At 61.7% G+C, this 111,190-nt stretch carries 101 protein-coding genes and 1 pseudogene; 51 read left to right on the top strand and 51 right to left on the bottom strand.

What is annotated here, in order from left to right; genetic code table 11:
* Positions 1-54 precede the first annotated feature (54 nt).
* A complete protein-coding gene (locus DB032_RS05900) occupies positions 55-486 on the bottom strand; it encodes a hypothetical protein (RefSeq protein ID WP_107798649.1) in 432 nt (143 codons plus the stop codon).
* Between the two features lie 488 nt (positions 487-974).
* Entirely contained in the window at positions 975-1,346 is a 372-nt protein-coding gene (locus DB032_RS23550) for a hypothetical protein (RefSeq protein ID WP_146176584.1), read from the bottom strand.
* 144 nt (positions 1,347-1,490) lie between these two features.
* On the opposite strand from DB032_RS23550, the gene DB032_RS05895 reads away from it, so the two are divergent.
* A complete protein-coding gene (locus DB032_RS05895) occupies positions 1,491-2,024 on the top strand; it encodes a WbuC family cupin fold metalloprotein (RefSeq protein ID WP_107798648.1) in 534 nt (177 codons plus the stop codon).
* On the top strand, positions 1,984-2,736 hold the full coding sequence (locus DB032_RS05890) for a PAS domain-containing protein (protein WP_048407761.1): 753 nt from the start codon (positions 1,984-1,986) through the stop codon (positions 2,734-2,736). The genes DB032_RS05895 and DB032_RS05890 overlap by 41 nt, the downstream gene beginning before the upstream one ends.
* Positions 2,737-3,590: 854 nt before the next feature.
* On the opposite strand, the gene DB032_RS05885 is transcribed toward DB032_RS05890, so the two are convergent.
* Together DB032_RS05885 and DB032_RS05880 are read right to left on the bottom strand one after the other, a co-directional pair.
* Positions 3,591-4,526 carry a Cfr10I/Bse634I family restriction endonuclease gene (locus DB032_RS05885; RefSeq protein ID WP_199225827.1) on the bottom strand — a complete coding sequence of 312 codons (936 nt, stop codon included), beginning with the start codon at positions 4,524-4,526 and terminating at the stop codon, positions 3,591-3,593.
* A 71-nt stretch (positions 4,527-4,597) separates the two neighbouring features.
* The gene (locus tag DB032_RS05880; RefSeq protein WP_082150796.1) at positions 4,598-4,834 is read right to left on the bottom strand and encodes a helix-turn-helix domain-containing protein; all 237 of its coding nucleotides are present in this window, start codon (positions 4,832-4,834) and stop codon (positions 4,598-4,600) included.
* Positions 4,835-4,943: 109 nt separating this feature from the next.
* On the opposite strand from DB032_RS05880, the gene DB032_RS05875 reads away from it, so the two are divergent.
* The 4 genes from DB032_RS05875 (at position 4,944) to DB032_RS05860 (ending at position 9,687) form a co-directional block, all read left to right on the top strand.
* Positions 4,944-6,218, top strand: a complete 1,275-nt coding sequence (locus tag DB032_RS05875) for a DNA cytosine methyltransferase (RefSeq protein ID WP_082150795.1) — start codon at positions 4,944-4,946, stop codon at positions 6,216-6,218.
* Between the two features lie 704 nt (positions 6,219-6,922).
* Positions 6,923-7,852 carry a replication initiation protein gene (locus tag DB032_RS05870; RefSeq protein WP_158274249.1) on the top strand — a complete coding sequence of 310 codons (930 nt, stop codon included), beginning with the start codon at positions 6,923-6,925 and terminating at the stop codon, positions 7,850-7,852.
* 30 nt (positions 7,853-7,882) lie between these two features.
* Positions 7,883-8,236, top strand: a complete 354-nt coding sequence (locus DB032_RS05865; RefSeq protein ID WP_107798645.1) for a hypothetical protein — start codon at positions 7,883-7,885, stop codon at positions 8,234-8,236.
* A 530-nt stretch (positions 8,237-8,766) separates the two neighbouring features.
* Complete coding sequence (locus DB032_RS05860; protein WP_107798644.1) at positions 8,767-9,687, top strand: antA/AntB antirepressor family protein; 921 nt, start codon at positions 8,767-8,769, stop codon at positions 9,685-9,687.
* Between the two features lie 155 nt (positions 9,688-9,842).
* On the opposite strand, the gene DB032_RS05855 is transcribed toward DB032_RS05860, so the two are convergent.
* Positions 9,843-10,160 (bottom strand): hypothetical protein, encoded by a 318-nt coding sequence (locus DB032_RS05855; RefSeq protein ID WP_107798643.1) that lies wholly within the window; start codon positions 10,158-10,160, stop codon positions 9,843-9,845.
* 414 nt (positions 10,161-10,574) lie between these two features.
* On the opposite strand from DB032_RS05855, the gene DB032_RS05850 reads away from it, so the two are divergent.
* The gene (locus DB032_RS05850) at positions 10,575-11,132 is read left to right on the top strand and encodes a recombinase family protein (protein WP_107798642.1); all 558 of its coding nucleotides are present in this window, start codon (positions 10,575-10,577) and stop codon (positions 11,130-11,132) included.
* Between the two features lie 430 nt (positions 11,133-11,562).
* Here the strand turns inward: DB032_RS05850 and DB032_RS05845 are convergent, their stop codons facing one another.
* From DB032_RS05845 to DB032_RS05830, 4 genes are all read right to left on the bottom strand, one after another.
* On the bottom strand, positions 11,563-12,879 hold the full coding sequence (locus tag DB032_RS05845) for a serine dehydratase subunit alpha family protein (protein WP_107798641.1): 1,317 nt from the start codon (positions 12,877-12,879) through the stop codon (positions 11,563-11,565).
* A gap of 72 nt (positions 12,880-12,951) precedes the next feature.
* The gene (locus DB032_RS05840; RefSeq protein ID WP_107798640.1) at positions 12,952-14,268 is read right to left on the bottom strand and encodes an amino acid permease; all 1,317 of its coding nucleotides are present in this window, start codon (positions 14,266-14,268) and stop codon (positions 12,952-12,954) included.
* A gap of 126 nt (positions 14,269-14,394) precedes the next feature.
* A complete protein-coding gene (locus tag DB032_RS05835) occupies positions 14,395-15,027 on the bottom strand; it encodes a transcriptional regulator (RefSeq protein ID WP_107798639.1) in 633 nt (210 codons plus the stop codon).
* A 191-nt stretch (positions 15,028-15,218) separates the two neighbouring features.
* Entirely contained in the window at positions 15,219-15,749 is a 531-nt protein-coding gene (locus tag DB032_RS05830; protein ID WP_107798638.1) for a GNAT family N-acetyltransferase, read from the bottom strand.
* Positions 15,750-15,913: 164 nt separating this feature from the next.
* On the opposite strand from DB032_RS05830, the gene DB032_RS05825 reads away from it, so the two are divergent.
* Both DB032_RS05825 and serS read left to right on the top strand, forming a co-directional pair.
* Positions 15,914-17,230 carry a replication-associated recombination protein A gene (locus DB032_RS05825; RefSeq protein ID WP_107798637.1) on the top strand — a complete coding sequence of 439 codons (1,317 nt, stop codon included), beginning with the start codon at positions 15,914-15,916 and terminating at the stop codon, positions 17,228-17,230.
* A gap of 26 nt (positions 17,231-17,256) precedes the next feature.
* Complete coding sequence (serS, locus tag DB032_RS05820; protein WP_107798636.1) at positions 17,257-18,543, top strand: serine--tRNA ligase; 1,287 nt, start codon at positions 17,257-17,259, stop codon at positions 18,541-18,543.
* A 57-nt stretch (positions 18,544-18,600) separates the two neighbouring features.
* Here serS and DB032_RS05815 read toward each other — a convergent pair whose 3' ends face one another.
* Positions 18,601-20,475, bottom strand: a complete 1,875-nt coding sequence (locus DB032_RS05815) for a bifunctional diguanylate cyclase/phosphodiesterase (RefSeq protein WP_233246654.1) — start codon at positions 20,473-20,475, stop codon at positions 18,601-18,603.
* A 313-nt stretch (positions 20,476-20,788) separates the two neighbouring features.
* Positions 20,789-21,097, bottom strand: a pseudogene (locus DB032_RS24550) (CBS domain-containing protein); the annotation flags it as partial.
* Positions 21,098-21,591: 494 nt separating this feature from the next.
* Here DB032_RS24550 and hypF point away from each other — a divergent pair.
* Positions 21,592-23,883, top strand: coding sequence for a carbamoyltransferase HypF (hypF, locus tag DB032_RS05810; RefSeq protein WP_107798635.1), 2,292 nt, complete (start codon positions 21,592-21,594; stop codon positions 23,881-23,883).
* 60 nt (positions 23,884-23,943) lie between these two features.
* On the opposite strand, the gene rimO is transcribed toward hypF, so the two are convergent.
* Entirely contained in the window at positions 23,944-25,269 is a 1,326-nt protein-coding gene (gene rimO / locus DB032_RS05805) for a 30S ribosomal protein S12 methylthiotransferase RimO (protein ID WP_107801704.1), read from the bottom strand.
* Between the two features lie 380 nt (positions 25,270-25,649).
* On the opposite strand from rimO, the gene DB032_RS05800 reads away from it, so the two are divergent.
* Complete coding sequence (locus DB032_RS05800) at positions 25,650-26,177, top strand: TIGR00645 family protein (protein WP_107798634.1); 528 nt, start codon at positions 25,650-25,652, stop codon at positions 26,175-26,177.
* Positions 26,178-26,202: 25 nt separating this feature from the next.
* Here the strand turns inward: DB032_RS05800 and DB032_RS05795 are convergent, their stop codons facing one another.
* Positions 26,203-27,504: a tetratricopeptide repeat protein gene (locus DB032_RS05795; protein ID WP_107798633.1), complete on the bottom strand. Its 1,302-nt coding sequence runs from the start codon at positions 27,502-27,504 to the stop codon at positions 26,203-26,205.
* Between the two features lie 293 nt (positions 27,505-27,797).
* Positions 27,798-28,361 carry a polyhydroxyalkanoate synthesis repressor PhaR gene (gene phaR / locus DB032_RS05790; RefSeq protein WP_107798632.1) on the bottom strand — a complete coding sequence of 188 codons (564 nt, stop codon included), beginning with the start codon at positions 28,359-28,361 and terminating at the stop codon, positions 27,798-27,800.
* Positions 28,362-28,561: 200 nt separating this feature from the next.
* Here phaR and DB032_RS05785 point away from each other — a divergent pair, with 200 nt between their 5' ends.
* Both DB032_RS05785 and DB032_RS05780 read left to right on the top strand, forming a co-directional pair.
* Entirely contained in the window at positions 28,562-29,116 is a 555-nt protein-coding gene (locus DB032_RS05785) for a phasin family protein (protein ID WP_019101299.1), read from the top strand.
* Between the two features lie 139 nt (positions 29,117-29,255).
* On the top strand, positions 29,256-30,386 hold the full coding sequence (locus DB032_RS05780) for a M14-type cytosolic carboxypeptidase (RefSeq protein ID WP_107798631.1): 1,131 nt from the start codon (positions 29,256-29,258) through the stop codon (positions 30,384-30,386).
* Between the two features lie 64 nt (positions 30,387-30,450).
* Here the strand turns inward: DB032_RS05780 and DB032_RS05775 are convergent, their stop codons facing one another.
* A complete protein-coding gene (locus DB032_RS05775) occupies positions 30,451-31,098 on the bottom strand; it encodes an HAD family hydrolase (protein WP_107798630.1) in 648 nt (215 codons plus the stop codon).
* A 63-nt stretch (positions 31,099-31,161) separates the two neighbouring features.
* A complete protein-coding gene (ilvA, locus tag DB032_RS05770) occupies positions 31,162-32,691 on the bottom strand; it encodes a threonine ammonia-lyase, biosynthetic (protein WP_107801702.1) in 1,530 nt (509 codons plus the stop codon).
* A gap of 228 nt (positions 32,692-32,919) precedes the next feature.
* Here ilvA and DB032_RS05765 point away from each other — a divergent pair, with 228 nt between their 5' ends.
* The 6 genes from DB032_RS05765 to DB032_RS05740 all read left to right on the top strand — a co-directional run bounded on the left by DB032_RS05765 (position 32,920) and on the right by DB032_RS05740 (position 37,615).
* A complete protein-coding gene (locus DB032_RS05765) occupies positions 32,920-34,065 on the top strand; it encodes a D-alanyl-D-alanine carboxypeptidase family protein (RefSeq protein WP_107798629.1) in 1,146 nt (381 codons plus the stop codon).
* Between the two features lie 349 nt (positions 34,066-34,414).
* On the top strand, positions 34,415-34,660 hold the full coding sequence (locus DB032_RS05760; protein WP_370445189.1) for a YbeD family protein: 246 nt from the start codon (positions 34,415-34,417) through the stop codon (positions 34,658-34,660).
* A 16-nt stretch (positions 34,661-34,676) separates the two neighbouring features.
* Complete coding sequence (lipB, locus tag DB032_RS05755; protein ID WP_107798627.1) at positions 34,677-35,300, top strand: lipoyl(octanoyl) transferase LipB; 624 nt, start codon at positions 34,677-34,679, stop codon at positions 35,298-35,300.
* Complete coding sequence (gene lipA, locus DB032_RS05750; protein WP_107798626.1) at positions 35,297-36,244, top strand: lipoyl synthase; 948 nt, start codon at positions 35,297-35,299, stop codon at positions 36,242-36,244. Before lipB ends, lipA begins: the two co-directional genes overlap by 4 nt.
* Positions 36,245-36,430: 186 nt before the next feature.
* Positions 36,431-37,297, top strand: coding sequence for a hypothetical protein (locus DB032_RS05745; RefSeq protein ID WP_107798625.1), 867 nt, complete (start codon positions 36,431-36,433; stop codon positions 37,295-37,297).
* 12 nt (positions 37,298-37,309) lie between these two features.
* Positions 37,310-37,615, top strand: coding sequence for a hypothetical protein (locus tag DB032_RS05740; protein ID WP_107798624.1), 306 nt, complete (start codon positions 37,310-37,312; stop codon positions 37,613-37,615).
* Positions 37,616-37,633: 18 nt separating this feature from the next.
* Here the strand turns inward: DB032_RS05740 and DB032_RS05735 are convergent, their stop codons facing one another.
* Both DB032_RS05735 and speB read right to left on the bottom strand, forming a co-directional pair.
* On the bottom strand, positions 37,634-39,001 hold the full coding sequence (locus tag DB032_RS05735) for a sodium:solute symporter (RefSeq protein WP_107798623.1): 1,368 nt from the start codon (positions 38,999-39,001) through the stop codon (positions 37,634-37,636).
* A gap of 69 nt (positions 39,002-39,070) precedes the next feature.
* A complete protein-coding gene (gene speB / locus DB032_RS05730; RefSeq protein WP_107798622.1) occupies positions 39,071-40,021 on the bottom strand; it encodes an agmatinase in 951 nt (316 codons plus the stop codon).
* A 148-nt stretch (positions 40,022-40,169) separates the two neighbouring features.
* On the opposite strand from speB, the gene DB032_RS05725 reads away from it, so the two are divergent.
* Positions 40,170-41,090, top strand: coding sequence for a LysR family transcriptional regulator (locus tag DB032_RS05725; protein ID WP_107798621.1), 921 nt, complete (start codon positions 40,170-40,172; stop codon positions 41,088-41,090).
* A gap of 65 nt (positions 41,091-41,155) precedes the next feature.
* Here DB032_RS05725 and DB032_RS05720 read toward each other — a convergent pair whose 3' ends face one another.
* The 5 genes from DB032_RS05720 to htpX all read right to left on the bottom strand — a co-directional run bounded on the left by DB032_RS05720 (position 41,156) and on the right by htpX (position 47,190).
* Positions 41,156-42,262: a porin gene (locus tag DB032_RS05720; RefSeq protein ID WP_107798620.1), complete on the bottom strand. Its 1,107-nt coding sequence runs from the start codon at positions 42,260-42,262 to the stop codon at positions 41,156-41,158.
* 489 nt (positions 42,263-42,751) lie between these two features.
* A complete protein-coding gene (locus DB032_RS05715) occupies positions 42,752-44,203 on the bottom strand; it encodes an ATP-binding protein (RefSeq protein ID WP_107798619.1) in 1,452 nt (483 codons plus the stop codon).
* Entirely contained in the window at positions 44,200-44,919 is a 720-nt protein-coding gene (locus DB032_RS05710; RefSeq protein ID WP_107798618.1) for a response regulator, read from the bottom strand. Before DB032_RS05710 ends, DB032_RS05715 begins: the two co-directional genes overlap by 4 nt.
* Before the next feature lie 301 nt (positions 44,920-45,220).
* Positions 45,221-46,207, bottom strand: a complete 987-nt coding sequence (locus tag DB032_RS05705) for a TerC family protein (RefSeq protein ID WP_107732454.1) — start codon at positions 46,205-46,207, stop codon at positions 45,221-45,223.
* 101 nt (positions 46,208-46,308) lie between these two features.
* Positions 46,309-47,190, bottom strand: a complete 882-nt coding sequence (gene htpX, locus DB032_RS05700; RefSeq protein ID WP_107798617.1) for a protease HtpX — start codon at positions 47,188-47,190, stop codon at positions 46,309-46,311.
* A gap of 127 nt (positions 47,191-47,317) precedes the next feature.
* Between htpX and DB032_RS05695 the strand changes: the two genes are divergently transcribed.
* The gene (locus DB032_RS05695) at positions 47,318-48,208 is read left to right on the top strand and encodes a LysR family transcriptional regulator (RefSeq protein ID WP_107798616.1); all 891 of its coding nucleotides are present in this window, start codon (positions 47,318-47,320) and stop codon (positions 48,206-48,208) included.
* A 48-nt stretch (positions 48,209-48,256) separates the two neighbouring features.
* On the opposite strand, the gene DB032_RS05690 is transcribed toward DB032_RS05695, so the two are convergent.
* From DB032_RS05690 to DB032_RS05675, 4 genes are read right to left on the bottom strand one after another with little or no spacing between them, the layout of a single operon-like run.
* The gene (locus tag DB032_RS05690) at positions 48,257-48,967 is read right to left on the bottom strand and encodes an ABC transporter ATP-binding protein (RefSeq protein ID WP_107798615.1); all 711 of its coding nucleotides are present in this window, start codon (positions 48,965-48,967) and stop codon (positions 48,257-48,259) included.
* On the bottom strand, positions 48,964-49,734 hold the full coding sequence (locus DB032_RS05685; RefSeq protein ID WP_107798614.1) for an ABC transporter ATP-binding protein: 771 nt from the start codon (positions 49,732-49,734) through the stop codon (positions 48,964-48,966). The genes DB032_RS05690 and DB032_RS05685 overlap by 4 nt, the downstream gene beginning before the upstream one ends.
* Before the next feature lie 3 nt (positions 49,735-49,737).
* The gene (locus DB032_RS05680) at positions 49,738-50,838 is read right to left on the bottom strand and encodes an ABC transporter ATP-binding protein (protein ID WP_107798613.1); all 1,101 of its coding nucleotides are present in this window, start codon (positions 50,836-50,838) and stop codon (positions 49,738-49,740) included.
* An 18-nt stretch (positions 50,839-50,856) separates the two neighbouring features.
* A complete protein-coding gene (locus DB032_RS05675) occupies positions 50,857-51,780 on the bottom strand; it encodes a branched-chain amino acid ABC transporter permease (RefSeq protein ID WP_107798612.1) in 924 nt (307 codons plus the stop codon).
* A 222-nt stretch (positions 51,781-52,002) separates the two neighbouring features.
* On the opposite strand from DB032_RS05675, the gene DB032_RS23545 reads away from it, so the two are divergent.
* The 4 genes from DB032_RS23545 (at position 52,003) to DB032_RS05660 (ending at position 56,584) form a co-directional block, all read left to right on the top strand.
* On the top strand, positions 52,003-52,326 hold the full coding sequence (locus DB032_RS23545; protein ID WP_146176583.1) for a hypothetical protein: 324 nt from the start codon (positions 52,003-52,005) through the stop codon (positions 52,324-52,326).
* Positions 52,327-52,625: 299 nt separating this feature from the next.
* A complete protein-coding gene (locus DB032_RS05670) occupies positions 52,626-53,489 on the top strand; it encodes an MBL fold metallo-hydrolase (RefSeq protein ID WP_107798611.1) in 864 nt (287 codons plus the stop codon).
* On the top strand, positions 53,483-54,181 hold the full coding sequence (locus tag DB032_RS05665) for a DsbA family protein (RefSeq protein ID WP_107798610.1): 699 nt from the start codon (positions 53,483-53,485) through the stop codon (positions 54,179-54,181). The genes DB032_RS05670 and DB032_RS05665 overlap by 7 nt, the downstream gene beginning before the upstream one ends.
* 327 nt (positions 54,182-54,508) lie before the next feature.
* Positions 54,509-56,584, top strand: coding sequence for a prolyl oligopeptidase family protein (locus tag DB032_RS05660; protein WP_107798609.1), 2,076 nt, complete (start codon positions 54,509-54,511; stop codon positions 56,582-56,584).
* 92 nt (positions 56,585-56,676) lie between these two features.
* Here the strand turns inward: DB032_RS05660 and DB032_RS05655 are convergent, their stop codons facing one another.
* Complete coding sequence (locus DB032_RS05655; RefSeq protein ID WP_107798608.1) at positions 56,677-57,462, bottom strand: enoyl-CoA hydratase; 786 nt, start codon at positions 57,460-57,462, stop codon at positions 56,677-56,679.
* A gap of 308 nt (positions 57,463-57,770) precedes the next feature.
* Between DB032_RS05655 and DB032_RS05650 the strand changes: the two genes are divergently transcribed.
* Entirely contained in the window at positions 57,771-58,436 is a 666-nt protein-coding gene (locus DB032_RS05650) for a sulfite exporter TauE/SafE family protein (protein WP_107798607.1), read from the top strand.
* On the opposite strand, the gene DB032_RS05645 is transcribed toward DB032_RS05650, so the two are convergent.
* The 6 genes from DB032_RS05645 to DB032_RS05625 are packed head-to-tail and all read right to left on the bottom strand — an operon-like array spanning position 58,429 to position 62,511.
* Positions 58,429-59,334: a metal ABC transporter solute-binding protein, Zn/Mn family gene (locus DB032_RS05645; RefSeq protein ID WP_107798606.1), complete on the bottom strand. Its 906-nt coding sequence runs from the start codon at positions 59,332-59,334 to the stop codon at positions 58,429-58,431. The two genes, DB032_RS05650 and DB032_RS05645, sit on opposite strands and share 8 nt — an antisense overlap.
* A gap of 22 nt (positions 59,335-59,356) precedes the next feature.
* Positions 59,357-60,229: a metal ABC transporter permease gene (locus DB032_RS05640; RefSeq protein ID WP_199225997.1), complete on the bottom strand. Its 873-nt coding sequence runs from the start codon at positions 60,227-60,229 to the stop codon at positions 59,357-59,359.
* A 2-nt stretch (positions 60,230-60,231) separates the two neighbouring features.
* Positions 60,232-60,975 carry a metal ABC transporter ATP-binding protein gene (locus DB032_RS05635; protein WP_107798604.1) on the bottom strand — a complete coding sequence of 248 codons (744 nt, stop codon included), beginning with the start codon at positions 60,973-60,975 and terminating at the stop codon, positions 60,232-60,234.
* Positions 60,972-61,142: a hypothetical protein gene (locus DB032_RS24080; RefSeq protein ID WP_158274248.1), complete on the bottom strand. Its 171-nt coding sequence runs from the start codon at positions 61,140-61,142 to the stop codon at positions 60,972-60,974. The genes DB032_RS05635 and DB032_RS24080 overlap by 4 nt, the downstream gene beginning before the upstream one ends.
* Positions 61,139-62,056 (bottom strand): GTP-binding protein, encoded by a 918-nt coding sequence (locus DB032_RS05630; protein ID WP_107798603.1) that lies wholly within the window; start codon positions 62,054-62,056, stop codon positions 61,139-61,141. The genes DB032_RS24080 and DB032_RS05630 overlap by 4 nt, the downstream gene beginning before the upstream one ends.
* Before the next feature lie 20 nt (positions 62,057-62,076).
* Positions 62,077-62,511: a Fur family transcriptional regulator gene (locus tag DB032_RS05625; RefSeq protein WP_019101166.1), complete on the bottom strand. Its 435-nt coding sequence runs from the start codon at positions 62,509-62,511 to the stop codon at positions 62,077-62,079.
* A gap of 172 nt (positions 62,512-62,683) precedes the next feature.
* Here DB032_RS05625 and DB032_RS05620 point away from each other — a divergent pair, with 172 nt between their 5' ends.
* Entirely contained in the window at positions 62,684-63,112 is a 429-nt protein-coding gene (locus DB032_RS05620; protein ID WP_107798602.1) for a cytochrome c, read from the top strand.
* A gap of 91 nt (positions 63,113-63,203) precedes the next feature.
* On the top strand, positions 63,204-63,641 hold the full coding sequence (locus DB032_RS05615) for a cytochrome c (RefSeq protein ID WP_107798601.1): 438 nt from the start codon (positions 63,204-63,206) through the stop codon (positions 63,639-63,641).
* A 65-nt stretch (positions 63,642-63,706) separates the two neighbouring features.
* Here the strand turns inward: DB032_RS05615 and DB032_RS05610 are convergent, their stop codons facing one another.
* Positions 63,707-64,366 carry a cytochrome b/b6 domain-containing protein gene (locus tag DB032_RS05610; protein ID WP_107798600.1) on the bottom strand — a complete coding sequence of 220 codons (660 nt, stop codon included), beginning with the start codon at positions 64,364-64,366 and terminating at the stop codon, positions 63,707-63,709.
* A gap of 289 nt (positions 64,367-64,655) precedes the next feature.
* Here DB032_RS05610 and tyrS point away from each other — a divergent pair, with 289 nt between their 5' ends.
* Entirely contained in the window at positions 64,656-65,930 is a 1,275-nt protein-coding gene (gene tyrS / locus DB032_RS05605; protein ID WP_107798599.1) for a tyrosine--tRNA ligase, read from the top strand.
* Positions 65,931-65,988: 58 nt separating this feature from the next.
* Here tyrS and DB032_RS05600 read toward each other — a convergent pair whose 3' ends face one another.
* From DB032_RS05600 to radC, 6 genes are all read right to left on the bottom strand, one after another.
* Positions 65,989-66,552 carry a flavin reductase family protein gene (locus tag DB032_RS05600; RefSeq protein WP_107798598.1) on the bottom strand — a complete coding sequence of 188 codons (564 nt, stop codon included), beginning with the start codon at positions 66,550-66,552 and terminating at the stop codon, positions 65,989-65,991.
* A gap of 190 nt (positions 66,553-66,742) precedes the next feature.
* Positions 66,743-67,969 carry a DUF3443 domain-containing protein gene (locus DB032_RS05595; RefSeq protein ID WP_107798597.1) on the bottom strand — a complete coding sequence of 409 codons (1,227 nt, stop codon included), beginning with the start codon at positions 67,967-67,969 and terminating at the stop codon, positions 66,743-66,745.
* 16 nt (positions 67,970-67,985) lie between these two features.
* On the bottom strand, positions 67,986-68,450 hold the full coding sequence (locus DB032_RS05590) for a DUF2844 domain-containing protein (RefSeq protein ID WP_158274247.1): 465 nt from the start codon (positions 68,448-68,450) through the stop codon (positions 67,986-67,988).
* A 227-nt stretch (positions 68,451-68,677) separates the two neighbouring features.
* Positions 68,678-69,055 (bottom strand): oxidoreductase, encoded by a 378-nt coding sequence (locus DB032_RS05585; protein WP_019101158.1) that lies wholly within the window; start codon positions 69,053-69,055, stop codon positions 68,678-68,680.
* A 156-nt stretch (positions 69,056-69,211) separates the two neighbouring features.
* The gene (locus DB032_RS05580; protein WP_019101157.1) at positions 69,212-69,463 is read right to left on the bottom strand and encodes a hypothetical protein; all 252 of its coding nucleotides are present in this window, start codon (positions 69,461-69,463) and stop codon (positions 69,212-69,214) included.
* A 100-nt stretch (positions 69,464-69,563) separates the two neighbouring features.
* Positions 69,564-70,238 carry a DNA repair protein RadC gene (gene radC / locus DB032_RS05575; protein ID WP_107798595.1) on the bottom strand — a complete coding sequence of 225 codons (675 nt, stop codon included), beginning with the start codon at positions 70,236-70,238 and terminating at the stop codon, positions 69,564-69,566.
* A 157-nt stretch (positions 70,239-70,395) separates the two neighbouring features.
* On the opposite strand from radC, the gene coaBC reads away from it, so the two are divergent.
* The 3 genes from coaBC to DB032_RS05560 all read left to right on the top strand — a co-directional run bounded on the left by coaBC (position 70,396) and on the right by DB032_RS05560 (position 73,213).
* Complete coding sequence (gene coaBC, locus DB032_RS05570) at positions 70,396-71,580, top strand: bifunctional phosphopantothenoylcysteine decarboxylase/phosphopantothenate--cysteine ligase CoaBC (RefSeq protein ID WP_107798594.1); 1,185 nt, start codon at positions 70,396-70,398, stop codon at positions 71,578-71,580.
* 48 nt (positions 71,581-71,628) lie between these two features.
* Positions 71,629-72,084, top strand: a complete 456-nt coding sequence (gene dut / locus DB032_RS05565; protein ID WP_107798593.1) for a dUTP diphosphatase — start codon at positions 71,629-71,631, stop codon at positions 72,082-72,084.
* Positions 72,085-72,199: 115 nt separating this feature from the next.
* Positions 72,200-73,213, top strand: coding sequence for a GGDEF domain-containing protein (locus DB032_RS05560; RefSeq protein ID WP_107798592.1), 1,014 nt, complete (start codon positions 72,200-72,202; stop codon positions 73,211-73,213).
* A 214-nt stretch (positions 73,214-73,427) separates the two neighbouring features.
* Here DB032_RS05560 and DB032_RS05555 read toward each other — a convergent pair whose 3' ends face one another.
* A complete protein-coding gene (locus tag DB032_RS05555; protein ID WP_107798591.1) occupies positions 73,428-78,239 on the bottom strand; it encodes an NAD-glutamate dehydrogenase in 4,812 nt (1,603 codons plus the stop codon).
* Between the two features lie 515 nt (positions 78,240-78,754).
* On the opposite strand from DB032_RS05555, the gene DB032_RS05550 reads away from it, so the two are divergent.
* The 5 genes from DB032_RS05550 (at position 78,755) to DB032_RS05530 (ending at position 83,012) form a co-directional block, all read left to right on the top strand.
* Positions 78,755-79,519, top strand: coding sequence for an ABC transporter substrate-binding protein (locus DB032_RS05550; protein ID WP_048407703.1), 765 nt, complete (start codon positions 78,755-78,757; stop codon positions 79,517-79,519).
* Positions 79,520-79,683: 164 nt separating this feature from the next.
* Positions 79,684-80,373, top strand: coding sequence for an ABC transporter permease (locus DB032_RS05545; RefSeq protein ID WP_107798590.1), 690 nt, complete (start codon positions 79,684-79,686; stop codon positions 80,371-80,373).
* A complete protein-coding gene (locus DB032_RS05540) occupies positions 80,370-81,101 on the top strand; it encodes an ABC transporter permease (RefSeq protein WP_107798589.1) in 732 nt (243 codons plus the stop codon). Before DB032_RS05545 ends, DB032_RS05540 begins: the two co-directional genes overlap by 4 nt.
* A gap of 27 nt (positions 81,102-81,128) precedes the next feature.
* A complete protein-coding gene (locus tag DB032_RS05535; protein WP_107798588.1) occupies positions 81,129-81,917 on the top strand; it encodes an ABC transporter ATP-binding protein in 789 nt (262 codons plus the stop codon).
* A 90-nt stretch (positions 81,918-82,007) separates the two neighbouring features.
* Positions 82,008-83,012 (top strand): GlxA family transcriptional regulator, encoded by a 1,005-nt coding sequence (locus tag DB032_RS05530; protein WP_107798587.1) that lies wholly within the window; start codon positions 82,008-82,010, stop codon positions 83,010-83,012.
* A gap of 5 nt (positions 83,013-83,017) precedes the next feature.
* Here DB032_RS05530 and DB032_RS05525 read toward each other — a convergent pair whose 3' ends face one another.
* The 3 genes from DB032_RS05525 to folE all read right to left on the bottom strand — a co-directional run bounded on the left by DB032_RS05525 (position 83,018) and on the right by folE (position 86,766).
* A complete protein-coding gene (locus tag DB032_RS05525; RefSeq protein WP_107798586.1) occupies positions 83,018-85,282 on the bottom strand; it encodes an ATP-binding protein in 2,265 nt (754 codons plus the stop codon).
* 218 nt (positions 85,283-85,500) lie between these two features.
* Positions 85,501-85,926: a BLUF domain-containing protein gene (locus DB032_RS05520; protein ID WP_107798585.1), complete on the bottom strand. Its 426-nt coding sequence runs from the start codon at positions 85,924-85,926 to the stop codon at positions 85,501-85,503.
* A gap of 144 nt (positions 85,927-86,070) precedes the next feature.
* Positions 86,071-86,766, bottom strand: coding sequence for a GTP cyclohydrolase I (gene folE / locus DB032_RS05515; RefSeq protein WP_107798584.1), 696 nt, complete (start codon positions 86,764-86,766; stop codon positions 86,071-86,073).
* Positions 86,767-87,262: 496 nt separating this feature from the next.
* Here folE and DB032_RS05505 point away from each other — a divergent pair, with 496 nt between their 5' ends.
* From DB032_RS05505 to DB032_RS05455, 11 genes are all read left to right on the top strand, one after another.
* Positions 87,263-89,176, top strand: coding sequence for a thiamine pyrophosphate-binding protein (locus DB032_RS05505; protein ID WP_107798582.1), 1,914 nt, complete (start codon positions 87,263-87,265; stop codon positions 89,174-89,176).
* Between the two features lie 31 nt (positions 89,177-89,207).
* Positions 89,208-90,803, top strand: coding sequence for an FAD-dependent oxidoreductase (locus DB032_RS05500; RefSeq protein ID WP_107798581.1), 1,596 nt, complete (start codon positions 89,208-89,210; stop codon positions 90,801-90,803).
* 269 nt (positions 90,804-91,072) lie between these two features.
* Complete coding sequence (locus DB032_RS05495) at positions 91,073-92,725, top strand: ATP-binding cassette domain-containing protein (RefSeq protein WP_107798580.1); 1,653 nt, start codon at positions 91,073-91,075, stop codon at positions 92,723-92,725.
* A 328-nt stretch (positions 92,726-93,053) separates the two neighbouring features.
* Positions 93,054-93,503 (top strand): hypothetical protein, encoded by a 450-nt coding sequence (locus tag DB032_RS05490; RefSeq protein ID WP_107798579.1) that lies wholly within the window; start codon positions 93,054-93,056, stop codon positions 93,501-93,503.
* A gap of 92 nt (positions 93,504-93,595) precedes the next feature.
* On the top strand, positions 93,596-94,591 hold the full coding sequence (locus DB032_RS05485) for a radical SAM protein (protein ID WP_107798578.1): 996 nt from the start codon (positions 93,596-93,598) through the stop codon (positions 94,589-94,591).
* A 27-nt stretch (positions 94,592-94,618) separates the two neighbouring features.
* Positions 94,619-96,121 carry a radical SAM/SPASM domain-containing protein gene (locus DB032_RS05480; RefSeq protein ID WP_158274246.1) on the top strand — a complete coding sequence of 501 codons (1,503 nt, stop codon included), beginning with the start codon at positions 94,619-94,621 and terminating at the stop codon, positions 96,119-96,121.
* Positions 96,118-97,014 carry a hypothetical protein gene (locus tag DB032_RS05475; RefSeq protein ID WP_107798576.1) on the top strand — a complete coding sequence of 299 codons (897 nt, stop codon included), beginning with the start codon at positions 96,118-96,120 and terminating at the stop codon, positions 97,012-97,014. Before DB032_RS05480 ends, DB032_RS05475 begins: the two co-directional genes overlap by 4 nt.
* 23 nt (positions 97,015-97,037) lie before the next feature.
* Positions 97,038-97,856, top strand: coding sequence for a hypothetical protein (locus tag DB032_RS05470; RefSeq protein ID WP_107798575.1), 819 nt, complete (start codon positions 97,038-97,040; stop codon positions 97,854-97,856).
* On the top strand, positions 97,840-98,991 hold the full coding sequence (locus tag DB032_RS05465) for an HEXXH motif-containing putative peptide modification protein (RefSeq protein WP_107798574.1): 1,152 nt from the start codon (positions 97,840-97,842) through the stop codon (positions 98,989-98,991). Before DB032_RS05470 ends, DB032_RS05465 begins: the two co-directional genes overlap by 17 nt.
* Positions 98,988-100,223: an HEXXH motif-containing putative peptide modification protein gene (locus DB032_RS05460; protein ID WP_107798573.1), complete on the top strand. Its 1,236-nt coding sequence runs from the start codon at positions 98,988-98,990 to the stop codon at positions 100,221-100,223. Before DB032_RS05465 ends, DB032_RS05460 begins: the two co-directional genes overlap by 4 nt.
* A gap of 9 nt (positions 100,224-100,232) precedes the next feature.
* Entirely contained in the window at positions 100,233-101,357 is a 1,125-nt protein-coding gene (locus tag DB032_RS05455; RefSeq protein WP_107798572.1) for a 2OG-Fe(II) oxygenase, read from the top strand.
* A 30-nt stretch (positions 101,358-101,387) separates the two neighbouring features.
* Here DB032_RS05455 and DB032_RS05450 read toward each other — a convergent pair whose 3' ends face one another.
* Positions 101,388-101,990, bottom strand: a complete 603-nt coding sequence (locus tag DB032_RS05450; protein WP_107798571.1) for a TetR/AcrR family transcriptional regulator — start codon at positions 101,988-101,990, stop codon at positions 101,388-101,390.
* Between the two features lie 112 nt (positions 101,991-102,102).
* On the opposite strand from DB032_RS05450, the gene DB032_RS05445 reads away from it, so the two are divergent.
* From DB032_RS05445 to DB032_RS05435, 3 genes are read left to right on the top strand one after another with little or no spacing between them, the layout of a single operon-like run.
* Positions 102,103-103,158, top strand: a complete 1,056-nt coding sequence (locus tag DB032_RS05445; RefSeq protein WP_107798570.1) for a sugar phosphate isomerase/epimerase — start codon at positions 102,103-102,105, stop codon at positions 103,156-103,158.
* 31 nt (positions 103,159-103,189) lie between these two features.
* A complete protein-coding gene (locus DB032_RS05440; protein ID WP_107798569.1) occupies positions 103,190-104,068 on the top strand; it encodes an alpha/beta fold hydrolase in 879 nt (292 codons plus the stop codon).
* Position 104,069: 1 nt separating this feature from the next.
* The gene (locus tag DB032_RS05435) at positions 104,070-105,011 is read left to right on the top strand and encodes an alpha/beta hydrolase (RefSeq protein ID WP_107798568.1); all 942 of its coding nucleotides are present in this window, start codon (positions 104,070-104,072) and stop codon (positions 105,009-105,011) included.
* Positions 105,012-105,494: 483 nt separating this feature from the next.
* Here DB032_RS05435 and DB032_RS23540 read toward each other — a convergent pair whose 3' ends face one another.
* From DB032_RS23540 to DB032_RS05425, 5 genes are all read right to left on the bottom strand, one after another.
* On the bottom strand, positions 105,495-106,067 hold the full coding sequence (locus DB032_RS23540) for a hypothetical protein (protein WP_146176582.1): 573 nt from the start codon (positions 106,065-106,067) through the stop codon (positions 105,495-105,497).
* A 137-nt stretch (positions 106,068-106,204) separates the two neighbouring features.
* The gene (locus tag DB032_RS23535; RefSeq protein WP_146176581.1) at positions 106,205-107,173 is read right to left on the bottom strand and encodes a T6SS immunity protein Tli4 family protein; all 969 of its coding nucleotides are present in this window, start codon (positions 107,171-107,173) and stop codon (positions 106,205-106,207) included.
* Positions 107,174-107,318: 145 nt separating this feature from the next.
* Positions 107,319-108,296 carry a T6SS immunity protein Tli4 family protein gene (locus tag DB032_RS23530; RefSeq protein WP_146176580.1) on the bottom strand — a complete coding sequence of 326 codons (978 nt, stop codon included), beginning with the start codon at positions 108,294-108,296 and terminating at the stop codon, positions 107,319-107,321.
* Between the two features lie 12 nt (positions 108,297-108,308).
* Positions 108,309-110,030: a triacylglycerol lipase gene (locus DB032_RS05430; RefSeq protein WP_199225825.1), complete on the bottom strand. Its 1,722-nt coding sequence runs from the start codon at positions 110,028-110,030 to the stop codon at positions 108,309-108,311.
* A partial coding sequence (locus tag DB032_RS05425) for a type VI secretion system Vgr family protein (protein ID WP_146176781.1) occupies positions 110,030-111,190 on the bottom strand: 1,161 nt, incomplete at its 5' end. The genes DB032_RS05425 and DB032_RS05430, both read right to left, overlap by 1 nt.

Raw genomic sequence — 111,190 nt, 5'->3', positions numbered from 1 at the left:
TCCAGCTGTCCGGCCGGATAATAAAGGTCCAGGCCCAGCCGCTGCGGCAGCCCCTCATCGGCGGCGGCGGCTTGCTCGCCGTTTGCCGCCGGCGCGGAGGCTTCCGGCGCGGGGACGGACGCGGCCGCCGGCAGCGTCTCCTGCCGCGGCGCCGACGCCTCCGCCAAGGCTTGCGACGCCCCGGGCCCGGTCATGGCCGGAGGCAGGGCGGCCCACCACCCCGCAACGCACCAGTTCTTCCCCGGAGGCGGCGGCAATGCCTATCTTCGCGGCCACGCCCAGCAGAGATTTCAGTTCGATGGAGCCGTTGGGAGACAGGCAGGTCAATTGATAGCGGTAGCTCTCTGAAACGCCTTCCTCGCCTTCCAGAGTCTGGGGCAACAGGGTTTCAGCCGCGATGCTGCCATCCCCGAGGGACAGTGTGAGCAGGCGATTGTCTTGCGTGAAGGCACTGGAAAAACTGGCAAGCAGCTGGCTGATATCCATAGAAATAGAATGTCCGCAAAGAAAAACCACTTACATAAAGTGGCCTTTTGGTGTTGGTCCGTAATGGAGAGCGGTAACATTTTATTTGGATGGGCGGTGACAGAACAAGCGACCTAGGTCAAGGTTTGGCAAGACCCCATCCTAAAGGACAGGGACACTCTCTCCCAAGAGCATCGTTTCATAGTAAAAGCCCGAAAGAATAGGGCTGAATACCTCTAAGCTACAGCCATTAAAAAGCAACGGCAAAGCGCATTAATATAGCTCTCGGCTGTATCCAAATAATATATCCGCAATCCAGTTGCCCTATTTAATAAAGATGGCTTTCATCCGGTAAATTGCTACGATGCTACGAGTGAAGATTTTTTCTTCAAACGCGCACTTTTATAGACACGGCTTGGCTGGATAATTTGTTAGGTGAAAGACTACAGTCATCATGGCAAGCTCAAACAGCAAGCATTCCCACCTCTAATAATCTCCACCGAAATTCATTAGTTTATTTCCCAGCCCAAAGGCAACTCTGGGTAGCTGATCCAGTAGCTCAGACATTCCTTATCAAGGGTATCGCTCCATTGATAGATACCTGCCCCTGCGTAGTAAAAGACAGGCTTCCTGTCAATGTAAGCAATAATATCGGCTCGATGACGATAAAATGGAGAGGCTAACATATCACTAACAGAAACCTCATCTATACAAACCATATCAGATATCTTGCCATGCTGCCTCACGCAATGTTCAAACTGTGATAGCTCGTTATCTGGCAAAGATAAAACATGTTGCGCTACCACTTCGGCAAATGAATTCTTAAATGACAGCAACCCCATACAGGAAGGATGTTTATACGCATATTCTTCTGGATTCATAGAAAAGCACTCCAATCAAGCAAAGCTGATGTGATTTTATAAGATTTGAGAAGATTTCATGACGCAAAAACAACTGTTCACGGCGGCAAAAAAATATGCTAGGGTTAACACATTTTACAAATAGTTCAAGAAAGAACAATTCAAATGCAGCCAATTACATCTAAGCTTATTAGCAACGACTGCATAGAAGCTGTAATTGAAGAGAGCAAAAGCGCACCTAGAAAACGTACGCCAATCCTGATCCATAGCAGCTACGATGAGATCCCTCAACGCTTCGTGAACTGCATGGCATCAGACTCTTACATCAAGCCTCATAAGCATGAAAGTGATAATCAATGGGAACTGTTAACTTGGATATCTGGAGAAATGCTTGTTATCATTTTTGATGATTCAGGCAAAATACTGAACAAGGTTGAGATAAGTCAGTACTGCCACCGCGTGATTGAGATACCGCAAAATTTGTATCACAGCTATGTCCCTTTATCCGACTGTGCATACCTTGAAATACGGAACTGTAGCTTTACTTACGGACGGCCAGAGGTAGATCGTACATTTGCCAACTGGGCACCTAACGAAGGTGATCACGAGGTAAAAAACTTTACCACTTGGCTCAAAGAAGCGGATATTGGAAAATGGTATGAACAAGAGCGACAATTATTATCAGATAATCAACTATAGTCCCGTCCCAACTTTCTGGAAGAATGCAGAACGATTCTTCATGGGCTGCAACCAGAAATTTCTTGACATGGTTGAAGTCGAAGACATTGGAATCCTTATCAAAAAACGGGATATAGACCTGCCTTGGGCACACAATTGGGAACTCTTTGAAAAAGATGATAGGCTTGTTTTAGAAACGGGACAAACTGTTACTAGACTCGAGCAAATACCCTCTGGCAATGGTGACTCCATTTGGTCTGAAACTATTAAGCATCCAATTATGCGAGATGGCAAGATAGTGGGATTGGTCGGCTTTTGCAAAGACGTCACAATTGAAAGAAGGCTGCAAGAGATAGAACGTGAGCGCAGCATTGACAAACTACATTTACAACTTGCCAACTTAGTTGATAAGTTCATGAATGATGCACAGCACACTAAACTATCCATCTTAAACCAGCGTCTAGGCATAAATCATGGCGGAAACAAAACAAGCAGAACACAAATAAGTCTAAGCAATAGAGAGCAGGAGATAATTTACTATCTATCCATCTACAAATCCCCAAAAGAGATCGCAAAAATATTATCAACGATTCATGGCAAAGACATTTCAATTCGTGCGGTGCAAACAGCTATTAGCGATAGGCTTTATGTAAAGTTCGACGTAAACACGACAAGTCAGCTATTAGAGCGAGCAGCCGCATATAGTCTCATCCCTCTACGCATGCCTAGCTGAAATAAGTCGTTTCCAACAGCCAAATATCTTTAAAAATTATAGACTTACATGTTTTTGCAAGAACAATTTTGGGGCTTACTCAGATGGTGCTTAGAAACTTGTCAACTAAAACAATGAGAACAACTATTGAGAGTGGAGCTTGAGGGAAAGTGAGTTGACGCCATCTTCCAGACACGAAGCGGATAAACCACTCCTAGCTGATTTGAATCGCTCCAGCCTCTCCAGGCAATCTTAATTTGATGGAAATACTGCGCCTCAAACCATTCCGGCGATAGCCCATTTGCTGAACCATGCCGACGCTTCGGGTTTTAGAACATCTCGGTGTATTCGAAGATTTCTTGACGGTCTTCTAGTCGTGATAGGTTTTTCGCTTGATGCACCCATGCCTCAGCACCAGAAAGAACTCTCCGCTACGGACTTGTCGTGGCCGCTCCCCATTCTGGGCACAAACATGCCACATGCGGGCCAAGACATAGGCATACCCCCACCCAAGCCCTTTGGCGAATCATGCGACGGCCTTTTTTTTTGAATATCACGCTCCTCGCTTATCCGGTCAACTCTGCTTTAAAATCGTGGATTTCGGTTTGCTGGGCGGAAAACTCCATCGACAGGGTATATTTGGGATCGTAGCACTTCAGCCATTGATACAGCCTGTGAGTAGAGATATCAGGAGACTGTAACTTCGATAATGGGATAACCCATTCAATGTCTTGTTTATCGGCTTCGACTTTGAACTATTTAGGGAACCTCTATCTGCTTATGGCACATCTTTATCGAGCTTAGAATACGGCTGACTAGGTCTCTAAAAAAGTGAGAGGCAATTCACTAGGAAAGAGGAGTAATTTAACCCAAAATCACACAGGAAAAAGTGGAAGATCATTCAGTATCGATTGTGCGGAATCTCGCGGGCGTAGTGCCAAATACAGGGAATCAACAGCCTTAGTCGGAGTCCCTCCTCGAATCAAAGAGATCAGAGATGCCGCGCGGTAATGCCCTTCAACATCAGCCCCATCGAATGAGTTCAAATGCGCATAAAAGCGAAAAGCGGCACCTTTCAAGACAAACTCAATCAGATACTTAAGGATATTGGCTTCAAACAAGGGCTGATAGAGCCGATCACTTCGAGTTGTTCTCTTCACGGCAATGGCAAAGAGAAAACCCGCACCATCAATCATGTCTTCGAGGAGCCGGTGTGCCCCTTCTAGAAAAACTAGGTTCTGCTCATTCAGGCTATCAACCCCATCAAGAAAACACTTCATCGCATTTGGTAACGGATACGGCAACCTAACACCCACAATGTCCGGCGAAGATAATCCCAACTCCATGCCGCGCAAGTGCAGCGCATGATCGAATGCCTGAATGCTGCCGCGAACTTCCGGCTTAAAAAGCCGAGTTGCATCGTATCCACGAGGAAGCTTAACGATTGCGACCTTCCGTGTTGGCGTGGCAACAGCACCCTCTGGACATACATATGCCGAAGATGACCATTGGCCAGAGTCCATAAAACGATTCCATGCAGCTGCTGCATTCCAAAAAGCTCCTGCTTCAAGCAACTCAAAAACATCGCCCTCGACCTTTGCGATTGCAGAACTTTGCACATTGAAAGCAGCACCAAATAAGAGTTTCCCTGCCTCTTCAGCATTGCTTCGGAAAGTATTCAGATATGTCTCATACGTACGGGTGGGGTCAGGATCAGAATCGGTGCCAGGCATGAAGGCATCAAACGTACAGTTCATGGCAGCTTGCTGACGAAAGCGGAAAAGTGTATTACGCCCTTTCACCCGATTCATCCTACGATCTTCAAAGCACTTGCCATGTGGGCAAGTTAAGCAAACTGCACTATGGTCAAAGTCGAATGGCATCAAGAATCCTGTCTGGTTGCGATTTCTCGAGCCGTAGCAAAAAGCACGTCGAGATCAACACCTAGTCCGCGGGCGATCCTCTGCATGACATCCAAGGAAGGGTTTCGAACACCTCGCTCAACGCCGCTGATGTATGTCCGATCGATACCAGCACGCTCAGCAAGCTCTTCTTGGCTTAACCGGAGGAGCTCCCTATGCCGTCGTACGGCAGGGCCAAAGTAGTCTGCTAAATTCATGCCAATAAGCTAAATTCGAGTCGACTATGAGTCCACGGACTATCAGTCACATTTCGTACTTCCCACAGTTATATTTGACTAGCCTCCTTGGCTTTCGTAGAATTTGAAGATGTCTAAAAGTCACGTCATTCCGCCGGTCAAAATGCTTATGAATCATCAACCTACTGCACTCTCTCTTTTCTCCGGATGCGGAGGGTTCTGCGAGGGAATAGAGTCATCCGGCTTCGAAGTACGCACAGCAGTTGAACTCGACAAGTTTGCCTGCCAGACATACAAGCACAACTTTCCAAAGACTCCACTTTTTGACCAAGATGTGCACGACTTCCTTACCGAAAAAAGTGGGCATCGCGAAAAATACCGATTGAATAATATTGACTTAGTTTTTGGCGGCCCTCCTTGCCAAGGATTCAGTCAGATTGGTACACGCCGCCTTGATGATGAGCGTAACGAACTTTACAAACAGTACACTCGAATTGTGAAGACGTTAAAACCTCGAGTTTTCCTAATGGAAAACGTCCCCAATTTGGCGATGATGAACAAGGGGCATTTCAAGAATCTAATTCTCAAAGAATTTGCATCCATTGGTTACAGCAATACCATAATGCTTCGCTTACTTGCTTCTGACTTTGGTGTGCCACAAACTCGTCAACGTGTAATTTTCATTGGCACTCGAGATGAAGATAACTTTCCGTACGACCTCACCACCTTCGCTGAAGGCGTACTTGAACAATTGAAAGTAAACCGCCCCGTTACAGTACACGAAGCTCTTTTCGACCTCCCCAGCGAGGTTGTGCACAGTGGCGAAGTTATGTCGTACCCCAAAGTATCAAGGCCAAATGACTTTCTTAAAGACATGCGACTCGATTCTGATGGGAACCGCTACACCAAGACAATGAAGAAACAGCGAGGAATAGGGCGATCTAAAGCATTGCTTCATAATCACCATACCAAAGAAATTCAAGAGAAGCGTGCTCATTTGATCTCTCTACTTGAGCCTGGCATGAAAGCTAATAGCCTTCCGAAGGAAATCTGGGATAACAAGCGTCCTGAGAAATGGCGGCGCCTTCACCCCGACCTTCCATCTCATACAATCTTGGCTCAAATGCATCGTGATTTAAGTGAATGGATTCATCCCCATTTGAATCGCTGGATCACAGTACGTGAAGCCGCTCGCCTTCAATCGTTCCACGATGGTTTCGTTTTCGTAGGCAGCGAGTGGCAGCAACTCAAACAGATTGGTAATGCAGTTCCCCCGCTACTTGGCTTTGCTCTCGGGAAACTTGCTCAGCGCGTTTTAAACACCCTTGATCAATCTGAATCCGCAATTGAAGAAATTGCACCGATTGGAAGTCAATCGACATTGCTTAAAGCGGAAGTTGATTAAGAATAAGCCTTCAACATATAAGCAAGCGTGGGGCCATCAAGAAAATAGATGGCCCCATCTTCTTGACCTCTATCCACCTCGGCACTTCCCCGCTCGCCCCTTCCCCTACAGCTCGCCCACCGGACTTTCCACTATTGGCGCACTACCAATTTGATAGCAACCCAACTTAATTTTGCCAAATATTTCCCATGAAATTCGACAGGAGATTAGAGAACTCAATGAACCATGGGATACAGACATGATTATAGCCCTGCCACCACGTTTCAATCGTCTATTTGGCATCATGCAAATTTATGAAAGATAGAAACTCAGCATCCCTATATCAGGTGATTACGGGCAAGGCCGTGTACCTGAAAGCCCGAAGCCAGCCGTGTTCTTCACCCGCAGACTGTTCTTTCCCTAGCGGCAGGCCGCTGCAGGGCTGCGGATGACCATCCGTCAACACAACCTTTGCGGCACTAGCAGGCAAGCCGCACCGTTCTCCAGCCTCCCCGGCCCTGTATGCCATGAGCCCCATCCGACATCTTCTAAACAGGGTAAAACAGCCACTTTTTGAAAATCTAATTCCTATATTTTATCCTTTATTTTCGGTGATAAAACTGGGAAAACGTGCTATTACACTCCCACATAGAAGGAGGCTCAACTTTTTCTTTCCAACTCCCCGCACTCCGACCCACCACCACGCCAGAGGTAAGGACAGCTCCATGATGACAAACGACAGCAACCGCCCCAACCCCCACGACCACATTGCACAGATCACGCCAACGATGGCAGAGCTATACCGTGTGGCCAAGAAGTTGGGCATCCCTGGACGCAGGCTACTTGAACGCATATGCGCCAGACTGCACCAGCTTGACTATATGAAGCATGGAACGCCTGTTCACATCACGGTGAGCGACTACGCCGCCACCTATGACATCAGCCTTGATACCGCCATGGCCGAGATACGTGAAGGTATCGCCGCGCTACACCGGCCCGGCAAACTCAGAAAGACCCAAAAACAAGACGGGGATGGTACGCCAGCACGCTATTGTGAACTTTGGTTTAGCTGGGTGGATTCGATCCAACTGGATTCTGCCCTACTCAATCAAGGCACCATCTTCAAGAAAGAAGCAAAGGAAAATCTGAGCAAGCCAAAAGGAGATGCAACGGTTTCCGTATGGATATCCAAAGACGTGCACGCAAACAAATCCGCCCTTCTAAAAAAGATAAAAAATGACTTTAAGATAAAAGAACCGGCCCCGCTCTCTTTTAAAGAGGGCGTAAAGAGTGTAGGCATGTACGCAGAGACATTACGTAAAATTTGCGATGTCCAAGGATCAGATTTTTGGAGTAGAAACAAGATTAGAACAAAAGATATTTCGATAGTGGAGTTACACAAGAAAATGCAAAGCTGCCATTCTTACCAAACCAACTTTAAAGATTTCAGACGGAATGTACTAACACCGGCCATCCAACTATTAAATGACAAGCGGGAGCATTACAGAGCAACCCTTTCAATGGAGCCAATCAAGACAGGGAAGAAAGTCACTTCGATTCGCTTTACCGTGACAGATGTTGAGATCAAGCCGAGAACATCGAAAATGGGCTCAGCAAATAATGACTGGAACTATAAAGAGCCAAACCTTGAATAATACTTTAAAAAGGAGACCACCAGAAATCATATGGCAAGACCAACCATTCAATTCAACAATGAGGACGTGCAAACCTATCTGACAGCGTATTTAACCCTGAATCACTTTATGAATGAATCCGGCGTACCACGTGTTATCACCGCTGCCGTTGACGACATATTGGAAGGCGTATCCAGATTGGACTATGGCGGCAACACCAGACCGCTGAGCAAGTCCAAGCTCTACACGCTGTTATCGGCCCTTCCCATCGTCTCTACCGCCACCGTACAAGCAGCCACGGGGCAATCTAGCAGGCACTCACGCAACCTCTCACAGGCGCTGAGAGTGGCTTCAACGGCCATTCTGAATACGCTGGTGAAGCATGGTGAACCGTGCTCCCTCTAGAATGCGAAAGCACCATTTAAGTTAAGCACTTACGAGTTATGGCAACCTATATATAAAGGGCCTTGAAGCTAGTTTCACCAGTTACCCTTCTTGTCAAGGGGAATATGAAAATATTAGCGCCTGATTCAATATTATTTTTCAGAATCTTTAAGGCTGTGGGACACAGACTTAAATAGGGATACCAGTTTGGTTTGATGATTCATCTTGAACCCATCTTCAAACCATCCCTTAAAGAACCTTTCAAGACACTGGAACAGAAGGATGAAGGGGTATCAAGTCGATACCTTCAGATTCTTTAAGAGCATTAACCCCTTGGTGCCCTGTATCCCGAGGTGCCACCTCAGCGCAACTATGCGCCGCTGTATTCCATTAACGGGCTTCCCAGCCCTTTAAAAAATCCACACCACCACTCACGCCCATTCAAGCTTGTCGCTTCGAGTGCGCTTCATGCTGCCTACTGGTTTAAGGCGCGTGAGGGCATGAAAGCGATGGGACACTTGAGGCGACAAACTTAAAAGGAAATAAACCAAATGATCCAATCCAATAAGCGTACCGGCTCCAGTCTCATTCACACCGTTACCGACTGCCCCAAGGCCCTGATGCTGACTTTGGAGTTCTCCGAAGAGCAAGCAAACCGCATGATGAACGTACGACGCATCCTGCCATTCGTGGAGAACCGCAAAGAACCGTGTATTGATGCCCGGAAGCTGTGGGAGCGCCTTGGTAAACCTCACAAACGTTTCCGCGACTGGGCCGCTCACTACATCAAACCACTCGCAGCGGAAGGCTCTCGGAGAAAAGCGGAAATTTCCGCGATTCTCACACTCGGCAAAACAAAGCCTCAGCAAGACTACCTGCTCTCTCGTGACGTAGCCGCCCACCTAGCCATGCAAGCCAATACCGATGAAGGGGAAGCCATCCGAGAATACTTCCTAGACATGGAGGACTTGGTAATCAAGCTGGCTCGTCATGGCTATCTGCGCGCGGCCACCATAGTCAAGACCGATAACGAGCTAAGCAAGGCAACCATCGTGAAGGTGCATGAAAGCGCAAAGGCCATCGGACAGAAACTGTCTTCTTACCAAGTGAAGCAGCTAGCCCTCACAGATGAACGCGCCATCAAATCGTTGGTGGCCAAGGCATTGACGGGTATTCGAGCCAGTCGATGGAGAACCTACGCAGGAAAAGGTGTTCGGGATGTTCTGCGCGTTGAACACCTTGACGTCTACGCGAAGGCCTACGATGTCGCTTTAGCGCTCTGTAAGGCGGGTATGCCGATTAAGGAGATTGAACACGTCTTGGAGGCCAGCTTCGGCATGACTATCTGCATGGCGGAATATCTTGATGAACAACAAATTGAATGGGCCATTGAGGACTGGTGTCAATCTGCCTATCCCTATTCTGATACGCCCCGTCCCCGGCACTCGTTGGCTTTGGACCTTGAATATTGATGAACGAGATTAGCCAAGCTCATTGACGTTAGCCCCGCTTTGATACGCTGGAGATAAGACACATCATCAAAGCTGGGTTAGCTCGACACCACTGGCAGGTGTCTCCACTGTCGTTGCTGCAATGCAGGCGCTTGCAGGCGGTTAAGGACGGAAAGTTATATAGCAGTTAGGCTGTAAGTACATCTTACAGAGCCATCAACATTGAAGATTTCAATAATGGGGCCGTCTTTAATGGCTCCCATGATGTCCTTTACCCCGAACTGCTCGGCGTACTTTGTACTCGCCTCTCCCACTTCAACGGAGGTCCACGGCCTCTTGTATGAGATGATTGGATAGCCGTTGATAGCGGCATTCCATATACCCATAGTGCCGACGATATTTCCTTTCTCATCAAAAAGGAAAGTGCCATTGAGGACTGTAAGCGTATCCCCTACGGCATAATACGTGTCTTTTTTCAGACGGAATGCAGACATACAGACCACCTCCCTTTTACAGCCATATGAGTATGCTCAAGGCATGCGTATTGAGTATGGGATACGGCGCTGAGGCGTGCAAGGAGGCTAAAAGCACCGCAAAAATTTAAATGGGTATCTGAGATAAGAAGGGCGCGGAGTGTCCCCCGTGGGGTGCCTCGAAGGGTCTATACACTGACCATACCCCTGTAAATGCCCATAAAAAACACGCGGGTAGTCCTTACACCCCAGCATGCTAGATACACTTCCCGGCCTTCCATGGGGCGGCAAGGCGTCTTTGAGGGTGGCTCTTTGAGTACACCCTATGAGCCACAGGTCATGGCTAAGCCAGAGTATGGATCAAAACTGTTGATTTAATTATGAGCCATCGTTACTATGTGAGCCATAGTTTATGAGCCACACGGAAACATCATCATGACCCAGACCATCGCCTACCTTCGCGTCAGTACGGACGAGCAGGACACGGCAGCCCAGCGTAAAGCCATTGAAGCCCGCTACCAGGTTGAGCGCTTCTATTCCGATGATGGCGTCTCTGGCGCTGTAAAAGCCATGCAGCGGCTCGAGTTCAAGGCATGCTTCGACTATGTGCGGGAGGGTGATACGCTGGTGGTGGCTGCCATAGACCGCTTAGGGCGCGATACGATTGATATCCTGTCCACTGTCGAGGCTTTACAAGGTAAAGGCGTGTCTGTGGTATCCATGCGGGAAGGCTTCGACCTGTCCACGCCAATTGGCAAGGCCATGTTGACCATGCTGGCAGCAGTCGCGGAACTTGAACGGGGAAACATCAAGGCTAGGCAGATGGCAGGCATAGAGCGCGCCAAGGCTGAAGGCAAAGCACTAGGCCGGGTAAAGACAATTGATGATGCAGCAGTAAAAGCATGGCGGACCAAGCATCAAGCCAGTATCAAAGCAACCGCCGAACACTTCGATATATCCTCTGCCAGCGTGAAACGAGCTTGCGCGGCATAAGCTCCCCGAATCAGGCTGACGATCTGTAAAACCATCACGAATACATGGTAGACTTCACAGGTGTTCAACTGCTCGCCAGTGAGCTACAACCGCAGCAGAACCACAATCACTAAGCCATTGATTTAACTTAAAATTAATGTCGACCAGGACGAGTTCGAGTCTCTCCTTTCGCACCATCTCCTGGTTTTAGCTCCTAGCGGCGCAGCGCCGCGACCCTCCCCTTAAAAACCCGCACAGCGGCGATTTCCCGCGTCCGGAATCATCACGCGCGCGCCGCAAAACACTATCGTTTTGCGCCATCGCCTGCCCGCTTCGCGTGCTGGACGCTGCTGCAAACGCAAACACGCCTCGCCATGAGAAACGCCCCCGAAACCGTTACGCTTCGAGGGCGTCAAGCCGGACGCCGGCTGCGCGCAAACCCGCCACCGCATCAGCTCGCGGCGGCCGCCTGCTTGTCCATCATGATTTTCAGAATCTGCACATCGGTCTGCACCATGCCCTGGCTGGCCAGCTTGCCCAGGTTGGCGATGGAGGCGTCCAGTTCACACTCGACGATGCCGTCGCTGCCGGCCACGCACACCCCGTCCAGCGCCATCAACACCGCCTTGTAGGCGGAGCCGGCCGAGGTGGACACCTTCATCGCGCAGCTATTGGACGCGCCGTCGCAGATCATGCCGGCCAGGTCGCCTATCATGCTCGAAATGGCCATGCCGGCCACCGCGTAGCCGCCGCCCAACAGATGGGCCATGCCCGCCGCCGCGCCCATGGACGCGGTGGTGACCGCGCACAGCGCGGACAGCTTGGGCAAGCGGGCGTGGATGTAAATCGCCATCAAGTGAGACAGCATCAGCGCCCGCGTCAGGGTTTCCCGGTCGGCGCCGACGTGCTCGGCCACCACCACCACCGGCATGGTGGCGGCGATGCCCTGGTTGCCGGAACCGGAATTGCTCATCGCCGGCAGGGTGGCGCCGCCCATGCGGGCGTCGGACGCCGCCGTGGTGCGGGTGAGAATGCGGGTCAGCAGATTATCCGACAGCAAGCCGGCGCTCACCTGCTTGTGCAAGGTCGCGCCGATATGCAGGCCGAACTGCCCTCCCATGCCCGCCCGCGACAGCGCCTCGTTCAAGGTGGCCGCCTCGTGAATGAAGTCCATGGTCTCCAGCGGCGCCTGGGTGGCGAAGTCGTAGACATCCCGCGCCGTCGCGTCGGAAAAATCGTACGCGGCGCCGGCCTGGCCGGAGGTCTCGAGTTCAGCGCGGAACAACGCCGCGCCATTGCGTTCGATCAGCACCACATGGGTGTGCGAATCGGCGATGCAGACGCGGGCTGTCTCCTCGCCGGCGAAAACCCGGGCTTCCGAATAGAGGATGTTGGGCACGTCCGCGATGCTCAGCGTCACGCGATGCTCGGCGAGCATGCGCTTGGCCGCGTCCACCGTTTCACCGCTCAAACCCTTGAGCACTTCCAGCTTGCCGTCCGGATCGCCGCCCAGCGCGCCCACCGCGGCGGCGATCTGCAGGCCCACGGCGCCGGTGCCCGGCACGGTCACGCCCATGCCGTTCTTCATCAGATTGGGCGATACCCGCGCCTCGATGCGCTCAGGCGCGCGGCCCAGCGTCTTGGCGGCGATGGCACAGGCCAGGGCCAATGAAATCGGCTCGGTGCAACCCAGCGCCGGCGCCACTTCCGCGCGCGCCGCCTTGACGAACTTCGGCCACAGATCAGTGTTGAGAGTCGATGTACACATGGTGATTACGCTTTCCAATCAAATTAAATCAAAATCTTGCCGCCGCCCGCAAAATGGAACGGCGGCGGAAATTCAGGAGAAGGCCAGGAAGGGCGACACGCACAACAGCAGGCCGGTGGCGATGATGATCTTGAGCGCGCCGCCCTTGTATTTGTGCAGGAAGGGCACTTGGTAGACCAGATAGGCCGGGATCAAGCAACCCACCAGGCCGAAGACCGGGCTGCAGATTGAGGTGAAACTCAGCACCGGCGCGTTCAGCACGATGGCGCCCCAGGACAGCAAAACGGTGAACACCATGATGCCCTTGGCCACCCAATCCGGACGGATGTGCTCCTCCGGCATCACCCGGCGCAGCAGATTCATCGCCAGGCCCTGGCAGGCCTCGCGGAAGCCCAGATAAGCGCCGAAGTACGCGGTCATCACCGCGAAAATATTCAGAATCAGGCTGAACAGCTTGACCATATCGCCCGGCATGCTGCTGGCCACCATGGCCAGGGCCGAGATGTTTTCATGCGAGGCCTTGACCGCCTGCTCATGCCCCATCGCCAGAGTGAAGGACACCGCATAGAAAAAGACGGTGACGAAGAGGATGCCAAAGGCGATGTTCATCGCCCGCATCGCCTTGTATTGCGCCACCTTGCGCGACTTTTCCCGCGCGCGGTAGGAAATCACCATCGGGCTCAGGCTCTGGATGAACAGAATGGAGGTCAGCGTGAACGGCAGCATGATGATGGCGTCCTTGATCAGGCTGCCCACGGACGGAAAAGCGCCCACATTGACCAGCTTCCATTCCGACACCATGGCCAGGCCCAGCACCGCCACCACGCCCAGCTTGGTCAACACCATGCCGGTGGAAATCTTGAACAGCAGTTGCTCGCCGCGGGAGGCCAGCGCCACCAAGAGACAGATCAGGCCCAGGCCGTAGAAGGGGTTGGCGGACAACAAGGTCTCGGTGACGCCGAAGCTGTGCAGAAAGGAGGCGCTGTCGTTGGTGATGGCGGTCGAATACACAAAGACCCAGATCACCAACATGATGAAGTACAGCGCGCCCAGCAAAATGCCCCAGTTCTTGCCCAGGTAGCCGCTGATCACGCTGGGGTAGTCCTTGCACTCGGGGGACTCCGCCAGGGTATTGATGAACAGGCGCTGAAACAGATACATCGCCGGATAGCCGATGACGGACGACAGCAGGAAAACCCACAAGCCCATCAGCCCCACCTGCACCGGCAGGAACACAATGCCGGCGCCTATCGCCATGCCTATGCTCATCACGACCCAACCGCGGTCGATGCCGTCGAAACGCACCGCCTCCCGCCACTCCGCCTCGCTCATTCCCGCGCGCTCGGCAGCGCTTGCCCTGGGCTTGACGCCCACCTGGGTGATGTCCATACTCGTTGATCCTTGTAGTGGTTTCATTGCTGTCCCAAGCGCTCCGGCGCCAACCGGATGCTTGGATGTCCCCGCCGCGCTGCGCCAACAGCGCGGGAAGGGACGACGGACGCGAATCAGAAGCCCTCAGTCACGACACTGCTTCAGATAGCGGTAAAGCGTGGGTTCGGAAATCTCCAGCGCCTGCGCGGCCTTGCCGACGAATCCGCGGACGGAAAACAAGCCGCGCTGATTCAATTCCCGGATCGCCTCCAATTTTTCATCGCCGGACAAGCGCACCGGATCGATCGCGTATTGCTCCAACACGCTTTGCATGATGCCCACGCCCACATCGTCGATACCCTGCGACAGCGTTTCCTGGTGCGGATCGTGAGACAGTTCCGCCGGCAGCAGCGCCTGCACCGCTTCCAGCGCGCGCTTGTAGCGGCTGTCGTCGGAGTTGACGCAAAACATGGCCTGCGCGCGGCCGGCGTCGTCCTTGATCACCAGGGTGGACGAGCGCAGCGATACGCCGCTCCTGGTCTTGCTGCGGTAGTTCAGCCGGTAATCCTCGCCGCCCTTGCCGGAACACTCCCGCGCCATGCTCAAGGCGAGATCGGTGGCCGGCGCGCCGACGCTGCGGCCGGACACATGCCCGTTGCGGATGATTTTGAGCGAAGCGCTGGGATTGGACAGATCGTGCACCGCCACCTCGCTGTCCGGCCCCAACAGGGCGGATACGAAGTCGGCGAGCACTTCGGCGTCTAGATGCAGTTTCATGGCGATGACAAAAAAATTATCACGGCGAGATTCTATGCATCAGATTTCACCCATGTCATGCGCAACCACGAGCGCATTTGACGCGCGTCAAATTCGGCAAAACCGCCAGATTCCACCCTGGTGGAGCCCAATGAAAAAACCCGCCGGCGCGGCGGGTTGCAGAATTCGGGTCAGATCTTCGAGCGCTCGCTTCACAAGGCCTCGTCGGCCAGCAAGCGCCTGGCGAACACCTCCACCGGCGTGTCCGGAATAAAGTCCAAACTCACCCTCCCCTCCACCGCGAAACCCAGTTTGCCCAGCACGCGCGCGGACCCGGCGTTGTCGGGGTGCACCAGGCCCACCAGCCTATCCAGCGCGTAGACGTCCCGCGCCAGACGCAGACAGGCGCGGCCGGACTCGGTGGCGAGGCCCAGGCCCCAGTACTCGGGCAGAAAGCGATAGCCCAGCTCCACCGCGTCCACCGCCGCCATGTATTTCAGGCCGCTGAAGCCGATCACCTCGCCGCTGTCCTTCCACACGCAGGCCACTCGGCCGAAACCGTGTTTTTCGTAGTCCGCCAGCGGGCCGTCGCGCATCGCTTGCAAAGCCTGTTCGCGCGAGCCGAAGGGCGTATTGCCGACATAGCGGATGGCCTCGGCCACGGTGCCGAGCCGGTAAAAAGCGTCCAGGTCGTTTTCGTCGAAGGGCCGCAGAATCAGGCGGCCGGTATCCATGGCTTGCATTGTTTATCCCCTTTGTTCCCCGTCTCATGACGATGGAAACAATTTGCCAGCAATCCCCCGTCCCCGCCAGATTTTTTGCGCCGCAACAAATCCGCGCGACAGCCGCGCCCGGCGGATCAACTGATATACTGTCGCTTTGATTTTCCCCGCCGCAGAACCCCGCCATGAACGATCTGTTTGCCAATGAACCGAAAAAACCGCTGGCTGAAGCGCTGCGTCCCGGCCGCCTCGACGAGGTGATCGGCCAGCGGCACCTGATCGGCCCCGGCAAGCCGCTGCGGCTGGCGGTGGAAGCGAGCACCCCTCACTCGATGATTCTGTGGGGCCCGCCCGGCGTAGGCAAAACCACGCTGGCGCGCATACTCGCCGCCAGCTTCGACGCTGAATTCATCCCGCTGTCGGCGGTGTTCTCCGGCGTCAAGGACATCCGCGAGGCGGTGGAGCGCGCGCACGCCGCGCTGCAGCGCTCCGGCCGCCACACCATTCTGTTCGTCGACGAGGTGCACCGCTTCAACAAGAGCCAGCAGGACGCCTTCCTGCCCTTCGTCGAATCCGGCCTGCTGACCTTCATCGGCGCCACGACGGAAAACCCCTCTTTCGAGGTCAATTCCGCGCTCTTGTCCCGCGCCCAGGTCTATGTGCTCAACAGCCTGGACGAGGAGGAGCTGCGCCAGTTGTTCGAACGCGCCGCCGCCAACGGCGCGCTGGAGGGGCTGAGCTTCGACGACGCCGCCATCGACACCCTGACCGGCTACGCCGACGGCGACGCCCGCCGCTTCCTCAACCTGCTGGAACAGACCCGCACCGCCGCCTACGCGCGCAAGACCGGCCAGATAGACCGCGACTTCCTGTCCGAGGTGCTGACCGTCAACGCGCGCCGCTTCGACAAGGGCGGCGACGATTTCTACGACCAGATCTCCGCGCTGCACAAATCGGTGCGCGGCTCCAATCCGGACGCGGCGCTGTACTGGCTGACGCGGATGCTGGACGGCGGCGCCGACGCGCGCTATCTGGCGCGCCGGCTGGTGCGCATGGCCTGGGAGGACATCGGCCTGGCCGATCCGCGCGCGATGCAGATCGCCAACGACGCCGCCACCACCTACGAGCGCCTGGGCAGCCCGGAAGGCGAACTTGCGCTGGCTCAAGCCGCGCTGTATTTGGCCGTGGCCGCCAAGAGCAACGCCGGCTACAAGGCGTATAATGAGGCCCGCGCCTTCATCAAGCAGGACAAATCCCGGCCGGTGCCGGTACACTTGCGCAATGCGCCCACTCGGCTGATGAAGGAGTTGGGCTACGGCCACGAATACCGTTACGCCCATGACGAACCCCATGCCTACGCCGCCGGCGAGACCTATCTGCCGGAAGGATTGGAAGACATGCGCTGGTATCAGCCGACTCCGCGCGGACTGGAAAGCAAAATAAGGGACAAGCTGGATTTCCTGCGTCAGCTCGACGACGACGCCCGGCAAGACTCCGAATAAGTGAAAGAAACAGGACCAACCTAACCATGCTCGACATCAATCTGCTTCGCAACGACATCGAAGCCGTCGCCGCCCGTCTGGCCGGCCGCGGCTATACCCTGGACACCGCAGCCTTCAACCAGCTGGAGTCCGAACGCAAATCCCTGCAAACCCGCATGCAGGAACTGCAAGCCAAGCGCAACGCCTCCTCCAAGCAGATCGGCGTAGCCAAGGGCAAGGGCGAAGACGTGTCAGCCATCCTGGCCGAAGTGGCGACGCTGGGCGACGAATTGAAAGCCGCCGAACAAGGTTTCGACGCGGTGCAAAAACAGCTGGACGCCTGGCTGATGTCCATCCCCAACCTGCCGCACGAATCGGTGCCGGCGGGCAAGGACGAAAACGACAATGTGGAAGTGCGCCGCGTGGGCGCGCCGCGCCAGTTCGACTTCGAAGTGAAAGACCACGTCGACGTGGGCGCGCCGCTGGGCCTGGATTTCGACACCGGCGCCAAGCTGTCCGGCGCGCGCTTCACCGTGCTCAAGGGCGACATCGCCCGGCTGCACCGCGCCATCGCCCAGTTCATGCTGAACACCCATACCGGCGATCACGGCTACGTCGAGCACTACACCCCCTACATCGTCAACGACAGCGCGCTGCTGGGCACCGGCCAACTGCCCAAGTTCGCCGAAGACATGTTCAAGGTGACCAAAGGCGGCGAAGAAGGCAATGTGGACCAGTACCTGATCTCCACCTCGGAAATCACCCTGACCAACACCGTCAGCAACAGCATCCTCAAGGCCGAGGAGCTGCCGCTGAAACTGACCGCGCACTCGCCCTGCTTCCGCTCGGAAGCCGGCAGCTACGGCCGCGACACCCGCGGCATGATCCGCCAGCACCAGTTCGACAAGGTGGAGATGGTGCGCATCGAGAAGCCGGAAGACTCCTACGCCGCGCTGGAAGACATGGTCGGCCACGCCGAGAACATCCTCAAGGCGCTGGAACTGCCCTACCGCGTGATCACGCTGTGCACCGGCGACATGGGCTTCGGCGCCGCCAAGACTTACGATCTGGAAGTCTGGCTGCCGGCGCAGAACACCTATCGCGAAATCTCCAGCTGCTCCAACTGCGAGGCCTTCCAGTCCCGCCGCATGATGGCGCGCTACAAGGACGAAAACGGCAAGAACCAGCTGGTGCACACGCTGAACGGCTCCGGCCTGGCGGTGGGGCGCACCCTGGTGGCGGTGCTGGAAAACTACCAGAACGCCGACGGCAGCGTGACCATTCCGGCCGTGCTGCGGCCTTACTTCGGCGGCCGCGACAAGATCGGCGGCTAAGCCCCGGTTTACCCTCCGCCGCAGGAAGACAACGGCGCCCGCCATGGGCGCCGTTTTTCATGCCCGCGCCGCCAGCAGCGCCTCGAACTCGGCTCGCGGCAGCGGCTTGCTGAACAGATAACCCTGTCCCAAACGGCAGCCCTGCTGCAACAGGAAGTCCCGCTGCGATTCCAGCTCCACCCCCTCGGCCACCAACTCCAGGCCCAGGCTGCGGCCGATGGAAATGATGGCGCGGGTGATGGCGGCGTCGTCGCCGTCATGGTGCAAGTCCATGATGAAGGAGCGGTCTATCTTCAAGCCCTTGACCGGCAGCCGCTTCAAATAGGACAGCGAGGAATAGCCGGTGCCGAAATCGTCGATGGACAGATAGACGCCCAGCTCGCGCAGCCGCTGCAAGGCTTCCACCATGCCGCAGTCCTCGTCCATCGCCACGCTCTCGGTGATTTCCAGCTCCAGTTCGCCGCTATCCAGGCCATGCCGGCGCAGCGTGTGCGCCACCGTGTCGGCGAAGCTGCCGTACTTGAGCTGGCGGCCGGACACATTGACCGCGATCCGCCCCGGGGTCAGGCCCTGTCTCCGCCACAGCGCCCAGTCGCGGCAAGCGGTGTCCAGCACCCATTCGCCCATCGGCACCATCAGCGAGCCGTCCTCGGCAATGGGGATGAACTTGGCCGGCGCCATCAGGCCCAGCTCAGGATGACGCCAACGCAGCAAGGCCTCGGCCCCCACCACCCGCCGCGTGGCCAATTCCACCTTGGGCTGATACCACACCTCCAGCTCCTCTTGGGCCAAGGCGCGGTGCAGGCTGTACTCCAGCTTCAGCCTCTCCATCGCCCGCGCGTTCATGTCCGAGGTGTAGAACTGGAAATTGTTCTTGCCGCGCTCCTTGGCCTGGTACATCGCCGAGTCCGCGTTCACCAACAGGGCGTCCGCGCTGACCCCGTCCTCCGGATACATGCTGATGCCTATGCTGGCCGAGATGAACAGTTCGTGGCCGGTCAGGCCGGACTGCTCGGTGACGCCGTCCAGCAGTTGCTGCGCCAGCGCCGCCACCTGGGTGACCCGTTCCACCGTCGGCAGCAAGAGGATGAACTCGTCGCCGGACAGCCTGGCCACGGTGGAGTGCGGCGGCGCGTGCTGCAACAGCACCGAGGCGATGCGCACCAGCAATTCATCGCCGGCGTGATGGCCCAGGGTGTCGTTGACCAGCTTGAAGCGGTCCAGATCGACGAACAACAAGGCGAACTGGACCTGGATCGGCGGCGCCCGCTCTATCGCCTCCTGCAAGCGCTCCAGAAACAGCGTCCGGTTCGGCAAGCCGGTCAGCGCGTCGTGATTGGCCAGAAAATGCAGCCGCTCCTCGGACTGCTTGCGCTGGGTGATGTCGGAGAACACCGCCACGTAATGCAGGCATTCGCCGTCCGCGTCGCGGATGGCGGTAATGCTCAGATGCTCGGTGTACAGCAAGCCGCCCTTGCGGCGGTTGACCACCTCGCCTTGCCAGACTCCGCTCTCTTTCAGGCTTTGCCACAGCTTCTGGTAGAAATCCGCCGGCTGTCGGCCGGACTTGAGCAAGGCGGGCGTGCGGCCCAGCGCCTCCTGGCTGCTGTAGCCGGTGATGCGGCTGAACGCCGGGTTCACCATCTGGATCACCCCGTTGCCGTCGGTGATCAGAATGCCTTCCAGCGTCGATTCGAACACCTTGTCCGCCAGCAACAAGCTGCGCCGCGAATGCAGCAGCGCGTCGTCTCGCTCGCGCAAGGCGGAGTGCAATTCCTGCAGAAACTCCTGCTCCACCATCTGGATGATGTCGCGAAAACCCAGCAGCTGCAGCAGAACGCCGTCGGCGTCGTACACCGCCAGATGACGGATCTTGTGCTGCAGGATCAACTGCCTGGCCTGCAATAGGCTGCTGCCGTCGCGCACGCCCATACAGCGGCCAGGAGCAGGCTTCGGCCAAGGTCGCCGGCGCGCGCCCCTCGGCCAGCAGCCGCAATAGGTCGCGCAGGGTCAGGATGCCGTAGTCGCCGTTGTCGAAGCGCACCGCCAAGGCGGTGGCGCCCTGCAGCCGCATCAGGGCCAGCGCTTGCTCCGGCGAGTCCGCCGCCCCCAGCTGGCACAAGGGCGCCGCGCGGTCCGCCACCACTCGCCGCACGCCCAGAAAGGATTCGCTGCCCTGACTCAATACGATATCGGTCAGCGACACCACGCCGCACGGCTTGCCGGCCTGTTCCACCAGCGCATGCCGGATGCCGCGCTCGCGGAATAGCGCCACCACCTCGCTCACCGGCAGATCGTGCGGCAACACCACCAAGGGCGCGCTCATCGCGCCGCCCACCGGCCGCATGCCTGCCGCGCCGTCCAGCCGGTCCAGCGCCAGCGCGTCGGCCTCGGTCCAAATCCCCAGCGGCCGTCCCGCCTCATCCTGCACCACGATGGAGCCGCAGCCCGCCAGCAACATGCGCCGCGCCGCTTCCGCCAGCGGCGTATCCGCCGCGCACGCCAGGATGTCAGGGCTAGAGATTTCTTTTATACACTGTTTTAAGTAATACATTAACAATCCAAGCCGGGCTGTTCACGTAAAAATTCCAAATGGCATTATAACGATGCAAACCGCCGTCATGTAGTCGGATTGCAACAGCCCCGCCCCGCAGCGGCGTCGAGACCCGAGATCTCCGCTCCGCTCCCGTCCCTCCCTCCCGCAGCGCATTCCCTTTGCATTCAGTAAATCGTCAAATACTCATATACATGATCTAGGACAAAGCGCGAGACCGGGGAGCGCTGCTAGGCTGGCAACAGAATCGGCGAATTTAAATTCACCAAGGAAATGACAAAGGTATTGCGCATCGCAGCAAAACCTCTAAGAGCCTGTTGACGATCCCTCAAGCCGGAGCGGGACCAGGCGTTGCGGCGGAGACAGCGGAATGCATGCTTAGCACATCGGCATTCCCAACGCAGCACTCACCGCGCAGCGGATCGTGAACGGCCTCTCGGACTGGCGGCATTGCGCATGACCTGCCCTACCACCCACACAGCGACACAAGCACCATGAGCCAACAACGCATCCACCTATCGGTTCAGGGCCGGGTTCAAGGCGTCGGCTTCCGTCCCTTCATCTGGCGCACGGCCAGCGAATGCGGCCTCACCGGCTTTGTCCGCAACAGCGGCGAAGGCGTAACGCTGGAACTGCAGGGCGAACCGCAGGCGCTGAGCGCCTTCCGGCAGGCGCTGCGAACCCGGCTGCCGCCGCTGGCGCACATCGACGCGCTGCAAGAACGCGACATCCCGCTGCGCGACGCCGAACAACGCTTTCAAATAGAAGAAAGCAGCGGCGCGGTCACTCACGCCCGGCTGCCGGCCGACGTGGCCACCTGTCCGCGCTGCGTGGAGGAGTTGTTCACCCCCGGCGACCGCCGCTACCGCTTTCCCTTCATCAACTGCACCGATTGCGGACCACGCTACACCGTCACCCACCGGCTGCCTTACGACCGCGCCAACACCAGCATGCTGGCCTTTCCGCTGTGCCCGGTCTGCCGCCAGGAATACCTGGACCCGAACAGCCGCCGCTTTCACGCCGAGCCCACCGCCTGCCCGGTGTGCGGCCCCAAGCTGCAACTGACCGACCGCTTCGGCCAAAGCCTGAACGGCGACCCCATCGTCGGCGCGGTGCAAATCCTCAATATGGGCCGCAGCATCGCGATGAAAGGCCTGGGCGGCTTCCATCTGGTCTGCGACGCGGCCAGCCCGGCGGCGGTATCGCGGCTGCGCCAACTCAAGCATCGCCCCGGCAAGCCGCTGGCCATCATGGCCTTGAACGTGGAATCCATCCGCGCGCTCTGCCACGTCAGCGAGGAAGAAGCCGCCTGGCTGCAGCGCCCGGAACGCCCCATCGTGCTGTTGAACAAGAAGCCCGAAGCCGACCAGTTGCTGCCGGACATCGCCCCCGGCCTGTCCGCGCTGGGCGTGATGCTGCCCTACACCCCGCTGCAATGGCTGCTGTTCCACGAAGCGCTGGGCCGCCCGGGCGGCGCCAGCTGGCTGCGCCAGCCCTGCTCGCGGCTGTGGGTGATGAGCAGCGCCAATCTGTCCGGCGAGCCCATCGTCACCGGCAACCAGGAAGCGCGCGAGCGGCTGAACCAGGTCGCCGACGTCTTCCTGCTGCACAACCGCGCCATCGTCACCCGTTGCGACGACAGCGTGGTGTCGCTGGAACGGCGCCGGCCGCTGCTGTTCCGCCGCGCGCGCGGCTTCGTGCCGGACCCGGTGCCGCTGGCGCTGGACGGCCCGCCGGTGCTGGCGCTGGGCGCCTATATGAAGGCCACCGCCACCGTGCTGCGCGGCAAGGACGCCTTCGTGTCGCAATACATCGGCGCGCTCAACCATCCGCTGACCTGCGAGGCGCTGCAGCAGGCGGCCGACCATCTGCTCGACCTCACCGGCGTCGCCCCGCAGGCGGTGGCCTGCGATCTGGAAACCGGCACCTACTCCAGCCTGTTGGCCGAACACCTGTCCAAGCAATGGGAGGTGCCGCTGATCCGGGTTCAGCACCATCACGCCCACCTGGGCGCGGTGCTGGCCGAACACGGCGTGACCGAGCCGGCGCTGGGCCTGGCGCTGGACGGCTACGGCCTGGGCCACAACAACGGCGCCTGGGGCGGTGAAATGATGCTGGTGGACGGCGACAGCTGCGAGCGCATCGGCCACATCTCGCCGCTGCCGCTGCCCGGCGTGGGCCGCAGCCGGCTGCCGCCGTGGAAGCTGGCCGTGGCCTTGTGGCAAACCCTGGAACTGGGACCGCTGCCGCCGCGGCTGGCGGCCCAGCCCGGCGCCCAGCAATTGGAGAAGCAGCTCGCCATCCGCCGCGACTGCCAGGACAGCACCAGCCTGGGCCGCTGGTTCGGCGCCATCGCCGGCCTGACCCGCCAATGCGGGGTGGAAACCTTCGAAAGCGAAGCCGCGCAAAGACTGGAGGCTCAGGCCGGACCGGCCGAGCCGCTGGCCGGCGGCTGGCGCACCCGCGCCAATCTGCTGGACCTGACGCCGCTGGCGCGCCATCTTTGCGGGCTGGACGACGACCAGGCCATCGCCAGCCTGTGGCACGCCACGCTGGCCGCCGCGCTGGCGGACTGGGCGATCAAGGCGGCGCGCACCACCGGCACCCGCATCGTGGCGCTGGCCGGCGGCTGCTGCGGCAATCGCCAGTTGATGGCGCAACTGCTGCCGCTGCTGGAGCAGGCCGGCCTGCGTCCGCTGACCGCGGAGCAGCTGCCGCCCAACGACGGCGGCCTGAGCCTGGGCCAGGCCTGGGTGGCGCGCCAGCGCCTGCTGCGCCGGAGCTGAAATGAAAACGGCGCGTCGCCAGAAAGCGACGCGCCGCGTGGATCGGCTCTTGTCGGCGGATCAGGACGACAGGCGCTCGCCCCACAGATCGTGCTCGCTGCAATCGACGATCTTCACCGAATAGAACTCGCCCGCGCGCATGCCGGCGGCGTCCTCGACGAACACCAGGCCGTCGATCTCCGGCGCGTCCGCGTAGCTGCGGCAAATCGCCGTGCCTTCGTCGTCGATCTCGTCCACCAGCACCTGCATGGTCTGGCCGACGCGGCGCTCCAGGCGACGCGCGCTGATCTCTTCCTGCACCGCCATGAAACGCTCTTTGCGCGCCTCCTTCACCGCTTCCGGCACCGGGTTCGGCAAATCGTTGGCCGTGGCGCCTTCCACCGGCGAATAGGTGAAACAGCCTACGCGGTCCAGTTCCGCCTCGCGGATAAAGCTCAGCAATTCTTCGAAGTCTTCTTCGGTCTCGCCGGGGAAACCGACGATGAAGGTGGAGCGGATCACCAGTTCCGGACAGATCTCGCGCCATTTCTTGATGCGCGCCAACACATTGTCGCTATTGGCCGGACGCTTCATCAGCTTCAGCACCTTCTGGCTGGCGTGCTGGAACGGGATATCCAGATAGGGCAGGATCTTGCCGTCGCGCATCAGCGGAATCACCTCGTCCACATGCGGATACGGGTAGACGTAATGCAGACGCACCCAAATGCCGTGGCGGCCCAGTTCCTCGCACAGCTCGGTCATCCGGGTCTTCACCGGACGGCCGTTGTGGAAGCCCAGCTTGTACTTGGTGTCCACGCCGTAAGCCGAGGTGTCCTGCGAGATCACCAGGATTTCCTTGACCCCGGCCTTGGCCAGGTTCTCCGCCTCACGCAGCACATCGTGAATCGGCCGGCTTTCCAGATCCCCGCGCATGGACGGGATGATGCAGAAGGTGCAGCGATGGTTGCAGCCTTCGGAAATCTTCAGATAGGCGTAATGCTTGGGCGTCAGCCGCACGCCGATGTCCGGCACCAGATCGACGAAGGGATCGTGAGGCTTGGGCAGATGCGCGTGCACCGCGCTCATCACCTCGTCGGTGGCGTGCGGGCCGGTCACGGCCAAGACCGACGGATGCGCGTCGCGCACCACATCGCCCTTGGCCCCCAGACAGCCGGTGACGATGACCTTGCCGTTCTCGTTCAGAGCTTCGCCGATCGCGTCCAGGGACTCGGCCACGGCGGAATCGATGAAGCCGCAGGTGTTGACCACCACCAGGTCGGCGCCGGCGTAACTGCCGGAAATATCGTAGCCTTCGGCGCGAAGGCGGGTCAGGATCTGCTCGGAGTCGCTGGAGGCTTTGGGACAGCCCAGCGACACGAAGCCGATGCTTGGAATCTTGTCTGCCATGATGATGGCCTTGCTGAAGAAAAACGCGAGAGTATACAACGATTTGACAGGCGATGCGCAGCGTTCGGAGGGGTTTGCGCCGCGGGCTCGCCGATTCGTTTTCACCCCGCCGGCGCAGGGCCGGATGCGGACGCCGCCGAGCGACGCTCTCCTTTCAGACCTCACTTGATAGTAAAATCCGACGCCTCCATATAGGCCTGAGAGCCGGTTCAAAGTCTCGCGAGCTGGGGCGAGACAAGGCGACAACGGCTGTAAAGCGGAATGTGGCAGTGATGCATGAGCATTTCGAAGCCGGTTTCAACGCCCTGGTCTAAAATCCCGCCGCCGCGCCGCAGACTTTGAACAGCTTCTGAGCCGTCAACCCCTCACACGATACCGATATGAAAACTCTCGTTTCACGCATGGAGTCCCTGATTTTCGCCAGCCGCTGGCTGCAGGCTCCGCTCTACCTTGGCCTCATCGTCGCCCAGGGGGTGTACGTCTATAAGTTTCTGCTAGAACTGATCCACTTGGTCGCCGACGCCTCCAGCATGACGGAAACCCAGATCATGCTGATCGTGCTGGGCCTGATCGACGTGGTGATGATCGCCAATCTGCTGATCATGGTGGTGGTGGGCGGCTACGAAACCTTCGTCTCCAAGATCGACAGTCTGAACAGCCACGAGGACCGGCCGGAATGGCTGTCCCATGTCAACGCCGGCGTGCTGAAGACCAAGCTGTCGCTGGCGCTGATCAGCATCTCCTCCATCCATCTGCTGAAAACCTTCATCAGCGCGTCCAATCTGGGCAGCCCCGGCAATCCGCTCACCGAGCAGGGCGTGATGTGGCAGGTGGTGATCCATTGCACCTTCCTGCTGTCCGCGCTGGTGATGGCCTGGACCGACAAGCTGATGCAAAGCAAGCACTGAGCGCCGGCGCCCGCAAAGGCCTTGACTAAGGCATGCGCTCGGCGCAATAGAAAGCGCCGGGCACCGGACACCCCGCCTCCTCCCGCAACATCATGTCCCGGCGCTCCCGCAACGCCAACCCGCACGCCGCCAGCAGCCCCTCCACCCAGTCCGGATCGTGCAGATAGCGCCCGCAGGGCTGCAGCCGGTGCCCGCCCGGCAAAGCCCGCGGCGCGCGCTCTATGCTGAACAGCAGCAAGCCGCCCGGTTTGAGCGCGCGCGCCATCCAGTTCAGGGCCGGCTCCAGATCTCCAAAATAGCTGAGCGTGTCCAGGCAGCAGATCAGATCGACCGGCAATGGAGCCGTCGCCAGGAATTCGATGATGTCGCCCTGGGTCAAGACGTCGTACACGCCCTTGTCCGCGGCGCGCGCCAGCATTTCGCCGCTGAGATCCACCCCCTGCAAGCGGCGCGCATACGGCCGCAAGACCCCGCCGGCCAGGCCGGTGCCGCAGCCCAGATCCAGCGCGTCCAGAGCGGCCTGCGGCGGCGCCAATCGTTCCAGACATTGCGCCAGCCACTGCGGCCCCTGGTAATGCAGGTTGGTCAGGGTGGCGTCAAACGCCTCGGCGTTGGCGTCGAAAGTCCGCCGGATGAATTCCGGGCTGCACTGCGGCGGCGGCTCCGCGCCGCCGCAAGCGGCCAACAGATGCAAGGCCACCGGATCGTCCGGCGCTTGCGCCAGCCAGTCATGCAACAAGGCCAGGGCCGCGTCGCGCTGATCCAGCTCGCAATGCGCCTCGATGCGCGCGATCGGCCCATGCGCGGCCGGCTGGGCCACGATGCCCAACGCATTGTGGCGCCGCGCCTCGGCATGGCGCTCCTGTCGCAAACACAGGCCGGCCAGCAGGAAGTGCGCGTCGGCGCAGCCGGCGTCCGCGCTCAGCGCTTGCCGGCACGCCTGTTCCGCGGCGGCGAAATCGCCGTCCTGCTCGCAGGCGGCGGCCAGATTGGTCCAATACATGGGCTGGCCGCCGTCCAGCGCCGCGGCCGCGGCGAAAGCTCGCCGCGCGTCGCCCGAACGGCCCTGGCGCGCCTGCGCCATGCCCAGGCTGAAATGCCAGTCCGCATGGCCCGCCTCCGCGGCGATCGCCTCGCTCAGCCAGACTTCGGCCTCGGCCGGGCGCTGCGTCTGCAGCAAGAGGAAAGCCAGAAAGGATTTGGCCGCGGCGCACGCGGGCCAATCGCGCAGGCAGGCGCGATAAGCCCGCTCCGCCTCGGCCCAATCGCCGTCCAGATGGCTGCGCTGCGCCGCGCGCAGGCGGGCGCTCAGCGCTTCGGCGGACATGGCGCGGCGCCTTGCCGGCCTGGCCGGCTAGAGTCGTCAATGGGAAATGGGGAAAATCGAAACACGGCGGACGCCGTGCAAGAGTAGCGGGCGCCGCTAACGGCGCCCGGCATCCAACATGCGGGAATCGGCATGGCAAGCCCTCCGGGGGCAAGCGGCGGATGGAAACGGACAGGCGGCCGTTCCAGCCGGCCGCCTGCGCCTTAGAGTCTGTTTGCGATCTGCTGCGCTGCGCGCGATACGACGTTGAAAACGCCTTGTCTCGCTGGCTCGCGAGATCGTACACGCGCTCTTTAGGACGGGTCCTTGTCGTCCTCGCCCTGCTTGTAAGCCGGGAAGGCGAAACCGCCGAACAGTTGCTTGGTCTGTTCCTGCATCCGATTCTGCATGTCCAGGAACATGCTGGTGCTCTGTTCCATGTAGTTGGCCATCATGTTCTGCACCGCCGGCCCCTGAAATTTCATGAACTCGCCCCACAGATTGGCGTTCAACATGGTGTTGTCGCCGTAAATCGCGCGGGTTTGTTCCTGCATTTTCTGCTGCAGCTGGGCGAACAGTTGCAGATTGTTCTCCAGGAAGGGCCCCATCATGCCCTGCATGGCCTGGCCGTAGGAGCGGATGAACTGGGTCAGCACCTCGTAGCTGAACATCGGCATGCCGCCGTTCTCCTCCTCCAGGATGATCTGCAACAGCACACTGCGGGTGATGTCCTCTTGGCTCTTGGCGTCGACGACTTGAATATCCACATTATCAAGCACCAATTGCTTCACATCCCCCAAGGTGATGTAGGAACTGGTGGCGGTATCGTACAGCCGGCGGTTCGGGTACTTTTTGATGACCCGCTTTTCAACACTCATGTAACGCTCCCGGTTTATTTTGGTACGGTGTGCCGTGTGCCGGCAATTTATCATAAATACAACACGCTAGAGTAAATCTTCAGTCAGTGCTCCCAATTTTGCTGCAATGCATGATACATTTACTCGTCATTGTGCAGTGCAAAATTTTTGATTCAGACTATCTCCTTTTAAGGTCTCACCCCACAGCGGAGGAATACATTATGTCCATCAGCAATGAGCAACTGAACAAGCTGTCCCTGAACGGTCTGGAAACCATTTTCCGCTTTTCGCAAATCACTCTGGATAGCGCCGAGCGCCTGGTCAAGCTGAACCTGGAGATCTCCAAGCAGTCGCTGGAAGAAAACGTCAAAATCGCCAAGCAGCTGAGCGGCGTGACCGACCCGCAAGAAGCGGTTAGCCACCTGAACAAGCTGGCCACCCAGAACATCGACACCGCTCTGGCCAATTCCCGCAATCTGTACGACATCGTCTCCTCCGCTCAAAGCGAACTGACCAAGCTGGCCGAAGAAAACCTGGGCAGCTTCAACAAGTCGCTGATCGGCGCGATCGAGTCCGCAGCCAAAAACGCTCCGGCCGGCTCCGACGCCGCGCTGAACGCGGTGAAAAGCTCGGTAGCCGCCGCCGCCGCCGCGGTCAACACCTTCAGCAAAGCCGCCCAGCAAGTGGTGGAGTTCACCGACAGCAGCGTCAAGGCCGCCACCAGCGCCACCGCCGACGCGGTGAAGACCGCCAGCAAGCGCGCACCCACCGCTTAAGTCCAGTTTCAGGCTAAAGCGCAACCCCGTCCAGCCGACGGGGTTTTTCTTTGCCTTGCGCCTGAGGATGGCATGTGAGCGGCGACAGGTTTACAATCTCCGCCTTAAGCACGTTTCAGGAAACCAATAGGTTCAGCGCATGAAAATCAGCAGCAATTTTGACGCCGGCAGCATCGAGATCGTCTCCGCCGACAACTACGAAGACATCCAACTGCGCATCCGCCGCGACAATGCGGCCGATTTCGCCCAGTGGTTCTACTTCCGCGTGCAAGGCGCCGCTTATCAGCACTGCACCTTCAATTTCCTGAACGCCGGCGAAAGCGCCTATCCGGACGGCTGGGTCGACTACCAGGCGGTGGCCTCCTACGACCGCATCAACTGGTTCCGCGTGCCCACCCACTACGAAAACGGCGTGATGACGATAGATCACGTGCCGCTGTCCGGCAGCATCTACTACGCCTATTTCGAACCCTATTCCTACGACCAGCATCTGAACCTGATCGGTCAGGCGCAGGGCTCCGGCCTGTGCCAGGTCAGCGACCTGGGCTTTACCGTGCAGCAGCGCGACATCAATCTGCTGACCATAGGCCACGAGGTGGAATCGGATCTCAAGATCTGGATCATCGCCCGTCAGCATCCGGGCGAAACCATGGCCGAATGGTTCATCGAAGGCCTGCTCAACCGCCTGCTGGACCCGCAGGACCCCACCAGCCGCGCGCTGCTGGACCGCGCCACTTTCTACGTGGTGCCCAATATGAACCCGGACGGCTCGGTGCTGGGCAATCTGCGCACCAACGCCGCCGGCGCCAACCTGAACCGCGAATGGGCGGCCCCCAGCGCGGAGAGCAGCCCGGAAGTGCTGGCGGTGCGCAACAAGATGCAGGAAACCGGCGTGGACCTGTTCCTGGACATCCACGGCGACGAGAACATTCCTTATGTGTTCCTGGCCGGCACCGAAGGCGTGCCGTCGTGGAACGAGCGCCTGGAAACCCTGGCCGATCAGTTCCGCCACCACCTGCTGCTGGCCAGCCCGGACTACCAGACCGAACACGGCTACCCGCGCAACGCGCCGGGCAAGGCCAATATGACCATCGCCACCAACTGGGTGTGCGAACACTTCGGCTGTCTCGCCTTCACGCTGGAGATGCCGTTCAAGGACAACGCCAATCTGCCGGACGACGACTTCGGCTGGAGCGGCCAGCGCAGCCTGCGCCTGGGCGAGGCGGCCTTGTCGCCCATCTATGCGATTGCGCAGAACCTGCGCGCCTGAGAACCACCAGGCCGAAACCAAAAAAGCCACGGAGAACCGTGGCTTTTTTCATGCCCGCCGTCGCTCAAACGTGGTCGAGCAATTGCAGCGGATGATCGATGGCGATATCGGCGCCCCACTCCGCCGGCCGGTCGCTGTCGGCGATGTAACCCCAATTGGCCAACACCGTCTTCATGCCCACGCTGCGGCCGGCGGCGATGTCGCGCTCGGCGTCGCCCACGTACAGGCAATGCTCAGGCGCGATGCCGATCCGCTCGGCGGCGAAGCGCATCGGCCGCGGATCCGGTTTGGGCACGCCCACGGTGTCGCCGCTGACCGTCACCGCCGGCGCCGCGATGAAAGGCAGCGAAGGCACCAGACGGTCGGTGAAGCGCATCGGCTTATTGGTGATGATGCCCCACAGCAAGCCCTTGTCCATCAAGCCCTGGATCAGGCCGTTGACGCCGTCGAACAGGACGGTCTCGTCGGCGAAGCTGTGCTCGTAGTGATCCAGAAAGCGCAAGCGATATTCCTCGAAACGCGGATGCTCGCGGTCGATGCCGAAGCCCAGGCTGACCAGCCCGCGCGCGCCGTGGCTGGCGATGGGACGCACCGCCGCGTACGGCTGCGGCGGCAGCCCCTCCTCGGCCAGCAGGCGGTTGAGCGCGGCGCCCAGATCGCGCGCGGTGTCGGCCAAGGTGCCGTCCAGATCGAATAGAACTGCCTTGATCATGATTCGCTTCAAAGAAGGAGCGCGGCGTCAGGCTGCCGACCACGAGCAGCCCGCCGGCCCGGTTCAACGTATGGTCTTGCCCAGGAACAGCTTGTAGGCCGGATTCTGGGTTTCCTCGACATAGGGATAGCCCAGATTGTCGAGGAAGCGCTGGAACTCCGCGTCGTCGCTGGCCGGCACCTGTATGCCCACCAGCACGCGGCCGTAATCGGCGCCGTGATTGCGATAATGGAACAGGCTGATGTTCCAGTCCACGCTCATCGCCTCCAGGAAACGCATCAGCGCGCCCGGGCGGTCTGGAAACTCGAAGCGCAGCACTCGCTCGTCCTTGAGCTGCGGCGCGTGACCGCCCACCAGATGACGGATATGCAGCTTGGCCAATTCGTTGTCGGTCAGATCGATGCTGTCCAGCTCATGCGCGTTCAGGCTGGAGAGTATGTTCTCCAGGTCCTGTTTGCCGCTGATCTGCACGCCGACGAAGACATGGGCGGTGCCGGGATCGGCGAAGCGGTAATTGAATTCGGTGATGTTGCGGCCGCCTATCACGGTACAGAAGCGCTTGAAGCTGCCCGGCTTTTCCGGAATGGTCACCGCGATGACGGCCTCGCGCCGCTCGCCCAGTTCGGAACGCTCGGACACATGGCGCAGGCGGTCGAAATTCATATTGGCGCCGCAGGAGATCGCCACCAGGGTCTGGTCCACGCAGCCTTCGCGCTCCACGTAAGCCTTGGCGCCGGCCACCGCCAAGGCGCCCGCCGGCTCCACGATGGAGCGGGTGTCTTCGAAGATGTCCTTGATCGCCGCGCAGATGGCGTCGGTGTCCACCAGGATGATCTCGTCCAGCAGCTCGCGGCAAATGCGGAAAGTCTCCTCCCCCACCAGCTTGACCGCCACCCCGTCGGCGAACAGGCCCACGTCCTTCAACTCCACGCGCTCGCCCTTGGCGATGGATTGGCGCATGGCGTCGGAATCCACCGGCTGCACGCCTATCACCTTGATCTCCGGCTTCAGCCGCTTGATGAAGCTGGAGATGCCGGCGGCCAGGCCGCCGCCGCCGATGGCGACGAAGACGGCGTTCAAGCCGTCCGGGTGCTGGCGCAGAATCTCCATGCCTATGGTGCCCTGGCCGGCGATCACGTCCGGGTCGTCGAACGGCGGAATATAAGTCATGCCGTTTTGCGCGGCCAATTCAGTCGCGTGGTGGAAGGCTTCGTTGAAGGAATCGCCATGCAGCAGCACCTGGCCGCCGTATTGCTTGACCGCGTCTATCTTGATCTGCGGCGTGGTCACCGGCATCACGATGGTGGCCGCGCAGCCCAGCCGGCTGGCGGACAAGGCCACGCCCTGCGCGTGGTTGCCGGCGCTGGCGGTGATCACGCCGCGCGCGCGCTGTTCCGCGCTGAGCTTGGCCATCTTGTTGTAAGCGCCGCGCAGCTTGAAGGAGAACACCGGCTGCAGATCCTCGCGCTTGAGCAGAATCGTGTTGCGATAGCGGCGCGACAGATTGGGCGCCAGCTCCAGCGGCGTTTCGATGGCGACGTCGTAAACCCGCGACGTCAGGATGCGTTCCAGATAGTCTTGCTTCTCTTGCATGGCAAAGCCTTTGTCCCGATCATTATTTTGCTTGAACTGCCAGAGTAGCAGGAACTCCAAGCAGACGGGAAGCCTTGATAATATTGGATTGTTGCATTGCGGTATCGCAACGGCTCCGCCCGCCCCGCCCGCAGAAAATCCCCACTTCGCGGCAACCGGACGGCAATCCGCGTGTATAATCAACGGCTACTATTTGGACCTCAACCCCCAGCGTTGCCCATAGGAACAATGAAAACATTCACCAGCATTCTCACGGCAGCGGCGATCGCGCTGCCGTCCGTCTCTTTCGCCTCCGCCGCCTTTCTGCCGCCCGCGCCCGAAATCGCCGGCAAGGCCTATTACCTGACCGACTTCAACAGCGGGCAAGTGCTGGCCGAGCGCGACCCGGACTCCCGCGTGGAGCCGGCCTCGCTGACCAAGCTGATGACCGCCTACCTCACCTTCAAGGCGCTGAAGGAAAAACGGCTGACTCTGGAACAGACGCTGACGGTGTCGCAAAAGGGCTGGAAAACCGAAGGCTCGCGCATGTTCCTGGATCCCAAGGTGCCGGCCAAGGTCGACGACCTGATCAAGGGCATGATCGTGCAATCCGGCAACGACGCCTGCGTGACGCTGGCTGAAGCCATCGCCGGCAGCGAGGAAGTCTTCGCCCAGGTGATGACCCAGCAGGCGCAGAAACTGGGCATGAAGAACACCCAGTTCCGCAACGCCACCGGCCTGCCCAATCCCGAGCACTACACCACCGTGCACGATCTGGGCATCCTGGCCGGCGCGCTGATCCGCGACTTCCCGGAGTTCTACCCGATCTACTCGATCAAGTCCTTCACCTACAACAACATCAAGCAGCCCAACCGCAACCTGCTGCTCTACCGCGACCCCAACGTCGACGGCATGAAGACCGGCTACACCGACAGCGCCGGCTACAATATGATCACCACCAGCCACCGCGACGGCCGTCGCGTGATTTCGGTGGTGGTGGGCACCGCCAGCCCGGAGGCGCGCGCGGTGGAAAGCTCCAAGCTGCTCAACTACGGCTTGCAGTTTTACGATACGCCCAAACTGTATAGCGGCGCCAAGCCGGTGTCCGAGCTGCCCATCTACAAGGGCGCGGCCAAAACCGTGTCCGTCGGCTTCGCCAGCGACGTCTACGCCACCGTGGCCAAGGGCCAGGCCGCCAAGCTCAAGGCCGATCTGACCACCATGCAGCCCTTGATCGCCCCGGTGAAAGCCGGCCAGGTGGTGGGCAAGCTGGTGGTGTCGCTGGACGGCAAGCCGCTGTTCGAGCGCCCGGTGGTGGCCTTGAAGGCGGTGGAAGAAGGCGGCTTCTTCAGCCGGCTGTGGGACAGCATCAAGCTGATGCTGGGCTGGAAATAAACGGCATCCGCCGTTAATCGCTGCGCCGGGCATCGCCCGGACGCCGCGGCTGTATTATGATGTGACGTTTTAGTAATAAAGACGACCGTAAAATGTATTGGCGCGGGCGGCCCGGTTTGCAGTACAACTGGCTGCTGCGCCTTTGCCCGTTTCGGGTTCGGCGTCTTTAGAACCTGTTTACGATCTGCTGCGCTTCGGCGATACCGCGTTGAAAACCGCTTCGAAATGCTCATGTACCGTGTGTACACTCCGCTTTCTCAACTGTTTTCGCCTTGTCTCGCTCTTGCTCGCGCAATCGTAAACACGTTCTTAGCGGATTTGATTGCATATGTCTGAAAAACAGGAACTCATGGAATTCCCCTGTCGCTTCCCCATCAAGGTGATGGGCGAGCGTCACGAGGATTTCGTCCTCACCATCACCGAGGTCGTCCGCGTCAACGCGCCCGACCTGGCCGATCACGACGTGACGCTGCGCGAAAGCGCCAACGGCCGCTTTTACGCGCTGACCGTCACCGTCACCGCCACCTCGCGTCAACAGCTGGACAACATCTATCTGTCGCTGACCGGCCATCCGATGGTGAAAATGGTGCTTTAAGCGCCTGGAGATTGCCGTGTCGCGCATCGTCAAACATCTGGGCCGGGTGGATTACGAACCAACCTGGCGCGCCATGCAGGCGTTCACCGACGCCCGCAACGCCGATACCCCCGATGAACTGTGGGTGGTCGAACATCCGCCCGTCTACACCCAGGGCCTGGCCGGCAAGCCGGAGCACCTGCTGCACGCCACCGCCATTCCGGTGGTGAAAACCGACCGCGGCGGCCAGATCACCTATCACGGGCCGGGCCAGTTGGTGGTTTATTTGCTAGTGGATTTCAAGCGCATGGGCATAGGCGTGCGCGAGCTGGTGCGCCGCATCGAACAGGCGGTGATAGACACGCTGGCGGAGCTGGGCATACACGGCAACGGCGATGTGGACGCGCCCGGCGTTTACGTGGCCGGCGCCAAGATCGCCTCGCTGGGCCTACGCATCAAGAACCACGCGGTCTACCATGGCCTCAGCTTCAATGTGGACATGGACCTGGCGCCTTTCGATTCCATCAATCCTTGCGGTTACGCCAACCTCAAGGTGACCGACCTGAAACAACTGGGAGTGGAGCTGAGCCTTGCCGCCGCCGCCGATACGCTGCTGCCGCATCTGGAGCGCCTCCTGAACAGCACCAAGGAACTGACATGAAGCCGGAAAACCAGGCTGGGGTCAAACACAAGGGCGCGGCCAAAACCGCCCGCATCCCCATCAAGATCGTCCCGCTGGACGAAAAACTGAAAAAACCGGAATGGATCCGCGCCAAGCTGCCCAACGGCCAGCGCTTCCACGAGATCAAGCAGATTCTGCGCGAACAAAAGCTGCACACGGTGTGCGAGGAAGCCACCTGCCCGAACATCGGCGAATGTTTCAGCAAAGGCACCGCCACCTTCATGATCATGGGCGACATCTGCACCCGCCGCTGCCCGTTCTGCGACGTGGGCCACGGCCGCCCCAATCCGCTGGATCCGGACGAACCGCGCCACCTGGCGGAGAGCGTGGCCGCGATGAAGCTGAAGTACGTGGTGGTGACCTCGGTGGACCGCGACGATCTGCGCGACGGCGGCGCCCAGCACTTCGCCGACTGCATCAACTCGGTGCGTGAAATGTCGCCCAACACCCAGATCGAAACCCTGGTGCCGGACTTCCGCGGCCGCCTGGACGCGGCCGTCGACATCCTGAGCCAGACCCCGCCGGACGTGATGAACCACAATCTGGAAACCGTGCCGCGGCTGTACAAGCAGGCGCGTCCGGGTTCGGATTACGCGCACTCGCTGCAATTGCTGAAGGACTACAAGGCCAAGAACCCCGACGTCCGCACCAAGTCCGGCCTGATGGTGGGCCTGGGCGAGACCGACGAAGAGATTCTGGAAGTGATGCGCGATCTGCGCGCCCACAATGTGGACATGCTGACCATAGGCCAGTATCTGCAACCGTCCGACGGCCATCTGCCGGTGCTGCGCTACGTGCATCCGGATGTGTTCAAGATGTTCGAGACCAAAGCCTATGAAATGGGCTTTGTTCACGCCGCCGTGGGCGCGATGGTGCGCTCCAGCTACCACGCCGACGTGCAGGCGCACGAGGCCGGCGTATAAGCCATTCACATGCCAGACCGAAGGGAGCCTAAGGGCTCCCTTTTTCATTGCCCATGCCTTTGGTACAGGCATGCGGCGGCGGCGGATCGTCTATACAAGGACATGCGCCCGCCATAGCGTCCGCGCACGTTTCATCCCGCAAACCGCGCGGTCGCGCCAGCGCCCGCCTGCCGATGGAGCCGCGCCATGTCCGACAATCCCTTCTTCCGCCTGCTGCCTTTGCTGCCGCTGCTGCTGGCCGCCTGCGCCAACGCCCCTGACACGCCATTCGCCGATTTCGACAACGCCGCCCGCAGCGTCACGCAAAGCTCCGCCGGCACCTTTGCGCGCATCCAGCAGAATGCGCGGCTCAACGCGGTGCTCACCGCGCCCAACGCGCCGCTGCGCGCGGACACTTTCCGCCCGCAAGCCGGCACCGGCGCCAGCTACGATCTTGCCCCCGCGCTGGCGCAGTTGCAGGCGACGCTGGACGCGCTGGAAAAATACGCCCGAACTCTGCGCAGCCTGGCTGGAGACCGGGAGGCCGAGGCCCGGGTCGACGCCGCTGCCCAGGACTTGGCCGACAGCGTTCAGGATCTCAAACTGCGCGGCGGCGACGAGGCCGCCGCCAAGATTCTGGCCACCGCAGCCGATGCGCTGGGCCGCCAGCTCACCACCGTGCAACGCAAGAACGCGCTGCGCGACACCATGGCCACCGCCCAGCCCGGACTGGACCGGCTGGCCGTCAGCAGCCACCGCGTCTTGAGCGCGCTGCCCGGCTATCTGAGCGTGCTCAGGGACAGCCTGCTGCGTCACGCCAATTTCAGCCGACCGCCCTACGGCAGCTGGGAGCGCTACCAGTTCGACCTCGCCATCTCCGACCGGCTACGTGAATTCGAGCAGATCGAGGCCGCGCTGCAAGCCAGCGACAAGGCGATCCAGGGTTTTCCCGACACCAACCGCCAGTTGCTGCAAAGCCTGGACGCGCCCCAGTCCAAGCTGCAAGCGCTGCGCGACTTCGCCGCCGAAGCCAGGCGGCTGCGCAATTTTTATCGCGACCTGCCCGCCAAATAAAGGAGGCAGCATATGGACAGCCACCGAGTCACCGAGCTTGTCAGCGGCCTGGCATCCCGCATCAACAATCTGGCCGTCGCCAGCCTGGGCGCGGACAGCCGCGCCTTGCTGGCGCAACAGGATGAATTGGCCAACCAGACCCTGGCGCTGATCGCGCGGGATCTGAACGCCGACACCGACGACTTCCGCAACGCGATCGCCGCGCTGCAAGCGGCGACCGAGGCGGCCGATCACGCCGGGCGGCAGCTGCAACGCGTGGGCGACACCATCAAGCTGACCGCCAAAGCCATCGGCGCGGTGGCCAAGCTGCTGGCCTGAACGGCCGACGACGGGCGGCTACTCCCGCACCGGGCGCGGCCGCGCGCGTCCGTCCGCCAGGCTGAACGCCAGCATCAGGCCGGCGCTGGTCAGCAAGCTGAAATAAATCGGCGTATTGGCGTCCAGACCGTCCCGCAGCATGAAGAACACCGCCGCGCCCAAACCGCCCAGCATGGCGCTCACCGCGCCGGCGGTCGTCGCCCGCGGCCAGCAGATCGCCGCCAACAACGGCACCAGCATGCTGCCCACCAGCAGGTTGTAGGCCAGGGTCAGCGCCTGGATCACGTCATTCACCCGCATCGCCAGCAGCAGGACCAAGACCCCGGCCAGCAAGGTGGCCGCCCGGTTGCGGCGTAAACCGGCGCGCCCTCCCGGCAACAAGTCCTCCGTCAAGGTGGTCGACGCGGCCAGCAAGGCGGCGCTGGCGGTGGACATCATCGCCGCCAGCGCCGCCGCGATCACCAAGCCGCGCACGCCGTCCGGCAACACCCCTTTGACGACGGCGGCGAAAGCGTTGTTAGGGTTCTCCAGCTCCGGCAGCAATACCCGCGCCGCCATGCCGATCAGCGCGCAGACCAAACCGTACAACAGGCAATACAGGCCAGCGGCGCTGCCGGCATAGCGCGCCACCTTGTCGTCGCGCGCGGTGAACACCCGCTGCCATACATCCTGACCGATGAGGATGCCGAAAAAATAGATCAGGAAATACGTCAGCACCGTGCCCCAGCCCAGGCCCTCGAAGCTGAACGCGGACGCCGGCAGCCGGACAGCCAGTTGCTCCCAACCGCCCGCCCGCCACAGACAGATGGGCAGCAACACCAGCATCAGGCCAACCGTCTTGATGACGAATTGCACGATGTCGGTCAAGGTCAGCGACCACATGCCGCCTATCGCCGAGTAAATCACCACCACGCCGCCGCCGATGACGACGGCCAGCCAGAACGGCAGCTCGAACAGCACCTGCATCACCGTGCCTATCGCCAACACCGAAGTCACGCAGATCATCAGCGCGTACGACAACATCACCAGCGCGCTGGCCTTGCGCGCCAGCGGATGATAGCGGCGCTCCAGCACCTGGGTGACCGTGAAAACCCGCAAGCGCAGCAACGGCTTGGCCAGAAACAGATTGAGCACCACGATGCCGCTGCCCAGCGCCGCGCACAACCAAAAACCGGAAATGCCGTAAACATAGCCCAGCCGGACCGTGCCCACGGTGGAGGCGCCGCCCAGCACCGTCGCCGCCATGGTGCCCATATACATCATCGGCCCCAGATTGCGCCCCGCCACCAGGTACTGCTCCCGGTCGCTGGCCCGCCGCATGCCCAGCCAACCCAGCCACAACATGGCGCCGATATAGGCGGCCACCGTCAATAGATCCAGACTCATCTCGTTCTCCTCTTGTTCTCGGGACCACGGCGCATTCTCCGGCGCTCACGGGCATGGAATCAGCGCGGCTTAGCGCGCCGGCGCGGGCAGGACGCACAGCATTTCGAACAGCAGATTGGCGCCCAGCAAAGCGGTGTTGCCGCTGGCGTCATACGGCGGCGACACCTCGACCAGATCGCCGCCCACCAGATCCAGGCCCCGGCAGCCGCGCACGATTTCCAAGGCCTGCGCCGAACTCAGGCCGCCCACTTCCGGCGTGCCGGTGCCGGGCGCGAACGCCGGGTCGATGCCGTCGATATCGAAACTCAGATACGCCGGCGCCGCTCCCAGCTGCGCGCGCACCTCGGCCATCAACGGTGCCAGCGAGCGATGCCAGCATTGCTCCGCCGTCTCCACCCGAAAACCGCGCTGGCGCGACCAGTCGAAATCCGCCGCGCCGTAGCCGCTGCCGCGCAGACCAATCTGGACCACCCGCCCCTCGGCCAGCAGCCCCTCCTCCCAGGCGCGGCGGAAGGTGGTGCCGTGCGCGATCTTCTCGCCGAACATCTCGTCGTTGACGTCGGCGTGAGCGTCCACGTGCACCAAGCCCAGCGGGCCATGCTTGCGCGCCAGCGCGCGCAGCGCCGGCAAGGTGACGGTGTGGTCTCCGCCCATGCCCAGCAAACGCACCGGGTGCCGCAGCGCCAGATCGTAGGCGGCCTCGATCCGCGCCACGCTGTCCGCCAGGTTATAGGGATTGGTGGCGACATCGCCGAGGTCCGCCACTTGCAGCCGTTCGAACGGCGCGGCGCCGCTGCCCAGGTTGTAGGGGCGCAGCAGCGCCGACTGGCTGCGGATTTCACGCGGGCCAAAGCGGGTGCCGCTGCGATTGGAGGTGCCGATATCCAGCGGCAGGCCGATGAAGGCGGCGTCCAGGCCGGCGGCGCTGTCGCGCAGAGGCAGGCGCATCATGCTGGCGACGCCGCCGAAACGCGGCATCGCATTGCCGCTCAGCGGTTGGTTGAGCAAAGGGGCGGACATAAGACCTCCTGCGTCTTGATGGATAGGATCACGCAGTCTATGCGGCCGCCTCTCCGGCTAACATCACCAAACGCCACGGTTTACATGAATGAAAATGAATGTATTAATCAGCGGGTGCCCACTCATTGCGCCGCCGGCGCGGAGGCCCATGCTCAATACCTTAAGCAATATGGATTTGCGGCTGATCCGCGTGTTTCAGGCCGTGGTCGAGGCTGGCGGCGTCTCCGCCGCGCAGGGCACGCTGAACATCAGCCAGTCCACCATCAGCAATCAGCTGGCGGCGCTGGAAACCCGGCTGGGCTATAGGCTGTGCGAGCGCGGCCGCGGCGGCTTCGCGCTGACCGCCAAGGGCGAGCGCCTGCTGGCCGCCAGCCGGCAGCTGTCCGAATCGATGGAATTGTTCTGTCGGGAAGCCCGCCAGCTGGACCGGCAGTTGGTCGGGCAATTGCGCATCGGCGTGATCGGCCATACCGCTCTGGGCGCCAATGCGCGGCTGTCGGCGGCGATCCGGCGCTTTCGCGCGCGGCCGCAAGCGGTGGAATTGATTCTGTCCATGTTGCCACCGGGCGGCCTGGAGGAAGCGCTGCTGTCGGGCGGGATTCATCTGGGCATCGGCTATTGCTGGCATCGCGCGCCCCAACTGGAGTACCGGCCGCTATTCGTCGAACGGCAGCTGGCCTACTGCGGCCGCGACCATCCGCTGTTCCCGCAGGCCGGCGCGCTTGGCCCCGCCGAGCTGGCCGCCCACGACTGGGCCTGGCGCAGCTATCCGCTGCCGGACACCGGGCTGCCGGTGGCGGATTGGCGCATCAGCGCCCGCGCCGACAATATGGAGGCGATCGCCGCCCTGATTCTGTCCGGCCGTCATCTGGGCTTTTTGCCGGAACACTATGCCGCGCCGCTGGCGGAGCGGGACTTGCTGCGAGCGCTGGACCCGGCGCGCTGGCGCTATCTGGCCGAATTCCAACTGGTCACCCGCAAACGCGGCCATCCCCATCCGACGCTGCAGGCCTTCGTCGACGACCTCGTCGCCGCCCACGGCGAGCCGCTTGCCGAGCGCCGGACATGAAAAATGCCGCCCCTGTTGGGGCGGCATTCCAAACTGTTCGCAGCTTTACGTCTAGCCCGTAACGCTTAGAACTTGTGTACGACGTTCAGACCGAAGGCCTTGATCTTGTCGGTGTTAACACCGTTGCTGACCATAGACTTGGCGTTGCCGTCCATCTTGATTTCGCCGTACTGAGCGCCAACCACGGTGCGCTTGGACAGGCTGTAATCAACGCCCAGCAGGTACTGCTTGTAGCCGCTGTTATCGACTTTCACGCCGTCGATCTTCGCGTCTTTGGACTGAGCGTAGGTGAACTTGGGCATGAAGGCGCCGATCTGGTAGCCAGCGGTCAGCGCGTATTCTTGCGATTCAAACTTGCTACCCAGGTCTGCAGCGGTGGTGCCAGCCGGCAGTTTCTTGTCAGCCAAGAAGTACTGCGGGGTCACACTAACGTCACCCTTGTCATTGCGGTAACCCAGGGCCACGAAGATGTTGTTGGCGTTATAGCCAGCTTCGATGCGGTGCTTATTGTTAGCCTTGGTATTTACATTCAGGCCAGCAACGATCGGGCTTTCGTGGATGAACTGGTACTTGCCGAAGAAGCCGCTGTTCTCGTAGGACAGGCCCAGGTTGTAGGTTTCGCGATCGTTGTTCTGAACAGCGTTAGCGGTGCTATCGAAACCACGCTTGTCTTCCTTGGTGCCGTACAGGAAGGCGGCTTGGAAGCCGGCGAATTCCGGGGTGTCGAAACGCACGGCGTTTTTAACATAGCCGTCGCCGCGGGTGAAGGCGTTCAGTTGCAGCGCGTTGCTGCTGCTTTCCCACGGGTTAACTTGAGCCATGTCGGACTCGCCGTAGTTGGCCAGGTGACCCAGACGGAAAGTACCGAAGTTGGAGGACAGACCCACGAAGGATTCGCGGCTGGCGAAGGTGCCGCTGCTTTCGCCGGTGCGGCTCTGGCCGTCGATGCCGAAGCCGGTTTCAACTTGCCAGATGGCTTTCAGGCCATTGCCCAGATCTTCATTGCCCTTGAAACCGATACGGGAACCCAGGTCGTCGATATTGGTTTGCTTGGTGCCCTTGCTGCTGTCGACGTATTCAACGCCGCCTTTGATGGTACCGAACACGGTTACGTCGGCGAAAGCGGCTGCCGGCAGAGTGGCAACCATCAGAGCGATCAGACTTTTTTTCATGATGTGGCTATCCTTCTTGTTTACTTAGGAAGTGAGCGAATACTAGTTGCTGTGTTTCACATTTGCAACTAGCCATGCAAACTTGTGGTCATTAAACAACAGTAGTGTCAAAAAAACAACATCAGACTTCAGGCAATCAGACTGGAACACTCAGGCGAAGTTTCACTCTCAACTTGTTAAAATTCATTAACCACAAGCATTTGAGCAAAAAAATGCCCGCACGCGGCGGGCTGAAGATTGGATAGACTTGACTCGAATTCAAAGAAGCGAAAAAGAATCTGTATCAGTGAATTCTGACACTGATTGTAATCAATCACTTTGTAAATGTCCATTTACAATACGGCTTTAATGTAAATAGAGTGTGAACACATCGTAAATTTTGAGAATTCGGCAGATACAAAGCCGCTCACCCGCCCCCTCTCTCATCGCAGCCCGGCGAACGGACAAAAAAAAGCCGCGCTAGCGCGGCTCGCCACAAGGTCAATGCGTTCAATGTCCGGCCGGCAAACTCAGTTTCACGCACAAACCGCCCTGAGGCCGGTTGTTCAGTTTGAGATCGCCGCCATGGTCGCGCGCAATCGCCCGCGCGATGGCCAGGCCCAGGCCGCTGCCCCCGGTATGGCGCGCCCTGGAGTCCTCCAAGCGGACATAAGGCTCCATCACCCGTTCCAGCTCCGCCTCGGCGATGCCCGGCCCCTGGTCCTGAATCCGCACTTCCACCCAGTCTCCCCGCTGCCGCAGGCTGACCTCGATCCCCGCGCCGCCGTAACGGCGCGCGTTCTCCAGCAGATTGCCCAGGCAACGGCGCAAGGCGCCGACCTTGCCGGCGACCGGCGCCACCGCTTCGCTGTGCAGTTGGATGTCGGCGCCGAAAGCCTCCATATCCTCCACCACGCTTTCCAGCAAAGCGTTGAGATTCAGCTTCACCACCTGCTCGCTGCCGCAGCCGCCGCGCAGATAGGTCAGCGAGTCGTTGATCAATTGGTCCATTTCCAGCAGGTCGCGCTCTATCGCCTGCTTTTCCGACGACTCGGCCAGCCCTTCCAGGCGCAGACGGATGCGGGTGATGGGTAAACGCAGATCGTGCGACACGCCGGCCAGCATCTGATTGCGGGTTTTCAGCAGGCGCTGCAGCTCGGTCTGCATCCGGTTGAAGGTTCGGGCGGCTTCCGCCACTTCTTCGGAGCCGGTTTCCGGCAAGGGCGCCTGATTAAGATTGCTGGCCAGGCCTCGGGCCGCCTGCGCGAACAGGCCCAGCGGCCGAATCAGCTGCCGCACCGCCCAGGCGCCCAGAATAGCGGCGGTCAAGGCCACCAGCAGCAGCCAGGCCAGGATGCGGATGGGCTGATCGGCCAGCGAAATGGGCCGCGAGGCGTTGAAGGTCAATACCGTGCCGTCGCTCAGCCTGGCCTGCACCGTGGCCAGATGGGTCTTGAATTCGGCCAGCGGCCCCAGAGCGGTCAGTTCTTCGCCGACGATGGAGCCGGCAAGGCCGGCGTCCCGCGTGGGCGTGAAATTTTTCATCCCCAGCCCGCCCACCCTATCGATCAAGGCCGCGCGGCCGCCTGCCGACGAGTCCTGCTGCTTGGACAACACCTGCAGCTGATAAGGCTTGATCAGGTCGCGCTTGATCAATTGCTGAAACGAGCGGCCATGCCGGCTCAGCGTATTTTCTGGCTGCTCCCAGAACCGGTCCATGCGCACCAGCAGCGTGGGCTGGTTCAGGGCGGAAATCACCTGTTCCCGATATTTGCTTGGACACTCGTCCAACAGATTGACGATGTCGGCGATGTGCTGCGCGGTGTATTGCACGCGCAAGGAATTGCTCAAGCGGTCGCGGTCGCTGAGAATGAAATAAATGCCCAAGGCGTTGGCCAGCAGCAAGCCTCCCACCAGCGTCAGCGAAATCTGGCCATACAATGTGCGCGGCAACCACCTCATCGCAAGGCTTCCACCTCGCAGGCCAGCATATAGCCGCCGCTGCGTATGGTCTTGAGCAGCACGGGCTCGCGCGCGTCCTCGCCCAGCCGGCGGCGCACCCGCCCTATCATCACGTCGACGGTGCGGTCGAACGGTCCGGCCTCCTTGCCGTTCATCGCCTCCATCAGTTGATCGCGCGACATCACCGCGTTGGCGTTTTCCGCCAAGGCCTGCAGCAGTTTGAATTCGCCGCCGGACAGCGGAGTGACCACCCCGGCCTCGTCCAGCAGATGCTGGGCGTTCAGGTCCAGCGTCCAGCCGGCGAAACGCAGCCGGCGCACGCTGGCCGCGTTCGCCGGCTGATCCGACACCCGGCGCAGAATGCTCTTGATCCGCGCCAGCAGCTCGCGCGGGCTGAACGGCTTGGTCAGATAATCGTCGGCCCCCATCTCCAGGCCGATGATGCGGTCCAGCTCGTCGCCGCGCGCGGTCAGCATCAGGATGGGCATGCAGGAGCGCTCGCGCAGATTGCGGCACAGGGTCAGGCCATCCTCGCCCGGCAACATCAGGTCCAGAATCAACATATTGTAGTTCTGCGCGGCAATCGCCTGATGCATGGCCTGGCCGTCGCCGACGGCGTCGACGGCGAAACCCTGCTTGCCCAGGTAGTCGCGCAGCAGGTCGCGCAGGTCGGGGTCGTCATCCACCACCAGCAATCTTGGCACTTCGACAGTCATAACAGCTCACCTCCATTGCGGCTTTATTATAAGACCCGCTAACCCAAGCCCTGATCCTGCCTTGCGCCTCCTGGCCGTACGACTTGTACTGCCTGCGTCGGCGCGCCTAGGCTCAGCTTCTCTGCGAGGTTTGGTTAGCGGCTCTAAGGATACCGCGCCCGCCCGCTGGGCTGAGGGAGAAATCGTGGCCAAATGAGAGAGGTTTACAGAAGGTTTACAAAAAACCGGCCACGCGCATCGCGCATGGCCGGTTTCCCTTGCCCGCAGGAGCCCTGCTCCGGCGCGAACTTATGCGTCCGCCTCAATCGTTGGGGTTCTGATCGCGCGTCTTGTGCAGCGAATACAGCACGCCCGCCAGCAGCAGGCCCAGCGTCGCCGCCAAGGACCAGGCGGTGGGGATCTTGAACGTCACCCAGCCCACGTCGTTGAAGAACACCAGCCCCACTTTGACGCCTATCATCACCAATACCAGCGACAAGGCGTACTTCAGATAATGGAAGCGATGCACCATCGCCGCCAGCGCGAAGTACAGCGCGCGCAGGCCCAGGATCGCGAAGATATTGGAGGTGTAGACCAGGAACGGGTCCTGGGTGATGGCGAAGATGGCCGGGATGCTGTCCACCGCGAACACCAGGTCGGCGCTCTCCACCATGATCAGCGCCAACAGCAGCGGCGTCGCCCACCAGCCGCGAGCCAAGCCATGCGCCTCGCCGCGCACCAGAAACTGTTTGCCGTGCAAGTCCGGCGTCAGCCGCAGGTGGCCGCGCAGCCATTGGTACATGCGGTTTTCCTGGATGGGCGCGTGCTCGTCGTCGGAAAACAGCATCTTGATCCCGGTGGCGATCAGGAACAGGCCGAACAAAACCAGCACCCACTGGAACTGCGCCACCAGCGCCGCGCCCAGGCCTATCATCAAGGCCCGCATCACGATCACGCCGAGAATGCCCCAGAACAGCACCCGGTGCTGGTACAAGCGCGGCACCGCCAGGCTGGAGAAGATCAGCGACATCACGAAGACGTTGTCCATGGACAGCGACTTCTCCACCACATAGCCGGTCAGGTACTGCATGCCGGCGTCCGCGCCCTGATACCACCAGATCCAGCCGCCGAAGGCCAGGCCGACGCCGATGTAGAAAGCCGACAGCATCAGGCTTTCCTTGACCCCGATCTCCTTTTCCTCTTTGTGCAGCACGCCCAGATCGAAAGCCAGCAGAGCCAGCACAATCGCCATGAACATCAACCACACCCACAAGGGGTAGCCGGCGAAGCCGGCGCTCAACCATTCCATAAGCATTCCTTTAGGCAATAGAAAGGCCCCGGGCCGAGCGAGCCGCCCCGGGGCCTGAATTCACATCAGCCGCCTCCGCTGCCGCGGAGGCGGATCAAAGCTTAACGACCGTGTTCCAGCGCGCCGATGCGCTCCTCGATGCTGGGATGGCTGGAGAACAGCGCCATCAGGCCGCCGCGCCCGCCGGAGATGCCGGAGGCCGCCATATTCTGCGGCAGGTCGCCGGCGGCGACGCCGCCGAGACGGCGCAAGGCGTTGACCATGGGACGCGCGCCGCCCAGCAGGGTGGCCGCGCCGGCGTCGGCGCGGAATTCGCGCTGACGCGAGAAATACATCACGATGGCGGAGGCCAGGATGCCGAACACGATCTCACAGACGATCACAGTGACCATATAGCCAATGCCCGGGCCGCTGGATTCTTCGTCGTTGCGGCGCAAAAAATTGTCCACCAGATAGCCGACCACGCGCGCCAGGAAGAACACGAAGGTGTTGACCACACCCTGGATCAGCGTCAGCGTCACCATGTCGCCGTTCTGGATATGGGCGATTTCGTGCGCCAGCACCGCTTCCACTTCTTCTTCCGTCATCGAGGCCAGCAGACCGGTGGACACCGCCACCAGCGAGTTGGATTTGCTCGGGCCGGTGGCGAAGGCGTTGGGCTCGCCCTCGTACACCGCCACTTCCGGCATCGGCAGGTTGGCGCGGCTGGCCAGCTTCCGCACGGTGTGCACCAGCCAGCGTTCGGTGTCGTTGCTCGGGGTTTCGATCACGCGCGCGCCGGTGCTCCACTTGGCCATGGTCTTGGACAGCATCAGCGAGATGAAGGCGCCGCCAAAACCCATCACCGCGGCGAAGCCCAGCAGCGTGCCCAGGTTCAGGCTGTTGCCCGTCATGAAGCGGTTCAGCCCCAACAAGCTGACCACAATGCTCAGCACCACCATCACGGCGATGTTGGTGGCGATTAATAGGATGACTCGTTTCATGGTGTTGGCCCTTGCGTTGAATTCGACGGCATTCCGAGGAACGCCCGACACAGTGCATTCTAGACGCTGCGTCCCTCGGAAAAAATCAAATATAATCAGAAAATACATCAAGTTTTTTCGAACCATTATGTCCGAACGGATCAACTTCAAGCATCTGCATTACTTCTGGGCAGTCGCCCACGCCGGCGGCGTCACCCGCGCGGCGGAACAATTGGGCGTCAGCGCTCAAACCGTCAGCGGCCAGATTTCGCGGCTGGAACAGAGCCTGGAGCGAACCTTGTTCCGACAACAGGGACGCCAGCTGGTTCTGACCGAGGCCGGCCATGTGACGCTGCGCTACGCCGATCAGATCTTCATGCTGGGCGAGGAATTGCAGGAAACGCTGGAAGACGCGCAGCTGGACAAGACCATCCGTCTGGCGGCGGGCATCTCGGACGTGCTGCCCAAGGCCATCGCGCTCAAGCTGCTGGAACCGGCGCTGCGGCTGGACGCCAAGGTCAGGCTGCAATGCGGCGAGGGCGATTTCGACGAGTTGCTGGCCGACCTGACCCGCCACCGGCTGGACGTGGTGCTGGCGGACCGCCCGATGGCGGCCGGCGGATCGCAGCCTTTTCAATCCTGGCTGCTGATGCGCTGCCCGGTGATGATAGCCGGCGCGGCCGAACTGTGGCGGCGCTACGCCGAAGGCTTCCCCGCCAGCCTGAACCAGGCGCCCATGCTCTTGCCCAGCCGCCACCATGTGCTGCGCAGCCAGTTGGACCAGTGGTTCGAGGAGCGTCGGATCAAGCCGGACATCGTCGCGGAGTTCGACGACGGCGCCTTGCTGGACGCCTTCGGCCGCCAAGGCTTCGGCCTGTTTCCCAGCACGGCACCCAGCGCCGGCGACGCGAACGCGCCGCAGGCGCTGGGCGAGGTCGACGGGGTCTGGGAGCATTATTACGCCATCGCCAACCGCCGCCGGCTGCAGCATCCGGGCGTGCAGGCCATGTTGCAAGCCGCCATCGACGCCGCGCTCTGAAAACAAAAAACCCCGGACAAGTCCGGGGTTTGGCGACGCGCGGCGAACTCACTCGCCCAGATAGGCGTTGCGCACGCGCTCGTCGTTGAGCAGATCCTTGGCCTGGCCGCTCATGGTGATGCGGCCGCTTTCCATCACATAACCGCGCTGCGACACCTCCAGCGCCAGCTTGGCGTTCTGCTCCACCAGCAGCATGGTCACGCCTTCCTTGGCCACCATCTGGATGATCTCGAAGATCTTCTCCACGATGATGGGCGCCAGGCCCATGGACGGTTCGTCCAGCAGCAGCAGCTTGGGCTTGGACAGCATGGCGCGGCCCATGGCCACCATCTGCTGTTCGCCGCCGGACAAGGTGCCGGCCAATTGCTTCTGCCGCTCCTTCAGGCGCGGGAACAACTCGTACACCCGCTCGGCTTCGCTCAGGATCGCGGCCTTGTCGTCGCGATAATAAGCGCCCATCAGCAGGTTCTCTTCCACCGTCAGCTTGGCGAACACCCCGCGGCCCTCCGGCACCATGGCCAGGCCGTGGCGCACGAAGTTGTGCGGCGCGATGGTGGAGATGTCCTTGCCGTCGTAACGAATGCTGCCGCCGGATTTTTTCACCATGCCCACCAGGGTTTTCAGCGTGGTGGTCTTGCCGGCGCCGTTGGCGCCGATCAGGGTCACCAACTCGCCCTGCTCGATGTGAAAATCGACGCCCTTGACCGCCTGAATGCCGCCATAGGCCACTTGCAGGTCTTTGACTTCCAAAATGCTCATGCGTGTGCCGCTCCCAGGTAGGCCTCAATCACTTTCGGGTTCTTGCGCACCTCTTCGGGAACGCCTTCGGCAATCTTCTTGCCGTAGTCCAGCACCGCAATGCGGTCGCACAAACCCATCATCAGTTTGACGTCGTGCTCGATCAGCAGCACCGTCACGCCTCCGGCGCGGATTTTGGACATCAGGGTCTTCAGTTCCTCGGTCTCGCGCGGGTTCATGCCGGCGGCCGGCTCGTCCAGCGCCAGCAGCTTGGGCTCGGTGGCCAGCGCGCGCGCGATTTCCAGCCGGCGCTGATGGCCGTAGGACAAGTTGCGGGCGCGCTCATGCGCCACATCGGCGATGCCCACGTATTCCAGCAGTTCCCAGGCCTTGTCGGTGATCGCCTTTTCTTCAGCCATGGTGCGTCTGTCGCGCAGCACCGCGCCCAAGGCGCCGGCCTTGGAGCGAATGTGACGCCCCACCATCACGTTTTCCAAGGCCGTCATTTCGGCGAACAGACGGATGTTCTGAAAGGTGCGGGCGATGCCGGCGGCCACCACCACGTGCGGCTTCTGTTGGAACAGATTGTGGCCATCGAACTCGAACGCGCCTTCGTCCGGCACGTACAAGCCGGTCAACACGTTGAACAGCGTGGTCTTGCCCGCGCCGTTGGGGCCGATCAGGCCGTAAATCTCGCCCTTGTTGATGGTCAGCGCCACGTTGTTGAGCGCGTGCAGGCCGCCAAAGCGTTTATGGATGCCTTCTATCTTCAGCAAAACTTCAGCCATGGCTCAACCTTTCTGCCCTGCGGCTTCTCTATCGTCACGGAACTCGGCTTTACGGCGCTTGGACGGCCACATGCCCTCCGGCCGCACCAGCATCATCACCACCATCGCCAAGCCGAACAACAGCATGCGGGCGTTTTCCGGATCGATCAGCATTTTGCCGAAGGTTTTCATCTGCAGCGGGCCTATCACTTCGCGCAGGATCTCCGGCGCGATGGTCAGCACCACGGCGCCGAGAATCACGCCCGGGATGTGACCCATGCCGCCCAGCACGATCATCGCCAGAATCATGATGGATTCCAGCAAGCTGAACGATTCCGGCGACACGAAGCCCTGGAAGGACGCGAACAGGCCGCCGGCCACGCCGCCGGACAAGGCGCCCAAGGCGAAGGCCAGCAACTTGATGTTGCGGATGTTGATGCCCATCGCCGCGGCGGCAATGTCGTCTTCGCGCAGGGCCACCCAGGCGCGGCCGATGCGCGAATGCTGCAGGCGCCAGGCCATGATCACCACGCCCACGGTCAGGGCCAGGAACAGATAGTAGTAGAGATAAACGCTGTGGAAGCTCAGGCCGAACAGCTCCATCGTCTCGCCCAGCGATACGCCGCCCACCTTGATCGGATCGATCAGGTTGATGCCCTGCGGGCCGTTGGTGATGTTGACCGGGGTGTTCAGGTTGTTCATGAAGATGCGCACGATCTCCCCGAAGCCCAGCGTCACGATGGCCAGATAGTCGCCCTTGAGCCGCAATACCGGCGTGCCCAGCAAGATGCCGCAGAAAGCCGCCAGCACCGCGCCCAAGGGGATGGTGATGTAGAACGGCAGATGCAGGCCGAAATGCGGCGAGCCCAGCAAGGCGAAGGTGTAGGCGCCCACCGCGTAGAAGGCGATGAAGCCCAGGTCCAGCAAGCCGGCGAAGCCCACCACGATGTTGAGGCCCAACGCCAGCATCACGTAGAGCAAGGCGAAGTCGACGATGCGGACCCAGGAGTTGCCCAGCAGGCCGCCCACCAGGAAAGGCAGTACCGCCATCGCCACCGCGGACAGCACGAACAGGCCGACTTTCTTGCCGGTGTCCATCTTGTTGATATTGAGTGCCATGGTCATGATATGTCGTCTCCAGGATCAGGCACGGTCGGCCATCTTTTCGCCCAGCAGGCCGGACGGACGGAAAATCAGCACCATGATCAACACCATGAAGGCGATGATGTCCTGATAGTTGGAGCCGAGGAAGCCGCCGGTCAGCGTGCCGATATAGCCGGCGCCCAGGCTTTCGATGATGCCCAGCAGCAAGCCGCCGGCCACCGCGCCGCCCAGATTGCCGATGCCGCCCAGCACTGCGGCGGTGAAGGCCTTCAGACCTATCATGAAGCCCATATAGTAATGAGCTTGCTCGTAGTTGGTGGCCACCATCACGCCGGCCACCGCGCCCAGGCTGGAGCCGATGACGAAGGTGGCGGAAATGATGGTGTTGACGTTGACGCCCATCAGGCCGGCCACCGCCGGGTTCTGACTGGTGGCGCGCATCGCGCGGCCTAGCTTGGTGCGCTCCACCATCAGCAGCAGGCCTGCCATGATCACCAGACACAGTACGATGATGGTGATCTGCAGCTTGGTGATGCTGGCGCCGAAGAAGGACACCACGTCGTGGTCCAGGATTTGCGGGAAGGGAATGTAGTTGCGGCCCCAGATCAGGATGGCCACCTGCTGCAGCACGATGGACAGGCCGATCGCGGTGATCAGCGGCGCCAGTCTTTGCTTGCCGCGCAGCGGACGGTAAGCGATGCGCTCTACGGTGAAGCCCAGCAGCATGCAGGCCGCAATCGCCACCAGCAATCCGATCAGCACCAGGGCGGGACCGGGCAGGCCGGAACCGGACAAGGCGTTGACGACGGAGATGGTGACCATGGCGCCGAACATCACCACTTCGCCGTGGGCGAAGTTGATGAGCCCCATGATCCCGTACACCATGGTGTAGCCCAATGCGATCAACGCATAAATGCTACCCAGAACGAGACCGTTCAGGATTTGTTGCAGAAAAATGTCCACGTTGGGAGATCTCCTTTGTATTGACGACCGGCAGCTTGCGGGGTTTCCCCTCTTATTGGCTGCTGCCTGTTCTTGAGTGCCCGGACGAGCCTTGATTATTTGGATTCTGTCAGACAGGCGAACGGATTATGTAGGCGGATTCCAGCGACTGTCAATCTTAAAGATTGGTTAAAACGGCACCAAATCAAGCCCATTTAAAAACAATATAACACATTGTTTTTCATGCATTTTTTCAAAAAACAAGACGAAACCGGCCAAAGAAATTTTGAATTTCTCCGGATAAAGGAAAACCCTGGGCCAGCAGGTCGTTTTTCAGATTTTGATCATGCTTCGGCGCAAAATATGTTCGCTTTCGAAAAGACGCCCATCAAAGAATTCGTATTACAACATTCGCTCGCTTTCGCGATTCGAATGGATACAATCTCCCAAAATAGCGCCCCAAGTCGACAAAAATTGCATGCCGCGGCGCATCAAACATCAAGCAAGAACAGGGCCATCGCCTACAGCGCCCATCCGACATTCCGGCCTCCGCGCTTTTATGGCTGAAACATAGCCCATTCAGTCCGTCTTGGCTGCAACTGTCTAAGACGCCGCCCAAGCTCTCGCCCTTGCTCGCGATCCCTGGAGCCGGTCTGAACAAGCGTCCATCCCCTCCCCCGTCGTGGCCCAGCGCCTGAGTAGACGATGGAAAGCCCCTGAGGCTCCGACCAATTAGATCGGAACAAGCAACAATTTATTGCGATTTAGATGGTTTATTCCCATTAAGCGCGCGTTTTATAGTGAGCGTCGAAATCCAGCCTACTCACCGCCGGCGATAGAAGCCGGGCCATATGGAGAATGAATCGATGTTCCGCCAAACCCTGATCGCCGGCGCCCTGACCCTGGCGGCAACGGCCGCCGTCGCCGCGCCGCTGAAACTGTCCATCTACAACGCCGACGGCAATAGCTTCAATGTCAGCTCGGTCCTGGTCAGCGGCGAGAAAGACGCCATCCTGATCGACACCGGCTTCACCCGCGCCGACGCCCACCGCATCGCCGCCAAGGTGCTGGACAGCGGCAAGCAACTGAAAACCATCTATATCAGCCAGGCTGATCCCGACTACTACTTCGGCGCCGCCGAACTGAAGAAGATCTTCCCGCAGGCCCAAGTGCTCAGCAACGGCCTGACCCTGGCCAAGATCAAGGCCAATATCCAGGGCAAGCTCGCTTACTGGGGCCCGCAAATGGGCGTCAACGCGCCCAGCGCGCCGCTGCTGCCCGAAGCGCTGAAAGGCGAACGTCTGGAACTGGAAGGCAAGGCGCTGGAAATCAAGGGCGCGCGCGGCGTGCTGGCGCACCGCGGCTATGTGTGGATTCCGTCCCTGCGCGCGATTGTCGGCAATGTCGGCGTCACCGCGCCCAGCATGCACGTCTGGACCGCGGACACCCAGAGCCCGGCCGAACGCCAGGCCTGGATCAAGCAGCTGGACGAAATGGAAGCGCTGCAACCGGAAATCGTAGTCCCCGGCCACATGCAGGCGGGCGACAAAACCGATCTGAGCGCCGTGCGCTTCACCCGCCGGTACTTGCAGCAGTTCGAACTGAATCTGGCCAAATCGGCCAATAGCGCCCAGTTGATCCAGGCGATGAAGCAAGCCTTCCCGCAAGCGGGCGAAGACATGTCGCTGGAGATCGGCGCCAAGGTCAATAAGGGCGAGATGAAATGGTAAGCGCCTCCACGATCCGGCTGCACTACTTTTACGATCCGCTGTGCGGCTGGTGCTACGGCGCTTCGCCGCTGCTGCTGGCGGCCGCGGCGCGGCCGGAAGTCGAACTGGCGCTGCACGGCGGCGGCATGCTCAGCGCGCCGCACAACCGCCGCGTGAACCTGGAGTGGCGCGGCTACGTGATGCCGCACGATCACCGCATCGCCGCCCTCAGCGGCCAGCCCTTCGGCGACGCCTACTTCGACGGCTTGCTGCGCAGCGAGGCGCGTTTGGACTCGACGCCGCCCATCGCCGCCGTCCTGGCCGCGCCGGAACTGGGCATTGCGCCGCAGACCATGCTGGCCCGCGTGCAAGCCGCTCATTACCTGCACGGGCTTGAGATCGCCGACGTCGCGGTGCTCGCCCGGCTAGCGGCCGAATTGGGCGTGTCCGCCGACCGCTTCGCCGACGCCTACGCCGGCGGTCTGGCGCGCAGCGTCGAGCATATAGACCACAGCCGCCGGCTGATGACCCGCCTGGGCTTGCGCGGCTTCCCGTCCGCGGCGCTGGAAGTGGACGGCCGCTTCCAAGCCCTGGATCTGGGCTCCTATCTGGGCAAGCCGGACATGTTCAGCCAGCACCTGGCGCAACTCGGCGCCGCCACCCTCTCAGGCTCGGCCGAGCTGCCGCCGATGTGCGGGCTGGACGGCTGCTAAGCGCCTGTTCAAAGCCGCGCGCAGGGGCGCGACCTGGTGAAAGCCAGCGCTGAAAAAGCGGCCTTGCTCATGGGACGCATGAGCATTCCGAATGCGGCACGCACCGAGTCGCGCCCTAGGCCGCGCAGCCTACCGTGAACGGCTGCCAAGGCCCCGCCCCTCGCCCTCCCCGCCAACGGCGGCCACGTCTGGACATGGCCGCCGTTCGTCTTCTCCGCTCGCGCGGCGCTTGATGACAAACAAATTCTCGGACGTTACAGTATTCGGACACATCAAAACAAATCCACTGTCTACAGCCATTGGCTGAATTAAGGGAAACCCGTCCGGATGAAAACCTTAGGCACCCCACTGTCCTTCGCCCTGCTCGCGCTCTGCGCCGCGGCGAACGCCGCGCAAGACCCGTATCTATGGCTGGAGGAGATTCAAGGCAAGGAAGCGCTGGCCTGGGTCGGCAGCCAAAACGAAAACACGCGCCAGAACCTCGGCCGGCAAACCGACTACCCGGCGCTGCGCCGCGAACTGCTGACTATCCTGGACTCCAACGACCGCATCCCCTCCGTGGAGAAGATAGGCGGGCTCTACTACAACTTCTGGCGCGACAAAGACCACCCGCGCGGACTGTGGCGACGCGCGACGCTGGACGAATACCGTAAGGCCGCGCCGCAATGGGAAACCGTGCTGGACCTGGACCGCTTGGCCAAGGACGAGGGGGAAAACTGGGTGTGGCAAGGGGCCGACTGCCTGCGCCCCGATCAGGAACGCTGTCTGCTGCGCTTAAGCCGCGGCGGCGGCGACGCCGCGGTGGTGCGTGAATTCGACCCGGCCGCCAAGGCCTTCGTCAAGGACGGCTTCCAACTGCCCGAAGCCAAGAGCGAAGTCAGCTGGCAGGACCGCGACACCCTTTATGTGATGAGCGACTTCGGCCCCGGGTCGCTGACCGACTCCGGCTATCCCCGCATCGTCAAGACCTGGCGCCGCGGCCAGCCGCTGGCCGAAGCGCAAACCGTGTTCGAAGGCCAGCAGGCCGACGTCGCCGTGCACGCGGCCAGGATAGACGCCCAAGGCCGCCGCTACGACCTGATCACGCGCGCGCCCACTTTCTTCAGCACCGAGGCGCGGCTGCTGGTGGATGGAAAATGGCGCAAGCTGGACAAGCCCGACCATGTCGGCGTCGATTTCTTCGGCGACTGGCTGCTGTTGACGCCCAAGCAAGACTGGACCGCTGGCGGCAAGACCTGGCGCGGCGGCTCCTTGCTAGCCATCAAGGCCGACGCCTACCTGGCCGGCGAACGCGGCTTCAGCCCCCTGTTCGAGCCCAGCGCCGCCGTCTCGCTGGCGGAGCAGACGTCCACTCGCGACAGCTTGCTGCTGACCATGCTGGACAATGTCGGCAGTCGCTTAATGGAATGGAAGGTCGTGGACGGCCAATGGCGGTCGCGCCCGGTGGCCACGCCCAGCTTCGGCAGCATCAGCGTGCGCGCGGTCGATCCCGACCGCGACAACCGCTACTTCTACAGCTTCACCGATTTTCTGACGCCGCCGACGCTGGCCCTGGCCGAAACCGGCAGCGATGAGCGCCGGACGCTGAAACAGCAGCCCGGCTTTTTCGACGCCGGCCCCTACCGCATCCAACAGTGGTTCGCCGCCTCTCGCGACGGCACCCGCGTGCCCTATTTCCTGGTCAGCCGCAAAGACATCAAGCTGGACGGCTCCAACCCCACGCTCTTGTATGGTTACGGCGGCTTCGAAGTGTCGCTGACCCCGCGCTACAACGGCGCGCTGGGCAAGGCCTGGCTGGAACGCGGCGGCGTCTACGCGCTGGCCAATATCCGCGGCGGCGGCGAATACGGTCCGGCCTGGCACGAGGCGGCGCGCAAACAGCTGCGCCAGAACGCCTACGACGACTTCGCCGCCATCGCGGAAGATCTGGCCAAACGCGGCGTGGCCGACGCCCGTCATCTGGGCATCAAGGGCGGCAGCAACGGCGGCCTGTTGATGGGGGTGATGCTGACCCAGCGTCCGGAGCTGTTCAACGCCGTGGTCTGCCAGGTGCCGCTGCTGGATATGCGCCGCTTCAACCGCTTATTGGCCGGCGCCAGCTGGATGGACGAGTACGGCAACCCCGATTTACCGGAAGACTGGGCTTATATCCGCCGTTACTCGCCCTATCAGAACCTGAAAGCGGACGCGCGTTACCCGGCCACCCTGTTCATGACCTCGACGCTGGACGACAGGGTTCATCCCGGCCACGCCCGCAAAATGTTCGCGGCCATGCAGGCGATGGGCGCCCCGGTGCAGTATTTCGAGCGCACCGAGGGCGGGCACGGCGCCGCCGCCAACCATCAACAGGAAGCCGATATCGCGGCCATGGAATACGCCTTCCTGTTGCGCCAACTGCGCTGACCCGCCCGGCCCGGCGGAACAGATGCGGGCATCAAAACAAACCGCCTGCGGCCGAAACGGCGGCAGGCGGTTTTGCATGGGACGCGGACCGTTCAATCATCGCCGGACTCGACCCAGCTGGGGCTGCGCTTGGCGATGAAGGCGCTGACGCCCTCGATCTGCTCCGCGCTGCCCATCAGCTGGCGCACCGCGGCGCGCTCGCGCTCCAGATGCTGAGCCAGCGTCAGATTGCCGCTCTCCTCGATCAGCCTACGCGCGGCGGCCACCGCGCCCGGCGCCTGGTTCGCCACTTTGTTGGCCAGGCTGATCGCCACGATCTTGGCGAAGCCCTGGTCCACCACTTCCTCGATCAGCCCGATGGTCAGGGCCTTCTCCGCCGTCACCACTTCGCCGCCCAGAATAATGCGCTTGGCCCAGGAAACGCCCACCTTGTCCGCCAGCGTCTTGGTGCCGCCCGCCGCCGGGATGATGCCCACCTTGGCTTCCGGCAGCCCGAGCTTGGCGCCGCGCTCGGCCACCATGTAATCACAGCCCAACGCCAATTCCAGACCACCGCCCAGGGCGTAGCCGTTGATCGCGGCCACCGTGACGCCGCGGTACTGCTGCAAACTGCGCAAAGCGCCGGCGAAGGCGTCGAACACCTTGTCCGCCTCGGCCGCGTCGCCGGACGCGAATTGCTTCAAATCGGCGCCGGCGGAAAAAAACGCGTCGCCCGCCCCGGTCAACACCACCGAACGCACAGCCGGATCCGCATCCAGCGACCGCATCGTCGTAGCCAGCTCATTCAGGCTCTCCGTGGTCAGCAAATTCGCCGGCGCGTTTTTGAGAGTCACGATCGCTGACTGGCCCAGCCGCTCAAGTGTCAGATACTTGGCCATATTTTCCTCACTCTATCCCCATGGATTACATCGCTAATGCATATGTTTTGACCAGGTCGAGCGCCTGGATCCTCAGCGGGGGACCCATTGCGCATAGGTCCGAAGCCAAAGCAGCATTCTCATTGCAAACTGACCTTTTGACCAGTAGTCGGCCAGCTAGACCATCATTTTTTTTATAACTTTCTTTAAGGAGATGCCAAGTAAAATTTTGATAAAGGCAATAAATGCCAAAAGCAAATATGACCGCCGCGCGCGCAAGCGCGAGCCGCCACTCTGTTACCATAGAGCTTTCTGAGACAGGTTGCGGCATGATTGAAACGAGCGGGTGGATATTGTTTCTGGCGGGCTTGCTGGGCGGCGGCCACTGCATGGGCATGTGCGGCGGCATCGTCGCCGCGCTGACGCTGAATCTGCCCCCCGAGACCAGCCGCTGGCGCATCATGCTGGCCTACAATCTGGGACGCGTCGGCAGCTACGCGCTGATAGGCGCGCTGCTGGGCGGCCTGGCCGCCACCGGCCTCGCTCTGCTGGACATCCGCGGCCTGCAACTGGCGCTGGCGCTGTTGGCCAACCTGATGCTGGTGGCCATGGGCCTGTACCTGGCCGGCCTGTCCGGCGCGGTCAATCTGATCGAACGGCTGGGCGCGCCGATCTGGCGGCGCTTGCAGCCGCTGCTGGGCCCCCTGCTGCCGGTCCGCTCGCCGCAAGCCGCGCTGCTGGCCGGCATGGTCTGGGGCTGGCTGCCCTGTGGCCTGGTTTACAGCGCCTCGCTGTCGGCGCTGGCCACCGGCAGCGCGTCCGGCGGCGCGCTGGCCATGCTCGCCTTCGGGCTCGGTACCTTGCCCAATCTCCTGCTGATGGGCGCTTTCGCCGACAGCCTGCGCCGCTGGATGCAACAACGACCAGTCCGCCTGACGGCGGGACTGGTCGTTGCGGGCATCGGCGCCTGGCAGTTGCTGCGGACGCTTATTTGAACGATTTCAAAATGGTGTCCACATTGTAACGGAACATCGCCAAATAGCTGGGCGCCGGACCGGACGGGCCGGACAGCGCGTCGGCGTACAACTTGCCGCCTATCGCCACCTTGGCCTCGCGCGCCAGCTGCTCCAACAGACGCTTGTCGGTCATGTTCTCCATGAATACCGCCGCCACTTTTTCCTGCCGCACTTGGCGCACCAGCCGCGCCACCGCCTTGGCCGACGCCTCGGACTCGGTGCTGACGCCCTGGATGGCCAGCACTTGCAGCTGGTAACGCTCGCCCAGATAAGCGAAGGCGTCGTGCGAGGTCAGCATCTTGCGCTTGGCCGCGGGCACGGCGGCGAAGGCCTTGGCCGCCCAGGCGTCCATCTCCTTCACCTTGGCCGCGTAGTCGGCGGCGCGGCGGGCGTACTCCGGCTTGCCGGCCGGGTCCGCCTGGCTCAGGCCGGCCTCGATATTGCGGATATAGGTCAGCACGCGCTTGGGATCGTGCCAGGCGTGCGGATCGACGGCCCCGTGGTCATGCCCGGCATGGCCGTGGTCGTGCCCGTGGTGATCCTCGTCTTCCGCTTCGCGGGTCTTGATGCCCTTGCCCGCCTCCACTTGCACGCCCTTGAAATGAGCGGCCTTGCTCAGCCGAACCATCCAGCCTTCCATGCCCAGGCCATTGGTGACCAGCAGCTTGGCGGCGGCCACTTTCTTGACGTCGGCCGGCGATGGCTGGAACACGTGGGCGTCCTGATCCGGCCCCACCAGCGAGGAGACTTCGACGCGATCGCCGCCGATCTCGCGCGTCATATCGGCGACGATGCTGAAGCTGGCGACCACCGGCAGCTTGGCCCAGGCGGACAAGGGCAGGCCCAGCAACAACAGGGCCATGATTGATTTCTTCATCGGCGACTTCCTTATCAAGGGTTCAGGATTCCAGATGCCGGGCGCGGATGTAGCGCGGCAAAGCCCCGCCCACCGGCGCCAACAGCAGCGACAGCAGATAGACCAGGCCCGCCAGCAGAATGATGGCCGGCCCGGAAGGCAGTTCGAAGTGATAGGACAGCAAGAGGCCGCCCAGGCCGGCCAGGAAGGCGATGGCCACCGACAGCCCGAGCAGGGCCTCGATGCGCTCGGTCCACAAGCGGGCGGTGATCGCCGGCAACATCATCAGACCCACCGCCATCAGGGTGCCCAGCGCCTGGAAACCGGCCACCAGGTTCAGCACCACCAGCATCAGGAACAGCATGTGCCACAGGCCGCCGCGCGCGCCCACGGCGCGCAGATAGACCGGGTCCAGGCTTTCCAGCAGCAAGGGGCGGTAGATCAAGGCCAGCGCCAACAGGGTGAAGGAAGCGACGCCGGCCACCAGGTACAGCGCCGCATCGTCCACCGCCAGCACCGAGCCGAACAGGATGTGCATCAAGTCCACATTGCTGCCGCCGCGCGACACCAGCAAGACGCCGATGGACAAAGACAGCAGGTAGAAGGCGGCGAAGCTGGCGTCTTCCTTGATGCTGGTGAAACGCGTGGCCAGGCCGGCCAGCAAGGCCACCAGCACGCCGGCGAAGAAACCGCCCAAGCTCATCGCCGGCAGACTGAGACCTGCCATCATGAAACCCACCGCGGCGCCGGGCAGCACCGCGTGGCTCATTGCGTCGCCCATCAGGCTCATGCGCCGCATCACCAGGAACAGGCCGATGGGGCCGCTGCCCAAGGCCAGGGCCAGGCAGCCCACCAGCGCCCGGCGCATGAAGGCGAATTCGGCGAACGGCGCCACCAGTAAATCGTATAAGTGCAGCATCAGGCTTGCGCTCCATCCACTTCGCAGACCGCGGCCTGGGATTGCCAATGCGCGGCGGTGTCCACCGCGCGTTTCAGATTGGCGTCGCACAACACCTCGGCGGTATCGCCCCAGGCCACCACTTCGCGCGCCAATAGCAAGGTGTGCGGGAAATACGCGCGCACCTGCTCATAATCATGCAATACCGCCACCACGGTGCGGCCTTCCTCGCGCCAATGGCGCACCAGCTCCAACAAATCGTAAGTGGTCTTGGCGTCCACCGCGTTGAACGGTTCGTCCAACAGGATCAGCCGCGCGTCCTGCACCAGGATGCGGGCGAACAGCACGCGCTGGAACTGGCCGCTGGACAGCGCCGAGATCGGCCTCAGCGCGAAGTCGGCCAGCCCCACCTGCTCCAAGGCCAGCAAGGCCTGGTCGCGGCCGCGGCGGCTGACGCCGCCGAACACGCCGGTGTCGTGCCACAGCCCGGTGCACACCAGGTCCAGCACGCTGACCGGCAAGGAGCGGTCGATCTCCGATTGCTGCGGCAGATAGGCGATATCCCGCCGCTGGAAGCCGCCCAGCTGCACCGAGCCGGAGTCCGGCTTCAACGCGCCTATCATGGCCTTGAGCAAGGTGCTCTTGCCGGCGCCGTTGGGGCCGAAGATGGCGGTGGCATCGCCGGCGGCGAAACAACCGCTGACATGATGCACCGCCGGATGGCGCTGATAGGAAACCGTCAGGTTCTGCAGGCTGACGCTCATGCCGCCTCCCGCAAAGCCCAGATCACCAAGAACCAGAGCACCGCCAGCGCGGCGCCGGCCAGGCCCAGCCGCTGCCAGGCCGACAGCGCCAGCAGGCTGAACGGCGCCTTGAAATTGTCCGGCGTCAGGTGCCGGTGCGTGTGTGTGTGTTGATGTTTGGGCGTCATTCGAAGCACCTCCGCAAGGTGTTCTCGATCGCGGCGGCGTCAAAATCCTCGGCGATCAGTTCGAAGCGGCTATCGCGTCTCCAGGACACCTGGGCCGCGCCCCACTGTCCGGCCGCCCAGTTCAGCCACACCCAGCTGTCCAGCACTTTGAACACGCCCTTGGCGCGCACCAGGCCCGGCACCAAGGCGGGCAGCTCATCGAAGAAACGGGTCAGCCGCTCGCCGTCGAAAGCCTGCTCCGGCTCGAAAGTCCAGCCCATGGAACGCCATTGCGTGGCGGCATCGTCCGGCACCGCCGGCCGGTAACGCGGCTTGGGCGCGGCGGCGGCGTCCAGCCAGGCCGGATCCAGCTCGCCGTTGCGCACCTCGCCCACCAAGGACTTAGGCGGGAACAAGGCCGCCGCCTGCCGGCGGAAAGCCTCCATCGTCGGCACATCGGCGGTGTCGATCTTGTTGGCCACCAGCACGTCGGCGATGGAAATCTGGTCGCGGTACAGCGGCTGGCGATGATAGTCCGGCTGAATGAACTGGCGCGGGTCCACCAGGGTGAGCACCGCGCCCACCTCCAGCGCCTCGCCCAAGGGCTTGGCGCGCAGCTCGTCGATGACGCCGGCCGCGTGCGCCAGGCCGCTGGCCTCGATCAGCAGACGGTCCGGGCGTTCGCGGCGCAGCAAGGTCGCCACCGTGGCGGTCATCTGCGGTCCAGCCACGCAGCACAGGCAGCCGCCGGCGATTTCCGCCACCGCCAGCTCGTCCTGGCTCAGCGCCGCGCCGTCGATGCCGACCTCGCCGAACTCGTTGACGATGATCGCCCACTTTTCATGCGCGGGACGACGATCGATCAAATGGCGCAACGCCGTGGTCTTGCCCACCCCGAGAAAGCCGGTGAACAAATTGACTATGGTTTTTTTCATGGATCAGGGAATTCTTGGATTCAGGCGCTGCAAGACTGGCAACGGCCGGTCAGCACCAGGTTTTGCGGACACAGGGAAAAAGCCACCGCTTGCGCGGCCTGGCGCAGCGCGCTCAAGGCCGGCGCGGCGTCGATCTCCTGCACCTGGCCGCAATCGCCGCAGACCAGGATCAGCCCTTCGTGCTGGCATTCGAAATGATCGCAGACGATGAAGCCGTTCAAGGCGTCCACCTTGTGCAGCAGACCGTGCTCCACCAGGAAATCCAGCGCGCGGTAGACGGTGGGCGGCGCGGCGGCGCCGCGCTCTTGCTGCAAATCCGCCAGAACCTGGTAAGCCTTGACCACCCCGCTGTAACGCAGCACCAGCTCCAGCACCTGACGGCGCAATGCGGTCAGTTTGCTGCCGCGCCGTTCGCAATGCCGCTCCGCCGCGGCCAGATAGGCTTGATGGTCCATGCAGGACACCCGCTTGTTTAATCAGGACGCAATGTTACTGTATAACATATCGAATTCACAAGGATTAATCATTCATCGGTTTATCATGGCCGTCGGTCGTGGTAGCTTTGTGCTCCAGAATGTCCATGATAGGCTTATGGCTTATCCCTCATCGCTCATATAAGGAAATAACATGAAAACACTGATGATGGCCGTGGTGGCCGCCGTATTCGCCGGGCAGGCTTTCGCCGCCGATCCCATCGCGCAGCGCCAGGATGTTTTCAAGCAATACAAGCCGGTTGTAGGCGGCATGGGCAAGATGGTGAAGGGTGAAACCCCTTACAACAAAGACGAGTTCGCCAAACTCGCCGGCGAACTGGAAGCCCTGTCCCAAAAACCGTGGCAGCACTTCCCGGCCGGCAGCACCGCCGGCAAGACCGACGCCAAGCCGGAAATCTGGAGCAAGCCCGCCGAATGGCAAAAAGCCATCGACAACCACAAGGCCGCCACCGCCAAACTGAAGCAAGTGGCCGCCGCCGGCGATCTGGGCGCGATCAAGGTGCAGTTTGGCGCCACCCAGAAAACCTGTAAGGCCTGTCACGACGCCTTCCGCAAGGACTGAGCCCCGTCGCGTCGCGACCCCAGCAGCCCGCCCGCCAGCGGGCTGTTTGCTTGCCCACCCCCAGCCAGACCCCACCCCCGAAGACCCCGGAATGAAAAAACTGCTGACCGTATTGCTGTTGGGCGCCGTCGCGGCGCCGCTGGCGCTGGCCGACACGCCGGCCGAAACCCGCACCAAGTCCTTCAAGAAAATATTGCTAGCCTTCGAGCCCATGGGCGCGGTGGTGCGCGGCCGGGATCCGTACCGGAAGGACGCCTTCATCCGTCAGGCCGACGCCTTGCAACAGATCGCCGCCGAGCCCTTCAATCACTTCCCCGCCAACAGCATCAGCGGCAAGAGCCGCGCCAAACCGGAAATCTGGAGCCAGCCCGCCAAGTTTCAGGCCGACAAGGACGTTTTCCTGAAATCGGTCACCGATCTGGGACAGAGCGCCCGCGGCGGCGAGCTCGCCGCCATCAAGAAAAGCTACGGCGCGGTGGCGCAAAGCTGCAAAGCCTGTCACGACGCTTTCCGCGGTCCGGAGAAATAAGCGACACCCATGAAAAAAGGGCGGATGCCCGCCCTTTTCGCCCCGCTGACGCCGCGGTCCGCCGCTTACAAACGCGTCAACAGCACGTAGATGCCGCCGCTGGACACCAGCAGGGCCACCAGCGCGATGATGGCGGGCGCGAACGCCAAACGCGGCACATCGCCGGCGATGGCCTTGTTGCCGGTGATCATCGCCTTGACCAGATTGTTCTTCTTGAACACCCGGTAAGCGATGATGGCCAGCAAGTGCAGACCGACCAGGCCCAGAATCACATTGAAAAAGCTCTTGTGAAACGAGGTCGCGGCTTCGGCCATGTCGCCGCTCAGCAGCTTGGCCAACGGGCCGTCGTACAGATAGCTGTCGACGTCGGCGGCGAACAGGCCGGTGCTCACCTGGGCCAGCAAGGCCAGCAACATCGCCAGCACCATCAGGCCGCCCAGCGGATTGTGACCCGGCTGCTCGTTCTCGCTCAGCTCGCCGCGCAGATAGCGGACAATGTTGCGCGGCCCCTTGATGAAGTTGCTGAAACGCGCGGTCTGGCTGCCGATCACGCCCCAGATCAAACGAAACAGCAACAGGCTGGCAAGACAGGAGCCGAACCAGATATGGTATTGCAGCCAATCGCCGCCCTGCTCGCCGCTATACCACATGCAGCCGAACAGAATCACCAGCGTCCAGTGAAACAAGCGAGTGGGAACATCCCACACTTTTACCATTTGCGTCATTGCGCTTTCACTCCTTGAATCCAAAACTCGCCCGCTCAGGCGTACCCGAATTAATGCATTGCAACATGATGATACCGTGCCGGCGGGACAAACCCTAAGCCAAATGGGGTTTTGTCCGGATTCTACCGACAAAAAGGGGGCAAAAACCACCGGTTTTCGGTTAATATCCTTGATTGGGCTCGCCTGGCGAGTCCGGCTACGCCGCCCGCCAACGGGCGGCCTAACTTTTTGCGGCGGCGCGTTCATTCCGCCATTGCCGCGCATCACCCTGTTGTTGGAGACCCGATAAATGAACCATGCCCCCCTGATTCAGGATCTGCAGGCCCGCGGCCTGATTGCGCAAACCACGGACGCCGTTGCGCTGGAAGAACTTCTGAGCAAGGAGCAGGTAACCCTTTATTGCGGCTTCGATCCCACCGCCGACAGCCTGCACCTGGGCCACCTGGTGCCGGTGCTGATGTTGCGTCGCTTCCAGCAGGCCGGCCATCGCCCGGTGGCGCTGGTGGGCGGCGCCACCGGCATGATAGGCGATCCCAGCTTCAAGGCCGCCGAGCGCAAGCTGAACACCCCGGACGTGATCCAGAGCTGGGTGGAGAAGATCCGCGGCCAAGTCGAACCCTTCCTCAGCTTCGAAGGCGACAACGCCGCGCTGATGGCCAATAACTACGACTGGTTCGGCCAAATGAACACGCTGGATTTCCTGCGCGACATCGGCAAGCATTTCTCGGTCAACGCGATGATCAAGAAGGAATCGGTGCAGCAGCGCCTCAACCGCGAAGACCAGGGCATTTCCTTCACCGAGTTCTCCTACAGCCTGTTGCAAGGCTATGACTTCTCCGAGCTGAACCGTCGCTTCGGCTGCAAGCTGCAGATCGGCGGCTCCGACCAGTGGGGCAACATCACCGCCGGCATCGACCTCACCCGCCGCCTGCAACAGCAACAGGTCTTCGGCTTGACCGTGCCCCTGGTGACCAAGTCCGACGGCACCAAGTTCGGCAAGACCGAATCCGGCGCCATCTGGCTGGACGCCAAGAAGACCTCGCCTTACGCCTTCTACCAGTTCTGGCTGGGCACCGCCGACGCCGACGTGTACAAATTCCTGCGCTACTTCACCTTCCTGTCGCTGGAAGAAATCGCCGCGCTCGAGGCCGCCGACCAGGCCCGTGACGGCAAGCCGGAAGCCCAGCGCATCCTGGGCGAGCAGATGACAACCATGGTGCACGGCGCGGCCGCCCTGGAGGCGGCGCAGCGCATCACCCAAAGCCTGTTCAACAACGATCTGAGCAGCCTCACCGCCGACGACTTCGCCCAACTGGCGCAAGACGGCCTGCCCAGCATCCAGCTGGAACGCGACGCCGACAGCCTGATCGACGCGCTGGCTGCCGGCGGCCTGGCCAAATCCAAGAGCGAGGCGCGCACCTTCATCCAGAGCGGCGCGGTCAGCGTCAACGGCGACAAGGCCGACAGCCTGGAGCAGCGCTTCGGCGACGCCGAGCGCCTGTTTGGCCGCTACACCCTGCTCAAGCGCGGCAAGAAGAATTACGCGCTGGTGGAATGGCGCTGAGCGCAACGCGCGCATAAGACCAAGCGGCCGTCACGGCCGCTTTTTTATCGCCCTCGCCTCACTTTCCCACTTCAAAAGCCTCCCCGGTCGCGAAAAAAGCGCCGCCGGCGATATAGTGCAAGCTGCGCTTGGCCTCGTCGTCGAAACGCCAATGGCCGTCGGCAAACACCTCCGCGTCAGCCTCCGCCGCCACCACTTCCCCGATGAAAAGATCATAGCGCTGCTGGTTCAGCGGCTCGCTGATCACCTTGCACTCCAGATAGGCGATGCAGCCGTCCACGCGCGGCGCGGCCACCTCTTGCGCCGGGATCCGGCTCAGGCCGCTATGCGCGAACTTGTCCACCTGCCTGCCGTCGGCGCCGCCGGCCCGCAACACCGCGGCGGCCTGGGCGCGGCAAGGCAGATTAAGCACAAACTCGCCCGAAGCCTCGATCAACTCCCGGGTATGGGTCGCCTTGTCGATGACCACCGCCACCTTGGGCGGATCGAAATCCAGCGGCATCGCCCAGGCCGCCGCCATCACATTGCTGCGCTCCCCGGCCGCGCTGGACACCAACACCGTGGGGCCATGATTCAATAAACGATAGGATTTCGCCAGATCGACTGCGAGCAAACGGGACATAAGCAAACTCGAGAAAGCATGAAGCGGCTATTCTAGCCGGAGACTCGGAGGCCCCGCCGGCGCGAATAAAAAAAAGCCCGGCGCTCGCCGGGCGTACAGATTGCTAATTTCAACAAAGGAGAAGTCATCGAGATGACTATCCAGATATAGGACGCTTTATATTGCGTTGCAAGAAACCCGCAAAGCCTTATCAAAACAGGAACATCGGCCCGCTGCCTAACGGATTGCCCTTCCCTTCCAGGCCGATATACACCTTGCGGCCGTAAAAGAAGGGCAAGCCCCAGTCAAAGTAGCTGCTAAGAAAGCCGCTGGCCGGCCCGCCCACCGCAGGCAGAGCGGAGTAACCTTGCGACAACAGTGTTCCAGCATTGCCCAGATTGAAGCCCACCGCGCTGCTGTTGCCGCCGCCGCTCAAGGTGGCGTTGAGATTCACGGTGCCGCCGGGGCAGAACCAGGTGCTGCTGCCCACCACGCAGGTGGCGATCGTGGCATCGGCGAAAAACAGCCCATTGGAACCGCTATCCAGAAAGCTGCTGTAGTTGAGCGATTTATAGCTGGTCGTGATCGCGTCCACGCCATTGCCGTCCAGCGTAGTGGGAAAAGCCTTGGCCGAACCCAAAGCGTTGTTGCTCTGCGTGCCCACACCGAAGTACAGCGTTCCGGCGGCGCTGGGCGCGCCGCTGATCGCCACCGCCGGCAATTGCAGCATCACCCCGTTATTGTCGCCGGCGAAGGCCGCCACGGGATTGGACACCTGCAAGGCCGCGGCCGCCGGCGCCTGCTGGCAGGTCAAGGCGGTGGGGCAGGTGTAGTAAAAGCCGTTATTGCTAAAGTTGACGCAGTTGCTGCCGCAATCCTGCTGCCGCAGGCCGACGCCCAGAATGCCGTTGGCCCCCAGGACCGACACGCTGCCCAAATTACTCCCCGTCCCGCTGCACGCGCCCGGGATGAAGCCGTAGGCCGGGTCGCTGATGATCTGGATGGGCAGGGAGGACGCCGTCTTGCCGGCCATTTTGACATCGGCGTAGCGGACGCTGCCCCAGGTGAAGCCGCTTGCGAACTGCATGCACTCCGCCAGTTGCCGGCTATTCGACGTCACGCCGGGCAGGCTGCCCAGCGTCGATCCGCTCACGGCGCTGGCCAACAGGCGCAAACCGCTGGAGCCGGTATCCACCAGCACCCGGCTGATCGTCTGGCATTGGCTACCGCCCGGCGCGCACACCGTCACCGACACATAGGGCATATTGATCTGATAAACATTGGCCACCGGCCCGCTGTCTACCGTCAGCGTCACCGAATTGGCCGTCGATCCTCCATTGTCCGGCGGCGCGACGCTGCCGACCCCGCCGCCCCCTCCTCCGCACGCCGTCAACAACAAGGCACAGCTCAACACCAGCCCAAAGATAGCCTGTTTCATCTCGTCCCCGCCCTGATTATTTGAGTTGATCGATGTCGAGGCCCGCCGGCACCAGCGCGGGCACATAGGCCAGGCCGAAGAAAGCGCGCGCGCGCCCGGCGGAGATCACCGTCAGCCCAGGCCCTCGGCCTTCCAAGCGATTCAGACCGGCCCGATTGGACTGCTGCGAGGAAACATAAGTGGGAAAGTAATCACCAAGCAGCTGCCTCATATCCGGCAGCGACGCGCCCTGCCACGCCACCGCGAACACAACGCCGTCCGTCTGCCGGACGAACTCGCGGATGAGGCGGCCGGCCTCATCCCGGCTCTGCGCCACGGAATAGACCGCGGGCGGCGCGGTCTTCAAAGCCAGCGCTTGCGGAGCAGCGGCCGCGCGGCCCGCCGGCAAGGGCTGCCCCAAGGTGGCCAAGGCAGGACTGGAGAACAGGCTGAAGCTGAGGCAGAGCAGCAAGGCGCGCCTCGTCAGAAAAGACGTCTGCATGAATACCCCCGTCGAATGGAAACGACCGCCGCCCCGGATGCTTTGCCCGGGACTTCTGAATATGCGCGGCGTCGACGCCGCCATCAAAATATAGCACCTCAGCATGAAACGGCTGCCCGATCGAACGGAAGGGAAGAAACGTAGACCATAAAAAAAGGGGGGCGAAAGCCCCCCAGCGTCCTCAAAATTCGACCAGCTGCCCGCCAGTCAAATCCTGGATTTCTCCATCAATACGCCAGCGAATCGTCATGCCGGGTCGTCACCAGCTTGCCCGCGCCCAAGGACAGCATCAGCAGGGCGACGCGTTCATGGACGATCACGGTATGGGTATTGCCGGAAAACTGCATGTAACGCCGCAAGTCCTCGCGCACTTTGCGCGAGCCGGTCACATCGATGATGATGTCAATGCTGCTGCCCTGCTCGGCCAGCTCGATGAAATTATCGGTGACGGAAATGCCGCGCTGCTGGGCCAGCAAAATGCCCGGCGAATCCAGATTCAAGTCCGCCACCCCCACCATCCCGACGAAGGGCGCGTCCAACAGCTGCCGCAACAGCGGCGTTCCGGTTTCACCCGCGCCTATCATGCCTACTTTGATCTGTTCCATGCGGCCACCTGAATATGACTATCAAATAAACACCGCACTGTAACAGCTTTAGCCCGGGTCGCTATTTGAGCCAAATCAAGCGGAGCTGCGGGAAGGCCCCACAATGCAGCAGGCCCGGACATCGCCGGGCCTGCGAGCGTAAAGCCTAGAAGGGGTTCAATGCAGATTTTGCTGCGACAAAAAGCGTAGATAGCCAACGCCCTCCAACCAAAAACCGCCATCGGCCAACGGCGTCGCCTCCTCCAGATCCGCCACGGTCAACACCAACTCCTGACCATCCAGATTGGCCTCCAGCACCACATCGTCGTCATCGGAAAACTCTTCGGAAGCCGTATGGAAATCCGGCTTCACGAACTGATTGTTAACCTGAATATAGTCGGACTCATTCAGCAGACGTAGGATGTTCATGGCGACCTCCTAATGATGCGGTGAGAGACAAGGTCCAACAAGACAGCAAAGGCGGCGCCGGCTCCAAGCGTCGCGAGCGCTCCCCGCAACGGCTCAACGCCTACAACCAGCCTCGCTCGGCAAAGGATTCCGCCCGCGCGCCGGTCACGACGAAGTGATCCAGCAACCTTATATCGACCAACTGCAGCGCAGCTTTTAATGTATTGGTTAGAGAATGATCGGCGGCGGATGGTTCGCACACGCCGGATGGATGGTTATGGGCAATGATCACCCCCGCCGCGTTGTTGGCCAGGGCCCGCCGCACCAGTTCGCGCGGATAGACCCGGGTTTCGGTCAGGGTGCCTCGAAACAACTCTTCTACCGCTATCACTCGATTCTGCACGGTCAAAAACACGGCGACGAACACTTCCACGTCCTTGCCCGCAATCGCCAGCCTCAGAAAATCGCGCACCTGCCCCGGATCGCGCAAGGCGTCCGTCAGACTCATATTCTCCGCCAAGGCCCGCTGCGCCAACTCCTTGCAGGCCATCAGCTGCGCGTATTTGGCGGCGCCCAGGCCCCTGCGCGCCCGGAACTCTTCAAAACTGGCGTTGAGCAAGCCGGACAGCGAACCGAAGTCCAGCATCAACTGCCTGGCCATCTCCACCGCGCTCAAGCCTTGCATGCCGGTGCGCAGAAAGATGGCGAGCAATTCGGAGTCCGACAACGCCGCCGCTCCCTGGGCCAACAGCTTTTCACGGGGACGCTCGGCCTCCGGCCAATGGGCGATAGACATCTGCACGCTCCTCCTCTGGCTATAGCACTGTTTTCAAGGTCAGACCAAACGCGATGAGGCATGGCTCACCATATCATCGAAGCAATATGCCCGCCAGCGCGCCCAGTCCGTGGAAATCCGCTAAAATTGGACATTTACCGCCTGTTGCGACAAGTCCATGACAAGCAAGAAAATTCTGCTAGGCATTACCGGCGGCGTCGCCGCCTACAAGGCGGCGGAGTTGACCCGCCTTCTCGTCAAAGCCGGCCACAGCGTGGAAGTGGTGATGACGGAAGCGGCCACGCGCTTCGTGACTCCCGCCACCTTCCAGGCCTTGTCCGGCCATGCGGTGTACACCGATCTGTGGGACGAGCGCCCCAGCAACGCAATGGCCCATATCGACCTGTCGCGCCGCGCCGATGTTTTCCTGATCGTGCCGGCCACCGCCAACACGCTGTTCAAGCTGGCCCACGGCGCCTGCGACGATCTGCTGTCCACGCTGGCCGCCGCCCGCGCCTGTCCGCTGATCGTGGCGCCGGCGATGAACCGGCAAATGTGGGACAATCCGCCCAACCAGCGCAATGTGGCGCAGCTGCGCGCCGACGGCGTCGCCGTCTTCGGACCGGCCAACGGCGCCCAGGCCTGCGGCGAAACCGGCGAGGGCCGCATGCTGGAGCCGGAGGAGATCGCAGAGCTGCTGGAAGGGTTTTTCCGGGCCAAAGTGCTGGCCGGCAAGAAGGTGCTGCTCACCGCCGGCCCCAGTTACGAGGCCATAGACGCCGTGCGCGGCATCACCAATATCAGCTCGGGCAAGATGGGCTACGCGCTGGCGCGCGCCTGCCGCGACGCCGGCGCCGAAGTCACGCTGATCTCCGGCCCCACCGGCATGGAGGCCCCGTTGGGCATGCGCCGCATCGACGCGGCCAGCGCCCGGCAAATGCACGACGCGGTGATGACCGAGGTGGGACGCAGCGATATTTTCATTTCCGTCGCGGCGGTGGCCGATTACCGGGTCAAGAACCCGTCCGTCCACAAGATCAAGAAAGGCGCGGCGCCGCCCAGCCTGGAACTGGAGGAAAACCCGGACATTCTCGCCGCCGTCGCCTCCTTGCCCGCCGCTCCGTTCTGCGTCGGCTTCGCGGCGGAAAGTCAGAACCTGCTGGAGTTCGCCGAAGCCAAACGCCTGCGCAAAAAGCTGCCGCTGCTGGTGGCCAACCTGGCGCAGCAAGCCATGGGCGCCGACGACAATCAGGTGGTGCTGCTGGACCAGAACGGCCCCCACCCCTTGCCCGGCATGCCCAAGCCGGACGTGGCCAAGGCCATTGTCGAACATCTGGCCCAGCTGTTGCCGCACAAGCAATAAGCCATCAACACCGCGGCTGCCCCGCGCAGCCGACAAGAAAGGACTCTCATGAAAAAACCCGTCATCGACGTCAAGATCTTGGATCCGCGTCTGAAGCAGAATCTGCCCAACTACGCGACGCCGGGCTCCGCCGGGCTCGACCTGCGCGCCGCCATCGAGCAAGACATCACCATCGCTCCGGGCGAAACCCAGTTGATCCCCACCGGCATGGCCATCCATATCGCCAACCCCAACCTGGCCGCCATGCTGCTGCCGCGCTCCGGCCTGGGCCACAAGCACGGCATCGTGCTGGGCAATCTGGTGGGCCTGATCGACTCCGACTACCAGGGGCAGTTGTTCGTATCGGTCTGGAACCGCGGACACGAGCCGTTCCGGCTGACGCCGCTAGAACGCATCGCGCAGATGATCATCGTGCCCATCGTCCAGGTGGGCTTCAATATCGTCGACGACTTCGACAGCTCGGAACGCGGCGACGGCGGCTTCGGCAGCACCGGACGCAACTGAGGCCGGCCGCCGCGCGATTGCCTATACTCACACCGTAGCGCAGCCGGCCTCGCACGGCCGGCTTGCGCCGCGCACGCGACCACCGCCCTCAATCGCCGGCAAAGGATGTCCAGGCATGACGCAAGCCCCTCAAGAGGACGACAGCAAGCGGATTCTCGACAATCTGGTCGAACTCACCTCCCAGCGCGAACAGGACATGCTGGAAAGCAGCCTGGCCTCCACCTTGGTCGAGGTGATGCGGGTGGACAAGGTGGAGTTGTTCGCCTGTCGCTGGGTCAACGGCGTGCCCTACACCCGCCGGCGCCTGAGCGCCTCCTCCGTGGACGGCAAGACCCAGATTATGGAAACCGCCAACGACAGTTGGCTGCCGCCGCCCATCTTCCTTTACGACCTGCTCAACTCGCTGGACAGAGACGAGGGCATTTTCCGTATTCCCCACGGCCTATGCCTGCCCTTGCGCTGCATGGGCAGCATCGTGTCCCTGCTGGTCATCCACGTGACGGCGGAGCAAAAGGTCAACAAGGCCATGCTGAAAGCCATGGCCAGGATTCACGAAAACTTCCTGCGCCTGCTGTTCGAGGCGGACCGGGACATGCTCACCGCGCTGAACAATCGCCGTAAATTCGATTTGCGCCTGTTCAACCTGATGGCGGCGCAATTGCAATCCCCCGGCGAAAACCACGCCTGCACCTTGGCGCTGCTGGACGTCGACCATTTCAAGCAGGTCAACGACCAGTTCGGCCACATGGTGGGCGACGAGGTGCTGCTCTTGCTGGCGCAGCTGATGCAACAGTCGTTTCGCGAAGACGACAGCTTGTTCCGCTACGGCGGCGAGGAGTTCGCCATCATCTTCCAGGGCTTGCCTCCAAACGAAGCCGCGGTGGCGCTGGAGCGCTTCCGCCAGCGCGTCGAGCAATACTCGTTTCCCCAGGTGGGCCGCCTGACCGTCAGCCTGGGCTTCACCCGCATCCTGCCGCAGCTCTTGCCGGGCCAGCTGGTGGAACAGGCGGACCGAGCACTGTATTACGCCAAAACGCATGGCCGCAACCAGGTATGCGGTTACGAAGAGCTGGTCGCCGGCGGCCAACTCGACAATGCGCAACGCTTTGGCGAGATCGATCTGTTCTAAGCGCCCGTTCAAAGCAGGCAAGCGGAACCCGCTCAAACCATCCAAGCCTTTCGAAGACGGTTGCAGCGCCCTTCGTCCTCCATCCTGCCGACGCGCGGCCCATCGTAAACAGATTCCAAGTTTTCCCTGCCCCGCGTCCCAAGCTGGTCCTCCGGACGCAAAAAAACCGGCTCCTAGGAGCCGGTTTTCAATTGACGCGATCCCTAGCGGGCGATCAGGCCAACAGGTGGTTGCTCAGTTCGCGCATGCCGGCCGACAGCATGGCCAGATCCAACACGCTGAACGACTGCAGCTCGGCGAACATCTGCGCGCACACCTCCACTTCGTGATGGCGCTTCTCCATCCACTGCTGCGCAAACGCTTCCGCGCCGGCGGCGTCCTGCAAGGCCTGCCCCGCCAGATTGCGATGCACGCGGTACAGGTCGTCGCGCAGCGCGGAGCGCGCCAGCGACTGCCAGCGGTTGTCGCGCGGCAGGCTGGTGATCGCGTCGCGCAGCCAATCCAGCTGCATCGCGTGGCCCAACTGGTAGTAGTTCTTGGCCAGCTGCTCCAGCGGCAATGTGCTGCCTTCGCTGATTTCGATGATGTCCATCAACGGCACGGCGAACTCCAGACGCGCCAGCACCTGCGCCAGCGGCTGCGGCATGCCCGGCTGACTCAGGCGCGCTTCCAGCGCCTCCACTGCCGGGTAGCTGCCGGAAGCGATCAGCTGAGGCAGTTGCGCCAACAGCGCCTTCACCTTGGCGGCATACTGCTCGATCACGGCGTTCACCGAGGAGAACGGACGCTTGTTGCGCAGCACCCAACGCGTCACACGCTCCACCAGCGTGCGCACCAGCACCATCATTTCCACCTGATGATCCGCCGACACCTTGTTGTCCAGCGCTTCGATCTCGCTCCACAGGCGCTCGGCGTCGAACACGCGGCTGGCAATCCACCAGGCGCGGGCGATGTCGCCGGCGGAGAACGGAGACTCTTCCTGCATGCGGAACACGAAGGTGGTGCCCATGCGGTTGATGATCTGGTTGGCCAACTGGTTGGCGATGATCTCCCGCTTCAGCTGATGCTGCTGCATCTGCGCGCCAAAGCGCTGCTGCAGCGGTTTCGGGAAGTAATGGGTCAGGATGGACAGGAAGTCCGCGTCGTCCGGCACATCAGTCGCCAGAATCGCCTGATCCAGCGAAATCTTGCTGTAGGACAGCAGCACCGCGATTTCCGGCACGGTCAGACCCTGACGCGCCAGGCGGCGCTCATTGATCTGGGTTTCGGACGGCAGGTACTCGATTTCGCGGTTCAGTTCGCCGGTTTTCTCCATGTGCGCGATCATGCGCGCATGGGTGGTCAGCATCGCGGCGGCCTCCTGGCGTTTGATCGCCAGGATCTGGGTCTGCTGGATATTGTTGCGCAACACCAGCTGCGCCACCTCGTCGGTCATTTCCGCCAGCAGTTGATTGCGCTGCTTCAAGGTCATGTCGCCGGCCTGCATTACGCCGCCCAGCAGAATCTTGATGTTGACTTCGTGGTCGGAGCAGTCCACGCCGGCGGAGTTGTCGATGGCGTCGGTGGCGATGCGGCCGCCGTTCAGCGCGAACTCGACGCGACCCAGTTGAGTGCACGTCAGGTTGCCGCCTTCGGCCACCACCCGGGCTTGCAAATCGCGGCCGTCGACGCGCACCGGATCGTTGGCGCGGTCGCGCGCGTCGGCGTGGCTTTGGCTGGACGCCTTGACGTAGGTGCCGATGCCGCCGTTGTACAGCAGGTCGATCTTGGCCTTGAGGATCTCGTGGATCAGCTCGTTCGGCGCCATGCTGTCCTTGTCGGTCTCCAACCAGGCCTTCACTTCCGGCGACAGCGGGATGGACTTGGCCGAGCGTTCGAAGATGCCGCCGCCCTTGGAGATCAGCTCGCGCTTGTAATCGGTCCAGCTGGAACGCGGCAGTTTGAACAGACGCGCGCGCTCGGCGTAGCTCTTGGCCGCGTCCGGCGTCGGATCCAGGAAGATGTGCAGGTGATTGAACGCCGCTTTCAGGCAGATGTGCTCGGACAGCAGCATGCCGTTGCCGAACACGTCGCCGGCCATATCGCCGATGCCGATCACGCTGAAATCCTGCTCCTGGGTGTTGACGCCCAGGTGGCGGAAATGGCGCTTGACCGATTCCCAAGCGCCGCGGGCGGTAATGCCCATGCCCTTGTGGTCGTAACCCGCGGAACCGCCGGAGGCGAAGGCGTCGCCCAGCCAGAAGCCGTAATCGGCGGAAATGCCGTTGGCGATGTCAGAGAACGTGGCCGTGCCCTTGTCGGCCGCCACCACCAGGTACGGATCGTCCGGATCCAGGCGGCGCACATCCGCCGGCGGCACGATCTGGCCGTTCACCAGATTGTCGGTAACGTCCAGCAGTGCGGAGATGAAGATCTTGTAGCAGGCGACGCCTTCCGCCAGGAACGCCTCGCGGTCGCTAGGCGCCGGCAGTTGCTTGCCGACGAAGCCGCCTTTGGAGCCCATGGGCACGATCACCGAGTTCTTCACCATCTGCGCCTTCACCAGGCCCAGCACTTCGGTGCGGAAATCTTCCATGCGATCGGACCAGCGCAAGCCGCCGCGCGCCACTTTGGAGCCGCGCAGATGCACGCCCTCCACGCGCGGGCTGTACACCCAGATTTCGAACATCGGGCGCGGCTGCGGCAGGAAGGGAAGCAGATTGGATTCCAGCTTGAACGAGATATAGGACTTGAACTCGCCGTCGGCGCCCTTCTGCCAGAAGTTGGTGCGGCGGGTGGCCAGAATCACCGACAGGAAACCGTTCAGAATGCGGTCTTCGTCCAGATTGGCCACGCCGTCCAGCTGCTCGCGCAGCTTGGCCAGCAAGGCGTCGGCGCGCGCGTCGTCGGCATGCGCCGGGTCCAGACGTACGGCGAACAGTTCAACCAGCAAGCGGGTGATGGCCGGGTAATTGGCCACGCACTGCTCGATGTAAGCCTGGCTGAAGGTCAGGCCGCCCTGGCGCAGGTACTTGGCCAAGGCGCGCACCAGCGAAATTTCACGCCAGTCCAACCCGGCCACCAGCGCCAGGCGGTTGAAGCCGTCGTTCTCGCAACGTTTGGCGAACACCTGGGTCAGCAGCTCCTGGAAGTCCTGCTGCACTTCTTCGCTGGCGATCTGCTCTTCCGCGGAGCCCACGTCCAGGCCGAAGTCGCTGATCCACACCTGACGGCCGTCCGCGCGCTGCACGCAGTACGGATGCTCGTCGCGAACCTTGACGCCCATGTTTTCCAAAATCGGCAGGCTGGCGGACAGGCCCAACGCCTCGCCTTCGCGGAACAGCTTCAGATTGAAAGCCGAGGCGCCGCGATGGAAGGGCCGGTACAACTTCATCGCCAGCGGGGAGTCGGCGTTGACCGATTCGATATGCTGGATGTCCAGCACCGCGTTGCGCACCGCGAACTCTTCGCGGTAAGCCACCGGGAAAGCGCCCTTGTAACGGTTGAACAGCGCGTTGCCCAGTTCTTCGCCGTGGGTTTCCACCAGCAGTTGATGCAGCTCTTCCACCCAGCCGCGCACCAGGCGGGCGATTTCGGCCTCGATGTCGGCCTCGTGGAATTCCGGCAATTTGGCGGCGTTGGTGCGGATGATGTAATGCACGCGTGCCAGCGAGCCGTCGCTGATCTGCACGCTGAACTCGGCGCTGGTACCGTTGAAGGCGTTCATCAACACCTTCTCTATCTTCAGGCGCACTTCGGTGTTGAAGCTGTCGCGCGGCACGTAGACCAGGCAGCTGACGTAGCGGTGGTAGCGGTCTTTGCGCACGAACAGGCGCACGCGCGGGCGTTCCTGCAGGCTGACGATGCCCTCGGAGATCGGTCCCAACACCTCGGCCGGGATTTCGAACAGTTCGTCGCGCGGATAGGCCTCCAGCACAAAGCTCAAGGTCTTGGATTTATAGCTGTCGTCCACGTAGTCGCAGTTGCTGACCACGGTCGCCACTTTCTGGCGCAGGATGGGCACGTCCTTGGGGGAGTCCTGGTAGGCGCTGGCGGTGTACAGGCCCAGGAAGCGGCGCTCGCCTATCACTTCGCCCTTGTCGTTGAAACGCTTGATGCCGACAAAATCGATGTAGGCCGGGCGGTGAATGATGGAGCGGGTCTGCGATTTGTTCAGAATGATCAGTTGCGGCAGGTGAGCCAGTTCACGCAGCTCCTGCGGCAGCTGTTCGAAGCTGGCGGAGTATTCCTTGTCGCCCTGGTCCTTCAAGATGCCCAGACCGGAGGTTTTGACGATCTTCAGGCTGTCCTTGCCGTTGCGGCGCACCAGGTCGTAATCGCAATACCCCATGAACAGGAAGTTGCGCTTGGACATCCAGGCCAGGAAGTCCACCGCCTCCTTGGCTTCCGCCGCGCGTTTGCCCTTGACCAGGGACAGGTCCTTGCTGATGTCGGCCAACACTTCGCGCATCTTGGGCTCGTCGCTCACCACCAGGCGGATGTCTACAATCACGCGGTTCAAATCCGCTTCCAGCTGCTTCAGCACCGCCGGATCGGTGACTCGGTCAATCTGCACGTGGATGAAGGACTCCAGCGGCAGGCTGCGGTCCTCGGTGCGCTTGACCGCCTGGATCGCACCGTTCTTGTCGCGGCCCACCGACAGCACCGGGTGCACCAGCAGGTGCAGGTTCAGGCTATGGCGCGACAGCAGCATGGTGATGGAGTCGATCAGGAACGGCATATCGTCGTTGACCACTTCAATCACGGTATGGGTGCTTTGCCAACCGTCGCGCTCGAAATCCGGGTTGTAAATGCGCGCCTTGTGCTGACCGGCCGCGCGCTTGGCGCCGAACGCGTAATGCGCCGACGCGGCGCCGAACAAATCCAGCGACGAAAACTGTCTAAGGTCGGCATGCTCGGCTTCCTCGAAGTAGATCGGGAAGAAGGGTTCGAGCTGGTGTTTCTCCTTTTCGGAAAGCTTGGTCTCTGCTACAGCCTGAATATCGGCGATCAGGCTCGCGAGTTCGGTCTTATTGGTAAGCGACATGTTGCTTCTCTTGTTGTGTGCACGGAGTGTGTCGAGGCATTGTAGATACCCCCTTCATGCCGGGATTTCCTTAATGCGACGTGGACGTACATTTTCATGGAAAAGCCTGTTCGCCCCCATCGAATGCCGCAGGGATAAATCGTGGCGAACGCCACTTTTAGCCTTATAGCAATGCGACGGCGGCTTACAAGTTTCTCTCCCAGCCCCACATTGTACACAAGTCCAAAAAAGAAATATAAGTCATTGATTTTTCGCACATTTCACATGAAGCAAGAATATCGGTTAAAATACGAACACTTGCTCACACCGATTGCCAGACAATGGCCCCATCTTGCGCACGGCGGATAACCGTTGCAAGCTGCGGCCAACTACTGGCAAAAGTAGAAAAAACTACAATGGTTCCGGCTTGGGCGAGACACCGTGAGCAGCCTCGTTCCAAGCGCCGGGTTTACAAGCTTGGGTTTGCGTTCGTCGCAACGACGCGAACACCCGATAGAGAAGTAGAAATCCACGCCATGAAAAAAGTCCTGATCGCCTCCGCAGCGGCAGCTCTGCTGTCCGGTTTTTCCGTCCAAGCAGAGACTCTGCGTTTTGGGGTTGACCTCAATTACCCGCCGTTCTCCAAACAAGGCGCCGATGGCAAGCCGCAAGGCTTCGACATCGACATGGCCAATGCCCTTTGCGCCGCCATGAAAGTCAGCTGTCAAATCGTTCCGCAAGACTGGGACGGCCTGATTCCCGCCCTCAACGCCAACAAGTTCGACGCCATCCTGTCCTCGATGCAAATCACCGAGGAGCGCAAGAAAGCCGTCGACTTCAGCCGCAAGTACTACAACATCGCCAGCCGCATCGTCGCCAAATCCGGCACCGCCGTTGACCAGAACAGCTTCAAGGGCAAGAAGATCGGCGTGCTGCGCGCCTCCACTCAGGAAAAGTTCGCCAAGGACTACTGGGGCAAATCCGGCGCCACCATCGTGCCGTACGCCAAGTCGCCCGAGTCCTTCCTGGACCTGAAGTCCGGCCGTGTTGACGCCGTCTTCGTCGATGGCGCAGTCGGCGATCAAGAGTTCCTGAAAACCGCCAACGGCAAGGGCTACGCCTTTGTCGGCCCGAACTACGCCGACGTCAAATACTTCGGCCTGGGCGCGGGCATCGCCGTCAAGAAAGGCAATAAGGCGCTGGCCGAACGCCTGAACAAGGCGATTGATCAGGTGCGCAAGGACGGCAGCTACAAGAAAGTCCAAGACAAGTACTTCAGCTTCGACGTCTACGGCGGCTAAACCCCTCGTAACCGCATCCGTCCCGGCCAAGCGCCCCAGGCGCTGGGCGGCTTGCTGCCGCCCGCACCGCGCGCCTCGCCGGGACTTTTTTGTTCGGCCGTTCCCCCAGCGGCCGAGCAAGGACCGGCCTTGCGCGCAAGGCTGATGAATGAGGCAGTAACACCATGTTTTTGCAAGGTTACCTTCCCAGCATATTGCAAGGAGCAGTGCTCACATTGCAGCTGGCCGGCTCAGCACTGCTCGTGTCCATCGTGCTGGGCCTGATTGGCGCGCTATTCAAATCCGCTCACTCCAAACCGCTGGTCTGGCTGGCGGAACTCTATTCCACCGTGGTCCGGGGCGTGCCCGATTTGGTCTGGATGTTTCTGCTGTTCTTCGGCGTCCAGATGATGATCAACGACCTCTGCGGCCGCATGGGCTGGGAAAGTCCCAATATCGATCCCTTCGTCGCCGGCGTGCTGACCCTGGGCTTCATCTTCGGCGCTTATATGACGGAAACCTTCCGCGGCGCGATGATGGCGGTGCCCAAAGGACAGATGGAGGCCGGCATGGCCTACGGCATGACGCCGCTGCGCGTGTTCTTCCGCATCACCGTTCCGCAGATGATTCGCTTCGCCCTGCCCAGTTTCTCCAATAACTGGCTGGTGCTGGTCAAATCCACCGCCCTGGTTTCGGTCATCGGCCTGAACGACGTGATGTATCGCGCCGACGCGGCCAAATCCACCACCCAGGAACCCTTCACCGTCTATCTGATCGTGGGCCTGCTGTTCCTGGCGATCACCGGGGTGTCCAATCTGCTGTTGGGCAAACTGGAAAAACGCTATTCGCTGGGCGTCAAGGAGAGCGGACTGTGATCGACTTCCAACTGATTCTGGACAAACTGCCCGCCTTCTTCGGCGGCGGAGACGGCAACGCCGTCATGAGCAGCCGCGACGGCTTGGTGATGACGCTGGAACTGCTGTTCATCTCCCTTATTCTGGGCATGGCGATGGCCGTCCCGATGGCGCTGATGCAAGTCTCCAAAAACCGGCTGGCCTCCGGCGCGGTCCGCGTTTACGGCTATGTCTTCCGCGGCACGCCGCTCTTGGTCCAGCTGTTCATCATTTATTACGGTCTGGCCCAGTTTGGCTGGATCCGCGACAGCTGGGCCTGGCACTACCTGCAGGAAGCCTATTTCTGCGCCATCCTCGCCTTCACCCTGAACACGGCGGCCTACACCACCGAAATCATCGCCGGCCAGATCCGCAACACCCACTGGGGCGAGATCGAAGCCGCCCAGGCCATGGGCATGAGCAAATGGCTGATGATGCGCCGCATTGTGCTGCCCTCGGCGCTGCGCCGCGCTTTGCCCGCCTACAGCAATGAAGTCATCATGATGCTGCAAAGCACCGCCATCGCCGGCCTGGTCACTCTGGCGGACATTACCGGCGTGGCTCGCCGCATCTACGCGGACAGTTACATGGCTTTCGAGCCCTTCCTCACCGCAGGCGCCATTTACCTTGCGCTCACCTTCCTTCTGGTCTGGTTGATGAAGCAGGCGGAAAAACGCTGGCTGGCCTATTTGGCGCCACGCAAGCACTAATGCGGATAGCGATACAGGAACACCATCATGCACACCCCCACCGATAAGAATCTGAAGCTGCAAGTCAGCGATCTGCATAAGAGCTACGGCTCGCACGAAGTGCTGAAGGGCGTGTCGCTGACCGCTCACGCCGGCGACGTCATCAGCATTATCGGCTCCTCCGGCTCAGGCAAAAGCACCTTTCTGCGCTGCATCAACATGCTGGAGCAGCCCAATAGCGGCCGCATTCTCGCCGCCGGCGAAGAACTCAAGCTGGTATCCGATCGCAAGACCGGCGCGCTCAAGGCCGCCGACGCCAATCAGCTGGCGCGCATCCGAACCAAGCTGGCCATGGTGTTCCAGCACTTCAATCTATGGGCGCACATGACGGTGCTGGAAAACATCGTCGAAGCGCCCATTCACGTGCTGGGGCTCAGCCGGGACGAAGCCTGCGCCCGCGCCCGCAAATACCTGGACAAGGTCGGCCTGCGCGGCGTCGAAGACAAGTATCCGGCCCATATGTCCGGCGGCCAGCAGCAGCGGGTCGCCATCGCCCGCGCGCTGGCGATGGAACCGGAAGTGATGCTGTTCGACGAGCCCACCTCGGCGCTGGACCCGGAACTGGTCGGCGAAGTGCTGCGCGTGATGAAAGACTTGGCCGGCGAAGGCCGCACCATGGTGGTGGTCACTCATGAAATGGGCTTCGCCCGCGAAGTGTCCAATCACGTCATCTTCCTGCACCAGGGCCGGATAGAGGAGCAAGGTCACCCCAAGGAAGTGCTGATCCGCCCGCAAAGCGAGCGATTGGTACAATTCCTCTCCGGCAGCCTGAAATAAATCGTACAATAGGAAAATGTCGCACACCATGCCAGCCTCATGCCCGGCATGGTGTGTTTTTGTAATCTCCACCCTTCGCCGCGAAAACCAATGGGTCAGCATCCGTCCCACCCCGCCAAGCCTCTGCGCTACGGCTTCCTGCTCTTGCCCCATGCCTCGATGGCGGATTACGCCATCGCCTCCGAGGTTCTGCTGCACGCCAATTGGCTGGCGGAGAAAAAACTCTACGAAACCCTGCTGCTTTCCCTGGACGGACAAGCGGTGCCGCTTTCCAACGGCACGCGGCTGGCGGTGGATCTGCCGCTGGACGGCGCCCCCAAGCTGGATTGCCTGCTGATCCTGGCCGACGACATCAATCCCGACTTCAGCCTGGACGTCCTGAGCAAGGGGCTCACCGCCTGCGGCCCGGATAAAATCCAACTGGGCGGCATCGGCTGCGGCAGCTATTGGCTGGCCCGCACCGGACACTTCAACGGCCTGCGCGCAACGATACACTGGCGCGAGATCAGCCGTTTCACCGAAGAGTTTCCGGACATCATCACCTCGTCCAATCTATTTGAAATCGACGGCAAACGCCTCAGCTGCGCAGGCGGAGCGGCCACTTTCGATTTCATGCTGACCCAGGTTGGCAATCAGCACGGCCACGAATTTGTCGCTCAGCTGTCGGAACTGTTCAGCATGGAACGCATCCGTCCCGGCAATGAACGCCAACGCATCCCCCTGGCCACCCGCATCGGCGGCAGCCAGCCCAAGTTGACGGAAGCGGTCAGCCTGATGGAGGCCAATATCGAAGAGCCGCTGAGCACCGACGACATCGCCTACTATGTCGGCGTCTCCCGACGCCAGCTGGAACGGCTGTTCAAGCAATACCTGAGCACGGTGCCGTCCAAATACTATCTGGAGTTGCGCCTGAGCCGAGCGCGCCAGCTATTGCAGCAAACCAGCAAATCCATCGTCCAGATCGGCCTGGCCTGCGGCTTCTCCAGCGGCCCCCATTTCTCCAGCACCTACCGCAACCATTTCGGCATCACCCCGCGCGAAGAACGCTCGCATCGCACGCAAACCGCGTCGCCGGCTCCGGCCCCCAAGAGCTAGCACCGTCAAACACCGGCGCCGCAACCGTCAGGCGAAGGCACCGGAGCACGCTCCGGCTCGCCTTGGCGCGACAAAGGCAACTCGATCCGGAAGCAAGCCCCGCTGGCCGGGATGTTTTCCGCCGAGATCAGGCCACCGTACTGCTCCACAATCGTCTGGCAGATGGACAAGCCCAGCCCCATTCCGTTTGGCTTGGTTGAAAAGAATGGATGGAACAGCACCTCCAATGAACTCGGCGTAATGCCGCGACCGGTGTCTCGCACCTCCAGAATCGCTTTCTTGCCTTCTCGCCGGGTATGCACGATCACATGGCGCTTCATCATCGGCTCGTCGCGCAAAGCGTCCATCGCGTTTGACAGCAGATTCAGCACCACCTGCTCCAGCTGAATGCTGTCGGCCAACACCGCCACCGGGTAACCCGACAACAGCTGAACCACCTCGATGCCGCGCTCCTTCAGATCGTACTCGGCCAGGAACATGCAATTGCCCACCACCTGGTTCAAATCGATCAGCCGCGTCTCGATCGCGCGCTTGCTGACCAAGGCGCGCAAGCGCTTGATGATCTCCCCCGCCCGCTCAGCCTGCGCCACCGCCAAACGCAGCGCCGCGTTCACCTGGGCCGGTGCCTCCTCAACCCCCTCCAGCAACTGAATGCTGGCCTGGCAATAATTAGCGATCGCCGTCAGAGGCTGATTCAGCTCATGCGCGATGCCGGACGCCATTTCGCCCATCGTATGCAACCGGGCCACATGGGACAATTTCTCCAAATGCTCTTTGACTTTGCTCTCGCTGGCCTCCAACGCCGCCACCGTGCGTTGCCGCAAAGGCCCCAGGTCGCGCAAGGCGCACACCACGCCGATCAGCCCCCCTTCCCGCGAGAACAACGGCGATACCCCACCCTCCACCGAACGAATCTGACCTCGCGCCGACGTCAGCTGCATCCTCTCCGCCAATACCACCGGTTGCGCGGTCCGGAAACACTCTCGGATCGGATCCTCCGCCAGCTCCGCGGCCAACTCGGCCTGCAAGTGGAACACCTCGTGGCAGACGCGGCCAACCACCTCCTCCGCCGCCATGCCCATCAACTCCAAGGCCATCGGGTTTGCCAGCTCGATCGCATGGTCCTGGCGCAGAATGATCACCCCGTCATGAATCGCGCTCAGCGTGACGGATGCCCGTTCGCTCTGCAGAAAGATCGCCTCGTCCGATTGCTGACGTTCATGCCGCAAAGCCATTCTTTGCAAGTGAACCAGGCCGGCGAACACGAAGAAAGCGAGCAACAAAGACTGCTGCCACAGCCAAGGCAACAACGCCAAGTCCGTCACTCTGACATCCCGAGCCACGCCCAGCACGAAAGGCTGGGCCACGCTGGACAGCGGAAGCCGAGCCTCCAGCCTACGCAACACCGGCCACCAATCACGCTCGGACGAAGTATGCAGGCGCTGAAACAAGGGCGCGCCCGGCGCAAGGACGCCGTCCTGGTACAGGGTCAAGTCCAATCCAGGCAACAAGCGCTCCAGAGCCGGCGCCTGCAATAGGCGATCGCAAAACACCACCAGGCCCACCACGCCGACCAATTTGCCCGGTGCCTTCTCCCTATCTTCGAACAAGGGCTGGAACAAGAAATAAGCGCGTCCACCGCCCTCGTGCAACTCGAACGCGCCGCTGGCCACTCGCTGCCCAGTCTCCAAGGCCCTGCTCAAGGCCGGCCGGAAATAAGCATCGCCCAAAATATCGTAGCCAAACATCGGACCGGCTTCCGGCCGATCCGGCTCCAGCATGGAAATCACCAATGACTGCGGACGCACGGCGGCCGGCCGCCATGCCCGATTGCCCGCCACGTCGAAATCGCGAATGTAAAAGGTCGCGCCAAACTTGCCGCTCATCTGGCGCAAGAAGAGAGGCCTCTCCTCCAAGGGCACGCTTTGAAAAAAGATAAAGGAATGAAGCTGCGGATAATGGGGCAATAGCTCGCGCGCAAAGGTGGACAGCTCAGATGCCTCAAATGGCCGGCTTGCCGCCATCAGCGCATCCACGGAAGACAGCACCGACTCATTTTGGTCCAGCTTGCGCGCCACCATTGCATGCGCCCGCTGCGCCACTGATTCGAACTCGTCCCTCAGACGCTGCAGTTCCCCCATCCCCCACAGCACCGTCACCAACAAGGCGCAGAGAGCCCAGGCCAATACAAATAAATGCACACCATCCCGCCTGAAGTTTCTCAAAATTCCCGCCTCGATTCCCGATCTTGATGCTGGAATTCTATTCATAACCAATAGGTTCTGCTGAGTAATTAGCCGAAATTTCAGTAAAAATAAGTGAAAATATAGCCACAAAAAGAACAATGGCTTAATAATCAAGGAGAAAGCTAAAGAATGGGGAAAGACAGGGAGGAGAGTTCGACCGCGCCGTCTGGCGAGCAGCACAATGCATAAAGCCCAGCTCGAACCGTGTTTCAAAGCACAGACAAAAGATCGTGAATAGGTTCTCAGTGGCGGATCTGGGTGCTGCCGGCCTCGGCCAGCGCCTCCAGCAATAGGGCGGTGCTGGCGCCGGGCAGGCTGAACGGGTCCAGGCGCGCCTGGGCGGAATAGCGCAGCAGCAGCGAGGCGTTGAGTTTTTCCATCATCACCTCCGCCATGCTCCAGTTGGCGAAGCGGCGTTGCTCCATTTCCTGGTAGTCCAGCAGCGTCAGGCATTGATGGCGCGGATCATGGGCCAGTTTCTGGTACAGCAGATTGACCTCGGCGCGGCCGCCTTCCAGCGATTGCACGAATACGTCCTTGCTGTAGCACAGCACCCCGGTGATGCCCTGGGCCGGATTGTATTTGCGCGCGGCGATCATGATGTCGTCCACCAGATCGCTGTCTATGGATTTGTGCGCGCGGCTGCAGTAGGTCAGGCGTACCAGCATGATGTGCCCCTTGGATGCGAAGAAGCCGCGCCAGACCGGCGCGGCCTCGTTTCATCTTAGTCGCTGCGCGCCGTCTTGCCGCTGACCTTAAAACCTGTTCAAGACCTTGTCCCGAGCTTGCCCGAGAGACGGCGAACGGGCTCTTTATTTATGCATCAGGGACAGGAATTCGCGGCGCAGATTGGCGTCGCTGAGGAAGGAGCCGCGCATCACGCTATTGGTCATCTTGCTATTGCTGTCCTTGACCCCGCGCCAGTGCATGCAGAAGTGGTCGGCCTCCATCACGATGGCCAGGCCGTCCGGCTGCAGCTTCTTCATCAGCAGGTCCGCGATCTGGGACACCGCCTCTTCCTGGATTTGCGGGCGGGTCATCACCCAGTCTATCAGCCGCGCGTACTTGGACAGGCCGATCAGATTGGAATGTTCGTTGGGCATCACCCCCACCCAGACGCGGCCGATGATGGGGCACAGATGGTGGGAGCAGGCGCTGCGCACCGTGATCGGACCCACGATCATCAACTCGTTGAGCTTCTCCACATTGGGGAACTCGGTGCTGGCCGGCATCTGCACATAGCGGCCGCGGAAGACTTCCTTGATGAACATCTTGGCCACGCGCTTGGCGGTGTCCTGGGTGTTGTGGTCGTGCTCGGTGTCGATGACCAGGCTTTCCAGCACGGCTTTCAGTTTCTCCTGAACCTCGGATTGCAGCAGGTCCAATTCGCCGTCTTCGATGTAGGCGGCGATATTGTCGTTGGCGTGGAAACGGACGCCGGCTTGCTGCAGGCGGCTGCGGATGCGTTGTGAGACCGGCAGATGGTCAACGGTATTGGTCTTGTTCATTGTGTTGGCAGTCTCGGATGCTTATTTATCATTTTGGCGCCGCCATGGCCGGCGGCTCTATCCATTGCGCATGACTTGGGGCAGGGCAGGCGGTGGGCGCCTCCCTGAAAGGCGGCGTGCTTGGAGCCTGGCCGATGCGACAGGAACGCTCCATGTTAGCACAAGCAAACGAAGCGCATCCGCAGCCGATGCGCCTAGTAGAAACCCTTAGCCCGTCAGGGCTTGACGCGGGAAGCCCTTAATTTGGCGGGCATGCAAAGTCAATGCCGGCGGCTGGCCATACAGGTTGTTGCTGTCCTTTTGGACGGGGTTGGGCGCGTGGCGGCGCATCTCGCCGCGCCGGCGCAAGCCTTGTTGGCCGGAAGCGGGCGCGCGGCGCGGCGCAGCGTCCGTCCGCATTGGCGTTTTCGACACAGAAATTATCCGGATTGAATTTTCCTCCGCCTGGATTACCACTCACATAAGAACGAAAACTTATGGAGAGAGGCGGGACGGAATGAATAGCCAACAGCAAAACAGCCGGCAGCGCTGGGCCCGGGACTATGTGTTCGACGCATTGAGCCAATTGGGCATCCATCGCATTTTCGGCGTGCCCGGCACCAATGAGATTCCCATCATCGACGGCACGTCCTACCCGGAAAACCAGGTGGAGTACATCGAGTGCCTGCACGAGAACATCGCCATGGGCGCGGCCATGGGCTCGGCGCGGATGACGGGCAAGCCCGGCGTGGTGGTGGTGCACGTCACCCCGGGCATCGCCCACGGCATCGGCAATCTGTTCAACGCCTGGCGCTCGCAGGCGCCGCTGGTGATTCTGTGTTGCCAGCAGCAGAACGAGCTGGTCACGCAGGAGCCGCTGCTGGCCTCCAATCTGGTGGACCTGGCGCGGCAATACACCAAGTGGGCGCATGAGGTGCGCACCGAGCAAGAATTGCCGATGGTGTTGCAGCGCGCCTTCAAGGAGGCGATGGCGCCGCCCAACGGGCCGGTGTTCGTCGCCATTCCCTGGGAGTTCACCATGCGGCGCATCGGCGACGGCGACCGCCTGCCGGGTATTACCCGGATCTCCCCGCATTTCATCGCCGACGCCGACGCCATCCGTCAGGCGGCCGCCATGCTGCGCGAGGCGGTCAACCCGCTGATTGTGGTGGGTGATGCCGCCGGCTACGCCGAGGCCTGGCCGGAATTGCAGGCGCTGGCGGAGTTGATCGGCGCGCCGGTGTCGCTGCAAACCTTCAGCAGCCTGGCCAACTTCCCCAATGGCGATTACCACTGGCAGGGCGAACTGCCCGGCGGGCAAAAAGATCTGCAGCAAGTGTTCGCCGGCCACGACGTCGCCTTTTTATGCGGCTTCAGCAACCAGGCTCAGGTCACGGTGTTCAAGTACAGCGACGGGCCCTTGATCCCGCCCTCGGTGCGCCAGGTGTATCTGAGCAACAACAGCTGGGACATCGGCAAGAACTACTACGGCGAATGCGCGCTGTTCGGCGACATCAAGGCCACCTTGCCGCTGCTGAACCGGGAGATCGGCGAGCAGCCGTCGGCGGCCGCGCGGCAGCGCAATGAGCTGTTGCGGCAAAAAGCCGAAGCGCGGCGCTTGCAATGGGACGTCTATCTGCGCGAGGCGATGCAACAGCAAGAAATCTGGGCGGTGGTGATCGCCGACGCGCTGCGTCTGGAAATCAGCGAACGCCGGTTGGAAAAGCAGTTCGTCTACGTGCACGAAGCGGTGTCGGACCCGGCGCCGTTCCAGTACCTGCTGCCCTTCACCGAAGAGGCCGCGGCGCCCATCAGCTACTACTGCGTCGGCGGCGGCTCCTTGGGCTGGTCCATGCCCGCCACCCTGGGCATCAAGCTGGAAGCGCAAGGCTGCCAGGGCATAGACACCCGTTTCGTGGTGGCGGCCACCGGCGACGGCTCCTCCTTGTTCTATCCGCAAACCTGGTGGACCGCTCAGCATCGCCAGCTGGGGGTGCTCTACATCATCACCAACAACCACGAATACCACACCCTGCAAATGGGGCTGCAACAAGTGGAGGCGATGTACGGCGACGCGCCGGGCTACGGCTGGCAGGCGCGCACCCAGGACCCGGAATACCTGCGCATCCACCGGCCCAAGCCGGATTTCGTCGCCTTGGCCCAGGCTTTCGGCGGCATGGAGGGCGAGGTGGTGGTCCATCCCGAGGCGGTGCGCGCCGCGGTGCGGCGCGGGCTGGACCACGCGCTGGCCGGCCGCGCCTATGTGCTGGACATGCAGACCGTGGGCCTGGATCAGCCGCCGCCCACGCCGCAGCAGGCCAACGCCCGCTACCGCCATCAGCCGAGGCTGGATTGCTTCCACGTCCCGGACGGGGACGGCCAGCGCAATACGGACAACGGCCAGCCGGCCAATGTGCCGGTGATTTTCTGATCCCGGCTCCACATAGCGAGGACGAGCAAACATGGCTAGCGAAAACATAGACATCGCCATTGTCGGCGGCGGCGTGTCCGGCGTGTACAGCGCCTGGCGGCTGCAACAACACTATCCCCAGAGCAAGATCGCGGTGTTCGAGGCCAGCGATCACATCGGCGGACGTCTGCTGTCGGTGCGGCCGCCGGACATTCCGGACATGGTGGCGGAACTGGGCGGCATGCGCATCCTGCCGGAGGTGCAGCCGCTGATCTACGACCTGATTCAGGAGTTGAATACGCTGTTGCCGGCGCCGGAACAGATCGAACTTTACCGCTTTCCGGTGGACGAGCCGCAAAACATCGCCTATCTGCGCGGCGTCTATCTGCGGCTGCAAGACTTCACCACCCAGCCGGACAAAGTGCCGTACCGGCTCAACTTCCTGGACCGCGGCCAGACCGGCGGCGCCGTCATCATCGACGCCATCGAGCAAATCGTGCCCGGCATCACCAATAAATCGCTGACCGAGGAAGAACGCCGGCAGATGGCGCAGAGCGCCAGCTTCGGCGGCGTGCCGCTATACCAGCAAGGCTTCTGGAACGTGCTGTTCCGCGTGATCACCGGCGAAGCCTATCAATACGCCGAAGACACCGGCGGCTACGACACCACCTTGTGCAACTGGAACGCCGCCGACGCCATTCCCTGGTTTCTGTCGGACTTCGGCGTATCGGCCCAGTACATGGGCTTTTGCAACGGCTTTCAGCAAGTGCCGCTGGTGCTGGCGCAATTGTTCGAACAGGCCGGCGGCGAGGTGCGGCTGGAGGCCCCGGTCAGCGGCGTGACGCGCAGCGAGTCGGGCTTCCAGTTCCAGGCCCAGGGCCGGACGATATCCGCCAAAACGCTGATTCTGGCGATGCCGCGCCGCGCGCTGGAGCTCTTGTCCGCCACCAGCCCCTGGCTGCAGGAGGCCGCGCGCTTCCAGCAACTGGCCGCCAGCGTCACGCCGCGGCCGCTGTTCAAACTGTTCACCACCTACAACAGCCCCTGGTGGCTGAATACGGGTTACAGCACGGCCGACGGCGACTACGTGCCGGTCAAATCCGGCCGTTCCGTCACCGATTTGCCGGTGCGCCAGACCTATTACTGGCCGCGCAGCAACGGCCTGCCCGCCTTGCACGGCCACGCCATGTTGCTGGCCAGCTACGACGACGGCGACAACACCGGCTTTTGGGACGGCCTGCGCGGCCGCCGTCACAGCGCCTGGAAGAAGGGGCTGGAGGTGGCCGAGCTGGCGGACCCCTTCATCGGCGCGGACGACCAGGTGCGCGCCAAGGAACTGAGCTGGCACCGCTACAAGGCTCCGCGGATGATGACCGAGGAAGTCACCCGCCAACTGACGGTGATGCACAGCCTGTCCTACACGCCCAAAGTGCGCAACGCCGCCTTCCGCGACTGGGGCGACGACCCGTACGGCGGCGGCTGGAACAGCTGGAACATCGGGGTGAAAAGCTGGGAAGTGAAACGGCAGATCATCCAGCCGCTGGACGGCCAGCCGCTATACGTGTGCGGCGAAGCCTATTCCGACGCCCAGGGCTGGGTGGAGGGGGCTTTGCAGACCGCGGACATGATGTTGGCCAAGTTGGTCTGAGAACCTGTTTTTGGCCTGCCGCGCGCCGGCGGGACCATCAGACGGGAGGAGGAAGCGTTTCCGGGAGCGGGACAGGCAGGCCTGTCCCGCTTGGCGCGCGGCCCGGCGCGCGCTACCATGACGGTTTGCCGCCGCGCCAGCCCCTTGCGCGGCCCCATTCTTTCCCGAGGTCTTCGTCCGATGCGCCATTGATGCCGCCGTCCTCTTGGACGGCCACGTTCTCCGCCCCCTGCGCGCAGGGGAATGTTCGGCATCCTTTGGAAAGCTTCATGACGCCTATCCATCTCACTTTGGACGACGTGTCCTATCAACTGCCCGACGGCAGGATTCTGTTCAGTCATCTCAATATGGCGTTTCACGCCCAGCGCATCGGCCTGGTGGGCCGCAACGGCGTGGGCAAGACCGTGCTGGCGCGTTTGTTGGCCGGAGAACTGCGGCCCAGCGCCGGCCGCTGTCTGCGCGGCGGCACGACGCATTATCTGGCGCAGCGGGCCGGTGCGCCCCGGGGCGACACCGCCGCCGGCCTTGCCGGCTTGCAAGGCGCGCTGGACGCGCTGGCGCGCATCGAGGCCGGCAGCGTCGACGCGCGGGATTTCGAACGGCTGGCCGAGCGCTGGGATCTGCGCCAACGCTTGGAGCGGGAATGGCGGCGTTTCGGCCTGGGTCATCTGCGCCCGGAAACGCCGGCCGACGCGCTCAGCGGCGGCGAAGCCGCGCGAGCGGCGCTGTGCGGGGCCATGCTGTCCGACGCCGACTTCCTGATCCTGGACGAACCCAGCAATCATCTGGACCGGAGTCAGCGGCAAGCGCTGATCGAACAACTGTCCCTCTGGCCGCGCGGCCTGCTGGTGATCAGCCACGACCGCCGCTTGCTGGCCGGCATGGAGCGCATCGTTGAACTGTCGCCGCAGGGCCTGGCCGGCTACGGCGGCGCTTACGATTTTTACGCCGAACACAAGGAGCGGGAACAGGCGAGGGCGCTGCAAACGCTGGAGCAGCGCAAACAGGAGCGCTTGCGCGGCCAGCGGGCGCTGCGCGAACAGCAGGAGCGGCAAGAGCGGCGCCAGGCCCGCGGCGAACGGCGCGGCCGCGAGGCCAACCAGGCCCGCATCCTGTTGGACCGACAGCAGCAGCGCAGCGAGGACAGCGCCGGCAAGCTGCGGCGGCAACAGGCCGCGGCGCGGGAAGCGCTGGACCAGGCGGTGCGCGAGGCCGCCCGGCGGGCGGAGGACGACGCGGCGGTCGTCGTGCACGCCTTGCCGCAGGGGCCGGCGCTGCCGCGCGTCGCCGTCGCGCTGGACGAGGTGGCGCTGCCGTTCGCGCCCGAGGCCACGCGCCGGATTCACCTCAGCCTGGGCGGCGGGCGCCGCATCGGCGTCGTCGGCGCCAACGGCTGCGGCAAGTCCACCTTGCTCAAGGTGTTGGCCGGACGATTGCGTCCGCTCGCCGGACAGGCGCGGGCGCCGGCCGCCTGCGCCTATCTGGCTCAGGATCTGGACGGACTGGACCCCGGGCGCGGCGCGATCGAGCAATTGCTGGCGGCCAATCCCGCGGCGGGGGAAAGCCGGCTGCGCATGTTGCTGGCCCAATTGGGCCTGGACGCCGAGCGGGCGACCCGGCCCTGCGGCCGGCTCAGCGGCGGGGAACGGCTGAAGGCGGCGCTGGCCTGCGCGCTCTACGCCGATCCGCCGCCGACGCTGCTGCTGCTGGACGAGCCCAGCAATCATCTGGATCTGCCGTCGCTGCAAGCGTTGGAGGCGATGTTGCGCGCTTACCGCGGCGGTCTGCTGGTGGTGTCGCACGACGACGCTTTTCTGGACGCGCTGGATCTGGACGGCTGGCTGACGGCGGACGAGGACGGCTGGCGGCTGCTGGACGGAAGGGAGCGGCCGGAGCGCGCCATCGATAAAAGTTCGTTTTAGGTAATTTAACGTACAGATATACTAAAAACGCATGAATATAGTTAAAGCGCTGACGAAAACCGTCGGCGCTTTTTCATTCCAGTGACACGCAGGCCGGCTGGATGACGAGGCGGATGGGCGAGGCATTTGGGTGGGTGCGGAGATTCCCCTGGGGCGCGGCGGCCGCTTTGCGGCTCAGCGGCAATAGCCCTTTGCCGGCAAGAAGCCGATTGGGAGCGCGGACCGCATAGTGCCTCCAGTCGCAGCACGCGCCGCCGCTTTCCGCTCCATCCAGACGAGGGCGCCGCCAAGCAGGCCTCGGTCACAGAGCTCAAGCCAGGAGGACACCATGGCCCAACCGGAAGTGAACAAACTGCTGATGCGCGCGGTGAGCGATAACGATTTCCGCGTCAAGTTCTTGTCGGACCCCATCGCCGCGGCGAAGGACGCCGGCGCCAACAGCGCAACGGTCGCCGAATTGAAAAAGATCGACGTCGCGCGCTTGCGCGCCCAGTTCGACCACCTGACCCGGGTGTCCGGCGATTTGCTGGCCGGCTCGGTGGTGGCGGCCGGGCATAGCCGCGACTGGAGCGACCGCAGCAATATCCACGACAACGACGGCCATATCCACGACAAGGCGGCCAGCGTGTTTTCCCCGGGCGATCTGGTCACCAATCCGGCGGTGTCCACTACGCTGAACCCGGCGGCGGTGCGCGACGCGCTCAAGGACCCGCTGGTGCTCAAGGAAATTGAAAACAACCCCCAGATCAAGGCGGCCTTGAAACGCGGCGTCAAATAGCCCGCGCGGCGGAGCGGACCCCGGCGCGGCCAGCCGCGTCGGGACGGATTTCCTGGCGGCCCGCTTGCGGGCCTCTTCGTGGGGCGACGGCGATGATCATCCGGCTGACGGCTTCCTGCAACAATAAGTGCTTCTTCTGCATCGTGGACGACGAGATCGCCCAGCGCGCCTTCCGGCCGCTGGAGGAGATCGTGGCCGAGCTGGACCAGGCGGCGCCGGACGAGGAGGTGGACATCTTCGGCGGCGAGCCCACTATAGACCCGGTGTTCTGGGAGGTGCTGCGCGAGGCCTTGAAAACCGGCCGCCGCGTCAGCCTGGCCTCCAATGTACGGCTGTTCTCCCACCGCCCGTCGGCGGAGCGGCTGGCGGCCATGGCCGACGGCCGGCTGGAGGTGCGCACCAGCCTGATGGGCCACAGCGCGGAATTGCACGACAAGCTCAACGGCGTGCGGGAGGGCGCGTTCCGGCAAACCCTGCAAGGCATCCGCCGCCTCAGCGAACTGGGCTTCGACATCCAGACCAATATCGTGATCCTGGCGGAAAACGTGGAACACCTGCTCGCCACCGGCGTGACCGCGGTGGAGGCCGGCTCGTCGCGCCTCAAGTTCAGCGGCACCGTGCGCACCGGCAAATTCATCGACTCCATCGCCGATCCGGCGCTGGTGCGCGAACGGCTGCGCACCATCGTGCCGCTGTTCCGCGCGCTGGGCGTGCCGGTGACGCTGGAGAAACTGGCGCCCTGTCTGATACCGGATTTCCTCGATCTCTTGATCCGGGATTCCGATCCGGCGGTGGACACCCATCCCTGGTACGAGAAAACCCGCGCCTGCCGCGCCTGCCGGCTGGCCGACGCCTGTCCGGGCGCCGAGCGCGGCGCGCTGATCCGCCACGGCCGGGACTGGGTGCGGCCCCTGGCCGAGATCCCGGCGGAATTGATAGACGAGGTGCGCGTCGCCGCGCTGGAGCGTTATCAGCCGCGGCGCGACAAGCCCTTCTTGCGCGTGCTGTTCGATCACCAGGACCTGTCCTCGCTGGGCGTCATCGCCAGTTTCTCGCGCCAGCATCCGCAACTTTATCTGATCGCCTGAACCCGCCACCCGTTTGCGAGGCCCGCCATGAACCACGTCGTCACCCCGATCCGCCCGATTGAAGCGCGCGCGCCGCGCGCCGCGCCCGCCCAGCCGGACCGGGCCGGCATGGAGGACATCTTCGCCGATTTCCGGCTGCGCGACCGCTGGAAGCCCAATTACCGCGCCCGGGACGTGGGCGACGGCGTCTTCCTGTCCAGCGACCAGGGCAGCTGGGCGCTGTTGAGCCGGGAGGAGTACCGCGCGCTGCGCAGCATCGCCCTGCCCGCGGCGCTGCACGATCTGCTGGAAGAGCGCGGCCTGATCCTCACCGCGCGCAACGCCGGCAGCGTGATGCGGGCCTATGAAGACTGGTCCGCCAATTATTTTCCCGGCACCGCCTTGCACATCATCGGCATGACGCGGCGCTGCAATCTGCGCTGCGCCTACTGTCACGCCGCCGTGGTGCGCGACAGCTCGGACCCGGCCCGCTACGACCTGGACGAAGCCACCGCCCGCGCCATCGTCGACTTCGCCTACCAATCGCCGTCCTCGCGCATCCATTTCGAATTCCAGGGCGGCGAAGCCACGCTCAACTTCGGCGCGGTGCGCTATCTGCACGCCTACGCGATGATCAAGAATCTGGCGCACAAGCGCGCCTTGTCCTTCTCCATCGTCAGCAACGGCGTGGAACTGCCGGACGAGGTGCTGGACTATCTGGCGACCAGCCGCATCAACATCACCACCTCCATCGAGTTCGACGCCGCCGAACACCCGTCGCTGCGCGTGGATTGGGAAGGCCGCGGCCATTGGGACGATATCCGCCGCAACCGCGCCCGCATGCGCGAACGCGGCCTGGACGTGCCCTCGCTGATCGTGGTGGGGCGCAACAATCTGCACAAGCTGCGTGAATACGTCGATTTCGCGGTGGCGGAAGGACAGTCCTCCATCTTTTTCTCCCCAGTGCAGAAAATGGGTTTCGCCAAGGGGAAGTGGGACAGCGTGGGCATGGGGATGGACGAGTTCTTCGACGCCTGGCGCGACGCGCTGGACTACATCTTTTCGCTGTGGGACCAGGGCATCCTGCTGGAAGAACGCTATTTTTCGCTGGCGCTGGAAAAGCTGTTCAACAACCGCGACGTCAAATACGTGGACTTCCGCAACCCCAGCGGCATGGTGCTGGGCAATCTGGCCTACGATCATCTGGGCAATGTCTACGGCTGCGACGAAGGCCGCGGCCACGCCGATTTCCGCATCGGCAATGTGCACACCGACAGCTACGCCGACGCGGTCACCTCCGACAAGGCGCGCCAGCTGGTGTCCTACTCGCTGCGCGAGCACGACGCCTGCCAGGTGTGCGCCTACCGGCCTTATTGCGGCGTGTCCCCCATCGTCAGCAAGGGCGAGACCCACTCGCTGGACCCGCAGCCCTTGACCAGCTCCTGCTGTCAGCGCACCCGGCATCTGTTCGACTTCGTGGTGAAGCTGATGCGCGAACGGCCGCAGCGCATCGACCAGGCGCTGACCATCATCCGGATGAGCACCCAATGAGCGCCCGAGACCGGATCGCCGGCGAACTGCAAGCCGGCGGAGAAGGCGCCCGCATCGCGGTGGAGGCGCTGGCGGTGCTGGCCGGCCTCAAGCCGCTGGCGCGCTTCACCGCCGGCCGCGACAGCGCCGCGCGGCTGTGCGCGCTGCTGGACGCCTGCGGCCTGCGCCACGGCCGATACGTGCCGCCGCCGGACGACTGGGGCTACCGCCACGCCACCGCGGAGGAACGCGCCGCCTTCAGCCGCAACGACGCGCGCGTCTATTACGCGCTGGACGCGGAGGCCCTGGAGCGGGGGCTGGACGCCCAGCGGCGGCAAGACAATGTGGCGCTGGGGCGGGCGCTGGGCTACCCGGCCTGCTGCATCGCCGCCAACGAATACTTCGGCGCCGCGCCGATGACGGATCTGCTGCGGGTGGCGCGCACTCCGGGCGGGCGCGACTGGCGGCTCAATGTCTTCCTGACCGAGATGGAAGTGGGCCGCGGTTCGCCGTACTACCTGATTTCCCACTTTCCCTGCCACTTGGGCTGCCGCGCCAGCGTCGACTACGCCGCGGCGCTGCTGGAGGTCCTGCGCGACGCCGCCCCGGCCTTCGCCGCGCAACTGGAGCGCCTGCTGCCGCTGCCGCTGCTGCTGCGCGACGAGGAAGAGCCGCCGGAGGCGCGGCGTTACGGCAATTTCGGCGCCCAGCTCTACGGCGGCGCCGTGGGCGACGCGGTGTTTTATCAGGGCTGGCGGCCGCTGCGTTCCAGCGACCGTCTGCCGGAGGCCCGGCTGGATCAGGGCGATTGCATTGCATGGCAGGAGGAGGACTTATGCGTGCTCAGCGCGCGGAACGGGCGCGAAGTGGCGAGACTGCCCACGGAACGCTGGCATCTGGTGGCGTTTCAATAAGGGCGTCCGCCTCGCCCGAACGCTTGCGCGCCGCCTTGCCGCAGCTGACCCAGGCGGCGCGGGTGGACCTGGCGCTGACCCTGGCCGGCGCCAAGCCGCTGGCGCGGGTGTCCTGCGCCTACCGCGAGGCGGAGTCGGTGATCGGCGCGCTGCGGGGGCTGGGCTTGCACGCCCGGCGCTGGGAGCGGGCCTTGCGGCCGGCGGTGGCGGACGCCGACGACTACGTGGTGTCCGCCGTGGCCAGCGACGAGACGGCCGCGCCGGACGCGCGCGCCTTCGTCTTCGCCGCCCGCGACGGCGAACTGGCGGAGCTGGCCGCGCGCTTCACCGACAACGACGTCATCGCCGGCCGCCTGCTGGGCTATCCGGATTGCTGCGTGCAAGCCTATCTGGCGCATCGCGATCATCATCACGCCCGCCTGGAGCCGGCTTTCGCCGGCGACGGCGGCGCGCAGCCCTACTGGACCAACACCATGCTGGACGTGTTCGGCTGGCATCTGCTCAGCCACTTTCCCTGCCGCGCCGACTGCGCGGCCAGCCGCGCCCAGGCGATGCGGCATTGGGAGGCGCTGTGCCGGCTCGACCCCGGCTTCGGCCTGGCGACGGCGCGCCATCTGCGCAGCCTGGTGCTGCGCCATCCGCGGCTGGGGCTGGTTTACGGCCAGCCGCTGGCGGACGGCGGCTTGCGGCTGCTGGGCGGCTCCGCCGCCTTCCGCGCCGCGCTGGGCGGCGCCGAGCGGGTGAGCCGCCGGCCCGGCGGGCTGGCTGCCGGCGATTTTGCCGTGAGCGGCCTGGAAGCTTTCGACTTCACCGCGGGCAGCGACGATGTCCACCCCGTTTGACGATCTCGCCGCCAGCGCCGCCTGCCCGGGCGATCCGGACGGGCTGGCGCTGCTGGAAAGCTGCGCGGCCCGGGCCTGGCGGCAAAGCCTGAGCGTTTTCCTCGAGCGCGTCGCGCCGGCCATCGCCTTGCCCGGCGGCGCGGCGCGGGCGCTGCGCGAGCTGGCAGAAGCGGAGCCGGATTTCGAACGGCTATGGCACCCGGCGCTGGGCGCGCTGGCCCAGGCCGAGCGCCAGCCTCGCGCCGGCTTTCTGTTGGCCTGCGCCCTGGAAATCGCCTGGCACGCCCACCTGAGCGGGATCGCCGGCGAATGGCGCGCGCGCTGGAGCCCGCCGCGCACCCTGGCGCTGCCGGATCGGATCGCCGACGTCCGCGCGCTCAGCGTTGTCGCGGACGGGCGGACGCTGACGCTGAAGGCCGCCGGCGCGGACGGTTCGCGGCTGGCGCTGAGCGCCGCGGCGGCGCCATGGGGCGGGGCGGGCAGAAGCCCCGTTCTGGCCGCCTATCCGGTGCGCACCCCGGACGATCGCGAGCAGGCCGCCGGCGAGCCGGACGCGGCGGCCGGCCGGGCGCTGGCCGCCGGGCTGGCCTTGATCGAGCAGGGCGCGCCGGCCTACGGTCCCTGGGTGCGCCGCCTGGTGCGCCAGGTCCGGCCGCTGAGGCAAAGCGGCAGCCTGGTGTCCAGCTGGAGCAGCCTGCACTATCCGGGGCTGGTGTCGATGACGCTGTTCGCCTCGCCGCTGGACATGGCGGAAACCCTGGTTCACGAAGCCAGCCATCAGCACTTCCACTTGCTGGACCGGTTGTTCCCCTTGAGCGAGCGCGGGGCGGAAGAATGGCTGTATTCCCCGGTCAAGCGCTGTCGGCGTCCGGCCCTCATGCTGTTGCTGGCCTACCACGCCTTCGGCAATGTGGCGCTGTTTTTCGACGCCTTGCGGCGCAACGGCCGCTTGGCGGACGCCGACTGGCGTCATCACATGGCGGACTTGCGCGACTGGCTGCCGCGCATGGCCGCGGAACTGGAGCGGGCGCGCAGTCTGAGCCCGGCAGGGCGGCACTTCCTGGACGCCTTGCAGTTGCCATTGCGGCCGCTGCTGAAGCCGGCGGCGAGCCCGATCGAGGAGATCGCGCGATGACCCCTGAAATCGCCCGCGCTTATTCCAGCCCCTTCGAAGCCTTCGACGAGGACTGGCACGCCGGCTGGACGCGGCAGCTGCGCGGCCGGCAGTTGAACGCCTTTCTCGAGCATTGGCGGCCCTTGCTGCAGCGCCACGCGCCCGGCATCGCCCCGGCCTTGTCGGAGATGGCCGCCGCCATGCTGTCCGCGGGCGACGCCGACGCGGCCGAGACCGCGCGGCTGACCGAGCTGGCCGCGCATCCGTTTTGCAATCTGCAAGCGCTGCGAGACGAAGAGGCCCGTCAGCCGGACCTGTTGCTGTCGCGCGCCCTGCAATGCGCGCTGCACTGGACCGCGCACCGGCCCGGCCGCGAATTCCACCTGCGGCTGTCCCGGCCGCTGGCGCTGGGCTTCGCCGGCTACGCGCTGCCGGCCGCCGTCGCCTACCGCGTCAGCGGCGACGCGCAAAGGCTGGAAATCCGGCTGGACACCGCCGCGCACACGCAGCGCGGCTGCGCTTTCGAGCGCGAGGGCGAGAGCTGGCGCAGCGTGACGGGACCGGCGCGCAAACTGCCGGCCGTCGCCCTGGGAGAGGCGGGGCCGGACATCGTGCTGCGGCCCTTGCCGCGCAGCCTGCTGAACCCGGACCCGGAGGTCGTCCCGGCCGGCCCGGGCTGCGCCGCCACCTTGAACCGGGCGATGACGCTGATCGCCTGTTATTCCCCGGCCTACCACCGCTGGATCGCCCGTCTGCTGCGCGTGGTGTCCCCGCTGCGGCTGGAACCGGGCAAGTTCAACAGCGAAAGCTATTCCATGCTCAACGGCGCGCTGTACATGACCATCCATCCGGACCCCTTGCGCTGCGCCGAAACCCTGGTGCATGAGGTCAGCCACGATTATCTGCACCAGCTCGCCGCCATGGGCGCGCTGAGCGATCCCTCGCTGGGCGAAACCTTCCATTCCCCGGCGCGCGGCGCGCAGCGGCCGACGCTGGGCATCCTCAAGGCCCACCACGCCTTCGTCAACGTGCTGATTTTCTACTACCGGCTGATCATGGCCGGCGTCGCGGTGCACAGCGAGCTGGCGCGCAATGTGTCGGAGCTGGAAGACTGGCGCGCCCAGATGGAAGAATCTCTGGCCCGGGCGCGGGCGCTGACCGCGCTGGGACAGGCTTTGTGGCGGCCGCTGGCGCTGAGGGCGGACCAGTTCCGCGCCTTGGCCGGCCGCGACGCCGCGGCACATTGCGCATAGGGGGCGATCATGTTGGAAAACGTGCTGTTCTTCGAGCAACCGTACCGCCACTTCCTCTGCTTCGACACCTTCGACGAGACGGTGGCCCAACAGGCGGACGCGGTGCTCAGAGGCCCGCTGCCCTGGGAGGAGCGGGTGGGGGATTTCTTCGTTACCTACCGGCTGGATCTGCGCCGGCTCTATCAGCTGCGGCCGGACGCGCCGGCCTTTGTGCGCGAGGAGTTCCTGGACGCCTTGCGCGAGCAGATGCAAATCCTGTTCGAGGTGCCGCTGTCCGCGGACGACATTCAGGTGCTGGGGCACCGCATGGTGCCGGGCCAGCGCATCGGCGTGCATAACGACAATCCCGGCCTGGGCTACGAAGGCTACCGCGTGGTGGTGCAATTCACCCGCGACCACCGGCCGGAAGACGGCGGCTTGCTCAATATCCACGCCGGCGACGAGCCGGAGGCCGTCTACCAGAGCATCCGGCCCTATCCCAATATGGCCTTCGGCTTTGAGATGAGCGCGCATTCCTACCACTCGGTGTCGGCGCTGACGCGACAGCCGCGCGACGCGCTGATCTTCAATTTCTGGCACCAGGGGAACACCCCGGCGGTGGAGCGCCGGGTGCGGCAAACCCTGGCGCAGCTGTTTCCGGACGCGGCGCTGGCCGCATCCGATCCCGGCGAGCGCGGCCTGCACCGCGACGGCGACGTTTCGGATGCGCCCGATTGGCCGGCGCCGAGCGCGGCGCAAGCGCTGTTGGCGGAGTGGGGGCTGGGCGGCGCGGCGCAGGCGGCCGGCCTGCTGCTGACCGCCGCCCGTTCCGGCGGGCCGGAACCCGTCCGCGCGCCGGAAGTGAGCGCGGCCCTGGCGCGGCTGGGATTCGCGCCCGGCGCGCCGCTGCCGGCCAGCGAGGCCATACACGCCGCCGCCCAGGTCAACGTGGGCTTGAGCACCGATCCGGACACCCTGCGCGCCGCGCTGGTGCTGGCGGTGTGGGTGGCCAGCGCGCCCAGCCGCATGTTCACCCATGAGCATTGGCGCCGCTGCGCCGCCCAGGTTCGTCCCTGGGCGCACCGCTTGCCGATACGCGTGATGCACCTGGCCGAGACGCTGTTCCCGGAATGGCCTCAGACCGGCGCGGGGTAGGAGGGCCCGGCCGACGCGCCGAGCGCGGGCTCAGGCCTTGACGGCCGCCGTCCAAAGCGGGGCCATGGCGACGCGCACCGAGGCCAAGAGCCGCTCGCGCGGCACGCCGTCGCGCGCCTGCACCGAGATGCCGTGCAATTGCGCGGCGTAGAAATCGCCCAGAGCGTCCGCATCGGCGTCCGGCCGCAGCTGGCCGTCGGCCACGCCGCGCCGCAGCCGCTCCATCACCGATTGGGTGCGCTCTTGGCGCTGCGCGCGCAGCCATTCTTGCACGCCGTCGTTCTGTTCCGAGCAATTGGTGGCCGCCGACACCACCATGCAGCCCTGCGGCGCGTCATGCCGGGTGTAGAGCATGACCGCGTCGCGCAGCATCCGCTCGATGGCGGCGGCCACATCGCTCTCCTGGCGCAGCGCCAGATCGGCGAAGCCGCCGTCCCCGGCGGCGTAGCGCGCCACCGCCTCGCGGAACAAGCCCTCCTTGCTGCCGAAGGCCGCGTAGATCCGCGCCGAGGCGATGCCCAGCGCCGCAACCAGATCCGACATCGACGTGCCCTCGTAGCCGCGCCGCCAAAAGGCCAGCATCGCCTGTTGCAACGCCTGTTCCCGGTCAAACTCCCTAGGCCTGCCCGCCATCTTTCCGCCTCGCTCGATTGTTCTTGGGCGGAATTTTATCGCGCTCCGCCGTTGACGTGTAGCCTTGGCGTCGCCTATTATTTGTCGATCGACAAACAATTAAGGGCGACACATGAAAACACTCAAGGGACCCAGCCTGCACCTGGCTCAATTCGGCGCGGATCAAGCCCCGTTCAACAGCCTGGACGGCATCGCCGGCTGGGCGGCGCGCACCGGCTTCAAGGCCTTGCAGATTCCGGCCTGGGACAGCCGCTTCATCGATGTGGAGCGGGCCGCCGTCAGCCAGGACTATTGCGATGAAATCACCGGCACGCTGGCCGCGCACGGTTTGGAGATCAGCGAGCTGAGCACGCATATCTTCGGGCAACTGGTCGCCGTGCACCCGGCCTACGACGCGATGTGCGACAACTTCGCGCCGCCGGGCCTGCGCGGCAAGCCGGCGGAGCGCGCCGCCTGGGCGTTGGAGCGTCTGCGGATGGCGGCCCAGGCCTCGCGGCGGCTGGGCCTGAGCGAGATGGGCACGTTTTCCGGCTCCTTCGTCTGGCCGTATCTGTTCCCGTTTCCGCAACGGCCGGAAGGGCTGATTGAAACCGCCTTCGAAGAACTGGCGCGGCGCTGGCGGCCGATTCTCGACGTCTGCGACGAACACGGCGTCAATCTGTGCTACGAAATCCACCCCAGCGAAGACCTGCACGACGGCGCCAGCTTCGAACGCTTTTACGAGCTGGTGGACCGGCACGCGCGCTGCAAGATGCTGTTCGACCCCAGCCACCTGGTGTTGCAGCAACTGGATTACCTCGCCTTCCTGGACATCTATCACGAGCACATCCGCATGTTCCATGTGAAGGACGCCGAATTCCGGCCCAACGGCCGGCAAGGCATTTACGGCGGCTACAGCGGCTGGATGGAGCGCGCCGGACGCTTCCGTTCCCTGGGCGACGGCCAGGTGGACTTCAAGGCGATCTTCTCCAAGCTGGCGCAATACGACTACGCAGGCTGGGCCACGCTGGAGTGGGAGTGCTGCCTCAAGAACCAGGAGGACGGCGCGCGCGAAGGCGTCGACTTCATCAACCGCCACATCATCCACGTGACCGAGCGCGTATTCGACGACTTCGCCGGCGCCGCGGTCGATCAGCAGCAGATCCGCGCGATGCTGGGCATCGCCTGACTTCCCATTCACCTTTTCAGCGAGACTACAGATGTCGGCACTTCCCCTTATCGACACCGAACCCGATTTCATTCACGACTACGTGCGGCTGGACGGCCAGCGCGTCCATGTGGTCACCGCCGGTGCTGGCCAGCCGGTGCTGCTGATCCCCGGCTGGCCGCAAACCTGGTTCGCCTGGCGTCATGTGATGCGCGCCTTGGCCGCGCGCGGCTTCCTGGCCATCGCCGTGGATCCGCCGGGCACCGGCTTGTCCAGCCGGCCGGACAGCGGCTACGACACCGGCGCCGTCGCCGCGACATTGCGCCAGGTGATGAGCCGGCTGGGCCATGAGCGTTACCAGGTGGTGGGCCACGATGTGGGCATGTGGCTGGCTTACGCGCTGGCCAGCGACCACCCCGGCGTGGTCAGCCGGCTGGCGCTGACCGAGGCGGTGATACCCGGGCTGGCGCCGGCGCCGTCGATTTTCGCGCCGCCGGAAGAAAACATCTTCCTGTGGCATTTCATGTTCAACCAGCTGGCCGACTTGCCGGAAACGCTGATTGCCGGGCGCGAGCGCGCCTACCTGGACTTCATGTTCCAGCGCTGGTCATGGCGGCGTAACCGGGTGGCGGCGGAGGTGTATATCGACGCCTACTCCTCGCCGGGCGGCCTGCGCGGCGGCTTCGCCTATTACCGGGCCATTCCCGAAACCATCCGTCAGAACCAGCGGCGCGCGCAAAGCAAGCTGGGCATGCCGGTGCTCGCCATCGGCGCCGAACACGCCACCGGCAAGGCCCCGCTGGACACCATGCGCGGCCGGGCCGACGATTTGCGCGGCGTGGTCATCCCTGACTGCGGCCACTTCATCATGGAGGAGGCCGCCGAGGAGTTCATCGCCGAACTGCTGCCCTTCCTGGAAAGCGAGGACTGAGATGCCCTTGGATAGCAAGATCCAGCAGTGGCTGGAACAGGCGGAGGCGGGCGAGGCCGGCGCGCCCGCGGACATGGCGCGGCTGCGCGCCGACACCGACGCCGGGCTGCGCCAACAGCAGGGCCCGCTGGAAGACGTGGCGCGGGTGGAGGCGTTCCAAGTGAAGGCGCGGGACGGTTACCCGCTGCGCGTGATCGGCTATTGGCCCGAGGCCCGCGCGGCGGCGCAGCCGGCGCTGGTCTTCGCCCACGGCGGCGGCTGGTGCCTGGGCTCGGCCGAGGTCTACGACAACCCCTGCCGCGCGCTGGCCCAGGCCACCGGCTGCGTGGTCTTGTCCGTCGATTATCGGCTGGCGCCCGAGCACCGCTATCCGGTGCCGCTGCACGATGTGTACGACGCCCTGTGCTGGGCGTTTGAACACGCGCAAGCGCTCGGCCTGGACCCCAAGCGGCTGGGCGTGGCCGGAGACAGCGCCGGCGGCAACCTCGCCGCCGCGGCCTGCCTGCTGGCGCGCGATCACGGCGGCCCGTCCATCGCCCATCAACTGCTGATCTACCCGGCCTTGAACCACAAGATGGACAGCGCCTCCTACCAGGCTTACGGCGATGGCTATTATCTGACGCGCGAGCTGATGCGCTTCTGCTACGCCAGCTATCTGTCCGCGGAGGCGGAGGGGGCGTCGCCCTATGTCTCGCCGCTGCTGGCGACCCGCCTGGATGGCCTGCCGAGCGCGACCATCCTGACCGCCGAGTTCGATCCCTTGCGCAGCGAGGCGGAGGACTACGCCGCGCGGCTGAACGCGGCAGGCGTCAAGGCGACGCTGCGGCAGCTGGACGGCATGGTCCATGGCTGCATCCACATGCTGGGGCTGACGCCGGCCGCCGGCGCGCTGTTCGACATCGCCGGCGGCGAGGTGAGGGCGGCGCTGGATATGGATGGGTGACTTCGTTTTGATGTACTAGGCACCAAGGAGCACTGAGCGCTCCTTGGCGTCTATACCAGGCGGTTGATGCGGTTCAATAAGCTGTGCAAGTCTGCCGCACTTCGGAATGTCTGTTAAGACTCGCTAACAAAACCTCGCAGAAAACCTGAGCCAAGGCGCGCCGACGCAGGCAGTACTTGAGTACGACAAGGAGGCGCAACGCAGGATCAGGGGTTTTGTTAGCGGGTCTTAGAGCGGCCAACAACAATCAGTTCTACGTCTGAGGTGACGGGAGTCGAGGCACCGGGATGCTCATAAATACTGTTCTAGGCCAATCTAATCGGAAAAATCTTCTCGATACTGGTTAAGCGCTTCTTGTAATTGAGTATTCATTTTATGCTTCTTGGCTAGTTTTTTAAATTTCAGCTTTGCCATGCCGCCCATCCGTGGACCCGTGTGGTTTCTTCTGACTTTTCCAGGCAGCCTAACAAAGCTGCTCCGTGCTTACCTTGTAAGCTGCATTGAAAAGTCACAGCGATCTTGCATTTGATAAATCACTGTTTCACCGTGATAGTCTGCACGGGATTTATATACTTCTTTCCCGCACGCCAACAACTTGTATCCAGCCCCGCTAGACGGCTTGCCGCTTCTTGAAACCAAGGTGAAGTTGCCCCGATAGTTCCCGCTGCCCACAACTTCTACAAAGCGCACGGCATTCACATTAATATCAAAAGGGGGTGATACAAATTGGCTTCTTCCTTGGCCATCCGTCCGTCCCCGCAAAGAAATCGCAGGAGCTTCGCCGTTGGACTTCGGGTCATGGACCTGAAGTAAATAAGGAGTATTCTTGAGCACTCTTCCCGTTTCAGGGCTATGCAGCACAAAATAGCAACCTTTATTTATGCCTTGTTCGCCTTGTCCCACTTTATTTGCTGGCGATGAATGGCATTGATAGGTCGCTTTCATCGCGGCGCGAATCGTCTCAGGCTCAAGTGGCCTATTGACAGCACAACCCGTTGCCATTAACACAGCAGGCAATACTCCAAAATAGGTAACAATCTTAGAAATATTAATCATAGAGGAATTGCCCTTGCTAATTGCAGTGTCGAAAATTAATAAATTGAACTGCGGCCTCGCATAAAGCCAGAGACTATTTTTGGCGGTGAATGTTGACGCGGATTGACCGATGTTGTCACCCGTTACACCACTTAAATTTATTGAGCTACCGGGCGAGCTCGGATGGACTTAATCACGCTTTCATAGAGACGCTGCATTTGTGCTGCACTTAAAGATGACTCCCCGGTAACACCGGCTACGCCTTCACCAGAGGTAAGCTGTATCGAGACTTTTGGATTGAGGGGGTTATCAAAACCACCCTGTGCCTCCCACATAAAATTATGTGCAACACCCATGCCATTGTCAGAGGGGAACTCATTTAGAGATTCCTCACCTTGCATTCCATTTACCGTTCTAGCTCCCTTTCTGATTGCCTTTATCTTGCCAGGAAATCTCTCATCCAGTTTTGCTGCCTTTTGCCTTTCCAGCAAGGATGGCTCTGGCTTTGATAGTGTGAAGCTGTCTATGCTGAACCAAACATCCGGATTATTCTTCAAGGCGAAAGTGATTGAAGCCATTTCAAACTGTGGCGATTTTCCATTGTTGAGGATAAAGCCATTTTCAATGCAGAACCCTGGCTCTTTCGGAATGTCACGATCCGAGCGATAGCGTACATTTTTTAAGTAATCGGCAAATAAACTAACAGTACGATCAATTCCCTTATCACTATAGGATGTGCCCGAAGTAATAAATGCGTACCCTCTATCCCACTTGAATGTGTCTATGCTATACATAGGATCCTTAAAAGCCTCCTTGTAGCCAAGTAAGATCACTCCGCTTCCATTATTTATTTCCTTGCTAAGCTCGTAATACGGAAATGCCTTTTTTTTCAAATCTCCCATCTTCTTGTCAATTTTAGCTTTCAATGATGGATTACTTGTTTTAACCGTTTGAATGGTGTCATTCATGTACTTGCTAAGCTGTCCATCCAGTTCAGCCTCATACGGAATGTCAACCAAGTATCTGCCAAAGCAATAGGTTCTCATTTTGTCAAAAATCGTACTCTCCGCAGCATAAAGAGCAGGGCTGGTCATCAATAAGGCAAGCAATAAAGCAAGTCGACTCATAGTGGCAGTCCTTTAGTGCGCCTTGGGGGGGCGATTTTGGCAATGCGATAGACTGTAGCTTGAATTACATATCAATTCTTGTAACTCAAGCGCAATAGCCACTTTTCAACGAACCGAATAGTCTAATTCATTGCTTCTCTTAAATTTATTGGGCTGTCGGACGAACTCGGATGGAATTAATAACGCTTTCATAGAGACGCTGCATTTGTGCTGCATTTAAAGATGACTCCCCCGTAACACCAGCTATGCCTTCACCAGAGGTAAGCTGTATGGAGACTTTTGGATTGAGGGGATTGTCAAATCCCCCCTGAGCTTCCCACATAAAACTATGTGCAACACCCATGCCGTTGTCAGAGGGGAACTCATTTAGAGATTCCTCGCCCTGCATTCCGTTTACCGTTCTAGCACCCTTCTTGATTGCCTTTATCTTGCCAGGAAATTTCTCATCTAATTTCGCGGCCTTTTGCCTTTCCAGCAAGGAGGGGCCCGGCTTTGACAGCGTGAAGCTGTCTATGCTGAACCAAACATCCGAATTATTTTTCAAGGCGAAAGTGATTGAAGCCATTTCAAACTGTGGCGTTTCTCCATTATTGGCAATAAAGCCATTCTCAATGCAAAATCCCGCCTCTCTCGGAGCCTCACGCTCTGAGCGATAACGAATACTCTGCAGATAATCATCGAATCTCTCTAATATTGAATTGATTTTTCCGGGGCTATAAGGTGACTTTGAAGTGGAAAAAACCCACCCCTTATCTAACTTAAATGAGTCAATGCTGTACATCGGACTACCAAATGCCACCTGATACCCGACAAGAAGATGCGAATTCTTACTCGGCACAATTTCTTTATTGAATTCAAAGTAATCTGAACTACTACTACCCTTTTTCAGCTCGGCAAGGCGTTTTTCAATCTTCTGCTTTAACAACCCTTCGCCTCCCCGTTCTGACTTGATAGAGGCCCCTTGGTAATTATTTCCTTGTCCTTTAAATTCGGCTTCATTTGGAATGTCAACTAAGTATCGACCAAAGCAGTAGGTTCTCATTTTTTCAAACATCTTATTCTCCGCAGCATAAAGAGCAGGGCTGGTCATCAATAGGGTAAGTAATAAAGCAAGTCGATTCATCGTGACAGTCCTTTAGTATGCCTTGGGCGGAGGGGCTTGTTGAACGATTTTGGCAATGCCATAGATTGTAGCTTGAATCGCATATTGATTCTTGTAGCTCATTTGATGGTCGAACCCCGATATGCAGAATACTGCTTTGGGTGTTGGTTGCAACTGGGCCAACACTTTCCCTGAGTCTAGAGGAACTGTGCCATCCCCTCCCTGGTCACGCTCATTGCTTAATTTGAATTTAACTCTTGGCGAGTCTTCATCTTGATAAAGTGGAACGGTGCTTTTCCCGGTCATAGTCCGCTGACTATCCTTTTGATAGATTAATGGCATGACATCATTCCCTGGAATGCGACTTGAAGCCTGCCAATGAATATGGCCAAAAGTACGGAATTTCTTTTCGTCAATGCCATAGTAGCCGTAGGTCTGTGGGTGGGCATAAAGGCCGAGCATGTCGTGTAGGCCTTTCGCTTTTCTTAAAGCCTTCCTATGCTCTTCAAGCGGAGTGCTAGCTGTTGAGAGTTTATTGGCGGGATCAATCAACTCAGGATCAAGCATCCCCCACCAACACTCATCCGTGGTCTTGCTGTAAATTTCCTCATAGGGATCAGCCTGCGGCAAGCTAAAAATCACATCGCTACCGCCTTTCTTAACAACTTTCAGCCAGCCCGGTGAGTAGTGCTTGGTCGGCAACAATTCCAACGGTCCCGGCGAACATGCCAGAGTCGGCGTAATGTCCCCAGCATTCCAGCCAATGATCGCTGCCACGGCGGCGCCTTCGATATCTAAAAAGCCGCCTACCTCAGTCCCGGCGCGGAAACGGCGATAGACCACTGGCGCGCCTGCTACCGGCTGCACACCATGCACCACCCCCAATATCTTGTCAGGAGCCATCTGAGCGGCCCTACGCCCGACCAAGCCGCCCATGGAATGCGTGACCAAAATAACTTTGCCATCACAATCGAAATAGTTGGTATTTTTGTAATGCTCAATAATTTTATCAATCTTCTCGATCAGGGATTGCGCGGACTCTTCATTGCTTTGCAGCCAATTGTAACCATGCGCCCATACCGGATAGTAATAATCATCCAACCGCAACACTTCATCTTGGCTGAATCCTGGCGGGGTCAAATTCCAAGCCTTTACCGCCTCCGCTGCGGCCTTGGCGTAGTCGGGTTTCTTTTCTGAGCGAGGAGCCGTTTGCTTGCCGCCGTTGAGATGGGCGAGTAGACCGATTTCCGGCAACAGAAAATTACCGCGCTCCTCAGGATGGCCCGGATTGCTGTATTGGTCATTGAGGATGACTTCCAAGCGCTGCAAAATGAAGTGGTAACTATCGGCATGCAATGCGCCCCAGCCACGCCGCCTTGCCTCTTCGGCACTGACCCAATGCAAATTCTCCGGAACTTGGCAAGGGCCATCCGGGTTAACTTCGGTACTATTAGGGTCAAATAAAATTTGACGCTCTTCAGGTAATTGATTAGCTCCGTTAATAGCCGCTCCTATCCCGCCTAGCTTCCCGTTTGGTGGAGCCCATGCTTGAATTTGCTTCTTATCCTTTAATCGTAAATTCGTTCCCATAATCCCCGGCACAAAAATCACCGGAATCACGGTATGCGGCGGTTTTACGCATAAGGCGCATTGTTTGAAGCTATCCGGGCTTTTGACGGATTCAAAATACGGGTTGCCCTTCTTGTCGAATTGCAAGGATACGCGGCGGGTTGCGGTGCTTAATACGTCGGCCATCATCCGTTCCGTTTCAGATGCATTTTCAGTTGATCAATGACCTTGCCGGTCAGCGTAGAGGTTGCGCCGCTGCCATCCGTGCTGCCAGAGCCTTCCAGCTTGTTCTGACCATTGCGGACTTCATGCTGTATCTGGGATTGCGCCTTGCCGGAGCGGCCTGCTATGCCAAACTGTTCATTCGTTTGAATGGCGCTTTGCGGCAGGTTGAGCATTTGCGGGCTGACATTGGCCGGCCCCGTCATGGCGTGGTTGGCGGCATGCTGGGTATGCGTGGCCGATGTCTTCGTGGTGATCCCGCCCCCATACTCCGCGCCGGCATTCTGTGCGGTGATATTGACCTGAGGCCCTTCAATGCTGACCGCCTTCAAGCCCACCAGACGTAAGCGCTTGGCGGCGATAATTTCAATGTCGTCATCCTGCGCTTGGATGCGAATCGCGCCAGAGGCGGAGATGAGCTTCATGCCCAACTGCATCACGAAGATGGACAGGGACTGTCCCACGCGCATGCGCAGATGCTGGCCTATGCTCTGGTTACTGTCCTTGGCGGCAATCAAGTCGTGCGTGCTGCCCGTCGCCATCGAGATGTTCGATTCGCTGGCCAGGGCAATGCCTTCCGGTGCGCCGAGGGCCAGAATGGCTTTGTGCCCACTCTTGGCTTCCTTGGCGGTATTGCTGCCACCTTCCCATTGTTTGACGTCTTGCGCCAGTTGCTCTTGCGGTTTGGTGTCGGTTTCATCCGCATGATGAACCTCGGCCTGCTTGGCGAGAGACTTCGCAATGGACAGCGCCATCTCCAACTGGCCGATCAACTCTTGTCGGTCCAGCTGGTTGCCGCCAGCGCCTGTACGGCCATAGGCGCTGACCAGAACCCCTTGAGCGGCCCGGATCGCGCCTGACAAATCCGTTCGCAACTCAAAGCCGTTGCCGCGTGGCTCCGCTTTTCCGTCTTTGCGGGGATGCGTCAAAAAGCCCTGGTTCAATTGGGTCTTACCCGGCTCGCTCGACAGCTTGGCGCGGACTTCACCGGACGTATCATCAAACAGCAGCTCACTGTAGCCACCACCTTGATGCTCTTTGGACTTGATGCCGGAGAGGGTCTTGTTCGCCGGCAAAGCCCCTGCGCCGCTAAAGTCCGGCGAGGCGTGGCTGCCGTTATAGAG

The sequence above is a fragment of the Chromobacterium sp. Panama genome (assembly GCF_003052555.1).
Lineage (GTDB): Bacteria > Pseudomonadota > Gammaproteobacteria > Burkholderiales > Chromobacteriaceae > Chromobacterium.
The sequence above is the reverse complement of the archived record's forward strand: the minus strand, read 5'-3'. Positions and strand labels throughout refer to the sequence as shown.

Coding starts and splice junctions, on each gene's coding strand:
- DB032_RS05635 (WP_107798604.1), bottom strand. CDS start 60,975: ATGAGCGTCAGCCTGCAGAACCTGACGGTTTCCTATCAGCGCCATCCG.
- DB032_RS05685 (WP_107798614.1), bottom strand. CDS start 49,734: ATGGCTGAAGTTTTGCTGAAGATAGAAGGCATCCATAAACGCTTTGGC.
- DB032_RS05545 (WP_107798590.1), top strand. CDS start 79,684: ATGTTTTTGCAAGGTTACCTTCCCAGCATATTGCAAGGAGCAGTGCTC.
- hypF (WP_107798635.1), top strand. CDS start 21,592: ATGAGCCAACAACGCATCCACCTATCGGTTCAGGGCCGGGTTCAAGGC.
- DB032_RS05475 (WP_107798576.1), top strand. CDS start 96,118: ATGAGCGCCCGAGACCGGATCGCCGGCGAACTGCAAGCCGGCGGAGAA.
- DB032_RS05865 (WP_107798645.1), top strand. CDS start 7,883: ATGGCAAGACCAACCATTCAATTCAACAATGAGGACGTGCAAACCTAT.
- speB (WP_107798622.1), bottom strand. CDS start 40,021: ATGTCCGCCCCTTTGCTCAACCAACCGCTGAGCGGCAATGCGATGCCG.
- DB032_RS05625 (WP_019101166.1), bottom strand. CDS start 62,511: ATGGACCATCAAGCCTATCTGGCCGCGGCGGAGCGGCATTGCGAACGG.
- DB032_RS05835 (WP_107798639.1), bottom strand. CDS start 15,027: ATGAAACTGCATCTAGACGCCGAAGTGCTCGCCGACTTCGTATCCGCC.
- DB032_RS05490 (WP_107798579.1), top strand. CDS start 93,054: ATGGCCCAACCGGAAGTGAACAAACTGCTGATGCGCGCGGTGAGCGAT.
- DB032_RS24080 (WP_158274248.1), bottom strand. CDS start 61,142: ATGACGCCCAAACATCAACACACACACACGCACCGGCACCTGACGCCG.
- DB032_RS05535 (WP_107798588.1), top strand. CDS start 81,129: ATGCACACCCCCACCGATAAGAATCTGAAGCTGCAAGTCAGCGATCTG.
- DB032_RS05615 (WP_107798601.1), top strand. CDS start 63,204: ATGAAAAAACTGCTGACCGTATTGCTGTTGGGCGCCGTCGCGGCGCCG.
- DB032_RS05555 (WP_107798591.1), bottom strand. CDS start 78,239: ATGTCGCTTACCAATAAGACCGAACTCGCGAGCCTGATCGCCGATATT.
- DB032_RS05850 (WP_107798642.1), top strand. CDS start 10,575: ATGACCCAGACCATCGCCTACCTTCGCGTCAGTACGGACGAGCAGGAC.
- DB032_RS05650 (WP_107798607.1), top strand. CDS start 57,771: ATGATTGAAACGAGCGGGTGGATATTGTTTCTGGCGGGCTTGCTGGGC.
- DB032_RS05775 (WP_107798630.1), bottom strand. CDS start 31,098: ATGATCAAGGCAGTTCTATTCGATCTGGACGGCACCTTGGCCGACACC.
- DB032_RS05855 (WP_107798643.1), bottom strand. CDS start 10,160: ATGTCTGCATTCCGTCTGAAAAAAGACACGTATTATGCCGTAGGGGAT.
- DB032_RS05620 (WP_107798602.1), top strand. CDS start 62,684: ATGAAAACACTGATGATGGCCGTGGTGGCCGCCGTATTCGCCGGGCAG.
- DB032_RS05765 (WP_107798629.1), top strand. CDS start 32,920: ATGAAAACATTCACCAGCATTCTCACGGCAGCGGCGATCGCGCTGCCG.
- lipA (WP_107798626.1), top strand. CDS start 35,297: ATGAAGCCGGAAAACCAGGCTGGGGTCAAACACAAGGGCGCGGCCAAA.
- DB032_RS05680 (WP_107798613.1), bottom strand. CDS start 50,838: ATGACCATGGCACTCAATATCAACAAGATGGACACCGGCAAGAAAGTC.
- DB032_RS05670 (WP_107798611.1), top strand. CDS start 52,626: ATGTTCCGCCAAACCCTGATCGCCGGCGCCCTGACCCTGGCGGCAACG.
- DB032_RS05690 (WP_107798615.1), bottom strand. CDS start 48,967: ATGAGCATTTTGGAAGTCAAAGACCTGCAAGTGGCCTATGGCGGCATT.
- DB032_RS05465 (WP_107798574.1), top strand. CDS start 97,840: ATGTCCACCCCGTTTGACGATCTCGCCGCCAGCGCCGCCTGCCCGGGC.
- DB032_RS23550 (WP_146176584.1), bottom strand. CDS start 1,346: ATGAATCCAGAAGAATATGCGTATAAACATCCTTCCTGTATGGGGTTG.
- DB032_RS05735 (WP_107798623.1), bottom strand. CDS start 39,001: ATGAGTCTGGATCTATTGACGGTGGCCGCCTATATCGGCGCCATGTTG.
- DB032_RS05725 (WP_107798621.1), top strand. CDS start 40,170: ATGCTCAATACCTTAAGCAATATGGATTTGCGGCTGATCCGCGTGTTT.
- DB032_RS05720 (WP_107798620.1), bottom strand. CDS start 42,262: ATGAAAAAAAGTCTGATCGCTCTGATGGTTGCCACTCTGCCGGCAGCC.
- coaBC (WP_107798594.1), top strand. CDS start 70,396: ATGACAAGCAAGAAAATTCTGCTAGGCATTACCGGCGGCGTCGCCGCC.
- DB032_RS05705 (WP_107732454.1), bottom strand. CDS start 46,207: ATGGAATGGTTGAGCGCCGGCTTCGCCGGCTACCCCTTGTGGGTGTGG.
- htpX (WP_107798617.1), bottom strand. CDS start 47,190: ATGAAACGAGTCATCCTATTAATCGCCACCAACATCGCCGTGATGGTG.
- phaR (WP_107798632.1), bottom strand. CDS start 28,361: ATGAGTGTTGAAAAGCGGGTCATCAAAAAGTACCCGAACCGCCGGCTG.
- DB032_RS05500 (WP_107798581.1), top strand. CDS start 89,208: ATGGCTAGCGAAAACATAGACATCGCCATTGTCGGCGGCGGCGTGTCC.
- DB032_RS05900 (WP_107798649.1), bottom strand. CDS start 486: ATGGATATCAGCCAGCTGCTTGCCAGTTTTTCCAGTGCCTTCACGCAA.
- DB032_RS05550 (WP_048407703.1), top strand. CDS start 78,755: ATGAAAAAAGTCCTGATCGCCTCCGCAGCGGCAGCTCTGCTGTCCGGT.
- DB032_RS05840 (WP_107798640.1), bottom strand. CDS start 14,268: ATGGACATCACCCAGGTGGGCGTCAAGCCCAGGGCAAGCGCTGCCGAG.
- DB032_RS05830 (WP_107798638.1), bottom strand. CDS start 15,749: ATGCAAGCCATGGATACCGGCCGCCTGATTCTGCGGCCCTTCGACGAA.
- DB032_RS05860 (WP_107798644.1), top strand. CDS start 8,767: ATGATCCAATCCAATAAGCGTACCGGCTCCAGTCTCATTCACACCGTT.
- radC (WP_107798595.1), bottom strand. CDS start 70,238: ATGTCTATCGCCCATTGGCCGGAGGCCGAGCGTCCCCGTGAAAAGCTG.
- DB032_RS05870 (WP_158274249.1), top strand. CDS start 6,923: ATGATGACAAACGACAGCAACCGCCCCAACCCCCACGACCACATTGCA.
- DB032_RS05630 (WP_107798603.1), bottom strand. CDS start 62,056: ATGAAAAAAACCATAGTCAATTTGTTCACCGGCTTTCTCGGGGTGGGC.
- DB032_RS05695 (WP_107798616.1), top strand. CDS start 47,318: ATGTCCGAACGGATCAACTTCAAGCATCTGCATTACTTCTGGGCAGTC.
- dut (WP_107798593.1), top strand. CDS start 71,629: ATGAAAAAACCCGTCATCGACGTCAAGATCTTGGATCCGCGTCTGAAG.
- DB032_RS05505 (WP_107798582.1), top strand. CDS start 87,263: ATGAATAGCCAACAGCAAAACAGCCGGCAGCGCTGGGCCCGGGACTAT.
- DB032_RS05530 (WP_107798587.1), top strand. CDS start 82,008: ATGGGTCAGCATCCGTCCCACCCCGCCAAGCCTCTGCGCTACGGCTTC.
- DB032_RS05710 (WP_107798618.1), bottom strand. CDS start 44,919: ATGACTGTCGAAGTGCCAAGATTGCTGGTGGTGGATGACGACCCCGAC.
- DB032_RS05610 (WP_107798600.1), bottom strand. CDS start 64,366: ATGACGCAAATGGTAAAAGTGTGGGATGTTCCCACTCGCTTGTTTCAC.
- DB032_RS05885 (WP_199225827.1), bottom strand. CDS start 4,526: ATGAATCGGGTGAAAGGGCGTAATACACTTTTCCGCTTTCGTCAGCAA.
- DB032_RS05485 (WP_107798578.1), top strand. CDS start 93,596: ATGATCATCCGGCTGACGGCTTCCTGCAACAATAAGTGCTTCTTCTGC.
- DB032_RS05655 (WP_107798608.1), bottom strand. CDS start 57,462: ATGGCCAAGTATCTGACACTTGAGCGGCTGGGCCAGTCAGCGATCGTG.
- folE (WP_107798584.1), bottom strand. CDS start 86,766: ATGAACAAGACCAATACCGTTGACCATCTGCCGGTCTCACAACGCATC.
- DB032_RS05795 (WP_107798633.1), bottom strand. CDS start 27,504: ATGTCCGCCGAAGCGCTGAGCGCCCGCCTGCGCGCGGCGCAGCGCAGC.
- DB032_RS05495 (WP_107798580.1), top strand. CDS start 91,073: ATGACGCCTATCCATCTCACTTTGGACGACGTGTCCTATCAACTGCCC.
- DB032_RS05815 (WP_233246654.1), bottom strand. CDS start 20,475: ATGGGCGTGCGCGACGGCAGCAGCCTATTGCAGGCCAGGCAGTTGATC.
- DB032_RS05825 (WP_107798637.1), top strand. CDS start 15,914: ATGAACGATCTGTTTGCCAATGAACCGAAAAAACCGCTGGCTGAAGCG.
- DB032_RS23540 (WP_146176582.1), bottom strand. CDS start 106,067: ATGATTAATATTTCTAAGATTGTTACCTATTTTGGAGTATTGCCTGCT.
- DB032_RS05525 (WP_107798586.1), bottom strand. CDS start 85,282: ATGAATAGAATTCCAGCATCAAGATCGGGAATCGAGGCGGGAATTTTG.
- DB032_RS05745 (WP_107798625.1), top strand. CDS start 36,431: ATGTCCGACAATCCCTTCTTCCGCCTGCTGCCTTTGCTGCCGCTGCTG.
- DB032_RS05595 (WP_107798597.1), bottom strand. CDS start 67,969: ATGAAACAGGCTATCTTTGGGCTGGTGTTGAGCTGTGCCTTGTTGTTG.
- DB032_RS05445 (WP_107798570.1), top strand. CDS start 102,103: ATGAAAACACTCAAGGGACCCAGCCTGCACCTGGCTCAATTCGGCGCG.
- DB032_RS05660 (WP_107798609.1), top strand. CDS start 54,509: ATGAAAACCTTAGGCACCCCACTGTCCTTCGCCCTGCTCGCGCTCTGC.
- DB032_RS05780 (WP_107798631.1), top strand. CDS start 29,256: ATGAAAATCAGCAGCAATTTTGACGCCGGCAGCATCGAGATCGTCTCC.
- DB032_RS23545 (WP_146176583.1), top strand. CDS start 52,003: ATGCATTTTTTCAAAAAACAAGACGAAACCGGCCAAAGAAATTTTGAA.
- DB032_RS05520 (WP_107798585.1), bottom strand. CDS start 85,926: ATGCTGGTACGCCTGACCTACTGCAGCCGCGCGCACAAATCCATAGAC.
- DB032_RS05600 (WP_107798598.1), bottom strand. CDS start 66,552: ATGTCCCGTTTGCTCGCAGTCGATCTGGCGAAATCCTATCGTTTATTG.
- DB032_RS05585 (WP_019101158.1), bottom strand. CDS start 69,055: ATGGAACAGATCAAAGTAGGCATGATAGGCGCGGGTGAAACCGGAACG.
- DB032_RS05430 (WP_199225825.1), bottom strand. CDS start 110,030: ATGGCCGACGTATTAAGCACCGCAACCCGCCGCGTATCCTTGCAATTC.
- serS (WP_107798636.1), top strand. CDS start 17,257: ATGCTCGACATCAATCTGCTTCGCAACGACATCGAAGCCGTCGCCGCC.
- DB032_RS05740 (WP_107798624.1), top strand. CDS start 37,310: ATGGACAGCCACCGAGTCACCGAGCTTGTCAGCGGCCTGGCATCCCGC.
- DB032_RS05890 (WP_048407761.1), top strand. CDS start 1,984: ATGAACAAGAGCGACAATTATTATCAGATAATCAACTATAGTCCCGTC.
- DB032_RS05450 (WP_107798571.1), bottom strand. CDS start 101,990: ATGGCGGGCAGGCCTAGGGAGTTTGACCGGGAACAGGCGTTGCAACAG.
- rimO (WP_107801704.1), bottom strand. CDS start 25,269: ATGGCAGACAAGATTCCAAGCATCGGCTTCGTGTCGCTGGGCTGTCCC.
- DB032_RS05560 (WP_107798592.1), top strand. CDS start 72,200: ATGACGCAAGCCCCTCAAGAGGACGACAGCAAGCGGATTCTCGACAAT.
- DB032_RS05715 (WP_107798619.1), bottom strand. CDS start 44,203: ATGAGGTGGTTGCCGCGCACATTGTATGGCCAGATTTCGCTGACGCTG.
- DB032_RS05645 (WP_107798606.1), bottom strand. CDS start 59,334: ATGAAGAAATCAATCATGGCCCTGTTGTTGCTGGGCCTGCCCTTGTCC.
- DB032_RS05875 (WP_082150795.1), top strand. CDS start 4,944: ATGTCTAAAAGTCACGTCATTCCGCCGGTCAAAATGCTTATGAATCAT.
- DB032_RS05455 (WP_107798572.1), top strand. CDS start 100,233: ATGTTGGAAAACGTGCTGTTCTTCGAGCAACCGTACCGCCACTTCCTC.
- DB032_RS05480 (WP_158274246.1), top strand. CDS start 94,619: ATGAACCACGTCGTCACCCCGATCCGCCCGATTGAAGCGCGCGCGCCG.
- DB032_RS23530 (WP_146176580.1), bottom strand. CDS start 108,296: ATGAATCGACTTGCTTTATTACTTACCCTATTGATGACCAGCCCTGCT.
- DB032_RS05760 (WP_370445189.1), top strand. CDS start 34,415: ATGGAATTCCCCTGTCGCTTCCCCATCAAGGTGATGGGCGAGCGTCAC.
- DB032_RS05895 (WP_107798648.1), top strand. CDS start 1,491: ATGCAGCCAATTACATCTAAGCTTATTAGCAACGACTGCATAGAAGCT.
- DB032_RS05440 (WP_107798569.1), top strand. CDS start 103,190: ATGTCGGCACTTCCCCTTATCGACACCGAACCCGATTTCATTCACGAC.
- DB032_RS23535 (WP_146176581.1), bottom strand. CDS start 107,173: ATGAGTCGACTTGCTTTATTGCTTGCCTTATTGATGACCAGCCCTGCT.
- DB032_RS05800 (WP_107798634.1), top strand. CDS start 25,650: ATGAAAACTCTCGTTTCACGCATGGAGTCCCTGATTTTCGCCAGCCGC.
- tyrS (WP_107798599.1), top strand. CDS start 64,656: ATGAACCATGCCCCCCTGATTCAGGATCTGCAGGCCCGCGGCCTGATT.
- DB032_RS05435 (WP_107798568.1), top strand. CDS start 104,070: ATGCCCTTGGATAGCAAGATCCAGCAGTGGCTGGAACAGGCGGAGGCG.
- DB032_RS05665 (WP_107798610.1), top strand. CDS start 53,483: ATGGTAAGCGCCTCCACGATCCGGCTGCACTACTTTTACGATCCGCTG.
- DB032_RS05880 (WP_082150796.1), bottom strand. CDS start 4,834: ATGAATTTAGCAGACTACTTTGGCCCTGCCGTACGACGGCATAGGGAG.
- ilvA (WP_107801702.1), bottom strand. CDS start 32,691: ATGCAAGAGAAGCAAGACTATCTGGAACGCATCCTGACGTCGCGGGTT.
- DB032_RS05845 (WP_107798641.1), bottom strand. CDS start 12,879: ATGTGTACATCGACTCTCAACACTGATCTGTGGCCGAAGTTCGTCAAG.
- DB032_RS05590 (WP_158274247.1), bottom strand. CDS start 68,450: ATGCAGACGTCTTTTCTGACGAGGCGCGCCTTGCTGCTCTGCCTCAGC.
- DB032_RS05580 (WP_019101157.1), bottom strand. CDS start 69,463: ATGAACATCCTACGTCTGCTGAATGAGTCCGACTATATTCAGGTTAAC.
- DB032_RS05785 (WP_019101299.1), top strand. CDS start 28,562: ATGTCCATCAGCAATGAGCAACTGAACAAGCTGTCCCTGAACGGTCTG.
- DB032_RS05460 (WP_107798573.1), top strand. CDS start 98,988: ATGACCCCTGAAATCGCCCGCGCTTATTCCAGCCCCTTCGAAGCCTTC.